104 protein-coding genes, 1 tRNA gene and 3 pseudogenes (2 of these 108 running past the window's edge) are annotated in these 114,579 nt (G+C 68.7%); 45 read left to right on the top strand and 63 right to left on the bottom strand.

From position 1 onward, the window contains the following. Both LY41_RS13690 and LY41_RS13685 read left to right on the top strand, forming a co-directional pair. Positions 1-799 carry the 3' portion of a LacI family DNA-binding transcriptional regulator gene (locus tag LY41_RS13690; protein WP_253864383.1) on the top strand. 236 nt of this gene lie to the left of the window's left edge, so 799 of the gene's 1,035 nt are visible here — the last part of the coding sequence; the start codon falls outside the window, past its left edge; it ends in the stop codon at positions 797-799. A gap of 176 nt (positions 800-975) precedes the next feature. After that, positions 976-3,219, top strand: a complete 2,244-nt coding sequence (locus tag LY41_RS13685) for a molybdopterin-dependent oxidoreductase (protein WP_253864382.1) — start codon at positions 976-978, stop codon at positions 3,217-3,219. A gap of 485 nt (positions 3,220-3,704) precedes the next feature. Here LY41_RS13685 and LY41_RS13680 read toward each other — a convergent pair whose 3' ends face one another. From LY41_RS13680 to clpB, 6 genes are all read right to left on the bottom strand, one after another. Beyond that, positions 3,705-4,376 (bottom strand): TrmH family RNA methyltransferase, encoded by a 672-nt coding sequence (locus LY41_RS13680; protein WP_253864381.1) that lies wholly within the window; start codon positions 4,374-4,376, stop codon positions 3,705-3,707. A gap of 71 nt (positions 4,377-4,447) precedes the next feature. Next, positions 4,448-4,837, bottom strand: coding sequence for a DUF2784 domain-containing protein (locus LY41_RS13675; protein ID WP_253864380.1), 390 nt, complete (start codon positions 4,835-4,837; stop codon positions 4,448-4,450). A gap of 320 nt (positions 4,838-5,157) precedes the next feature. Beyond that, positions 5,158-5,748 (bottom strand): orotate phosphoribosyltransferase, encoded by a 591-nt coding sequence (gene pyrE, locus LY41_RS13670; protein WP_253864379.1) that lies wholly within the window; start codon positions 5,746-5,748, stop codon positions 5,158-5,160. Positions 5,749-5,827: 79 nt separating this feature from the next. Continuing rightward, the gene (locus tag LY41_RS13665; RefSeq protein WP_253864378.1) at positions 5,828-6,592 is read right to left on the bottom strand and encodes an SDR family NAD(P)-dependent oxidoreductase; all 765 of its coding nucleotides are present in this window, start codon (positions 6,590-6,592) and stop codon (positions 5,828-5,830) included. After that, positions 6,592-7,350, bottom strand: a complete 759-nt coding sequence (locus LY41_RS13660) for a TtfA family protein (protein ID WP_253864377.1) — start codon at positions 7,348-7,350, stop codon at positions 6,592-6,594. Before LY41_RS13660 ends, LY41_RS13665 begins: the two co-directional genes overlap by 1 nt. Before the next feature lie 73 nt (positions 7,351-7,423). Beyond that, on the bottom strand, positions 7,424-10,030 hold the full coding sequence (gene clpB / locus LY41_RS13655; protein WP_253864376.1) for an ATP-dependent chaperone ClpB: 2,607 nt from the start codon (positions 10,028-10,030) through the stop codon (positions 7,424-7,426). A gap of 482 nt (positions 10,031-10,512) precedes the next feature. Here clpB and LY41_RS13650 point away from each other — a divergent pair, with 482 nt between their 5' ends. From LY41_RS13650 to LY41_RS13640, 3 genes are all read left to right on the top strand, one after another. Beyond that, the gene (locus tag LY41_RS13650; RefSeq protein WP_253864375.1) at positions 10,513-12,114 is read left to right on the top strand and encodes an alanine/glycine:cation symporter family protein; all 1,602 of its coding nucleotides are present in this window, start codon (positions 10,513-10,515) and stop codon (positions 12,112-12,114) included. 389 nt (positions 12,115-12,503) lie between these two features. After that, positions 12,504-14,093, top strand: a complete 1,590-nt coding sequence (locus tag LY41_RS13645; RefSeq protein ID WP_253864374.1) for an alanine/glycine:cation symporter family protein — start codon at positions 12,504-12,506, stop codon at positions 14,091-14,093. A gap of 520 nt (positions 14,094-14,613) precedes the next feature. After that, entirely contained in the window at positions 14,614-15,789 is a 1,176-nt protein-coding gene (locus LY41_RS13640) for a globin domain-containing protein (RefSeq protein WP_253864373.1), read from the top strand. A gap of 93 nt (positions 15,790-15,882) precedes the next feature. On the opposite strand, the gene LY41_RS13635 is transcribed toward LY41_RS13640, so the two are convergent. Both LY41_RS13635 and LY41_RS13630 read right to left on the bottom strand, forming a co-directional pair. Beyond that, positions 15,883-16,551: a hypothetical protein gene (locus LY41_RS13635; protein WP_253864372.1), complete on the bottom strand. Its 669-nt coding sequence runs from the start codon at positions 16,549-16,551 to the stop codon at positions 15,883-15,885. Further along, positions 16,548-18,035 (bottom strand): alpha/beta hydrolase, encoded by a 1,488-nt coding sequence (locus LY41_RS13630; RefSeq protein ID WP_253864371.1) that lies wholly within the window; start codon positions 18,033-18,035, stop codon positions 16,548-16,550. The genes LY41_RS13635 and LY41_RS13630 overlap by 4 nt, the downstream gene beginning before the upstream one ends. Positions 18,036-18,218: 183 nt before the next feature. On the opposite strand from LY41_RS13630, the gene LY41_RS13625 reads away from it, so the two are divergent. Further along, entirely contained in the window at positions 18,219-19,403 is a 1,185-nt protein-coding gene (locus tag LY41_RS13625; protein WP_253864370.1) for a sensor histidine kinase, read from the top strand. Further along, entirely contained in the window at positions 19,404-20,081 is a 678-nt protein-coding gene (locus tag LY41_RS13620; RefSeq protein WP_253864369.1) for a response regulator transcription factor, read from the top strand. It begins immediately after the preceding gene. Here the strand turns inward: LY41_RS13620 and LY41_RS13615 are convergent, their stop codons facing one another. Together LY41_RS13615 and LY41_RS13610 are read right to left on the bottom strand one after the other, a co-directional pair. Next, on the bottom strand, positions 20,082-20,987 hold the full coding sequence (locus tag LY41_RS13615; protein ID WP_253864368.1) for a sensor histidine kinase: 906 nt from the start codon (positions 20,985-20,987) through the stop codon (positions 20,082-20,084). It lies immediately after the preceding gene. A gap of 394 nt (positions 20,988-21,381) precedes the next feature. After that, positions 21,382-22,053 carry a response regulator transcription factor gene (locus LY41_RS13610; RefSeq protein WP_253864367.1) on the bottom strand — a complete coding sequence of 224 codons (672 nt, stop codon included), beginning with the start codon at positions 22,051-22,053 and terminating at the stop codon, positions 21,382-21,384. A gap of 128 nt (positions 22,054-22,181) precedes the next feature. Between LY41_RS13610 and LY41_RS13605 the strand changes: the two genes are divergently transcribed. Then, entirely contained in the window at positions 22,182-22,529 is a 348-nt protein-coding gene (locus tag LY41_RS13605) for a hypothetical protein (protein WP_253864366.1), read from the top strand. A 286-nt stretch (positions 22,530-22,815) separates the two neighbouring features. On the opposite strand, the gene LY41_RS13600 is transcribed toward LY41_RS13605, so the two are convergent. The 5 genes from LY41_RS13600 to LY41_RS13580 all read right to left on the bottom strand — a co-directional run bounded on the left by LY41_RS13600 (position 22,816) and on the right by LY41_RS13580 (position 28,383). Next, positions 22,816-23,271: a heat shock protein transcriptional repressor HspR gene (locus LY41_RS13600; RefSeq protein ID WP_301297056.1), complete on the bottom strand. Its 456-nt coding sequence runs from the start codon at positions 23,269-23,271 to the stop codon at positions 22,816-22,818. Next, the gene (gene dnaJ / locus LY41_RS13595) at positions 23,271-24,509 is read right to left on the bottom strand and encodes a molecular chaperone DnaJ (protein ID WP_253864365.1); all 1,239 of its coding nucleotides are present in this window, start codon (positions 24,507-24,509) and stop codon (positions 23,271-23,273) included. The genes LY41_RS13600 and dnaJ overlap by 1 nt, the downstream gene beginning before the upstream one ends. A gap of 27 nt (positions 24,510-24,536) precedes the next feature. Next, on the bottom strand, positions 24,537-25,328 hold the full coding sequence (gene grpE, locus LY41_RS13590) for a nucleotide exchange factor GrpE (protein WP_253864364.1): 792 nt from the start codon (positions 25,326-25,328) through the stop codon (positions 24,537-24,539). Further along, positions 25,325-27,196, bottom strand: a complete 1,872-nt coding sequence (gene dnaK, locus LY41_RS13585; RefSeq protein ID WP_253864363.1) for a molecular chaperone DnaK — start codon at positions 27,194-27,196, stop codon at positions 25,325-25,327. Before dnaK ends, grpE begins: the two co-directional genes overlap by 4 nt. Positions 27,197-27,600: 404 nt before the next feature. Beyond that, the gene (locus tag LY41_RS13580; RefSeq protein ID WP_253864362.1) at positions 27,601-28,383 is read right to left on the bottom strand and encodes a DUF4097 family beta strand repeat-containing protein; all 783 of its coding nucleotides are present in this window, start codon (positions 28,381-28,383) and stop codon (positions 27,601-27,603) included. Between the two features lie 288 nt (positions 28,384-28,671). On the opposite strand from LY41_RS13580, the gene LY41_RS13575 reads away from it, so the two are divergent. After that, positions 28,672-29,220 (top strand): YbhB/YbcL family Raf kinase inhibitor-like protein, encoded by a 549-nt coding sequence (locus LY41_RS13575; protein WP_253864361.1) that lies wholly within the window; start codon positions 28,672-28,674, stop codon positions 29,218-29,220. A 78-nt stretch (positions 29,221-29,298) separates the two neighbouring features. Here the strand turns inward: LY41_RS13575 and LY41_RS13570 are convergent, their stop codons facing one another. After that, positions 29,299-29,862: a TetR/AcrR family transcriptional regulator gene (locus LY41_RS13570; RefSeq protein WP_253864360.1), complete on the bottom strand. Its 564-nt coding sequence runs from the start codon at positions 29,860-29,862 to the stop codon at positions 29,299-29,301. Beyond that, entirely contained in the window at positions 29,859-30,185 is a 327-nt protein-coding gene (locus LY41_RS13565) for a DMT family transporter (protein WP_253864359.1), read from the bottom strand. The genes LY41_RS13570 and LY41_RS13565 overlap by 4 nt, the downstream gene beginning before the upstream one ends. Positions 30,186-30,345: 160 nt before the next feature. On the opposite strand from LY41_RS13565, the gene LY41_RS13560 reads away from it, so the two are divergent. Then, positions 30,346-32,568 carry a (Fe-S)-binding protein gene (locus tag LY41_RS13560; RefSeq protein WP_253864358.1) on the top strand — a complete coding sequence of 741 codons (2,223 nt, stop codon included), beginning with the start codon at positions 30,346-30,348 and terminating at the stop codon, positions 32,566-32,568. A gap of 63 nt (positions 32,569-32,631) precedes the next feature. Here LY41_RS13560 and LY41_RS23885 read toward each other — a convergent pair whose 3' ends face one another. After that, positions 32,632-34,968, bottom strand: a complete 2,337-nt coding sequence (locus LY41_RS23885; protein ID WP_253864357.1) for an esterase-like activity of phytase family protein — start codon at positions 34,966-34,968, stop codon at positions 32,632-32,634. Positions 34,969-35,117: 149 nt separating this feature from the next. On the opposite strand from LY41_RS23885, the gene LY41_RS13550 reads away from it, so the two are divergent. After that, positions 35,118-35,723 carry a TetR/AcrR family transcriptional regulator gene (locus LY41_RS13550; RefSeq protein WP_253864356.1) on the top strand — a complete coding sequence of 202 codons (606 nt, stop codon included), beginning with the start codon at positions 35,118-35,120 and terminating at the stop codon, positions 35,721-35,723. Then, positions 35,707-37,335 (top strand): acyl-CoA dehydrogenase family protein, encoded by a 1,629-nt coding sequence (locus LY41_RS13545; RefSeq protein ID WP_253864355.1) that lies wholly within the window; start codon positions 35,707-35,709, stop codon positions 37,333-37,335. The genes LY41_RS13550 and LY41_RS13545 overlap by 17 nt, the downstream gene beginning before the upstream one ends. A 105-nt stretch (positions 37,336-37,440) precedes the next feature. Here the strand turns inward: LY41_RS13545 and LY41_RS13540 are convergent, their stop codons facing one another. The 3 genes from LY41_RS13540 to LY41_RS13530 form a co-directional block, all read right to left on the bottom strand. Beyond that, positions 37,441-38,253: a CAP domain-containing protein gene (locus tag LY41_RS13540; protein WP_253864354.1), complete on the bottom strand. Its 813-nt coding sequence runs from the start codon at positions 38,251-38,253 to the stop codon at positions 37,441-37,443. Between the two features lie 140 nt (positions 38,254-38,393). Next, positions 38,394-38,975 carry a dCTP deaminase gene (gene dcd / locus LY41_RS13535; protein ID WP_253864353.1) on the bottom strand — a complete coding sequence of 194 codons (582 nt, stop codon included), beginning with the start codon at positions 38,973-38,975 and terminating at the stop codon, positions 38,394-38,396. A gap of 24 nt (positions 38,976-38,999) precedes the next feature. After that, positions 39,000-40,229, bottom strand: a complete 1,230-nt coding sequence (locus tag LY41_RS13530; protein WP_253864352.1) for an oxygenase MpaB family protein — start codon at positions 40,227-40,229, stop codon at positions 39,000-39,002. Between the two features lie 146 nt (positions 40,230-40,375). On the opposite strand from LY41_RS13530, the gene LY41_RS13525 reads away from it, so the two are divergent. After that, positions 40,376-40,449: transfer RNA gene (locus LY41_RS13525), tRNA-Gly, on the top strand. Positions 40,450-41,735: 1,286 nt separating this feature from the next. On the opposite strand, the gene LY41_RS13520 is transcribed toward LY41_RS13525, so the two are convergent. The 8 genes from LY41_RS13520 to LY41_RS13485 form a co-directional block, all read right to left on the bottom strand. After that, positions 41,736-41,963, bottom strand: a complete 228-nt coding sequence (locus LY41_RS13520) for a DUF2283 domain-containing protein (protein ID WP_253864351.1) — start codon at positions 41,961-41,963, stop codon at positions 41,736-41,738. 113 nt (positions 41,964-42,076) lie between these two features. Next, positions 42,077-42,406, bottom strand: coding sequence for a VOC family protein (locus tag LY41_RS13515; RefSeq protein WP_253864350.1), 330 nt, complete (start codon positions 42,404-42,406; stop codon positions 42,077-42,079). Positions 42,407-42,621: 215 nt separating this feature from the next. Further along, positions 42,622-42,999: a VOC family protein gene (locus LY41_RS13510; protein WP_253864349.1), complete on the bottom strand. Its 378-nt coding sequence runs from the start codon at positions 42,997-42,999 to the stop codon at positions 42,622-42,624. Between the two features lie 98 nt (positions 43,000-43,097). Next, positions 43,098-43,586 carry a hypothetical protein gene (locus tag LY41_RS13505; protein WP_253864348.1) on the bottom strand — a complete coding sequence of 163 codons (489 nt, stop codon included), beginning with the start codon at positions 43,584-43,586 and terminating at the stop codon, positions 43,098-43,100. A gap of 146 nt (positions 43,587-43,732) precedes the next feature. Then, a complete protein-coding gene (locus LY41_RS13500; RefSeq protein ID WP_253864347.1) occupies positions 43,733-44,167 on the bottom strand; it encodes a hypothetical protein in 435 nt (144 codons plus the stop codon). A gap of 36 nt (positions 44,168-44,203) precedes the next feature. Continuing rightward, entirely contained in the window at positions 44,204-44,713 is a 510-nt protein-coding gene (locus tag LY41_RS13495; protein ID WP_253864346.1) for a hypothetical protein, read from the bottom strand. A gap of 124 nt (positions 44,714-44,837) precedes the next feature. Next, positions 44,838-46,082 (bottom strand): WXG100 family type VII secretion target, encoded by a 1,245-nt coding sequence (locus LY41_RS13490; RefSeq protein ID WP_253864345.1) that lies wholly within the window; start codon positions 46,080-46,082, stop codon positions 44,838-44,840. Positions 46,083-46,260: 178 nt separating this feature from the next. Next, on the bottom strand, positions 46,261-46,737 hold the full coding sequence (locus LY41_RS13485; protein WP_253864344.1) for an SAV_915 family protein: 477 nt from the start codon (positions 46,735-46,737) through the stop codon (positions 46,261-46,263). Between the two features lie 262 nt (positions 46,738-46,999). Between LY41_RS13485 and LY41_RS13480 the strand changes: the two genes are divergently transcribed. Then, positions 47,000-47,881 carry an LLM class F420-dependent oxidoreductase gene (locus LY41_RS13480; protein ID WP_253864343.1) on the top strand — a complete coding sequence of 294 codons (882 nt, stop codon included), beginning with the start codon at positions 47,000-47,002 and terminating at the stop codon, positions 47,879-47,881. A gap of 103 nt (positions 47,882-47,984) precedes the next feature. On the opposite strand, the gene LY41_RS13475 is transcribed toward LY41_RS13480, so the two are convergent. From LY41_RS13475 to LY41_RS13460, 4 genes and pseudogenes are all read right to left on the bottom strand, one after another. Continuing rightward, the gene (locus LY41_RS13475; RefSeq protein WP_372493267.1) at positions 47,985-48,635 is read right to left on the bottom strand and encodes a cation efflux transmembrane domain-containing protein; all 651 of its coding nucleotides are present in this window, start codon (positions 48,633-48,635) and stop codon (positions 47,985-47,987) included. Between the two features lie 289 nt (positions 48,636-48,924). After that, positions 48,925-49,248: pseudogene (gene cmtR / locus LY41_RS13470) on the bottom strand (Cd(II)/Pb(II)-sensing metalloregulatory transcriptional regulator CmtR); the annotation flags it as partial. Between the two features lie 82 nt (positions 49,249-49,330). Then, positions 49,331-50,374, bottom strand: coding sequence for a tryptophan--tRNA ligase (gene trpS, locus LY41_RS13465; protein ID WP_253864342.1), 1,044 nt, complete (start codon positions 50,372-50,374; stop codon positions 49,331-49,333). Between the two features lie 257 nt (positions 50,375-50,631). Next, positions 50,632-51,243 carry a hypothetical protein gene (locus tag LY41_RS13460; RefSeq protein WP_253864341.1) on the bottom strand — a complete coding sequence of 204 codons (612 nt, stop codon included), beginning with the start codon at positions 51,241-51,243 and terminating at the stop codon, positions 50,632-50,634. A 258-nt stretch (positions 51,244-51,501) separates the two neighbouring features. On the opposite strand from LY41_RS13460, the gene LY41_RS13455 reads away from it, so the two are divergent. The 3 genes from LY41_RS13455 (at position 51,502) to LY41_RS13445 (ending at position 53,362) form a co-directional block, all read left to right on the top strand. Beyond that, positions 51,502-52,152, top strand: a complete 651-nt coding sequence (locus LY41_RS13455; protein WP_253864340.1) for an MBL fold metallo-hydrolase — start codon at positions 51,502-51,504, stop codon at positions 52,150-52,152. A 175-nt stretch (positions 52,153-52,327) separates the two neighbouring features. Beyond that, on the top strand, positions 52,328-52,471 hold the full coding sequence (locus LY41_RS13450) for a hypothetical protein (protein WP_253864339.1): 144 nt from the start codon (positions 52,328-52,330) through the stop codon (positions 52,469-52,471). A gap of 330 nt (positions 52,472-52,801) precedes the next feature. After that, positions 52,802-53,362, top strand: coding sequence for a dihydrofolate reductase family protein (locus LY41_RS13445; RefSeq protein ID WP_253864338.1), 561 nt, complete (start codon positions 52,802-52,804; stop codon positions 53,360-53,362). A gap of 21 nt (positions 53,363-53,383) precedes the next feature. On the opposite strand, the gene LY41_RS13440 is transcribed toward LY41_RS13445, so the two are convergent. Together LY41_RS13440 and LY41_RS13435 are read right to left on the bottom strand one after the other, a co-directional pair. Then, entirely contained in the window at positions 53,384-53,716 is a 333-nt protein-coding gene (locus LY41_RS13440; RefSeq protein ID WP_253864337.1) for an MmcQ/YjbR family DNA-binding protein, read from the bottom strand. Positions 53,717-53,811: 95 nt separating this feature from the next. After that, a complete protein-coding gene (locus LY41_RS13435) occupies positions 53,812-54,003 on the bottom strand; it encodes a hypothetical protein (protein WP_253864336.1) in 192 nt (63 codons plus the stop codon). A gap of 340 nt (positions 54,004-54,343) precedes the next feature. Between LY41_RS13435 and LY41_RS13430 the strand changes: the two are divergent. Both LY41_RS13430 and LY41_RS13425 read left to right on the top strand, forming a co-directional pair. Beyond that, positions 54,344-55,108: pseudogene (locus LY41_RS13430) on the top strand (response regulator transcription factor); the annotation flags it as partial. A 461-nt stretch (positions 55,109-55,569) separates the two neighbouring features. After that, positions 55,570-57,405, top strand: coding sequence for an acyl-CoA dehydrogenase (locus tag LY41_RS13425; protein WP_253864334.1), 1,836 nt, complete (start codon positions 55,570-55,572; stop codon positions 57,403-57,405). Positions 57,406-57,537: 132 nt separating this feature from the next. Here the strand turns inward: LY41_RS13425 and LY41_RS13420 are convergent, their stop codons facing one another. Both LY41_RS13420 and LY41_RS13415 read right to left on the bottom strand, forming a co-directional pair. Further along, positions 57,538-58,116, bottom strand: coding sequence for a class IV adenylate cyclase (locus LY41_RS13420; protein WP_253864333.1), 579 nt, complete (start codon positions 58,114-58,116; stop codon positions 57,538-57,540). Positions 58,117-58,130: 14 nt separating this feature from the next. Continuing rightward, positions 58,131-58,547, bottom strand: coding sequence for a hypothetical protein (locus tag LY41_RS13415; RefSeq protein ID WP_253864332.1), 417 nt, complete (start codon positions 58,545-58,547; stop codon positions 58,131-58,133). A 113-nt stretch (positions 58,548-58,660) separates the two neighbouring features. Here LY41_RS13415 and LY41_RS13410 point away from each other — a divergent pair, with 113 nt between their 5' ends. From LY41_RS13410 to LY41_RS13400, 3 genes are all read left to right on the top strand, one after another. Further along, on the top strand, positions 58,661-58,963 hold the full coding sequence (locus LY41_RS13410) for a hypothetical protein (RefSeq protein WP_253864331.1): 303 nt from the start codon (positions 58,661-58,663) through the stop codon (positions 58,961-58,963). Between the two features lie 96 nt (positions 58,964-59,059). Beyond that, entirely contained in the window at positions 59,060-59,365 is a 306-nt protein-coding gene (locus tag LY41_RS13405; protein ID WP_253864330.1) for a helix-turn-helix domain-containing protein, read from the top strand. Positions 59,366-59,506: 141 nt separating this feature from the next. Then, positions 59,507-59,788, top strand: coding sequence for a GlsB/YeaQ/YmgE family stress response membrane protein (locus LY41_RS13400; RefSeq protein WP_253864329.1), 282 nt, complete (start codon positions 59,507-59,509; stop codon positions 59,786-59,788). 220 nt (positions 59,789-60,008) lie between these two features. Here the strand turns inward: LY41_RS13400 and LY41_RS13395 are convergent, their stop codons facing one another. Next, positions 60,009-60,470 (bottom strand): Lrp/AsnC family transcriptional regulator, encoded by a 462-nt coding sequence (locus tag LY41_RS13395; RefSeq protein ID WP_253864328.1) that lies wholly within the window; start codon positions 60,468-60,470, stop codon positions 60,009-60,011. A 95-nt stretch (positions 60,471-60,565) separates the two neighbouring features. On the opposite strand from LY41_RS13395, the gene LY41_RS13390 reads away from it, so the two are divergent. After that, positions 60,566-61,012, top strand: a complete 447-nt coding sequence (locus LY41_RS13390) for a rhodanese-like domain-containing protein (protein WP_253864327.1) — start codon at positions 60,566-60,568, stop codon at positions 61,010-61,012. A 121-nt stretch (positions 61,013-61,133) separates the two neighbouring features. Here the strand turns inward: LY41_RS13390 and LY41_RS23880 are convergent, their stop codons facing one another. From LY41_RS23880 to LY41_RS13375, 3 genes are read right to left on the bottom strand one after another with little or no spacing between them, the layout of a single operon-like run. Beyond that, a complete protein-coding gene (locus tag LY41_RS23880) occupies positions 61,134-63,314 on the bottom strand; it encodes a VanW family protein (protein WP_253864326.1) in 2,181 nt (726 codons plus the stop codon). Between the two features lie 23 nt (positions 63,315-63,337). Next, entirely contained in the window at positions 63,338-63,631 is a 294-nt protein-coding gene (locus LY41_RS13380; RefSeq protein ID WP_253864583.1) for a GroES family chaperonin, read from the bottom strand. A 60-nt stretch (positions 63,632-63,691) separates the two neighbouring features. After that, positions 63,692-65,527, bottom strand: a complete 1,836-nt coding sequence (locus tag LY41_RS13375) for an NHL domain-containing thioredoxin family protein (protein ID WP_253864582.1) — start codon at positions 65,525-65,527, stop codon at positions 63,692-63,694. Between the two features lie 353 nt (positions 65,528-65,880). Here LY41_RS13375 and LY41_RS13370 point away from each other — a divergent pair, with 353 nt between their 5' ends. The 5 genes from LY41_RS13370 (at position 65,881) to LY41_RS13350 (ending at position 72,727) form a co-directional block, all read left to right on the top strand. Continuing rightward, a complete protein-coding gene (locus LY41_RS13370; protein WP_253864325.1) occupies positions 65,881-66,303 on the top strand; it encodes an FAD synthase family protein in 423 nt (140 codons plus the stop codon). A 247-nt stretch (positions 66,304-66,550) separates the two neighbouring features. After that, a complete protein-coding gene (locus LY41_RS13365; RefSeq protein ID WP_253864324.1) occupies positions 66,551-68,875 on the top strand; it encodes a fibrinogen-like YCDxxxxGGGW domain-containing protein in 2,325 nt (774 codons plus the stop codon). Between the two features lie 26 nt (positions 68,876-68,901). After that, complete coding sequence (locus tag LY41_RS13360) at positions 68,902-69,876, top strand: glycosyltransferase family 2 protein (RefSeq protein WP_308292252.1); 975 nt, start codon at positions 68,902-68,904, stop codon at positions 69,874-69,876. Between the two features lie 74 nt (positions 69,877-69,950). Continuing rightward, a complete protein-coding gene (locus LY41_RS13355; RefSeq protein WP_253864322.1) occupies positions 69,951-71,204 on the top strand; it encodes an O-antigen ligase family protein in 1,254 nt (417 codons plus the stop codon). Further along, a complete protein-coding gene (locus tag LY41_RS13350; protein WP_253864321.1) occupies positions 71,201-72,727 on the top strand; it encodes a lipopolysaccharide biosynthesis protein in 1,527 nt (508 codons plus the stop codon). Before LY41_RS13355 ends, LY41_RS13350 begins: the two co-directional genes overlap by 4 nt. A gap of 6 nt (positions 72,728-72,733) precedes the next feature. Here LY41_RS13350 and LY41_RS13345 read toward each other — a convergent pair whose 3' ends face one another. Both LY41_RS13345 and LY41_RS13340 read right to left on the bottom strand, forming a co-directional pair. Beyond that, complete coding sequence (locus LY41_RS13345; protein ID WP_253864320.1) at positions 72,734-73,732, bottom strand: glycoside hydrolase family 16 protein; 999 nt, start codon at positions 73,730-73,732, stop codon at positions 72,734-72,736. Positions 73,733-73,838: 106 nt separating this feature from the next. After that, complete coding sequence (locus LY41_RS13340) at positions 73,839-74,585, bottom strand: CDP-alcohol phosphatidyltransferase family protein (protein WP_253864319.1); 747 nt, start codon at positions 74,583-74,585, stop codon at positions 73,839-73,841. Positions 74,586-74,798: 213 nt separating this feature from the next. On the opposite strand from LY41_RS13340, the gene LY41_RS13335 reads away from it, so the two are divergent. Beyond that, positions 74,799-76,253, top strand: a complete 1,455-nt coding sequence (locus tag LY41_RS13335; RefSeq protein ID WP_253864318.1) for a Wzz/FepE/Etk N-terminal domain-containing protein — start codon at positions 74,799-74,801, stop codon at positions 76,251-76,253. On the opposite strand, the gene LY41_RS13330 is transcribed toward LY41_RS13335, so the two are convergent. The 9 genes from LY41_RS13330 to LY41_RS13290 all read right to left on the bottom strand — a co-directional run bounded on the left by LY41_RS13330 (position 76,206) and on the right by LY41_RS13290 (position 86,514). Further along, positions 76,206-76,943, bottom strand: a complete 738-nt coding sequence (locus tag LY41_RS13330) for a hypothetical protein (RefSeq protein ID WP_253864317.1) — start codon at positions 76,941-76,943, stop codon at positions 76,206-76,208. The genes LY41_RS13335 and LY41_RS13330 overlap by 48 nt on opposite strands. Then, positions 76,940-77,548, bottom strand: a complete 609-nt coding sequence (locus tag LY41_RS13325) for a glycosyltransferase (RefSeq protein WP_253864316.1) — start codon at positions 77,546-77,548, stop codon at positions 76,940-76,942. The genes LY41_RS13330 and LY41_RS13325 overlap by 4 nt, the downstream gene beginning before the upstream one ends. Continuing rightward, positions 77,545-77,994 (bottom strand): PssD/Cps14F family polysaccharide biosynthesis glycosyltransferase, encoded by a 450-nt coding sequence (gene pssD, locus LY41_RS13320; protein ID WP_253864315.1) that lies wholly within the window; start codon positions 77,992-77,994, stop codon positions 77,545-77,547. Before pssD ends, LY41_RS13325 begins: the two co-directional genes overlap by 4 nt. Before the next feature lie 4 nt (positions 77,995-77,998). Further along, positions 77,999-79,546, bottom strand: coding sequence for a sugar transferase (locus LY41_RS13315; protein ID WP_372493246.1), 1,548 nt, complete (start codon positions 79,544-79,546; stop codon positions 77,999-78,001). Positions 79,547-80,402: 856 nt separating this feature from the next. Then, positions 80,403-80,885 carry an SRPBCC family protein gene (locus LY41_RS13310; protein ID WP_253864314.1) on the bottom strand — a complete coding sequence of 161 codons (483 nt, stop codon included), beginning with the start codon at positions 80,883-80,885 and terminating at the stop codon, positions 80,403-80,405. 90 nt (positions 80,886-80,975) lie between these two features. Then, positions 80,976-83,732, bottom strand: coding sequence for a collagen-like domain-containing protein (locus LY41_RS13305; protein ID WP_253864313.1), 2,757 nt, complete (start codon positions 83,730-83,732; stop codon positions 80,976-80,978). Between the two features lie 269 nt (positions 83,733-84,001). Further along, the gene (locus tag LY41_RS13300; RefSeq protein WP_301297052.1) at positions 84,002-84,796 is read right to left on the bottom strand and encodes an amino acid ABC transporter ATP-binding protein; all 795 of its coding nucleotides are present in this window, start codon (positions 84,794-84,796) and stop codon (positions 84,002-84,004) included. Continuing rightward, the gene (locus tag LY41_RS13295) at positions 84,793-85,602 is read right to left on the bottom strand and encodes an amino acid ABC transporter permease (RefSeq protein WP_253864312.1); all 810 of its coding nucleotides are present in this window, start codon (positions 85,600-85,602) and stop codon (positions 84,793-84,795) included. The genes LY41_RS13300 and LY41_RS13295 overlap by 4 nt, the downstream gene beginning before the upstream one ends. An 81-nt stretch (positions 85,603-85,683) precedes the next feature. Next, the gene (locus LY41_RS13290) at positions 85,684-86,514 is read right to left on the bottom strand and encodes an ABC transporter substrate-binding protein (RefSeq protein WP_253864580.1); all 831 of its coding nucleotides are present in this window, start codon (positions 86,512-86,514) and stop codon (positions 85,684-85,686) included. 396 nt (positions 86,515-86,910) lie between these two features. Between LY41_RS13290 and LY41_RS13285 the strand changes: the two genes are divergently transcribed. Genes LY41_RS13285 through LY41_RS13265 form a run of 5 tightly spaced genes read left to right on the top strand, consistent with a single transcriptional unit; the run spans position 86,911 to position 91,335 of the window. Next, a complete protein-coding gene (locus tag LY41_RS13285; RefSeq protein WP_253864311.1) occupies positions 86,911-87,483 on the top strand; it encodes a biotin transporter BioY in 573 nt (190 codons plus the stop codon). After that, positions 87,480-88,832: an AMP-binding protein gene (locus tag LY41_RS13280; protein ID WP_253864310.1), complete on the top strand. Its 1,353-nt coding sequence runs from the start codon at positions 87,480-87,482 to the stop codon at positions 88,830-88,832. Before LY41_RS13285 ends, LY41_RS13280 begins: the two co-directional genes overlap by 4 nt. Next, on the top strand, positions 88,829-89,944 hold the full coding sequence (locus LY41_RS13275) for a thiolase family protein (RefSeq protein WP_253864309.1): 1,116 nt from the start codon (positions 88,829-88,831) through the stop codon (positions 89,942-89,944). Before LY41_RS13280 ends, LY41_RS13275 begins: the two co-directional genes overlap by 4 nt. Before the next feature lie 58 nt (positions 89,945-90,002). Next, entirely contained in the window at positions 90,003-90,671 is a 669-nt protein-coding gene (locus tag LY41_RS13270; RefSeq protein ID WP_253864308.1) for an energy-coupling factor ABC transporter ATP-binding protein, read from the top strand. A gap of 58 nt (positions 90,672-90,729) precedes the next feature. Next, complete coding sequence (locus tag LY41_RS13265; protein WP_253864307.1) at positions 90,730-91,335, top strand: energy-coupling factor transporter transmembrane component T family protein; 606 nt, start codon at positions 90,730-90,732, stop codon at positions 91,333-91,335. Positions 91,336-91,565: 230 nt separating this feature from the next. Here the strand turns inward: LY41_RS13265 and LY41_RS13260 are convergent, their stop codons facing one another. The 3 genes from LY41_RS13260 to pdhA are packed head-to-tail and all read right to left on the bottom strand — an operon-like array spanning position 91,566 to position 95,401. Further along, positions 91,566-93,149 (bottom strand): dihydrolipoamide acetyltransferase family protein, encoded by a 1,584-nt coding sequence (locus LY41_RS13260; protein WP_253864306.1) that lies wholly within the window; start codon positions 93,147-93,149, stop codon positions 91,566-91,568. Positions 93,150-93,158: 9 nt separating this feature from the next. Next, on the bottom strand, positions 93,159-94,187 hold the full coding sequence (locus tag LY41_RS13255) for an alpha-ketoacid dehydrogenase subunit beta (protein ID WP_253864305.1): 1,029 nt from the start codon (positions 94,185-94,187) through the stop codon (positions 93,159-93,161). Continuing rightward, positions 94,187-95,401, bottom strand: a complete 1,215-nt coding sequence (gene pdhA / locus LY41_RS13250; protein ID WP_253864304.1) for a pyruvate dehydrogenase (acetyl-transferring) E1 component subunit alpha — start codon at positions 95,399-95,401, stop codon at positions 94,187-94,189. The genes LY41_RS13255 and pdhA overlap by 1 nt, the downstream gene beginning before the upstream one ends. A gap of 367 nt (positions 95,402-95,768) precedes the next feature. Here pdhA and LY41_RS13245 point away from each other — a divergent pair. Both LY41_RS13245 and LY41_RS13240 read left to right on the top strand, forming a co-directional pair. Next, positions 95,769-97,191, top strand: a pseudogene (locus tag LY41_RS13245) (M20/M25/M40 family metallo-hydrolase). 113 nt (positions 97,192-97,304) lie between these two features. Beyond that, positions 97,305-98,735 (top strand): M20/M25/M40 family metallo-hydrolase, encoded by a 1,431-nt coding sequence (locus tag LY41_RS13240; RefSeq protein ID WP_253864303.1) that lies wholly within the window; start codon positions 97,305-97,307, stop codon positions 98,733-98,735. An 87-nt stretch (positions 98,736-98,822) separates the two neighbouring features. Here LY41_RS13240 and LY41_RS13235 read toward each other — a convergent pair whose 3' ends face one another. Further along, positions 98,823-99,347 (bottom strand): FxsA family protein, encoded by a 525-nt coding sequence (locus tag LY41_RS13235; RefSeq protein WP_253864301.1) that lies wholly within the window; start codon positions 99,345-99,347, stop codon positions 98,823-98,825. A 139-nt stretch (positions 99,348-99,486) separates the two neighbouring features. On the opposite strand from LY41_RS13235, the gene LY41_RS13230 reads away from it, so the two are divergent. After that, entirely contained in the window at positions 99,487-99,927 is a 441-nt protein-coding gene (locus LY41_RS13230) for a VOC family protein (protein WP_253864299.1), read from the top strand. Between the two features lie 34 nt (positions 99,928-99,961). Here LY41_RS13230 and LY41_RS13225 read toward each other — a convergent pair whose 3' ends face one another. After that, positions 99,962-100,516, bottom strand: coding sequence for an SCP2 sterol-binding domain-containing protein (locus tag LY41_RS13225; protein WP_253864298.1), 555 nt, complete (start codon positions 100,514-100,516; stop codon positions 99,962-99,964). A gap of 223 nt (positions 100,517-100,739) precedes the next feature. Here LY41_RS13225 and LY41_RS13220 point away from each other — a divergent pair, with 223 nt between their 5' ends. Beyond that, a complete protein-coding gene (locus tag LY41_RS13220; protein WP_253864297.1) occupies positions 100,740-101,390 on the top strand; it encodes a TetR/AcrR family transcriptional regulator in 651 nt (216 codons plus the stop codon). Positions 101,391-101,403: 13 nt separating this feature from the next. Here the strand turns inward: LY41_RS13220 and LY41_RS13215 are convergent, their stop codons facing one another. Next, the gene (locus LY41_RS13215) at positions 101,404-102,081 is read right to left on the bottom strand and encodes a TetR/AcrR family transcriptional regulator (RefSeq protein ID WP_253864296.1); all 678 of its coding nucleotides are present in this window, start codon (positions 102,079-102,081) and stop codon (positions 101,404-101,406) included. Positions 102,082-102,283: 202 nt separating this feature from the next. Between LY41_RS13215 and LY41_RS13210 the strand changes: the two genes are divergently transcribed. Further along, entirely contained in the window at positions 102,284-103,132 is an 849-nt protein-coding gene (locus LY41_RS13210) for an NmrA family NAD(P)-binding protein (RefSeq protein ID WP_253864295.1), read from the top strand. Positions 103,133-103,191: 59 nt separating this feature from the next. On the opposite strand, the gene LY41_RS13205 is transcribed toward LY41_RS13210, so the two are convergent. Next, positions 103,192-103,830, bottom strand: a complete 639-nt coding sequence (locus LY41_RS13205) for an isochorismatase family protein (protein WP_253864294.1) — start codon at positions 103,828-103,830, stop codon at positions 103,192-103,194. Positions 103,831-103,994: 164 nt separating this feature from the next. On the opposite strand from LY41_RS13205, the gene LY41_RS13200 reads away from it, so the two are divergent. Further along, the gene (locus LY41_RS13200; RefSeq protein ID WP_253864293.1) at positions 103,995-104,996 is read left to right on the top strand and encodes a GlxA family transcriptional regulator; all 1,002 of its coding nucleotides are present in this window, start codon (positions 103,995-103,997) and stop codon (positions 104,994-104,996) included. Positions 104,997-105,093: 97 nt separating this feature from the next. Here LY41_RS13200 and LY41_RS13195 read toward each other — a convergent pair whose 3' ends face one another. Further along, positions 105,094-105,939: a MaoC family dehydratase gene (locus tag LY41_RS13195; protein ID WP_253864292.1), complete on the bottom strand. Its 846-nt coding sequence runs from the start codon at positions 105,937-105,939 to the stop codon at positions 105,094-105,096. Between the two features lies 1 nt (position 105,940). Beyond that, positions 105,941-107,287 carry a 3-oxoacyl-ACP reductase gene (locus LY41_RS13190; RefSeq protein WP_253864291.1) on the bottom strand — a complete coding sequence of 449 codons (1,347 nt, stop codon included), beginning with the start codon at positions 107,285-107,287 and terminating at the stop codon, positions 105,941-105,943. 172 nt (positions 107,288-107,459) lie between these two features. Between LY41_RS13190 and LY41_RS13185 the strand changes: the two genes are divergently transcribed. Beyond that, positions 107,460-108,788, top strand: coding sequence for an acetyl-CoA C-acetyltransferase (locus LY41_RS13185; RefSeq protein WP_253864289.1), 1,329 nt, complete (start codon positions 107,460-107,462; stop codon positions 108,786-108,788). 147 nt (positions 108,789-108,935) lie between these two features. Here LY41_RS13185 and LY41_RS13180 read toward each other — a convergent pair whose 3' ends face one another. After that, a complete protein-coding gene (locus LY41_RS13180) occupies positions 108,936-109,448 on the bottom strand; it encodes a DoxX family protein (protein WP_253864288.1) in 513 nt (170 codons plus the stop codon). A 200-nt stretch (positions 109,449-109,648) separates the two neighbouring features. Continuing rightward, positions 109,649-110,710 (bottom strand): glycerophosphodiester phosphodiesterase family protein, encoded by a 1,062-nt coding sequence (locus LY41_RS13175; RefSeq protein WP_301297099.1) that lies wholly within the window; start codon positions 110,708-110,710, stop codon positions 109,649-109,651. A 205-nt stretch (positions 110,711-110,915) separates the two neighbouring features. Between LY41_RS13175 and LY41_RS13170 the strand changes: the two genes are divergently transcribed. The 4 genes from LY41_RS13170 to LY41_RS13155 form a co-directional block, all read left to right on the top strand. Then, the gene (locus LY41_RS13170; protein ID WP_253864285.1) at positions 110,916-112,109 is read left to right on the top strand and encodes an ATP-binding protein; all 1,194 of its coding nucleotides are present in this window, start codon (positions 110,916-110,918) and stop codon (positions 112,107-112,109) included. A 422-nt stretch (positions 112,110-112,531) separates the two neighbouring features. Then, entirely contained in the window at positions 112,532-112,693 is a 162-nt protein-coding gene (locus tag LY41_RS13165) for a hypothetical protein (protein ID WP_253864284.1), read from the top strand. Positions 112,694-113,045: 352 nt separating this feature from the next. Beyond that, a complete protein-coding gene (locus LY41_RS13160) occupies positions 113,046-113,918 on the top strand; it encodes a septum formation family protein (protein WP_253864283.1) in 873 nt (290 codons plus the stop codon). A gap of 111 nt (positions 113,919-114,029) precedes the next feature. Further along, on the top strand, positions 114,030-114,579 hold the 5' end (the start) of the coding sequence (locus LY41_RS13155; RefSeq protein WP_253864579.1) for an alpha/beta hydrolase. Its footprint extends 1,112 nt past the window's final position; 550 of the gene's 1,662 nt are visible here — the first part of the coding sequence; the start codon lies at positions 114,030-114,032; its stop codon lies beyond the right edge, outside the window.

Below are 114,579 nucleotides of genomic sequence, written 5' to 3'. Positions count from 1 at the left end.
CATCGGCACGCTCGTGCAGGCCGTCGAGCGCGAAGCCGCGGCCGCCGGCTACACCGTGCTGCTCTCGGACACGCACGACTGCGCCGACACCGAACGCGCCGTCGTCCGCGCACTGCGGGCCCATCGCATCGAGGGCGTGGTGCTCGTGTCCGCACCCGACGACCGCGACGTCGTCGACGAACTGCTGACCGCAGGGGTGCCGACCGTGCTGCTCGACCGGCTGACCACACGCAGCGACATCGACCAGGTCGGTCCGGAGAACATCCAGACCATGTCGGCGCTCACCGAGCACGTCGCCGCGCGGGCGCACCGGCGGATCGGACTCGTCAGCGGGCCGGAGGGCCAGGTCACGAGCGACGAGCGCGTGCTGGGCTACCGGCTCGGGCTCGGCCGCGCCCGCGTGCCGTGGAGCCCGGAACTGGTCGTGACCGGCGAACCCAGCCGTGACGGCGGCGCCGCGGCGCTGGCGACGTTGCTGGAGCTGCCGGAGCCGCCGACCGCGGTGCTGGCGGCCGACGACGCCATGGCCGCGGGCGTGGTCGTCGAGGCGCGGCGACGCGGGCTGCGGATCGGCACCGACCTGGCGCTCGCGTGCTTCGACGAACCCGAGTGGTCCGACCTCGTCGACCCGCCACTGACGACGGTCGCCCAGGCGGTGGCCGACATGGGCGGCGAGGCGATGCGCCTGCTGCTCGCTCGACTGAAGGACCCGGAGCGCGAACCGGAGACGGTGCGGCTGCCGCCTGCGTGGCGCCACCGGACGTCGTGCGGCTGTCCACCGGAGAACCCGACCCCCTGACCCTCGCGCGTGTCCTGCGCCCTCCCGTCGCCCGACCTCCACCCCCCACCGACGCGCTGACGCGCGACTGCGTCCTCGCGGGTGTTCTGCACTCAGGCCCGTGTGCCAGCCGCACATCGCTGCCGCTGCACTCGTGAGCATCGACAACCGACTGCGCCCGGTGCCACCATCGAGCGATGACAACGGCGTATGTCACGTGTCCGCTGTGCGAGGCGACCTGCGGACTCGAGGTGACACTGGACGGCACGGCCGTCACCGGTGTCCGCGGTGACCGCGACGACGTGTTCTCCCGGGGCTACGTCTGCCCGAAGGGCGCCTCCCTCGGCGCGCTGCACCACGACCCGGACCGGCTGCACACACCGTTGATCCGCCGTGACGGCGAGCTCGTCGAGGCGTCGTGGGACGAGGCGTTCGCCGAGATCGACGCCCGGCTGCCCGGGCTCATCGACGCCCACGGCCGGGACGCGGTGGCCGTCTACGTCGGCAACCCCGTTTCGCACAACGTGTCCGCCTCGGTGTACCTACGCGCGCTCGTCAAGGCGCTGCGCACGACGAACGTCTACACCGCGGGCAGCGTCGACCAGATCCCGAAGCACTACTCGTCCGGATACCTGTTCGGCGGCGCGATGACGATCCCCGTACCGGACCTGGACCGCACCGAACACCTCCTCGTACTCGGCGCCAACCCGCTCGTGTCCAACGGGAGCCTGATGACGGCCGGTGACGTGCGGTCACGGCTGCGCGGGATCCGCGAACGCGGCGGCCGGATCGTGGTCGTCGACCCGCGGCGCACGCGGACCGCCGAATTCGCCGACGAGCACCACCCGATCCGCCCCGGCACCGACGCGCTGCTGTTGCTGGCGATGGTGCACACGCTCTTCGCCGAGGACCTCGTGCGGCTGGGCACGCTTGCCAGGCACGTCACCGGCGTGGACGAGATACGCGAGCTCGCGACGGACTACTCGCCGGAAGCGGTCACCGGGGCGACGGGGCTCCCGGCCGCCGACATCCGCCGGCTGGCCCGCGAGCTGGCAGCCGCCGACCGGGCCGCGGTCTACGGCCGGATCGGCACCACGACACAGGAGTTCGGCACGCTGACGAGCTGGCTCGTGGACGTGCTGAACGTGCTCACCGGGCACCTCGACCGCGAGGGCTGCGCGATGTTCCCGCTCGCCGCCGCGGGGCAGGCGAACACGGCGCCGGGCAAGCCGTTCCGCGCCGGACGCCGCCACACCCGCGTGCGCGGCCTGCCCGAGGTCATCGGCGAGGTGCCCGTGGCGACGCTGGCCGACGAGATCGAAACCCCCGGTGACGGGCAGGTGCGTGCGCTCATCACAATCGCGGGGAACCCGTGCCTGAGCGCGCCCAACGCGGCCCGCCTCGACGCCGCGCTGGCCGACCTCGACTTCATGGTGTCGATCGACATCTACCGCAACGAGACCACCAGCCGGGCCGACGTCGTCCTGCCCGCGCCGAGCCCGCTCGAACGGCCGCACTACGACGTGACGCTGTACCAGCTCGCGGTGCGCAGCGTCGCGAACTGGACCCCGGCCACGCTCGACACCGGCATCCCGCAGGAATGGCGGACGCTGCTGCGGCTCAGTGGCGTCATCGCCGGTCAGGGGCCGGACGCCGACGTCGACGCGCTCGACGACCTGCTCGCCGCCGACCTGGCGGACCGCTACGGCGTCGCCGCGGACGAGTCCCGGCGCGGACCGGAGCGGATCGTCGACCTGATGCTGCGCGCCGGGCCGTTCGATCTGACGCTCGCCGACCTCGAAGCCGCCCCGCACGGCGTCGACCTGGGCCCGATGCAGCCGCGTGTCCCCGACGTGCTGGCCACCGAGAGCGGCAAGGTCGAACTCGCGCCGGAAGCGATCGTGTCGGACATGCCGCGCCTGGCGGATTCGCTGGCGCGGTGGTCGTCGTCGCGGTCGAACAGTGCGGCGTCGAACGGTGCGGTGTCGAACAGTGCGGCGTCGAACGGTGCGGCGTCGAACGGCGCCGGTGGGCGGGCTTCCGGCCGGACGACGGATCTGATCCTGATCGGCAGGCGGCAGCTGAGCTCGAACAACTCGTGGATGCACAACCTCGAACCGCTCGTACGCGGCAGCAACCGGTGCACGGCGCAACTGCACCCCGACGATGCGAACGGACTGGACCTGGCCGACGGCGACCCGGTGACGGTCACCGCCCGCACGGGGTCGATCGACGTCCCCGTGGAGATCACCGACGCGGTGCGGCCCGGTGTCGTCAGCATTCCGCACGGCTGGGGACACGACGTGGCGGGCGTGCGGACCACCGTCGCGACGCAGCACAGCGGCGCCAACGCCAACGTGCTCACCGACGACCTCGCCCTCGACGTGCCCACGGGAACCGCCGCACTGGGCGGAATCCCGGTCACCCTGACGAAACCCTGACGCGCATGTCCTGCACTCGGCACGCCGTGTTCTGCACTCAAACCCGCGTGTTCTGCACCGGAAACAGTCCTCATCGGACATCGTGACGGTCCTGATTCCTGCCGGAGTCCGCGGTGCTCGACTCGAGATCGACCGCAGGAGCGGGTTTTCCCGGTGCGTTCCGCCGGATCCGGCCACGGCGGCTCAGGCGGTGACTCCCCACTCCCGGCGAAGCAGGTCTCGACCACGTCGCCACATTTCGGCATGCGCCGAAACGTCGCGCCCCTACGGTCTCGCCCACGACCGAATACGCAACACACCTGCGCTGGTCGGGTTCGACAGCCGAGGGCATCCGCTCCCACTCGCGCAACCACGCCGCCCGCCGCAGCTCCCGCGAGCCTGAGCGCCGACCCGGCGTTACTGGGCGACCACATCGCGAGTGTTTTGTCGCCAACAGCCTGTCCACCCCGGTCCGGGTGCGAACGACCGTAGTGACCGAGTAGCCGTCAGCCCCACGCGTCGGCGACGTCGGCGTGCTGCCGCACCCACGTGTGCATGACGACACCGGCGGCGACACCCGCATTGATCGACCGCGTCGTACCGAACTGCGCGATCGACACGACCAGGGCCGCCGCGTCCTTCGCCTCCTTCGACAACCCGGGCCCCTCCTGGCCGAACAGCAGCACGCACTCGCGCGGCATGTCGGCAGTCTCGAGCGGCTCGGCACCCGGCGTGTTGTCGACCGCGACGATCGGCAGCGCCCGCGCGGCTGCGAAGTCGACCAGCCCGTCGACCGTGGGGTGATGGTGGAGGTGCTGGTACCGGTCGGTCACCATCGCGCCGCGGCGGTTCCAGCGGCGCTTGCCGACGATGTGCACGGCAGCGGCGGCGAACGCGTTGGCCGTCCGCACCACCGTGCCGATGTTGTGGTCGTGCTGCCAGTTCTCGATCGCGACGTGGAACGGGTGCCGCCGCAGGTCCATGTCGGCGACGATCGCCTCGCGCCGCCAGTACCGATAGGCGTCGACGACGTTGCGCCGGTCGCCCTCGGCGAGCAGTTCCGGGTCGTAGCGCTCGTCATTGGGCCACGGCCCCTCCCACGGGCCCACTCCCACCTCGGGATTCGCACCCCACTCGGTCGGACCGGCCTCATCGGCACCTGGCTCGTCAGACGTCACGCGGCCATTCTCCCGGTTCGGCGCACCGGCGAGGCACCCGCACCGCTACGCGGGCAGGCCGGCCGCTCTCCTCACCCCAGCCGGATCGAGTGGCCGGTGCCGGGCTGATGCCACCGGTTCCGCCACAGCACATACACGCCCACATACGACCCTATGACCAGCAGCAACGCCGCGACTGCCACGAACGACAACATCGAATGCGGAATCAGCGTGCCGTAGATGTAGTACTCGTTGAATCCGCCGGGCAGTGAGCCGAGCCCGCGCTGCTCACGCAGGAAGTCCTCGACAACGGTCAACGGACAGGGGAGCGGGAACACGTTCACCGCGACACCCCACGCCGCGAACAGCACGTGCACGAAAACCGACTTCGGCCAGATCCACGCCAGAAAACCGCCGAGGCCGATATAGGCGAGCGCGAGGAAATGCACGACGGTGACCACAACGGTCAACAGCCATAGCATCGAACCCCACCTGCCCCGGCGACCGGCGACAACCCCCTACTACTCCGGCCAACATAGCGTGCCGGGGAGGCATTCCGCGTCCGGGAAAACCCTGGAGGGGCGCGTTTCGCCTCCGCCGTTATGGTTCCGATACCCGATTCGCTTCCCGGGAAGCCGCCGCAGCACTCGCCTGATAGGCGGAACCGGGCGCATCCGTTGCGTGAGGAACCCGTTCGGGTCGGATGTGCCCCGAAGGGCACCTTCGGGGCACTCAACGCCCCCAAGGTGCCCTTCGGGGCACTCGCGCGCTGAGCTGTTCGGGGGTCGCTCGGTCGTGGGGGTCAGGTGCGGGACAGGCCGAGGTCGTCGAGGTCGAGGAGGTAGCGGTACGCGAGGCCCGCCTCCTCGATGGCCTCACGGGCGCCGGTGCCACGGTCGACGACGGTTGCCACGCCGACGACGGTCGCGCCCGCCTCGTTCAGCGCTTCGACGGCCGTCAGGACGCTGCCGCCGGTCGTCGACGTGTCCTCGACGGCCAGCACTCGCTGCCCCGCGACTTCGAGACCCTCGATCCGGCGCTGCATCCCGTGTTCCTTGAGGTTCTTGCGCACGACGAACGCGTCGAGGACCATGCCGTCGGCCGCGGCCGAGTGCAGCATCGACGTCGCCACGGGGTCCGCGCCCAGCGTCAGCCCGCCCACCGCGACGTAGTTCCAGTCCGCCGTGACCTGCCGCAGCAACGTGCCCATGAGCGGTGCCGCCGCATGGTGGAGAGTGGCTCTGCGCAGGTCGACGTAGTAGTCGGCCTCCTTGCCCGAGGACAGGGTCACCTTGCCGTGCACCACGCACAGCTCGGTGACGAGCCTGGCCAGTTCGCTCTTCGCCGCTTGGTCCAACGAGGGTATCGCCACGGCTCGCAGTCTGGCATGCATGCGTTGCGGAACCGGCCGCGGCCCGCGCCGGACGTGACACCCGCCGCCTGCCGGGAATCCGCAGTGCGGCGGCCGCGGTTCAGGTGCGGCCGCGGCCCGCGAACCGCCCGCCGATGCGCCGGATCAGCCCGCGCGGCAACAGCTTCCCGACCGCCACCGCGAACTTGTACTGCCCACCCGGAATCGACACGGCCTTGCCTCGTCGCAGATCCGAGAGCGCCTCGCGCACGACGACGTCGGCCTCCAGCCAGATCCGCTTCGGACCGGACTTCTCCAGCCTCGCGCGGTCGTGGAACTCGGTGCGGGTGAACCCGGGGCACAGCGCCATCACGCGCACACCCGACCCCTGCAACGCCGCCGCGAGTCCGTCCGAGAACGACGTCACCCACGCCTTGCTGGCCGTGTACGTCGAACCGCGACCGGAGAAGAAACCCGCCACGCTGGATACGTTGACGATGTCGCCGCCGCCCGCTTCGCGCATCGCCGGGACGGCTGCGCGCGTCAGGTGCAGCACCGCCGTGACGTTGACGTCCAGCTGGTGCTGCAGTTCCTCGGGCGAGGCTGTCCAGAACTCGCCGGCCAGACCGAGCCCCGCGTTGTTGACGAGCAGGTCGACCCCGCCTGCCAGTCGCTGTTCGACGGCCTCGCGTCCCTCGGCGGTGGCCAGGTCGGCCGGCAGGACGTCGACGGACACGCCGTAGCTTTCCACGAGCGCGTCCGCGCGGGTGCGCAGCCGCGTCTCGTCCCGTGCAACGAGCACGAGGTCGTAACGCTCACCGGCGAGTTCCCGCGCGAATGCGGCACCGATGCCGGACGTGGCACCGGTGATGACGGCGGTCGGCATCAGCGGTTGACACCCTCTCCCGGAGCGTTCACGCCGGGCTCGTCGACCTCGGGGTCGGACGGATCCGGGGCGGGCGGTTCGGCGACGGGTGCCTGCGCAGGCACGTATCGCTCCTCCATCGCCTCCTCGGACGGGTCGATGATGTCGGCGATCTCGCCGAGGTCGCGCAGCAGCCGCTCGAGCCGCGACGGGCCGACATTGGGCGCGAGACTCGCCAGCACCCATTCGCGCTCGAACCACGCCACACCGACGTCCCCGCCGAGCGCATCGGCCGCCTCGACGAGCTCCTGCGTGACGAGTGCCCGACCCGCGGCCACCTCGTCGGCGAACGCGTACCGCTGGCCGACCGGGCCGAGCAGCTCCGGCATCTCCGTGCGCTGGAACGGCACGCTCGCCAGCCACAGTTCGAGCAGCACCGGCTGCACGCGGTTGCAGCGCACGGCCACGATCACCGACGGGATGACGCCGTCGGCGACGACGTCGAACACGAACACCGGACGCCTGCCGTCGGAAGTGAAGGTCGAGCCCGCGACCACGTTCACCGCGGATTCGGCACCGAAGTAGCCGATCGCGCCGCCCGACCACTCGCGCGGCAGCTCCTCGTCCTCGTCGACGTACTGCCAGCCGCGCAGCTCGGCCCAGCGCGCGCGTTCCCGGTTGCGGGAGCTTTCGCGCGCGCGATCGGTCATCAGCAGAGCGAGACCCGCCACGGCGGCGATGGCCGCGACGACGAACCAGATCCACGCCGGAATACCCACGCGAGCAGCGTATCCCGCCCGGCCCGCCACACCGAAGAGGCAGGCCGGACGGAACGCAAACGGATCCGGCCGGTTACGACCCCCGGGTGACGACGAGCGACTCGGACGCCTCGAGCTCGGGTGCCTCGACCCGGACCGTGTCGCCGTCCCGGATCTCACCACCCAGCAGTTGCTTGGCCAGCTGGTCGCCGATCGCCGACTGCACGAGCCGCCGCAGCGGACGCGCACCGTACACCGGGTCGTAGCCGTTCAGTGCCAGCCACTCGCGCGCAGCGGAGGACACGTCGAGCGTCAGCCTGCGCTGGGCGAGTCGCTGCCCGAGCCGGGCGACCTGGATGTCGACGATCTCGCCCAGCTGCTCGGTGCCCAGCGCATGGAACACGACGATGTCGTCGAGCCGGTTGAGGAACTCCGGCTTGAAGTGCGCCTGCACGACCGACATGACCGCGTCCCGCCGTTGCTGCTCGTCGAGCGCGGCGTCGGCCAGCGCCTGCGAACCGAGGTTCGACGTCAGGACGAGGATCGTGTTGCGGAAGTCCACCGTGCGGCCCTGACCGTCGGTGAGCCTGCCGTCGTCGAGCACCTGCAACAGCACGTCGAACACGTCGGGGTGGGCCTTCTCCACCTCGTCGAGCAGCACCACCGAGTACGGCCGCCTGCGCACGGTCTCGGTCAGCTGCCCGCCCTGGTCGTAGCCGACGTACCCCGGGGGAGCGCCGACCAGCCGCGCGACGCTGTGCTTCTCCGAGTACTCGCTCATGTCGATGCGCAGCATGGCGCGCTCGTCGTCGAAGAGGAACTCGGCGAGCCCCTTGGCCAGCTCCGTCTTGCCGACACCGGTGGGCCCGAGAAACAGGAACGAACCCGTCGGCCGGTCCGGATCGGCCACGCCCGCGCGCGCCCTGCGCACCGCGTCGGAGACGACCTTCACGGCATCGGCCTGCCCGACGACCCGGCCGGTCAGCTCCTCCTCCATGCGCAGCAGCTTGCCGGTCTCGCCCTCGAGCAGCCTGCCTGCGGGAATCCCGGTCCAGGCGCTGACGACGTCGGCCACGTCGTCACCGCCGACCTCTTCCTTGAGCATCACGTCGGGCCGGGACTCCGCCACCTCGGACGCCTCCGTGGCCTGCTCGAGCTCCTTCTCCAGCTGCGGGATGCGGCCGTAACGCAGCTCGGCGGCACGGCCGAGATCGGAATCACGTTCGGCACGGTCCGCCTCGCCGCGCAGCTGCTCCAGCTGTTCCTTCAGCTCCCGGACCCGTTCGATCGAGCCCTTCTCGTTCTGCCACCGCGCGGTGAGCGCGTTGAGCTGTTCGCGCCGCTCGGCGAGTTCCGCCCGCAGCGCCCCGAGCCGGTCCTTCGAGGCGGCGTCGCTCTCCTTCGACAACGCCATCTCCTCGATCTCGAGCCTGCGCACGGCACGTTCGACCTCGTCGATCTCCACGGGGCGCGAGTCGATCTCCATGCGCAGCCGCGACGCCGCCTCGTCGACCAGGTCGATCGCCTTGTCCGGCAGGAAGCGCGCGGTGATGTAGCGGTCCGACAGCGTGGCCGCCGCGACCAGAGCACTGTCGGTGATGCGCACACCGTGGTGCACCTCGTAGCGCTCCTTGAGGCCGCGCAGGATGCCGACTGCGTCCTCGACCGACGGCTCACCGACCATGACCTGCTGGAACCGGCGCTCCAGCGCGGCGTCGGTCTCGATGTGCTTGCGGTACTCCTCGAGCGTCGTGGCGCCGACCATGCGCAGTTCGCCGCGCGCGAGCATCGGCTTGATCATGTTGCCCGCGTCCATGCTGCCGCCTTCGCCGGACGCGCCCGCGCCGACGATCGTGTGCAGCTCGTCGATGAACGTGACGACCTGGCCCTCGGAGTCCTTGATCTCCTTGAGCACGGCCTTCAGCCGCTCCTCGAACTCGCCGCGGTACTTCGATCCCGCGACCATCGAGCCGAGGTCGAGCGACACGACACGCTTGCCACGCAGCGACTCCGGCACGTCGCCGGCCACGATCCGCTGCGCAAGACCCTCGACGATCGCCGTCTTGCCGACACCCGGCTCACCGATCAGCACCGGGTTGTTCTTCGTGCGGCGCGAGAGCACCTGCACCACGCGGCGGATCTCCGGGTCACGGCCGATGACCGGGTCCAGTTCGCCCGCCTTGGCGCGTTCGGTCAGGTCGACGCCGTACTTCTCCAGCGCCTGATACGTGCCTTCCGGGTCCGGAGTCGTGACCCGGGCCGAACCACGGACCTGTGTGAAGGCGTCCCGCAAGGCCTCCGGCGTCGCACCGCTGCCGCTCAGCAACTGCGACACCGGACCACCGTCGGCCGCCAGCCCCACCAGGACGTGCTCGGTCGAGACGTACTCGTCACCGAGCTCGGTCGCCAGTTTCTGCGCATGCGTCAGCGACTTGACCGCGTGACCGTCGAAGTTGGGAGACGACACGGTGGAACCGGTTGCGGCGGGGAGCTTCGCGACGATCGGTTCGAGCTCGGCGTCGATCGCCTGCGGATCGGCTCCGACAGCCGTGAGCAACGGCCCCGCCAGCCCGTCCGACTGAGCCAGGAGCGCACCGAGCAGATGTGCCGGCGAGATCTCCGGATTGCCCGCCATCGTGGCGGCCTGCGCCGCCGACGAGATCGCCTGCTGGGTCTTCGTGGTCGGATTGAAAGCGTCCATCCCCTCACCTCTGGATCGTCGGTATCAGCCACAGCGCCGTCGGCCACAGCCTCGCAGCTCGAGCGCTCTCATACAGTCCAACGTCAGAAAACTTGAGTCTGTTCCGCTCAATTCTAGCGGGACGATCCGCGCAGGCCACGCGGTGCGTACTCCTCACCGTGGTGAGTACCGGACGCGTCGACTACGGGCCAGCCGACCTGTGACACGCCGGCAAGGCGAACGCGTCGGGCCAGCGGTGTTGCCCCGAAGGGCACCTTCGGGGCGTTGAGCGCCCCGAAGGTGCCCTTGGGGGCATGACTGCCCACCCCGACGCCGCCCACCGCGGAAAGATTGCCGTGAGTGGCAGGGCGTCGCAGGTCGTGTCCGGTTCAGCGGGTTTGCCCCATTAGCACACATCTACGCCGCGTGTCGTCACAACTCGGCGTAACAAAAGCAGTCGAAAGTCTTGTTTGACAGAGACCGTACGGGCCAACCTCTACGTCATGCCTGTACCGAGCGCAGTCTCCACAAACTCGCCGCCGACGTCGGGAGACACCCACATCCTGGCTGCCGAGGGCGAGCTCCTCTCCTCGATCGAGACCTGGATCAACGACATCTTCACGCCGATCTCGGACGGCTTCTCGGCCTTCGTGTTCGCCGAGATCAGCATGTTCGGGATCTCCTTCCCGTGGATCGTGGCGTGGCTGATCCTCGCGGCCACCGTCTTCACCGTCTACTTCGGCTTCATCCAGTTCCGTAAGTTCAAGCTCGCCACGCAGATCGTGCGCGGCAAGTTCACGGACAAGTCCGAACCGGGCGAGATCCACCACTTCCAAGCCCTGGCCTCGGCACTGTCCGGAACCGTCGGACTCGGCAACATCGCCGGTGTCGGTGTCGCCGTGACGATCGGCGGCGCCGGCGCCACCTTCTGGATGATCTTCGCCGGCCTGCTCGGCATGTGCACCAAGTTCGTCGAGTGCACCCTCGGGGTGAGGTACCGCGAGGAGCATGCGGACGGCACCGTCTCCGGCGGCCCGATGTACTACCTGCGCAAGGGCATCCCGGAGCGGTTCCCCAACGCATTCGGCGCCGGCCTCGGCAAGGTACTCGCGGTACTGACCGCCATCGGCATCCTGTTCTTCGGCATCGCCGGCGGCAGCATGTTCCAGGCCAACCAGACGTTCCAGCAGGTCCGCGACGTGACCGGTGGCGACGGCGGCCTGTTCGGCAGCGACGGCTCCGCCCTGATCTTCGGCATCGTCCTGGCGCTGATCATCGGCGCCGTGATCATCGGCGGCATCAAGTCCGTCGGCGCAGTCACCGGCAGGCTCGTGCCGGCCATGGCCCTCGTCTACATCGCGGCATGTCTGCTCGTGATCGTCATGAATCTCGGCCAGGTGCCGGGCGCGGTCGGTGAGATCGTCAGCGGTGCGTTCACCGGCGAAGGTGTCGCAGGCGGTGCCATCGGCGCCTTGATCGTCGGGTTCCAGCGTTCGGCGTTCTCCAACGAAGCGGGCCTCGGCTCCGCACCGATCGCCCACTCCGCGGTCAAGACGAAGAACCCCGCCACCGAAGGCTTCGTCGCCCTCCTCGAACCGTTCATCGACACGGTCGTCGTCTGCACCATGACCGCCCTGACCATCGTCATCGCCAGCCCGCAGATGTGGCTCGACACCAAGGCGACGGTGGCCGCAGGCGGCGATGCGCCGGACAACGAGCAGGGCGTGACGATCACGTCCGAGGCGTTCGGCACCGTGTTGCCCTGGTTCCCGTACGTGCTGACGGTCGCCGTCGTGCTGTTCGCGATCTCGACGATGATCACGTGGGGCTACTACGGCCAGAAGGCATGGACGTACCTGTTCGGCAAGTCGCGCATCGGTGAGCGCATCTACCAGGTGCTGTTCTGCCTGACCGGTGTCGCAGGCTGCGTGCTCACGCTCGGCAGTGTGCTGTCGTTCGCCGACGCGGTCGTGTTCTCGCTGGCACTGTTCAACATCATCGGCCTCTACCTGCTGATGCCGATCGTGAAGAAGGAAGTCCAGACCTTCCTCGGCAAGCTCAAGTCCGGCGAGGTTCAACGCACGGACAAGGAACCGCAGGGCTGAGCCGACCGGCCACAGCAGGATTCGAATCGAACGCCCCCGGGGCGCACTGATCGTCTTCAGTGCACCCGGGGGCTTCACTGTGTCCGGGCTGCGATCGAGCCGGCAGTGGCAGCGCCGACAGCAGTGGCGAGCGGGCAACGGCAGCGCCGACAGCCGGGCGAGCTCGTACTCACAGTGATCATCATCGGGCTACTTTCGACTGAAACAAGTGATATACACCACAGTCGAGCCGTCGAGAATGTGATCGCGGCAACTCGCCCGTTTGCCGCTCTCACCTGGTCCGAGTGACCCAGCGGAGCACCTCCGGCACGCCAGGTTGCAATAACCCGGTGTAACAAATCGTTTGATTTCCTTGCTCTAAACCATTCGTTCAGGTCAACTACCTGACCATGTATTTGCAGAGCACAGCCGGAGCGGCGAACCCGCCCGGCTCCGCCCACGTCCTCGCCGCGGACGGAGGGGGCATCTTCGCCGGCGTCGAGAACTGGATCGCCGACAACTTCACCCCGATCGCCGACGGCCTGGCGAGCTTCGTCTTCGCCGAGGTCACCGTCGCCGGCGTCACGTTCCCCTGGATCGTGTCCTGGCTGATCCTCGGCGCCATCGTCTTCACCGTCTACTTCGGGTTCATCCAGGTCCGTCGGTTCAAGCTCGCCACCGAGCTGGTGCGCGGCAAGTTCACGGACAAGTCCGACCCCGGCGAGATCAATCATTTCCAGGCTCTGGCCTCGGCGCTGTCCGGCACCGTCGGACTCGGCAACATCGCCGGTGTCGGTGCCGCTGTCACCATCGGTGGCGCCGGGGCGACGTTCTGGATGATCTGTGCCGGCCTGCTGGCCATGGCCAGCAAGTTCGTCGAGTGCACGCTCGGCGTGAAGTACCGCGAGGAGCATGCGGACGGCACCGTCTCCGGCGGCCCCATGTACTACCTGAGCAAGGGCATCGCCGACCGGTTCCAGAACGGCTTCGGCGTCGGCCTCGGCAAGGTGCTCGCCGCACTGACCGCCATCGGCATCCTGTTCTTCGGGATCATCGGCGGCAACATGTTCCAGTCGAACCAGGCGTTCGCGCAGATCAAGGACGTCACCGGTGGCGACGACGGCCTGTTCGGCAGCGACGGCTCCGCCCTGGTCTTCGGCATCATCCTGGCGATCGTCATCGGCATCGTGATCATCGGCGGCATCAAGTCGATCGCCAACGTCACGTCGCGCCTGGTGCCGACGATGGGCGTGCTCTACATCGTCGCCTGCCTCGTGGTCATCCTCGTCAACTTCACCGCAGTGCCCGCCGCGATCGGCGAGATCATCAGCGGTGCGTTCACCGGCGAAGGCGTCGCAGGCGGCATGATCGGTGCGCTGATCGTCGGTATCCAGCGTTCGGCGTTCTCCAACGAAGCGGGCCTCGGCTCCGCACCGATCGCCCACTCCGCAGTCAAGACGAAGAACCCCGCCACCGAAGGCTTCGTCGCCCTCCTCGAACCGTTCATCGACACGGTCGTCGTCTGCACCATGACCGCCCTGACCATCGTCATCGCCAAGCCTGCGATCTGGACCGAGGGCTTCGCCGACGTCAACCAGAACGGGGCCGACGCGCCCGACGGTGTGACGGTCACGTCGGACGCCTTCGCGACGGTCATGCCGTGGTTCCCCTACGTGCTGACGGTCGCCGTGGTGCTGTTCGCCATCTCGACGCTCATCACCTGGGGCTACTACGGCCAGAAGGCCTGGGGTTACCTGTTCGGCCGCAGGACGGTGTCGATCCGCATCTACCAGGTGCTGTTCTGCATGATGTCGGCTGCGGGCGCGGTGCTCACGCTCCAGTCGGTCATCGACTTCGCCGACGCGGTGCTGTTCCTGCTGGCCCTGTTCAACATCACCGGCCTGTACCTGCTGCTGCCGATCGTCAAGAAGGAGGTCAAGAGCTTCCTGGGCAAGATCGACAGCGGTGAGATCCAGAAGAAGGAGAAGACGGAGGTCTGACGCTCCCGTCGACCACTCCCACTACGAGCGGCCCGGCATCCAACTTTGGGTGCCGGGCCGCGTCGCTGCCACACCACGATTACCCGTCCGAGCGATGTAGTTGATCACGTGAAGTGACGATGGGTTCGTTATCCCAGGGTGACAATTCACGGCCACATAAGTGACATACACCCCAAAACGGTCGACTGAGCCACCCATCCGGAGCAACAACAGGACGAGCGGGTCTGTTCGCTCTACCGTGCAGCTGCACATGATTTTAGGGTGAGCCCGTGCGTACGCACCGAAAGGCGGATTGGACAGTGAACTCGACTGCGAACTCTTCACCACGGCCCCGCGCCGGAGCGAAGAGCGGTTCCACCACAACCGGCGTCGCCACGCCGGCCGCCGGGTCACCCGCGCGCGCCTAGCCCTGGAAGGCCCTGACGATCACAGTGCGTATCGACTGCAATCCCACCCGCCTCCGCACCGAGGGCCGCCGCGTCCTCGGACCCGGCGGCCTCGCCGAGCCCGGTTCCGCGATATGACAGCCGAGCCGCTCAACCCGATCCCGAAGGTCGCCGACCCCGGCGACACCCCGGCGGCCGTCACCACCATGGTTCGCCACATCCGCGACACGTGGCGCGAGATCGAACCCCACACCCCGGAAGTCGCCCAGTTCTTCTACGGGATGCTGTTCACCCTCGCCCCCGAGGCACGTGACTTCTTCCCGATCCACATGGACGTGCGCAGCGGCAAGCTCGTGCGCGCCATCGTGAACATCCTGCAATCGGTGGACCGGCCCGACGACGTGGCGCCGTACCTGGTGCAACTCGGCCGCGACCACCGCAAGTTCGGCGTGCAGGCGCACCATTACGAAGCCATCGGCACCGCGCTGCTCGCCGCCGTGAAACGGCAACTCGGACCCGCCTGGACCGACGAAGTCGAACGCGCGTGGGCGGAAGCCTTCACGATCGTCGCCCGCTCGATGCAGGACGCGGCCGAGGCCGACGAGTACCCGCCGTCGTGGACGGGCACCGTCGCCGAACACCGCAGGCTGAGCTGGGACCTGGCGCTCGTGCGGATCGAGCCGGACCGCCACATTCCGTACCGGCCCGGCCAGTACCTGAGCGTCGAGGTGCCGCAGCGGCCGCGACTGTGGCGCAACCTGTCACCGGCCAACGCGCCGCGCCCTGACGGTTCGATCGAGTTCCACGTGCGTGCCATCGAGGGCGGCTGGGTCTCTCGCGGCATCGTCAGCCACACCCAGCCGGGCGACGTGTGGCAGTTCGGCGCCCCGATGGGCCAGCTCCACGTCGACCGCGAATCCGGCCGTGACGTGCTCATGATCGCGGGCGGCACGGGCATCACGCCGCTGCAGTCGATCCTCGACGACCTCGGCCGCTTCGGGAAGAACCCCCACGTGACGATCTTCTACGGCGGCGGCGCGCGCGAGGACCTGTACGCACTCGAGGTGCTGCGCTCGCTCGCGTCGACGAACCCGTGGCTGACCGTGCACCCGGTCGTCGAGCAGGACGAAGGGCTTTCCGGATTCGAGGTCGGCACCCTCGCGGACGTCGTCTCCTCGTACGGCGCGTGGGCCGACCACGACGTGCTCGTCTCCGGCTCCCCGGCGATGATCCGCGCGACCGTCAGCCGCATGCTCGTCGCAGGCACCGCGCTGGACCAGATCCGCTACGACCCCTTCACGGAGGAATGACCCGCAACCCCGTGTTGCAGGGCTCCAGCACCGCGTGTTCTGCACTCGGCACCGCGTGTTCTGCACTCGTGCCGTCATGCGACGCCCGCACCGTCAGCCGGCGGCTCCGTCGAGCAGTCGGCTGTAGCGCAGCCGAAGAGCCCGCTCGGTACTGGCCAGCGCCGCCGCGGCGGTGACCGTGATGTTGGCCCAGACCGGCAGCTCCACGGGCGGGCTGAAAGTGCCGAGGTGCTCGGCGATCTCCGGCACCCGCGTGATCGATCCGACGATCTGTGTGAGCAGGACGAGCAGCGCTACCAACAGCACACTCACCGAGCCGGCGCCCATCCAGTGGCTCAGCGTCGGGTGTTCACGTTCGAAGCGCAGCCGCCGCCCTTCCGCGGAGGCCGGATCAGGAGCGAGCCGGCGCTCGGCGCCCTCGGCGGTGACGTAGTGACAGCGCTTGAGGCCGAAACCGCTCGCCGCCACCTCGATGGTGCCACCGGGTACGGGAAAGCGGGCCGGGATGGACGACACGGCGTGATGCCTGCCGTCGAGATACAGATCGGCGCTCCGGCGGCCGTTCGAGTCGTACTTCCCGTGCTTGACGTCGACGCTGTAGACCGGTTGCCTGCCGTCGTCGGACAACCGCACGTGAAACAGTGCGCGCCGCGTCCACTGCCACCATCGGAACCGCTTCAGCTCCCGCCCGTCACCGGGCTCGACCCGGCTCAGAGCCCGCTCCCGCCGCCACGCCCGGAATCTGCCGCCCACTCTGGTCACTCGCCCTTCTCGGCGGCGCAGGCCAGATCGTGCTCGGGACGATCACCGGTGGTCAGGTACGTCGTCACGGCGTCCTTCGCACAGGTGTTGGCGCCGAACGGGTAGATAACGTGCCCGCCCTGGTCGGCGGTCACCATCGTGGCGCGTTGCCCGAACGCGCGGCGCAGCTTCCGGGCGCCGACCAACGGTGTCCCCGGATCGCGCTCGTTCTGCACCATGAGCACGTTCGACGGACCGCGATCGCCGATGTGCACCGGCGGCTCCTGGCGTTCGTCCGGCCAGAACGCGCACGGTCCGATGTTGGCCGTCGAACCGCCGAGCATCGGGTACTTCGCCCGGTCCACTGCGACATTGCCCAGGTACTGCCACATCGAGTCCGGCCAGCGCGAGTCACCACAGGTGACCGCGAGCCGCGCCGACATCAGGTTCTCCATGTCGCCGGACGGAGGCGACGGTGCCGGCGGCAACGGCCGGTTCTCGTCGAGCGCCTGCCACATCTCTGCCAACAGGGGCATGAGCGCGTCGCTGTAGAGACGCTCCAGCGTGATGCCCCGCAGCAGCGTCCCGTCGATGCCGTGGACGGGCTTGTCGTCCAGCCGATCGACCAGCTCGAAGAACTTCGCCCTCACTTGCGCCGGCGTACTGCCGAGTCCGTACTCGGGACGGGCGGCAGCGAACGCCGCGAAGTCCGGGAACCGGTCCGCCATACCGCGGGCGAACAGGCGCATGGCCTCGTAGTCGTAGCCGTCGGGGCTCATGTTGCTGTCGAGCACGACGCGGTCGCTGCGCTGCGGGAACATCGTCGTGTACACCGCGCCGAGATAGCTGCCGTAGGACGCGCCGAGATAGGAGACCTTCGGTTCACCCAACGCCACGCGAAGCCGGTCCATGTCGCGAGCGGTGTTGGCGGTGGTGGTGTACGGCAGCATCCACGCCGTACGCGAGGTGGCGCACTGCTCGGCGATGGTCCGCGCGTACCGGGATTCGGTCACGACATCGACCGGAGTGTGCGCGTACTGCGCGAATGCACCGCGAGCCTGCTGCCGCTCGGTGAGGTCGCAGGTCACCGGCGCGCTGCGGCCGACACCACGCGGGTCCATGCCGACGATGTCGTAGGAGTCCAGCACCCGCTTCGGCAGCCCCGCCCCGGCCAACGTGGCCGGATAGTCGAGCCCCGGGCCGCCGGGTCCGCCCGGGTTGGTCAACAGCACGCCCCGGCGCCGTGACGGCTTCTCGCTCGGTAGCCGGGACACCGCGATCTCGATCTTCCTGCCGTCGGGTTTCCGGTAGTCCAGGGGTACGTCCAGCGTCGAACACTCCAGACGCGGCGAGGACGCCTCCTCGGGGCACGGCCCCCACCGAAGGGAATCCCAGGCCACAGATCCGTCCGGCGTCGACCGCGGTTCCCGCGCTGCCACCGACACTCCCGGGACCATGGACAGGACGAAGGCGGCGGCGAGGACGCCGGCCACGGTTTTGCGCATATGTTCCCCCACGTTCGGTGTCATCACGACAGCGATTCTTCGTGGAGTGAGGTCCCGGCCACATCGTCCCGGCGTCCAGAGCTTCCTCGACCGGCGTCGAAGGCGCAGGTTCGACCTACGTCTGGTCCGACGTCATCCTCGCGGTCGCTGCACCGAACGCCGGGCTCCGCGATACTGACCGGGATGATCACGGACGCCACGCCCCGGTTCAGCCCGCCGCACCACGTGTGGCGGATCCTCACCGGCGCCGTGATCGGTGCCCTGCTGTGGCTCGCGACCGGTGTTCAGCTCGCACAACAGCACTCGGCCGGAGCGGACATGTGGTTCTACACCGGCGATCCGCTCGTCGGACTCGCATGTCTGGCGGCGCTCGTATGGCGCAGGCGGTTCCCGCTCCCGGTGGCGCTGGCGACAGCGCTCGCGTCGGCGGTCTCGACCACCGCCTCGGCTGCCGCACTACTGGCGCTGTGCTCGCTCGCCACCCGTCGGCGTCCGATGGAGATCGCCGCGGTGCTGCTCGTCTCGGTCGCCGTATCGCAAACTTACGTCGAGTTCCGCATGGCGGGTGCACCGAGCGGTCCACTGTGGCTCCAGCTCGCAGTCGCGGTGCTGGTCACGGGGATCGCCGCCGCCGGCGGCGTGGCCGTCGGCGCCCGCCGTACCGAGGTACGCTCGCTGCAGCACCGGGCCGAGAGCGCCGAGCGGGAACAGCTCGCACGCGCGGCACAGGCACGCACCCAGGAACGGACACGCATCGCCCGCGAGATGCACGACGTGCTCGCGCATCGGATCTCCCTGGTCGCCATGCAGGCCGGGGTTCTGAACCATCGCGCCGATCTGTCGAACCACGATCGGCAGGTCATGATCCGCGGCATCGCCGACGGCGCGCACCAGGCGCTGGAAGAGCTGCGGGACGTGCTCGGGGTGCTCCGCACCGACCCGGACCGGCCGGAACAGCCGCAACCCACCGTCGAGAGCATCCCGGACCTGGTGACCGACGCCCGCACGTCGGGACTGGACGTCACGTGGACCACCACCGTGCGGGGCACACCGCCGGAGGCCATCGGGAGGGCCTGTTACCGGGTCGTCCAAGAAGGACTGACCAATGCCGCGAAACACGCACCCGGCACCGCCGTGCACGTCGGTGCCGGAGGAGCGGAAGGCCACGAACTGCGGATCAGCGTGGGCAACTCACCGGCCACCGGCGTCCCCGCGCGATGCCCCGAGTCGGGATTCGGCCTGCTCGGGCTGACCGAACGCATCACGCTGCTGGGAGGGGAACTCGACCACCACCGGAGCGCCGATGGTGGGTATCTTCTCGCCGCGCGCCTGCCCTGGCCGCGTCACGACGACGAAAAGAGAGCCTGAGTGAACAGCGAACACGATCCGGTGCGGATCGTCATCGTCGACGACGACCAGCTGGTGCGCATGGCTTTGCGTCTCATGGTCGACGGCGAGCCGGACCTCACGGTGACCGCCGAAGCGGCCGACGGCGACGACGCGCTCACCGCGGTGGAGCAGCACCGGCCCGACGTCGTGCTGATGGATGTCCGCATGCCCGGCCGCGACGGCATCACTGCCACCGGTGACATCCTCAGCCGCCCCACGCCGCCCCGGGTGCTCGTGCTGACCACGTTCGACTCGGACGAGTTCGTGCTCGGTGCACTGCGTGCAGGCGCGCTCGGATTCGTGCTCAAGGACACGCCGCCCGCGCAGATCGTCGACGCGATACGAACCGTCGCCCAAGGACACCCCGCGCTCTCGCCCGCAGCGACCGCGCGCCTGATCGCGGCGGCCACCGGACCCCGGTCCTCGGAGGCCAGGCGCTCCGCCAGTTCGGCCGCGGCCGCGAACCTCGCCACGCTGACCGAACGGGAGCTGGACACGGCCCGGGCCATCGCGGACGGGCTCGGCAACCCCGAGATCGCCGCGCGACTGCACGTCAGCGTCGCGACCGTCAAGGCGCACATCGGAAACGTGCTCGGCAAACTCGCGGTCGAGAACCGCGTGCAGATCGCCCTCGCCGTCCGTGACGCGGAGAATTGATCACTGATTCCGATCACCACAGTTGCCTTCGTCGGGGGGCGGTTCCAGCGGCAACGTGACGACGAAACGGGCCCCTCCGCTGAATTCGGCGAGCTCGAGCGTGCCGCCGTGCAGGGCCGCGATGTCCCGGGCCAACGCCAATCCGAGACCCGCACCGCCCTGCGAGCGCTGTCGGGACGTGTCGATGCGGGTGAACCGCTCGAAGATGCGTTCCCGGGACTCGTCGGGCACGCCCGGCCCATCGTCCGCGACCTCGACCTGCGCGCGGCCCCGCGTTACCGACAGCCGGACCTCGACCCTCTGGCGGGCGTAGCGTTCGGCGTTGTCGAACAGGTTCGTCAGCAATCGCGCCAAGTGCGTGCGGTGGCCGCGAACGACGACAGAATCGGCGAGGTGCAGGCTTCGCTCCACGTTCGCAGGTGTGCGCCGGTCGGCAACCTCGGTGATCAGCTCGGCCAGTTCGGTCGGCTCGCCTCCTTCCCGAGTTTCCGCGTCAATGCGCGCGAGAGTCAGCAGATCCGCCACGAGCCGGTCGAGGCGGTCCAGATCCTCCAGCGTGCCCGATACGATGCCGGGCCAATCGACCCGGTCGGGGTGTTCCTGCGCGACTTCGAGCGGCGTGCGCAGCGCGGCAAGCGGGCTGCGCAGCTCGTGCGAGGCGTCGGCAACGAACTGGCGCTGTTTGCGGACGGACTCGTCGAGCCGGTCAAGCGTGTCGTTGAGCGTCACGGCCAGACGTGCGGGCGCGTCGTCGCCGGCCGGCACCGGCATCCGTCCGCGCAGATCGCGTGCCGACAGCCGTGCGAACTCCCTGCGAATCGCGTCGACCGGGCCCAGCGCTCGTCCCGTGCTGAACCACGTCAGCCCGGCGACGACGGCGAGAAGCGCGGGCGCGCCGATGAGCATCGCCCGTGTGGCCGCCTCCGTCGCCCGGCGCACCGATTCGGTCGAGGCTCTGGCGACAAGCGTCCGGGTTCCTTCCGAAGTGGTCACAGTGGCCTCGGCGGTACGGAACGGACCCGCTCCGGAGGTGCGGCCACTTCTCGGAGCATCGGCCTGGACGCGCTGCTCGTTCGCTGTGACGTCGACGGTTACACCGTTCGGGACGGCCTTTCCGGCGCGCACCGCCTCGGTCGCCGCGCGCAGCCGATCGTCCAATGCGGTGTCGAGCTCCTGGGTGAGCTTCGTGTCGAGATAGGACACGAGCGCGAAGCCGATCGCCATGGTCGCCACCGCCACCACGACGGTCGCCGTGATCGTGGTCCGTGCACGTACCGAGAATCGGGCGAGCCCGGAGCGCTTACGCATCGGGCACCAGCCGGTAGCCGTGCCCCCGCACGGTTCTGATGCTGTTCCGGTCGTACGGCAGGTCGATCTTCTTGCGCAGCGCGCTGATGTGCACCTCGACCAGATTCGGCTCCGGTCGTTCGGCGAAGTCCCAGCCGCCTTCGAGTAGGCGGCGCTTCGACAGCACCTGGCCCGGATGCGTCGCCAACATCTCGAGCAGCGTGAACTCCTTGCCGGTCAACAGAATCTGATCGCCGCCGCGTGCACAGGCACGCGCCGACGGGTCGACCACGAGGTCACCGACGTGGATCACCGGAGCACGTGCGGGCGCGCGCCGTACGACGTTACGCAGCCGCGCCAGCAGCACGACGTACGAGAACGGCTTCGTGACGTAGTCGTCCGCACCTGCGTCGAGCGCCTCGGCCTCGTCGTACTCGCCGTCCTTGGCCGTGAGCATGACGATCGGCGTCGCATCGCCGCCCGCCCGTAGTCGTGCACACACCTTGTAGCCGTTCAGGCCCGGAAGCATGATGTCCAGCAGGATCGCTGCGTACTCGTGGTGCTCGGCGTACCAGAGCGCCTCGTTGCCGTCCCCGGTCACGTCCACCGACCAACCCTCAGCGTTCAGTCCCGTCCGCAGCGCGTCGGCCACGCGTGATTCGTCCTCGACGATCAACACCCGCATGGCCGACAGTCTCCCAGTCGAACCTGAAGAGAACTTCAGAATCGTTCAGCCTTCCTTCAGTGGGGACCGGGCACGGTCGTAGACATCGCGGAAACGCCGCGAGGAAACCCACAGGAGGAATGACAGTTATGCGTAAGCCGACCGGCAAGACGATGACAGTAACGCTCCTCGCCGCAGGTGCGGTCGCACTCGGCGGCGCGGGCAGCGCACTGGCGGCGGGTGGCGAGAGCCCTGCTGACACACAGGACAATAAGCAGAGCTCCCACGGCAGCTCAGCATCCGTACCGTCGGACGCGAAGCTGTCGGGTCCGGTTGCGATCAAGAAACTCCCGGGCGGCGGCATCGCCGTCAAGAAGGTCGACCGCGACGACGCCGAGGCGGGCACCGAAGGCAAGCCGGCCGAGCCGCAGAAGGGCACGCCGACCGAGCTCCCCGACCGCGGCGACACCAGTGTCACGACCGGGTCGGCCGAGTAGAGCGGGAAGTCGCAGTAGGACGAAGGCGGCGCGGGAGGGCATCCGGGGGTGCCCTCCCGCACGCCGGATTCCGCACGCCGGACGAGGCCGGCGAGGATTCGTGGCGCCGGGTGCTCACGTTCTTCGGCAAGCATCTGCGCTGAGACGGGGAACTCCGGCGGCGGAGTCGGTCACGCACTCGCACGGCCACACGTCGTCGGGGCGGCGGTCGGCGACCGGCGGGTGCGACACGGTGTCCCCGGAACGCGCAACACGGGCCCACGAAGGCAGGGCACGCGCGGAGGGGTCAGCGGGGGCGCTTCGGCTTGCCCGGCTTCCAGACGACCACGGCGTTCTGTTTCCGGAACGGCACCAGGTCCTTGCGGTACGACGCGTGCACGGCGGCCGCCGCCTGCTCGGCCGCCGCATACGCCGACGACAGTTCCTCAGCCAGCTCGGTCACGCGGAACTGCAACGCCTCGACCTGGTTCTCCAGCTCGATGATCCGCTTGATGCCCGCGAGGTTGACGCCCTCGTCCTGCGACAGCCGCTGCACCTCGCGCAGCTGGGCGATGTCCCGCATGGAGTAGCGCCTGCCGCCGCCGGTCGTACGGCCGGGCGAGACGAGGCCCATCCGGTCGTACGACCGCAGTGTCTGTGCATGCAGGCCCGACAGCTGCGCCGCCACGGAGATCACGAAGACCGGCGTGTCCTCGTCCGCACCGTGCGGCATCCCGAATCCCGGCGAACCTGGACCGAACATCACTCACCTCTGTCGCGCAACAGCGCAGTGATCTCGGGTCGCGGATCGTGCTTTGCGACCGCATCGGCGTACTTCTCGAGGGCTGCCTTCGCATCGTCGTCGATCTTGGACGGCACGACGACCTGCAGCGTAACGAGGAGATCGCCCTGCGAACCATCCCGTTTGGTGATTCCCTTGCCACGCACCCGCAGCACACGCCCGCTCGCCGTGCCCGCGGGCACGCGCACGGACACCTTCGCCTCGAGCGTCGGCACGGTCAGGGTCGTGCCGAGCGCCAGTTCGGTGAATTCGACGGGGAGCGTGATCGTCAGGTCGTTGCCGGACCGGCCGAACACGTCGTCGGCATTGACGTGCACCCGCACGAACAGATCGCCCGCGGACGCACCGCCCTTGCCGGGCTCGCCCTGACCCGCGAGGCGGATCTTCTGGCCGTCGTCGACACCCGGCGGAATCCGCACCGTGAGCGTGCGCGTCCGCGTGGACACGCCCTCACCGGCGCACTCCGGGCACGGGTCGTCGATCTTCTGACCGCTGCCACGGCAGTCCGGGCACGGCTCCGAGAACGCGAACGCCCCTTGGTTGCGGTTGACGAGCCCGGCGCCCGAACACGTCGGACAGGCCCGCGGCGACGTACCGGGCCGTGCACCGTTGCCGCCGCACGTACCGCACGTCGCGGGACTCGACAGCCGCAACGGCAGGGTCGCGCCCTTCACCGCCTCGGCGAAGTCGATCCGCACATCGGTTTCGACATCGCTGCCGCGCTGACCACGCTGACCGGCACCGCCGGCACCACCGGCACCGCCACGGCGTCCGAACAGGTTGCCGAGCATGTCGCCAAGCCCGCCGAACCCGCCGGCACCGGCACCGCCACCGGGACCGCCGCCGGCACCACCGCCCTGGCCGAAGATGTCACCGAGGTCGAACCCGCCGGCACCACCGGCACCGGGACCGCCGGCCCCGCCACCGGGGAAGCCGCCGAAACCGCCACCCGTACGGCCGGAGCCGAACAGCGTGCGAGCCTCGTCGTACTCCTTGCGCTTGTCCGGATCGGACAACACGCCGTAGGCCTCCGAGACGGCCTTGAACTTCTTCTCAGCCTCGGCGTTGCCGGGGTTGGCGTCGGGGTGGTTCTCCCGTGCCAGCTTCCGGTACGCCTTCTTGATCTCGTCCGTGGAAGCGTCGGAGGAGACGCCCAGCTCACGGTAGAAGTCCTTGTCGAGCCACTCCCGAGCGCTCATCGGGCGTCTCCTCCTTTCCGCTTGTTGTCAGTTCCGCTGCTCATCGCTGTCGACGGGCAGTTCGCCTTCGACCGGCGGGTCGATCGGCGCCTCCGCATTCAGCGCCTCCGCATTCGCGACCGGATCACCCGGGGCCGGAGCACCCGGGTCGGCGGGACCGGCGTCAACGGGTGCGTCGCCGGGCTCATGATCGGTCACGGCCACGAGTGCCGCCCGCAGCACGCGGTCGCCGAACCGGTATCCGCGCCGCAGCACGGTGGTCACGGTCGGACCGGACACCTCAGGGGACGTGTCGTGCTGCACCGCTTCGTGCACGCTCGGGTCGAACTCGTCACCCTCGGCGCCGAACGGCTCGAGACCGGACTTCTCCAGCGCCTCGACCAGCTTGTCGGCCACCGATTTGAACGCACCGGTCAGGTCGCCGTGCTGGGCGGCGCGCTCGACGTCGTCCAGCAGCGGCAGCAGGTCGCCAGCCAGCGAGGCCTTGCCGGAGGCCGCGAGCTGCTCACGTTCCTTGTCGGCACGCCTGCGGTAGTTGGCGTACTCGGCCTGGAGACGCTGCAGGTCCGCGGTGCGTTCCTCCAGCTGCTTGGCCAGGTCCGGCTGGGCGTCGGCCGCGGCCTCCCCGGCCTCCCCGGCCTCCCCGGCCTCGTCCGCCGACCCGCCGACCTCCGTGCCCGCGAGCTCACCCGCGGGCACCTCGACCGCTTCGCCGTCCTCGGGAGCGCGCAGGTCACCCGATTCCGGATCGACCTTGCGACGGTCCCGCACGACGACCGGTTCCTCTTCCTGGACTTCGGTCTCGTCCCGTTCGGTCACTTCTTGTCGTCCTCGTCGACGACCTCGGCGTCCATGACGTCGTCATCGGCCTTGGCGGACCCGGCGTCGGCACCGGCGCCCGCGGCGCCCGCGGCACCCGCATCGGCACCGGCCGCACCCTCGGCGTCCGCGTTGGCGTACAGCGCCTGGCCGAGCTCCTGCGACACCGTGTTCAGCGTCTCGACGGACTCCTTGACCTTGGCGATGTCGTCGCCCTTGAGCGCCTCGTTGGTGTCGTCGATCGCCGTCTTGACCTTGGTCTTGAGCTCGTCCGGCAACTTGTCCTCGTTGTCGGTCACGAACTTCTCGGTCTGGTAGGACAGCGTCTCCGCCTGGTTGCGGGTCTCGGCCTCCTCGCGCCGCCGCTGGTCCTCCTCGGCGTGCGCCTCGGCGTCCTTGACCATCTGGTCGATGTCCTCCTGCGGCAGCGCGGAGCCGCCCGTGATGGTCATCGACTGTTCCTTGTTGGTGCCCAGGTCCTTCGCCGTGACGTGCACGATGCCGTTGGCGTCGATGTCGAACGAGACCTCGATCTGCGGCACGCCGCGCGGCGCAGGGGGCAGGCCCGTCAGCTCGAACATGCCGAGCTTCTTGTTGTGCGCGGCGATCTCGCGCTCCCCCTGGAACACCTGGATCTGCACCGACGGCTGGTTGTCGTCCGCCGTCGAGAAGATCTCGCTGCGCTTGGTCGGGATCGTCGTGTTGCGCTCGATGAGCTTGGTGAACACGCCACCCTTGGTCTCGATGCCCAGCGACAGCGGCGTGACGTCCAGCAGCAGGACGTCCTTGACCTCACCCTTGAGCACACCGGCCTGCAGACCGGCGCCGACGGCGACGACCTCGTCCGGGTTGACGCCCTTGTTCGGCTCCTTGCCGCCGGTCAGCTCCGTGACCAGCTCGGTCACGGCCGGCATCCGGGTGGAACCGCCGACCAGCACCACGTGGTCGATCTCGCCGACCGAGATGCCCGCGTCGCGCACCACGTTGTTGAACGGCTTGCGCGCACGCTCGAGCAGGTCGGAGGTGATGCGCTGGAACTCGGCGCGCGAGAGCGTCTCGTCGAGGAACAGCGGGTTCTTGTCCGCGTCAACCGTGATGTACGGCAGGTTGATGCTGGCGGTCGACGAGCTGGAGAGCTCGATCTTCGCCTTCTCCGCGGCCTCCTTGATGCGCTGGAGCGCCATGCGGTCCTTGGTCAGGTCGATGCCGTTGGACGCCTTGAACTTGTCGACCAGCCAGTCGACGATGCGCTCGTCCCAGTCGTCACCACCGAGGTGGTTGTCACCACTGGTGGCACGGACCTCGACGACACCTTCGCCGATCTCGAGCAGCGAGACGTCGAACGTGCCGCCACCGAGGTCGAAGACCAGGATGGTCTGTTCCTTCTCGCCCTTGTCGAGGCCGTAGGCCAGCGCGGCCGCGGTCGGCTCGTTGACGATGCGCAGGACGTTCAGGCCTGCGATCTGGCCGGCCTCCTTCGTGGCCTGGCGCTGGGCGTCCTCGAAGTACGCCGGGACGGTGATGACCGCGTCGGTCACGTCGTCACCCAGGTAGGACTCGGCGTCGCGCTTGAGCTTCATCAGCACGCGCGCGCTGATCTCCTGGGCGGTGTAAGCCTTGTCGTCGACCTCGGTGCTCCAGTCCGAGCCCATGTGCCGCTTGACCGACCGGATCGTCCTGTCGACGTTGGTGACGGCCTGGTTCTTGGCGGGCTGACCCGTGAGCACTTCGCCGTTCTTGGCGAAGGCGACGGTGGACGGAGTGGTACGCGCCCCTTCCGAGTTGGCGATGACGTTCGGCTCACCGCCCTCGAGCACGGAAACGACCGAGTTCGTCGTACCAAGGTCGATGCCGACCGCTCGCGCCATGTGTCTTTCCCTCCTACTGATCCTGTGGACGCCCCGCCGACCCGGCTGACCGGGTGACACGGTGGATTACCGATACCTGAGCGGGGCTCACTCAAGTTATAACGCTACCGGTCGTGCTACGTCAAATCAGACTTGAGTTCTTCTTGCTCAACCTTTCTGCCAGCACAACGTCCGACCTGCGATGTTTGTTCCCGGAGTCGGCCACGACCACCGAGGACACCATCGATGACAGAGCCGTGGTCGCGTCCCCGGCGGTAGTACTCGACCGAGGCACGGACCGAGGCACGGACCGGTGCGGGTCGCGGTGCGAATCCGCCGGCGATCCCGGCGCAGGTACGGCGACCCCGGCGCAGGTGCAGCGATCCGGGCACAGGTGCAGCGATCCGAGCGAGCTGCGGCCCGGTCTAACGGCGACGGACGGTGACGTCCCCGCTGCCCGTATCCAGCGACAGCGTGTGCTGGGCGTCGGGGGACGTGTCGACACCGATCTCCCGGGACCCGCTGCCGCTGTCGCCTTCGAGCCGGTATCCGCCGCGCGGAACCATGACCGAGATGTCGCCACTGCCCGTCGACGCCGTGACGCTCGCGGGCCGCGCGAGGGCGAGATCGATCCCGCCCGACCCGGTCTCGGCCCGAACCGGCCCGTCCAGCCCGCGGCCGATGATCCCACCGGAACCCACATCGACGGTCACGGCGCCGCCGATGCTCGTGAGCTCGGACTCTCCCGAACCGGCGTCCAGCCGCGCATCGCCCTCGACGTCCGAAACGCGCGCGTCACCCGAGCCCACCTCGACGTCGAGCGACTCGGCGCCGCTGATCTCCAGGTCGCCGGAACCGATCTCGCCCGAGACCGCCACCCCGCGCGGCACGACGATCTCGTACGAGGTCGTGCACCACATGCCGCAGTCGGGCAACGTCAGCACGTCGTCACGGTGCTCGAACGCCGGATCGCCGCCGCCCCACCGGTAGGTCTTCGTCTCGGTCACGGTCGCGGCCTCGACGTCACCGGCACGGATGGTCACGTTGCCCGGCCCCTTGTCGAGCTCGATACGTCCCACGCCGGCCACCGACTCCCGGTGCGTCACGCTCGACTCGTCGAAGATCCCGAACGCGACCGCCGCCCCCGCACCGACGAACACCAGTCCGCCGATCGCCAGTACCGGACGCTGAACTCGCGGAGCTCGCATGGGCCGTCGCTTCCCCCTATGTCGTGGTTGTCGGAACAGTAGGCGGGCACGGACCATCAGCACTAGTGGGGCCTGCCCCCATATGACCCTGATTCCGGCAGCCGGGACCGCCCTGATGCCGGCCACCCGGCCCACCCGGCCGCCCGGCCGTCGAGTGCCACGCGGGCGCGGCGCCCATGCCGACGCGCCGCACACGGCTGCCTACGCTGGGGACGGGCCGCGGGACGCAGGGAGCGGAACGCGGCCGGCAGCCCCGCACAGTGCCGCCCGACCCACGAGGAGCGTGAGATGGCCGACGCGCCGTTCGACTTCAACCCCTACGATTTCCTGCCGCAAGTGCCGAGCTTCGACGTGCGCAGCGACGACGTGACCGACGGCGAGGCCCTGCCGACGCCGCAGCTGTCCGGCCTGTTCGGCGCGGGCGGTGAGGACACCTCGCCGCACCTGACGTGGTCCGGCTTCCCCGACGGCACCAAGAGCTTCGCCGTGACCTGCTACGACCCCGACGCACCCACGGTCAGCGGCTTCTGGCACTGGGCCGTGTTCGACATCCCGGCCTCGGTCACGGAGCTGCCCACCGGTGCGGGCGATCCGAACGGCGCGAACCTGCCCGCAGGCGTCAAGATGCTCACCACCGACGGCGGCGTCCGCCAGTACCTCGGCGCCGCGCCGCCGCCCGGGCACGGGCCGCACCGCTACATCTTCGTGGTGCACGCACTGGACGTCGAGCCGCTCAACATCCCCGACGAGGCCCGGCCCGCGTTCCTGTCGTTCAACATGTTCGGCCACACCCTGGGCCGCGCCACCCTGACCGCCGTTCACGAGAACAAGGGCTGACACCGCCGGCGCGGACGGTCGCCGTCGGCACCGGTGCCGACGGCGACCGTCCGCGGGCCCGAGTGCAGAACACGCGGGTCATCTCGGGTTGAGCAGGTAGTCGACCACGGGGCGGAGTTCCTCCTCGCCGGGCGGTTCGTCGTCGATGAGTCCCTGGATCAGGAGGCCGTCGATACCGGCCAGGAACACGCGGAAGGCGACCTCGTCGTCGTGCCGCACCATCGACGTCAGCACATCGAGCCACCGCCGCGCCGCAGGTCGCAGCTCGGGTTTGCGTGCGGCCAGCAGGTACAGCTCGTACTCGGCCATCGTTCGCCCGCGTTTCGGTCCGAGCGCCTCGGCCAGCAGTTTCGCGATCTCCTCGGCGCCGCGGCCGCGCCCGTGCGAACGCGCGCGATCGATCATCCAGTACACCTCGGTGGCCATGTCCCGCGCGCAGTCGATCAGCGTGGCGACGAGCAGGTCGTCGAGGGTGGCGAAGTGGTAGGTCGTCGACGTCGTCGGGATCCCCGCCTCCGTGGCCACCGTGCGGTGCGTGACCCCGGCGACGCCGTCGCGTTCGATCACGCGAAGAGTAGCCTCGATGATCTCGGTACGTCGCTTCTCGCCGCGCGCCTTGCGGCCGTCGGCCTGCCGCTTCACGATGCGCGGCCCGTTTCGAGCAGGGCGACGCCGCCCATGACCAGTACCAGCCCGGCGATCATGGTGAGATTCATCGGCTCATCGAGGAAGGCCGAGCCGATGAGCGCCACGAGCGCCACGCCCGCAGCCGCCCAGATCGCGTAAGCCACCCCGACCGGCATACCGTGTTTCAACGCCTGCCCCAACAGCACGAACGCCGTGCCGTACCCGACGACCACGACGATCGACGGCAGCAGCCTGGAGAAACCCTCCGACAACTTCAAGGACACGGTGCCGGCGACCTCGGCCACGATCGCTCCGGCTATCAACAGATATGCACCCACGGGCGTCAAGATACCTGAACATTCGTCCCACTATTGGCGAGGTTTCTGCCACATCAGTGGGACTTGGGCGTCTCTTATCCATTACTCCTCAGTAGGACGAGAACGAGGAAGAGATACCCTCCCGACACCCACCACGAAGACCGAACCGAAAGGCCCGATCATGGGTGCATTGCAGATCACGCTCGGCGTGATCGGCGTTGCCGTCAGCATTGCCGCTTGGGGTGTGTTCGTCGCCGCCGTCATCCGGCAGGTGCGCATCATCCGACTCGGGCAGCCGGACGGCACGCGCTACGGACCGTTCGTCCCGCGGATGAAGACGCTGATCAAGGAGTTCGCCGCCCACACGCGGATGAACAAGTTCCGGCGCGTCGGGCCATGGCACTGGCTCGTGATGTGGGGCTTCCTGCTGGGCTCGCTCGCACTGTTCGAGGCCTACGGCGAGATCTTCGACCCGCACTTCGCGTGGCCGATCATCGGCCACTGGGCGCCGTGGCAGCTGCTGCTCGAACTGCTCGGCATCGGCACCGTGGCCGGTGGTGTCGCGCTGGCGATCATCCGCCAGGCCAACCACCCGCGCCGCGCCGACCGGCAGTCCCGGTTCCAGGGTTCGAACTTCGCCGCCGCCTACTTCGTCGAGGCCGTGGTGATCATCGAGGGCATCGGCATCCTCGGTGTCAAGACGTTCAAGATCTCCAGTGGCATCGAGGACCCGGCCCTGTGGTCGAGCTTCCTCACGCAGCCGCTCGCGCAGATCCTGCCGGCCAGCACCGCAGCCGTGTCGATCATGGCGCTGGGCAAGCTGCTCTCCGGCATGCTCTGGCTGGCCGTCGTCAGCCGGTACCTGACGATGGGTGTCGCCTGGCACCGGTTCAGCGCCTTCTTCAACATCTACTTCAAGCGTGAGGACGACGGCGGCGTCGCACTCGGCGCGCTCAAGCCGATGATGAGCGGCGGCAAACCGCTCGACTTCGAAGAGGCCGACCCGGAGCAGGACGTCTTCGGTGCGGGCCAGGTCGAGGACTTCAGCTGGAAGGGCTGGCTCGACTTCTCGACCTGCACCGAGTGCGGTCGCTGCCAGTCGCAGTGCCCGGCCTGGAACACGGGCAAGCCGCTGTCGCCGAAGATGCTGATCACTCAGCTCCGCGACCACGCCTACGCCAAGGCGCCCTACCTGATGGAGGGCGGCAAGAAGGACATGGCGGGCGACGAGATCGGCCTGACCGGTGACGACCCGCACGCCGGCATCGACGTGCTGGCGCTGGCCGAGTCCGAGCGTGCGCTGATCGGCGACGCCGAGGCGAACGGCGTCATCGACCCGGACATGCTGTGGTCGTGCACCAACTGCGGCGCGTGCGTCGAGCAGTGCCCCGTCGACATCGAGCACGTCGACCACATCGTCGACATGCGCCGGTACCAGGTGATGATCGAGTCGGACTTCCCGACCGAGCTGAACTCGCTGTTCAAGAACCTGGAGAACAAGGGCAACCCGTGGGGTCAGAACGCCAAGGACCGTATGGCCTGGGCCGAGGACCTCGACTTCGAGGTGCCGGTGTTCGACGGTGAGTTCGGTGACGCCGAGTACCTGTTCTGGGTCGGCTGCGCCGGTGCGTTCGAGGACCGTGCGAAGAAGACCACGCGTGCGGTGGCCGAGCTGCTGCACCTGGCCGACGTCAAGTACACGGTGCTCGGGCCGGAGGAGACGTGCACCGGTGACCCGGCTCGCCGCGCGGGCAACGAGTTCGTGTTCCAGATGCTCGCGCAGCAGAACGTCGAGGTGCTGAACTCGGTGTTCGAGGATGTCGAACCCGCCAAGCGCAAGATCGTCGTCACGTGTGCGCACTGCTTCAACACGCTGGCCAACGAGTACCCGGACCTCGGCGGCAACTACGAGGTCGTGCACCACACGCAGCTGCTCAACCGGCTCGTGCGGGAGAAGCGGCTGACGCCGATGGCGCCGGTCGCGCAGGACATCACCTACCACGACCCGTGCTTCCTCGGCCGCCACAACCAGGTGTACGAGGCGCCGCGTGAGCTCGCCGACGCCGCGGGCGCGAATCTGCGCGAGATGCCGCGGCACGGTGACCGGTCCATGTGCTGCGGTGCCGGTGGTGCTCGCATGTGGATGGAGGAGCAGATCGGCAAGCGGATCAACGTCGAGCGTGTCGACGAAGCGCTCGGCACCGCTCCGTCGAAGATCGCGACGGGCTGCCCGTTCTGCCGCGTGATGCTCAACGACGGTGTCACCTCGCGCCAGAGCGACGGAACGGCGAGCGAGGACCTCGAGGTCCTCGACGTGTCGCAGCTGTTGCTGTCCGCGGTCAAACGGGACGGTGACAACGAACCGGCCGCCGCGGATTCGGAACCGGAACCCGCGGAGTCCTGACCGGAACGTGACAGAAGAGGGGCCGGCGGTTCGTCGAACCGCCGGCCCCTTTCGTGTCGGCTGTCAGGCGTGTCCGAGCCGCAGCAGGACGGACTCGCCGGGCGCGTCGTCGAGACCGTCGTTGTCGACGGCGCCCACGAGGCGGCCGTCTGCGGTCACCGCGAGGCCTTCCGGTTTGTCGGCCACGACGCCGCCACCCGCTTCGAGCGCGGGCAGCAGATCCTGCGAGAACCGCTTGTGCAGCACCGGTTTCGGCTCGCCCGCGGGCACGGGGGAGACGGTCGAGACGTCGACCTCGTAGAGCTTCTTGGTCCGTGCGTTCGCGCCCCGCTGGTTGTCCCGTTCGAGCACGAGCAGCCGCCCGTCGCCGAGCGGGGTCAGCTCGGACACACCGATCCAGCCGCTGGCCGGCGCAGCGTCGAGCGGGTAGGCCGCGAACGCCCACCTCCCGGTCGCGGGCGTGTAGCGGGCGAGCGTGGTCCGCCCCTGCTCGTTGTCGGCCCACTCGCGCTGCACGGCGACCCACACGTGCTCACCGGACACGGCCACGCCTTCGAAGCCGTGCTTCTCGGCTCCGTCGGCGATCTCGCCGGGAAGCGCGATCTCGCGGCGCACCTCACCGCCGGAATCGACGTCGACGAGCAGGTTTCGGATGCCCTCGGCCGGCTTGCCCTCGGTCGCGAGCCAGTAACCGCCGTCGGCGCGGGCGGCGATGCCCTCGGCGTCGTAGGTGGCAGGCTCGCCGTCGCGCGTGACGGGCAGCTCGCCCGTCACGCGGGCCGGGTGCGAGGCGGTGTCGACGGTGAGCACGCGGCTCGGCGTGTACGCGTCGTCGGTGACGGCCACGACCTCGCCCGGATCGCGGGGCGCTCCTGACTTGCCGGGCACTCCTGACTTGCCGGGCATTCCTGGCTTGCCGGGCATTCCTGGCTTGCCGGGCACTCCTGGCTTGCCGGGTACTCCTGGCTTGCCGGGTACTCCTGGCTTGCCGGGCACTCCTGGCTTGCGGGGAACTGCGGAAAGCCCGGACAGCGCACCGAATCCGATGCCGTCGGAGACGATCGACGGCGTGCCCTCGTTGTGCTTGAGCGACGCCGCAAGCGGCTTGCGCGTCAGCTGGTACCGGCTGAGCGAGGAACGCACGCCGTCCTCGGCGTCATCCTCCTCGGCGGAGACGACGAGCCCGCCGCGTTGCGGCACGGGCAGCACGCCCTCGGGTGCGACGCCGGTGGGCAGTCCCTGCACCAGCTGCGGCCGCCGCGGATCGTCCACGTTGTACACGGCGACGAGGTTGGCGCGTTCGAGCGCGACGAACGCGTAGCGGTGCTTGCCGTATGTGGCGACCGCCAGTCCCTCCGGTTCGACGCCCTTGTTCTCCGCGCGGTGCTCCGGGTACTGGCCGTACGAGATGGCGAGTTCCTCCAACTCGACGCCCGAGCTGTACACGACGTCACCGGTGCGGGCGTCGAACGCGGTCCACGTGCGGGTGCCGCCCTCGTAGTCGCCTTCGTCGGCGGTCGCGAGGGTGTCGTCGTCGAGCCAGCCGACCGAGTCGGGCTCGCGCGGCCCCTCGACCGTGCCGTCGCGCTCGATCGTGCCGTCCTCGGTGGTGTCGACGCCGCGGACCGTCGCCGTGCCGGCGCTGAAGTCGCTGCGCACGTCGCCGCTGACGAGGTCGACGACCGCGATGTGGTTGTTCTCCTGCAGCGTCACGGCGACCTCGCCGCGCGCGTTGATCGAGACGTACTCGGGTTCGGGGTCGCTCGGTGCCACGTCGGCGAGCCCGGTCAGGTCGGTCTTGCGCACTTGCCAGTCCGCGGGTGCACCGTCGAGGTCGACGATGTCGAGGAACCCGGCAGGCTGCTGCGGGATCGCACCGTCATCGAGGTCCTCGTCGCGCTCGTTCTCGATGGCCACGGCAGCGTGCCGGCCGTCGGAGGAGATGTCGATCGCGTCGGGCTGGCCGCCGAGGTCGTGGCTCGCGACGACGGACCGTGCGTCGATGTCGACGACCTCGAGCACACCCGACGGCTCGGTATAGCTCGCCGAGGTGTTCACGGCGACGAGCGCCAGCCCGCCGACGACGTCGACGGACGTGGGCTCGCCCGGTAGGTCGAGGGTTCCCGCGGGCTCGACGGAGCTGCGCCGCACGAGATTCGCGAAGCCGATGCGCTCGGCGGGTGAGTCGGTGTATACGACCGTGCGGCCGTCCGGGGTCACCGCCGAGATCTCGGCCGCGGTTTCCTGGTCGGGCGAGGAGTTCTCGTACACGGGCATCGTCGCCGTGCGCACGAAGTGTTCGCCGGGGTGGGAGGGCACGCTCGCCGTCGCTGTCGGCGCCAGGACGGCTGTCAGCGCGACGGTCGCCGCGCAGGCGAGGAATCGGTTTCTGTTTCGCACCCGAGTTTTGTAGCCCGTTCGGGTGTTATCGGACTGAACGCGACACGAACGCCGCATACCGATGCCTGTGACCGCGAGCCGGGCGCCCGGTGCGCCATCGGCCGGCGGAGCCCTTGCCTCAAGGTATGAATAGTGGTTCACTTCTTGGCATGGTGTACCGCCGCACCCCGAAGGTCCAGGCACGCATGGACTCCCAACGCGCCGCGATCCTCGATGCAGCCGTCGAACTGCTCGCCACCCGCGGCTATGCGGGCTGCTCCGTGGTCGCCGTCGCCCAGGACGCGGGCGTGGCCACCGGCAGCGTCTACCGGCATTTCCCCAGCAAGGCCGAGCTGGTCGCCGAACTGTTCCGCCAGCTCGTGACACGGGAGGTCGAGGCGGTCGAACGTGCGGCGCAGCAGCCGGGATCGGCAGGCGAACGCGTCGTCGCCGTCGTCGACACGTTCGCCGCGCGTGCACTCAAGGCCCCGACCCTCGCGTACGCGCTGCTCGCGGAACCGGTGGACACGCCCGTCGAGGCCGAACGCATCGTGTTCCGCCGCGCGTTCCGCGACGTCATCGCGGCCAGGATCACCGAGGGCGTGCGGGACGGCACCTTGCCGCCCCAGCAGGCCCCGCTCACCGCCGCCGCGATCGTCGGCGCCGTCGCCGAGGTCATGATCGGACCGCTGACCTCGGGCAGCGAGGGCGCCGTCGGCGAACTGCCCACCTTCACCCTGCGAGCCCTAGGAGCCCCCGATGCCGGCAACCCATGACGTGACGAACCAGGTACCGCAACTGACCGGCCACGACGTCGCCGACGACCCGACGCTGCTCGCCGCCCTGGAACACGAGGGAGCGAACTGGGCCGCCGACGAGGTGCACGAACTCAGCAGGCTCGCCGGCAGCGAGCGCGTGCAGGAGTGGGGCAGGCTGGCGAACGAGAACCCGCCCGTCCTGCGCACCCACGACCGAGTGGGTCATCGCATCGACGAGGTGGAGTTCCATCCGCACTGGCACGACCTGATGGACGTGGCCGTGTCGCACGGCCTGCACGCCACGCCGTGGCAGGACCCGCGACCGGGCGCGCACGTGGCCCGGGCGGCGAAGTTCTACGTGTGGAGCCAGAACGAGGCAGGCCACACGTGCCCGATCTCGATGACCTACTCGGCGGTGCCGACGCTGCGGCACAGCCCGGAGCTCGCCGCCGCGTACGAACCGCTGCTCGCCGCGCGCGAGTACGACTACGGCCTGCGCGTGCCGGCGAGCAAGCGCGGCCTCATCGCGGGCATGTCGATGACGGAGAAGCAGGGCGGCTCGGACGTGCGCGCCAACACGACGACCGCGGCTCCGGCCGGCGACGGCTCGTATGCGCTCACGGGCCACAAGTGGTTCACGTCGGCGCCGATGTCGGACGTGTTCCTCACGCTGGCGCAGGCACCGGGCGGGCTGTCGTGTTTCCTGCTGCCACGCGTGCTGCCGGACGGTTCGCGCAACACCATCCACCTGCAGCGGCTCAAGGACAAGCTGGGCAACAAGTCCAACGCGTCGGCCGAGATCGAGTACGACGGCGCAATCGGGTGGCTCGTCGGCGAGGAGGGCCGCGGGGTCCGCACGATCATCGAGATGGTGTCGAACACGCGCCTGGACTGCACCATCGGCGGTGCGGCGGGGATGCGCTACGGCACGGCGCGGGCGGCGCATCACGCGCGGCACCGGTCGACGTTCGGCACCCGGCTGGCCGACCAGCCTGCGATGGCGAACGTGCTGGCGGATCTGGCCGTCGAGTCGGAGGCGGCGACCCTGGTGGCGATGCGCCTGGCGGGGGCGAGCGATCGTGCGGCGACCGACGACGGCGAGGCGGCGTTCCGGCGGCTGGCCTTGGCGGTGACGAAGTACTGGGTGTGCAAGCGGGCGCCTGCGCATGCGGCCGAGGCGCTGGAATGCCTCGGTGGCAACGGTTATGTCGAGGAGTCGGGCATGCCGCGCCTGTTCCGCGAGTCGCCGTTGTCGTCGATCTGGGAGGGTTCGGGCAACGTCGCGGCGCTGGACACGTTGCGCGCCATGGCGAAGCAGCCGGATTCGGTGGAGGCGCTGGTCGCCGAGCTCGACGCGGCGTCCGGTGCGGACGGACGGCTGGACGAGGCGATCGCCGGCGTGCGCAAGGAACTCGCCGACCTGTCCGATGTGGAGTATCGCGCGCGCAGGCTGGTCGAACGGCTGGCGCTGGTGCTGCAGGGATCGCTGCTGGTGCGCCGCGGCGACGAGGCGGTGGCCGACGCGTTCTGCGCCTCCCGGCTGGCGGGCGACCGGGGCACGGCCTTCGGCACGCTGCCCACCGGTGTCGACACGAACCGCATCCTGAGCCGCGTCACCCCGAACGACTGACCGCCCACCCGAGTGAGGGTCTTGTGCCCCGAAGGGCACCTTGGGGGCGTTGGGCGCCCCGAAGGTGCCCTTGGGGGCGCCAACCCACCGGCCCGACCACCACGCTCAGTAGCCGAGGTCGAGGGTCCAGTACCAGCCGTCCTCGTTGAGACCGACGCCGAGAGCCGTGGCGTCACAGTCGGTGATGTTGGCCCGGTGGGCGTCCTGGGACATCCAGTTGTCGACGACGGCGCGCGCGGACGTGACGCCCATCGCGAGGTTCTCGGCCGCGGGGTCGTCGTAACCGTACGATTCGACGCGGTCCTCGAACGACGTGCCGTCCGACGATTCGTGCGACAACCGCCCGTGCTCGGACATGTCGTCGCTGTGCGCCTGCGCGGACTCGTCGAGTTCCGGGGCAACGCGGGCGGGGGAGCAACCCGCGACCTCGCGTTCCTCGTTGATGTACCGCGCGAGCTCGTGGGCAGGCAGTTCGCTCCGGCTCTCGGAGGTGGTCGCGGGGGAGGTCGTCGGCGACGTGGTGTCCGATGCCGACGTGGACGGGTTCGTCGTCGGCGTGGTCGAGACCTCGGAGGTTTCCGAGCTGTCCGGTGTCTCCGGCGGCGCGGACGTGGTGGCGGGCGGCGACGGCTCGACGGTGGTCGTGGTGGGTTCGTTGCCGGGCAGCGAGACGGACGACGTCGCGGGAGCGGGTCCCACGGATGCCTCGGCACCCGGTCCGCCCTGCTGGTCGGCCGGATCGGTGGGCGGATGTTCGGGTGACCGCCGTTCCAGACCATTGCTCGGCCCTGCGACCTGCGCCGTGTCGGACGCGTCGGTGCCCGGCCACAGCAGGTGACCGCCGACGGCGCCCGCGACACCGACGAGCACGCTGAGTGTCACCATCGCGGTGCGGGATCGGGGGGTCGGGGTAACCACGACCAGGCAAGCTACCACCAACGGGTGATTTAGCGAACCGATCTGTGAGAACGATCAGTCACACGTCTTCGACGCCGTCGCGCCCGGCCACAGGAACGGGGTCGAGCGTGGTCTCGACCCTCAGCGCGTGGTCTCGACCCTCAGCGCGCGGTGTCGATGCGGTCGAAGTTGCGGTACGCGCGGCTGGGCGTGGGGCCGCGCTGTCCCTGGTACTTGGAACCGGCCGCGCTGGAGCCGTACGGGTGTTCGGCCGAGCTGGTGAGCCGGAACAGGCACAGCTGGCCGATCTTCATACCGGGCCACAGCGTGATCGGCAGGTTCGCGACGTTCGACAGTTCGAGCGTGATGTGCCCGTCGAATCCGGGGTCGATGAATCCGGCGGTCGAGTGTGTCAGCAGGCCGAGTCTGCCGAGCGACGATTTGCCTTCGAGCCGGCCCGCGAGGTCGTCGGGCAGGCTGAACAGCTCGAACGTCGATCCGAGCACGAACTCGCCCGGATGCAGTACGAACGCTTCGCCCTCGGTCTTCTCGACGAGCGAGGTGAGCTCGTCCTGCTGCAACGACGGGTCGATGTGCGTGTACCTCGTGTTGTCGAAGACGCGGAAGAACCGGTCGAGGCGCACGTCGATACTCGACGGCTGAAGCATCTGCGGCCCGTACGGGTCGACGGCGAGCCGGCCTGCGTCGAGCTCCTTGCGGAGGTCGCGGTCACTGAGCAGCACGGACCCACCCTATCCCTGCGGTGCTCACGCCGCGGGACGCATATGCCGTGCGTACGTGCCGTCGATCCGGAACAGCGAGCCGAGCCTGCGCAGGTACTGCCTGCGCCCGAGCTCGCCGATGCGCTGCTGCACCGCCGTCGCGCCGGGCACGACGCGGCGCACACTCTCGGCGGCGAAGTTGGCGGCCGCACCCGCGACCACGGCTCCCTGCGCGATCGGATCGTTCGGCAGGCCGAGGAAGTCGGCGTTGTCCTTGCCGAGCACGAGCCTGCTGACCGAGGCGTGCACGCGGACGGACGCTTCGGCGAGCACCGTGCCCAGCGCGCCGCGGCCCTCACCGGCACCTTCGTGCGCGGCGAGCAGCGCGGCGGCGAGGCGTTTCGAGTCGTCGTCGGGGATGAACTCGCTGGTGGCGAGCAGCCAGAGCAGGCGCCAGGCGTCGTCCTCGGTGGCGGGCAGGAGTTCGTCGTCGATGCCCATGAGGTGGCCGACGTAGCGCCACAGGTGGTGGATGTCGGCGCGTTCGCCGTCGGTGTAGCGCACGCCGAGCAGCTGCATGCCCACGACGTAGACGAGTGAGAACAGCAGGAGCGTGCCGACGGTCTGGACCTGGTTGACGGGCCGGTCCCAGGCGTCGTGGTCCCAGTCGGGGCGGCGGTTCATGGCGGCGCGGACGTGGGCGTGGACGAGGCGGACGCGCAGCGCGGCGGCGTAGCCGTGCTCGTGGGTGCGCAGCGCACCGGGCGTGGTGACCTCGAGCCACCAGTGCGTGGTCTCGACGAGTCGTTTCGGTGCCATGTCTTCGACGAGAGCACCGGTGCCGACCAGCGGTTTCGTCGCTCTCGACGAGAGGTAGCCGCCCATGAGGGCCATGTCGCCGAGCGGGAAGAGGCCCAGCAGGCCGGTGCGGACGATGGCGCGGGCGCCCGCGTCGAGGCGGGTGTCGTCGACCCAGTAGGGCGTGGCTTCCGCGTGACGGAAGAACGCGAGCAGCTCGGCAGGCGGGTCCGGGACGGCATCGATGCCGTCGGTGAGCGCACGCTCGAACAGGGCGCGGCCCTCGCCTTCCGGCAGGCGTTCGATCAGGGCGACGACGTCGTCGGCGAGAGGGTCACCCAGCTGGGCGTACTCGCGGAAGGCGTTGAGCTGACGCCGGGTACCGCGCACGTCGCCGGGGGCGTACAGCCGTGTGGCCAGGCGAAATCCACCGGAGCGCAGGAAGTCCGGCTCGGGCAGCCGCTCGTCGACACTCATCGCATGCTCCTTTGCGCGACCCTTTCGGGCCATGACAACAAGTGTTGTCAATCAAGGCCATGAGCGTCAAGCGAGGGATCGGGCCGGATTCGACCGGGGGTGGGGGTGACGATCCGCGGCGACGTTGTAGGATCGGTCGACAGCAGGCGGATGTAGTTCAATGGTAGAACATCAGCTTCCCAAGCTGAGAACGCGGGTTCGATTCCCGTCATCCGCTCCAAGCACGAAGGCCCAGGTCAGAAGCCATCCACTTCGGACCTGGGCCTTCGTCATGCTGGGTGACGCGAGTAGCGTGTGACCACCAACCGAGGGCCGTTGAGTCGTCACCCTCCTCCGAATCGGTCTCCGAGCTGACACGACGCTCTACGAGCACCCCGACCCACGAACCGAGTAACTCGAAGCGTGGTCGATCTCGTGAATCCCGATGAACCTCACCGGTGCGCACCGACCTCGTGCTCGCCGCCGGCAGCTGGGCAACCTCGCCCATCGACGATGGACATCATCATATTCTCGTCACCGTCCGAACTCTCGGCCGGCTACAACGACGAGGCCGTCAAACCTAACCCCAGAGTACTATAATGTCTTGAACTAGTTGACCCCAGAACGCCTCGCCCTGATCCACGAGTTAATAACCGAAAAAATAACGACCAGACCTGCAGTGACATGAAGCAGCGACAACCAGATAGGATTATCACTACTGATTGTTAAATAAACCCCAGAAAAAAGTACAACCACACCCAAGAGAAGCCCCAGAAGGCGTGTCTGAGTGGACCTCCACGGACCCTCACGCACTACAGCTCACCCCAAAATTACCACGAAACCAAGTAAAGTCTACCCAAAAAATTAGCACGATTACGCATTCTACGCAAATTGGAGCCTCCCGGCGCCGGGGAACAGCAGTAGTCAAATATATTCCTTCCGCATGGCCCCGTAATATTTATACAGACATTTCTACCTTTATCCATTAACCTAATAATTGATCATTATGTGCGACCGAAGAAAACCTTCAAAAGGGTGACCTGCGGGTGTCATACACGCACTTCAAGAGACGTAGTTCGATCGGCGCAGCCAACGGGAACGTAAAGACTACGGAGCCTTCCACTCGGCTGGATCCCATCCAGTGCCGACCCACACGCCAAGCGCGTCGCGTTCGCCGTCATCGGTCGATTCGTAGCCTGTACGTTCCGGCCCAGCGCTCCCGCCGTGCCCCGCGGAGCGCTGGAAAGACTGCCGAATTGCCCTCTAGAGATCAAGGGCGGCGCGCTTCGCGCGCCGCCGCCGGGGCACGCCCACCAGGACTGAGAGCCGGTCAGCGATCATCCCATCGGCCTCGCTGATGACTCGCTGGTAGATCAGGACCTACGCATGGCGTCGTGGCCATCCGAGCCGTGACGTCCTTGTGCACTGGACAGGTTCCGACGAGGGGAACGGTGTCCACGGCCCGGGCCTTCGTCGTACACGCGCACACGACGGCGTGCAGCTTCTCGCGACGCCGTAAATGCGGCGCTAGCTTCCACCCGGGCGCGCGGCCTGAGCCAAGAGGTCGGCGTGCAAGAGATCGGACGCCCCGACTACCTCGACGCCGGTGATTTTGCCGTCTTTCCAGTCCATGATGACGGGGCCGGAGATTCCCGGCGGGGTCTCGAGTTCGACGATTCGACGGCCAGGAGCAAGTTCATTGTCCGTGAGGTACAGGTACGCGGCGTCGGCCTCGGGGTCATACTCGATATGCACCACTTCATGGTGGCGTACCTGTCCACACGCGGACAACCAGCAAAACCGACCATCGACAGTCCGCTATGGACCGGGGTCGCACATAGCCGTCCAGTCTCACTGCTGCCGCGCCGTCACCGTGGTTCGAGCAGGCAGAACTCGTTGCCCTCAGGATCCGCGAGAACAGTCCACTCCGCCTCATCGGGTTGTCCCGCCGAAACCCGAGACGCTCCCCGTGCAAGCAGATCGTCCAGCGTCGCCCCTTGGTCACCGGCGTACAGATCTAGATGCAGCCGATTCTTGGCCGACTTTCGGTCATCGACCGCGACGAAGAACAAGGAAGGCGCGCTTCCATCGGGTTCCTGCACCTCGACACCGCCGGGGACCGGATCCGTCACTCTCCAGCCGAGCGTCTCCGCCCACCACTGCGCGAGGGACAACGGATCGCGCGCATCGATGGTCAACGCCTCCCACCTGATCACCATGACCGCAGGATCCACCGACCCACACCGAACCGCAACAGTGGTCGCCGACAGACCACGCTCCACGCGTACCTGGCAGTGTCAATCGGTGGAAGCGCGTGACACCGCCCCGACCCGGCCACGCCACGCCACGCCGTCAGGCTCGACTCCCCGGCACCGGCCGCGGAACGAGACGCGGCCGTGTCCGGCCGCAGTCCTCACGCGGCGGTCCAGACGCCGAGTTCGTTGCCGGCCGGGTCGCGGAAGTGGAACCGCCGCCCACCGGGGAAGTCGAACGGCTCCTGGGTGATCTCACCACCCGCCTCGCGCACGGCGCGCAGGCTCGCCTCCAGGTCTGTCGAATACAGCAGCACCAGCGGTCCACCGGGGGTGACCTGGTCCTCCTTCCGGAAGCCGCCGACCTCGGCCGTGTCGCCGGATGCTCCGCGGATCCCGACGTACGCGGGCCCCGGACCGTAATCGGTGAACCGCCAGCCGAACGCGTCGCCGTAGAACGCCTTGACCGCGTCGAAGTCGGTGACGGGAAGCTCGACGTAGTCGAGCGCATGATGGGTGTTCCTCGCGATATCAGCCATGCACCGATCCTGCCCGCGACCCACGACAGTTTCAGCAGCCACCCGCAGCAGTGCCCGAGCCGCCGTGGGACGAGCGGCGGCACTGACCAGTGACGGCGCTACTGCGGCCGAAGAGTCGGCGGGTGGTCGAGCAGAAGGTAGTCCCGGGCCCGCTTGTTCGTCTCCGCACCACCCACGTGCACCGAATGCAGAATCCCGTTGTACACCAGATCCCAGAGCCGATGGTTTCGCTGGAGCCTGATTATTTTAGGGCGCAGGGAACGCCCTTCATTGTCAACCATTTCGATTGCGTGCGCAGCCCCATCAAGGTGTACTTTGACGGTGGCGAGGTCGTACGTTTTTACGTACGCGTCATCATCTAGCGCGAGCCAGTCAACACCCGCGTAGACCTTCTCAGACCCCGCCGATGCGAGGAAGATAAATGGCCATGGCAAAATTAGTATCCATAACCACCACACGCCCATCCAGGAGAATCCGCCGTCTAGAATTACGCCAAAGACGGCCAGTATCGCCGACATGGATGCGCCGGCCATCATTCGACCGGCGCGCGTGGGGTAGAACCACTCCAGCATCGGGCCTTCAGCCACAGGAGAACGAGGTACACGATCCGCGCTCAGTTCTCGCCGGTCGTCCGGTCGTTCTCCTTCAGATTCCAGCGGGGCCCCCGAGGGACGAGGTTCGCCCGTATACAAGTCAGGTTTGGGTGGAATCCTGGAAACATCCATGTAGCCGCCTAAAATAGGTCACCAAAGAAATCACCGGCCACCCGCCCTGCCTTGCCTATCGCATCCCCCGCGTCGGACAACCGGTCGCCGGTCCAATCCACCGCTTCGCCCGCCATGTCAGCGACGTCATCGCCCCATTCGTCAATGGCGAATCCGACTCCCGCAGACACGACCGCACTTCCAGCCACGGCCCATCCGACCGGCCCGCCCGCGCTCGCCACTGCCGCTGTTGCCAACGAGCCAGCGACAAAGCTGCCAGCACCCGATGCGATGGCCTTGCCCGGATCCTTACCACCGCGAATATCCATTCCAACGCCGACCGCGGTTAAACCGGCCCCGAAAACCGGGGTCTTGCTGGCAAGCTTCGTCGCACCACGGAGTGCCGGATTTGAGGCAGCCTTCGCGGATTCCACCTTCCCGAAGTCGAAGTTCGTCGTGAGCACAGTTTTCAAGTTCGGCGGCACTCACCAGTGACGGCGCTACTGCGGCCGAAGAGTCGGCGGGTGGTCGAGCAGAAGGTAGTCCCGGGCCCGCTTGTTCGTCTCCGCACCACCCACGTGCACCGAATGCAGAATCCCGTTGTACACCAGATCCCAGAGCCGATGGTTTGCCTGCAAGTCGTCGACCCGTGGCCGAGCACTTCGACCCGAACTGTCCACCATCTGAATCACGTGCGCCACGCCATCTACATGAACCGTGGCCTTGGTCAACTCGTAGGTCTTCACGTAGTCCTTGTCGGACACCGCCAGCCAGTCAGCACCGGCCGACTTTCCACCAGTCCGACTCGCCAAGAAGAGCACCGGGACAGGCAAAAGCACCAACCCCCAGAGCCACAAATTATCCACCCAAGTAAACCCTGAGCGAAATACATACATGGCAAAGATAAAAACACTAACAAGGGCGCCGGCTACTATACGGCTTGTCCTGTCCGGATAGAACCATTCTAGCATCACGCCTTTCTCGGATGGAGGCTTCGGCACTTTTTCCACCTTCACCTCGCTGCTCTCAGTACCACCCTTTCCTTCATCAGTACGAGGCGCACTCGGCGGACGCGGCTCTCCTGACATCGAGTCAGGCTTCGGTGGCAAGTCTCGAAGGTTCATTCTTCCCCCTCTAGAACAGACCACCGAAGAAATCACCAACAGCTTTGCCTGCGTCCGAAACGCGATCGCCGGCCCAGTCGGTCACCTCTCCGGCGGCCTCAGCGGCATCGTCTCCCCACTCATCAATCGCGAACCCGACCCCAGCTGATACAACGGCACCACCGGCCACCGCCCAGCCAACAGGGCCACCCGCACTCGCCACCGCAGCAGTTGCCAACGAACCCGCGACAAATCCACCCGAACCTGACGCTACAGCCTTTGTAGGATCCTTCCCGCTGGCGATATCCAAGCCCACTCCACCCGCCGTGATGAGTCCGCCGACCACGGGTAGTTTACTGCCGAATTTGGCCGCACCACGCAGTGCCACATTAGACGGCGGCCTCTCCGGGCTGTACTTCCCGAAATCGAAGTTCCTCGTGAGCACAGTTTTCAAGTTCTTCGGCAGCTTGTCCACCATGCGGGCGGTACGTGTGGCTGTCGCCCGGTTCAGCTCCGCCTGCTTGGCGAGCCTGCGTTCGACCTCCAAGGAGTCCGCGCGTGCCTGTGCGTACGGGTTCGTCCTGCCGCTCTTCGCGTACGCGGCCGCGCGTTCGATCGCCGGGTCCAGCGCCTTCGCCGCCGCCCGGTACTGACTCGTGCGTTGGGCGACCGCTCCCGCCAGGCCTGTGCTGATGTCGGCGATGTTGATCGGCGCCTTCTCCGCATAGCCCTTCGCAAACTTCACGAACGTCTGCTGCGACTTGATGAATGCCTCACGCGCCGGAGTCGCTGTCCGTTCCGCTTCCACGTAGGCCTTGACCTGCTTCTCGTGCGCCGCCTGCGCTTGGGTGGCCTGGTCGTGGATCTGCTGCTGGCGTGGACTCGGCTTCTTGTCGGTCGGCAACGACGCTGGATCTGCCGGCGCAGGACCCGGTTCCTGGATGATGTTTCCGCTGATCGTCAGGCCGCCGTTGCGCGCGATCTCCAGCGCCTGCAACATGCGTGACTTCGCCGTATGGATGTCATCGGCGTGCGAGTCGAGCCGGGACGACGTGCGGGACAGGTCCGTGCTGAGGCCGTCGATCTGCCCACCGAACTTCGTCATCGTGCTTCGGAACCCGTCCGAAGCCTCGCCCGTCCACGTGGCTTCGGAATCACCGCGCGCCCCGTACACCTGCGTCCCCGCCGTGTGCACGTTCTGGGACCTGCCCTGCAACCACTGCGCGACGCTCCTGATGCTCGCCGCATCCGCCTTGATCTCGGTGTCGATCGACATGGCTCCCCCTCACAGCCCACCGCTGGCGTTGGACACATCGACGCGACCGTCGTGCTCGGCCGTCTCATACGCATCGCGTCCGGATGCCACGGCATCACCGGCGGCTCCACAACCTTCGACAACGCCGGCGAGGGAGGTCGACAGCGCACCGACGATCCCCTGGACGACTTCACTGATCTCACCCGCGTTCGGCGCAGGCGGACGCTGCCCCGCGGCCTGTTCCAGCGAACTCGCGCCGTTGCGCAGTTTCGACGCGATCCCGTCCAGCGAACCGGTATCCGCGCCGTATCCACTCACGAACGCCTCCGGTGGGTACTGCCTCCTGACGCTGGTCGTCCGGAAGAACGGCGTTCCACAGAACCTCGGTGGCGCCACTGTCGGTCACGATGCGGTTCAGATAGTCACTTCGCACCGACAGCCACGGCTGCCCTTCGCCACACCCCTCGACGAGAGCCTCCAGTGAGGTGAAGGCGAGCAGGACGAGCCGCTCGTCCTCCAGTCGCCGCAACTCGACCGTCGCCTCCTCATCGCCGTAGTGAACGCGTTCGGACGGTAGGTAGACCTCGTCGGGCCGGTCGTCGGCCGCATCGGCGAACTCCGGTCCGATCACCGGAGGTGCAAGGGCGTCCTGAGCCCCGAATCGTTCTTCAGGCACGTCGTCCTCCCAACGTCGTGTCCGGTTCACACGAAACCACCAAAACGTCCTGAGCAGCAACTATGGCGGCGTGTCGCGAAAAGTAACACGGCGTGATACTCAAGGCCCGGAACCGAAACCAGCCGTGTGAAGCCACGTGCGCTCGCGTCGTCGTCGGGCTCCATACACATGTGCTCCCGCGGTACCGAAGACTCGCGGGAGCAGCTGCCGGGCCGGGGTTTCGACCGCGCGGCGATGACCACACGGACGTAGCCTCGGGCACATGGAGCTCGGACTGCACTATTACACGTTCACCCACCCCGATTGGGAAACGACGCTCGCCGACCGCCTGGCCGAGACCGCCCGCGTCGCCGACGACGGCGGCGTGAGCCTACTGACCCTGATGGACCACTGGTTCCAGATGGAGCAGGTGGGCGGTCCGTTCGAGCCGATGCTCGAGGGGTACACCACGCTCGGCTACCTCGCCGGCCTCACCCGCAACATCCAGCTCGGCCTGCTCGTCACCGGCGTGACATACCGGCACCCCGGTCTGCTGGCCAAAACCGTCACTACGCTCGACTCGCTGTCGGAAGGCCGCGCAGTACTGGGAGTCGGCGCCGCCTGGTACGACCGGGAACACGCGGGCCTCGGCGTGCCGTTCCCGTCGACCGCCGAACGATTCGAGCGCCTCGAGGAGACCCTGCAGATCTGCAGGCAGATGTGGTCCGACGACGACGGCGCCTACAACGGCAAGCACTACCGGCTCGCCGAGACGATCTGCCTGCCCAAACCCGCCGACGGCACGATTCCCGTCCTCATCGGCGGTGGCGGCGAACGCAAGACACTTCGGCTCGTCGCGCAGTACGGCCAGGCGTGCAACCTCTTCGGCGCACCCGGCGACGACGGTGTCGCGGCGGTGCGGCACAAGCTGGACGTGCTGCGCGGGCACTGCGACAGGCTCGGCACGGACTACGACGCCATCCGGAAGACGATCCTCTACCAGGGCGAGACGACCACCGACCCCGACGGATTCCTCCGGCAGATGGAGGCCTACCGCGAGCTCGGCGTCTCGCTCGTCAGCGTGATGCCGCCCGCGTATCAGGACCCGGTGCCGTGGGCGACGAGCCTCGTCGGCGACATCCGGCCGAGGCTCGCCGCCGTCTGACGTTCCCTGCCTGACAGTCACCGCCTGACGTTCGCTGCCTGACGGTCACTGTCCGAAGTTCACTGTCCGAAATCGACTGCCGGCGGCTGGCGCGGCAGGCCACTCAGCAGCAGTGGTCGCCGCGCCAGGCGTCGCGTCCCTCCTTGACCGCGAGCGCAGCGATCACCAGCGCGGCGGCGGGATCGGCCCACGCCCAGCCGAACACCGAATTCAGCAGCAGCCCCGCGAGCACGACACCCGACAGGTACGTGCACAGCAGCGTCTGCTTCGAATCGGCGACCGCGCTCGCCGAGCCCAGTTCACGGCCGGCACGGCGTTGCGCGTACGACAGCACCGGCATGATCACCAGCGACACCGCAGCCAGCGTGATGCCGACCGTCGAATGGTCCGCCTGCTCGCCGCCGGCCAACGCCGTGACGGACTCGAACGTCACATACGCAGCCAGCGCGAAGAACGACACCGCGATGACCTTCAGCGCGACACGTTCCCGCCGCTCCGGATCACGCCCCGCGAACTGCCACGCCACTGCCGCCGCCGAGGCGACCTCGACCGTCGAATCGAGCCCGAACCCGATCAGCGCCGCCGACGACGCGATGGCACCCGCCGTGATCGCGATGATCGCCTCGATGACGTTGTAGGTGATCGTCGCCGCCACGAACAGGCGCACCCGGCGAGACAGCACCGCACGTCGACGATCCGTCGGACCCGAGTTCGTAAGCCCCGCGGTCGCCGTCGCCGCGGCTGCCGTCGCCACAGGTGCCGGCGATGCGGTGTCGGCCGAGCAGCAGCCGTCGCTGCATGCCTCCGCGTCGGCGGCGACAGCGGTACCGGTGGCTGTTGTGGCTTCGATAGGTAGCGCGGCTTCGGCGGACGGCGCGGAGTTGGCCGCCGCCGGTGAACCGCTCGGGTCGCAGCAGTCGTCAGCCATCCGTGGCGACCTCCCCGTCCGCGGCGTGCGCTGTGGCCTGCGCAGCGTCCTGCTCGGCCGTGACCTCGTCGGGGCACGGCGGCGCAACGGCCGACTCCGGTGCCGTCTCCGCAGGCGCCTGCGATTCGTCGATGCACGCCTCGCCCGTATCGACGGCGAGCACCACCTGCACGAACTCGCCCAACGCGCGCGCCAGGTGCGGATCCGCCAGCTCGTACCGGACCTGCCTGCCCTCGTACGCCGCCACGACCAGTCCGCATCCCCGCAGACACGCCAGGTGGTTCGACACGTTCGAGCGCGTCAGGTCGAGCTTCGTCGCCAGCTGCCCCGGGTAGTTCACGCCGTCCAACAGGGCCACCAGGATGCGGCACCGGGTGGGGTCCGCCAGCGCCCGTCCCAGGCGCGACAACGCCGCCTCCCGCGTTTCACTCGTCAGCATGCATCGAACAGTACAGCCGCACCTGACCATTCAGCAAGGACTGAACCGTCGCGGTCGGGGCCGAGTCATGCCGGCATCCCGGTCAGCGCGTCGCCGAGCGGGCGGCCTTGCGGCGCAACCGGTTGTACGCGCCGGTCAGCCCCATTGCCCGGCGCGCCTCGAACACGACCTCACGGACCACGGCGCGCGTCCGTTCCGTGCCGGCGACGACGAGCTCGTCGACGTATCCGGACCGAGCGGCATACTGCGCGCGCCGCTCCCGCACCGGATCGAGGAACCGGTTGAGCGCCGTCGCCAGCGCCTGTTTGACCTCGCCGTCGCCGACGCGCCCCTCGCGATACCGCTGCTCGAGATCGGCCACCTGCCCGCGGTCGTCGTTGAACGCACGGTGGTACTCGAACACCGGGTTGCCCTCCACGGTGCCGGGCACGTCGGCCCGCACCCGCTGCGGATCGGTGTACATGCCGGCCACCTTGCGGCTGACCTCCTCGGACGGGTCGGAAAGGTAGATCGCGTTGCCGAGCGACTTGCTCATCTTCGCCCGCCCGTCGGTGCCGATGAGGCTGGGCACGTCGCTGGCGACGGCGGCGGGCACCGGGAAGACCTCGCCGTACAGGCCGTTGAACCGCCGTGCGATCTCGCGGGTCACCTCGACGTGGGCGTGATTGTCCTGTCCGACCGGGACGGCGCCCGCCTTGACGCACAGGATGTCCGCCGCTTGCAGCACCGGATAACCCAACAGCGCGTAGCCCATCTCGCCGCCGCGGCTCATGTCCTTCAGGCTCGGGACGCGCTGCAACCGCGGGACCGAGACGAGGCTCTGCAGCAACGTGTTCAGTTCCGCGACCTCGCCGATCGCGGACTGCAGGTAGAACGTCACGTGTTCCGGGTCGACACCCACGGCGAGCGCGTCGAGCACCTGGTCCCGGACGTGCTGCGGAATTTGCGCGATGGCCTCGGGGGAGTTCTCCGTCGTGAGCAGGTGCAGATCGGCCAGGATCAGGAACGTCTCGTATTCGCGGGCCAGCCGAACCCGGTTGGCGAGGCTGCCCACGTAGTGGCCGAGGTGGAGCCTGCCGGTCGGGCGATCACCGGTGAGCAGACGGGGGCGGGACGGGTGCGACATATCGGTGCCTCCAGGGTCGAGTCGGAGACCACCCGCGGACGCACCGTCACGAAAACGCGAAAACGGCCGCCCTCAGGGCGGCCGTGGTGAACATGCGCAAGGTCAGGGCCGCCGGTCGGCGGCCCACCACATGGCGATTCGAGTGCGCATACGTCGACGATACCCGACCCGTGCTGCCGATCCGGGCCCACGCCCCGGGCCCAACACCGCATCGGCGACCGGATCGGATGCGACACCCTCAGCCCGCTGCGACACCCTCAGCCCGCGATGCGTTCGTTGTACGTGAACTCGACACCACCCGCGGCGCACGCCTGCCGCAGGACCTCCCGCACCCGCTCGACCTCCGTCCTCTCGGGCGTACCCAGGTCGGCCTTGATCCGGTTCGCCCCGGCGAACACACTCCGCTGCGGGTCCGTGGTCGTGCGTGCCTTCACCGCGGTGCCGTCGACGAGGTCGAGGTAGGCGTGCATGCCGACCCTGTCCTGCCCGCCGAGGTTGGTCAGGACCTCCAGCCGGAACGCCGACAGGTCCCGCCACGACAGCTGAAACCCGCCGCGCGTGATCGGGCCCGACGGCACGACGATCAGATCGATCAGGTCGTCGCCCGCATATCCCGAAGCCTGCTTCGTCCTCGGGTACAGCAGCAGCATGAACGTGGCGCATCCGGCGACACCCAGCGCGAGCAGCAACCAGCGCGCGGGCGGCTCCAGGAACATCGAGACCACACCCGCCACCACCAGCTCGGAGATCCCCGCGTACAGGAAGATGTTCGCCCTGCGATTGTTGGCGACCGGGTCGGCGACGTGGCGGTAGATCTCACCGGTCCGCTGCGCGGGCGGCATGGCGGGAACACGGACGGATTCGGGCATCGGCACTCCTCGGGACGGACATTCCTCGGGACGGACTCTTCGGGGCGAGCCCTCGGGCAGCAGGCCGCGGGCCGCGGGCCGCGGGGCGAATGACACCGGGCGAATCCTACGACGGCCACCGGCCCGGCAGGGCCGTTTCGTGACTCCCCGACGGCGTGCGCACCGGCAGCCTGCCGCCGAGCAGCGTTGACCTCGAACGGCGTTGACCTGGAGTTAACTCGAAGTCATAGCGTTCTTCCCAGGAGAAAGGAGCCGACCATGAAGAAGATCAACGACGAGCTGTGGGAAACCGAACCCGAGTATCCGTTCCCCGGGCTGAGCACTCACGCCTACCTGTGGCTCGCGCCCGGCGGCAACATCCTGTTCTACAACACGACGCACGAGTCCGAGTTCGACCGCATGGCCGAGCTCGGCGGCGTCGCCCATCACTACCTGAGCCATCAGGACGAAATAGCGCCGTCCCTGCACACGATCAGGGAACGCTTCGGACCGGCGCTCCACGCCCACGCGACGGAAGCCCACCTCGTCGGCGAGGTGGCGCCCGTCGACGACGCCTTCGACGACCGGCACATCACCACCACCGGCATCGACGTGATCCCGACTCCGGGCCACACTCCCGGCAGCGCCTGCTACCTGGTGCCCCTGTCCGGCCGGAAATACCTGTTCACCGGCGACACGATCTACGCCGACCCCCACGGCCACTGGCGTGCCGGCTACATCCCCGGCATGAGCGACCACGCGCAGCTCACGGCGAGCCTCACCGGTCTCGCCACCCTGCAACCCGACGTCGTGGTCTCGAGCGCGTTCACCGGCGATTCGGGCGTCACCGAGCTCGGCGGGCGCACGTGGGCGGACTGCGTGCACGAGGCACTCCACGCACTCGAACCGGAGGCGGCAGGCAGCAACTGACGATCCGCGCGCGACGCCGGGGCAGACCAGGGGAAACACGCGGCAGTCATCGGCCATGACCTCCATTCGAGTGATGCACACCATTCAATGTCACGGCGTGATAACGGGCAGGGGAAGTGCGGCGATACCCCGGATGACCCCATACACATCCCCCGGCTCGAGATGGAGATCGTCCATGTGGACATCTGCCTCGGGCGCGCTCGGAATCGCAGGACTGGCCGCATGGTCGGTCACGGGCGTGCTCGCGTTCCTGGTGGCAGGGCTGACGTTCCTGCTGCTGCTTTCGCTCGTGGTGCTGTCACCGAGCCCCGCGCGGTAACACCGCGACCGGCACCACGTCGACGTCGGCCGAACACCGCCAACCCCGGGCGCGCACCGCGGACACCCCCGACCGCCACGAAGGAACCTCCCCGGTTTCATCCCGATTCGTGACGAGTCCGCGGCGTCGCAGGCGGTGCAGGCCGTCGGTGACCGGACACGGGCGGCGCCGGATCGGACTCCCCGAACCGGCCGGCGCTGCTCGTGTCCATCCCGACACCGAGCCCGCTACGTCGCAGCGTCGGCACGCGAGCTCGCCTGATCGTCGGACCCATCGGGCATCCTGGGCGAAGCACGCACCACAGCAGGCACCGACATCCCGGGGACCGCTATGCGCACACTCGCGATCACCCAGAACATCACGCTCGACGGCTGCGTCGAGATGCTCGACCCGTGGTCGGACCTGAAGACGCAGTTCGACCCGACGGTCGACAATCCCGAACTCGCCGCCGAGAACCGCCGCCACCAGCAGCGATGCGACGCGGTTGTGTTCGGCAGGCAGACCTTCGAGGACTTCCGCGGCTTCTGGCCGAACCAGACCGGTGACGTCGCCGACTTCCTCGACCGGGTCGACAAGTACGTCGTCACCGGCACGCTCACCGATCCCGGTTGGCAGAACACCCACGTCATCGACGCCGGCGAGCCGGTCGCGGCGATCCGCGAGCTCAAACGGAAACCGGGTGCCGACATCGTCGTCACGGGCAGCATCACGCTCTGCCATGCGCTCATCGAGGCAGGTCTCGTGGACGAGTACCGGTTGTTCGGCTATCCCGTGGTCCAGGGCCGCGGGCGCAGGCTGTTCCCGGACGGCATCGCGCTGCCGCACATGACGCTGCGCGACATGAAGTCGTTCCCCGGCGGCATCACCTACACCTGCCACACCCCGGTCTGAGCCACGGTCCGCACGGCACGTTCAGCGTCGGCGTTTCGCCCGCTCCGGCGCTTTCCGATTCCAGGACTCCTCGAGGAGCTCGTGCAGTTGCGCCTCGTCGACGGCGTCGAGGTCGACGAGGATCGCGCCGTAGCCGTCGTAGTGCGGCGTGGTGTAGAAGGCCTGCTCACCGGACGCCAGCAACGCTTCCTTCTCGTCCATACCGCACAGCAGCACCAGTCCACCCTCGGCCTCGGTGCGCAACCGCGCGAAACTCTTGCCGTTGACCTTCAGCGCAGGCGTGCCGTACGAGATGGCTTCCTCGACCTCCGGCAACCCGGTCCCGAACGACACGACGTCGGCCCACTTGCTCATCCCGACACACTCCTATTACCGGTTCGGCGGTTCTCACCGGCGCGGCGTCCCTACCGGCGCAGCGTCTCTACCCGCGCAGCGCCGCCGACGACCACCTACGACGAGCGTTCCCGCAGATCGGCCCGAAACCTCGCCGACGCGAGCGGGTCGACCTCGCCGAGTGCCGCGAGCTGCGCACTTCGGGTGCGGTCGCGGCGACGGTCCGCGCGGCGGTCTTCCCACGTCACGATGACCGCGGCGACAGTGAGCAGCAGGGCGAACAGCCCGATGGTCGACGCCAGGTACACGCCATCTCCTTTGATGCCGGTATGTGTGGCAGGTCACACAGCATAGACAATCCGTCACCACCGGCGCCACCCCACCTCCCGAATCGCCGCAAAAGACTGCGGAGCGTCACCGGATTCCGCCCTGACCAGGGGCATGTCAATCGTTTGCGAACAACAACCGGCGGGTAGGCAGCTGACCAGGCACACTCCGCCTAGGAACTGCATAAATCATCGGCTCATCGCGTCATGAGGTCGAAGCTCACCAGTCACAGCTGCGAACGACAGCGAGTAGATCTCGCCGGGGGACCGTGGCGACACGGCGGCGAACACGTCCACAAGGACGTGCGGAGACGGAGTGGTTATGGCGCAAAGCACCGAAAGAGGCCGCCCGACAGGGGGCCTCGGACCAGCAGGAACGCGGACTCTCACGGTCGCGGTCCTCGATCCGGTCCCGGTCTTCCGGGAAGGCCTGAACGTCCTGGTCGGCAAGACACCGGGACTGCAGTGGGTGGGCCACGCGGCCAACCACCACGCATCGCTGCAACTGTGTGAGCAGCTGCGGCCGAACATCGTGATCCTCGACTCCGGGTTCGATCCGCACTGCCACCTGGTCCGGCTGCTCCGGGACGGCGATCCGACGCTGGTCGTCGTGGTGCTGGTGCGCGATGCACACCGCACGCCGCAGTTCCTGTCGGCAGCCGCGGCCGCGGGCGCCCACGCGACCGTCCCGCGCACGGCCGATCCCCGCCGCCTGGCGGAGGCGATCCGGCGGGCGCACGTCGACCGCCGCTACACCGACCCGGCGCTCGCCGCGCTGACGGCGCGTCCGAAGCGGCAACCGTCGGCCGACGGAGCGAGCACGAGCGGCAAGCAGCAGATGCCGTTGTCACGGCGCGAGTACCAAGTGCTGCAGCTGGTGGCCGAAGGGCTGGAGAACTCGGCGATCGCCAAGACGCTGTTCCTGTCGGTGGAGACCGTGCGCACACACGTCAAGAGCATTCTGCGCAAGCTGTCGGCCCGCGACCGCACACACGCGGTGACGAAAGCGTTCCGTTCGGGGATCCTCATCCCGCGCCCCGAGGAGACCACGGCACCCGCCGACAGCACCCCCGGCCCGCCACCACAGCACACCCCGACACCGCACGCCCCGACACAGCACACGCCGACACCGCACGCCCCGACACCGCACACGCCGCCGCAACACACCCCTGCGGCCGGCTCTCCCGCAACCCCGCCCACGACTCCACCCATCGCACCGGCCTGACCGGAACGGCGGCCACGCGGCCGTCCAACCACAGAGACACTCGGCCCCGCGACCACCCGGCCGCGGGGCCAACAGGGATGTCCACGCGCAGGGTGTCCACGCGGTACGGATGCTCCGGGTCGGTCGGCGTCCCTGACGAAAGGACCGAAAACCGGAGACGAGACCCAGAAAACACCGCCACGACTTGCCGTCGATTACTTAGGGGTAATATCCTTAAGTTACCGGCGAGTAGGGCCGTGTTGTCCGGAGTGTCCACTTCACGGGGCGAAGTCCGAACAGTGCCCAGCCGCCACACCCGAACAACCTTCGTACGGAGCGACGACATGGGCCACTACAAGAGCAACGTCCGGGACCTGGAGTTCAACCTCTTCGAGGTCCTCGGCATCCAGAACCGACTCGGCAAGGGTGTCCTGGCCGAGTCCGACGAAGAGACCGCCCGCGGCGTACTGTCCGAGCTCAACAACCTCGCGACGGGCCCGCTGGCCGAGTCCTTCGAGGATGCCGACCGCAACCCGCCGGTGTACGACCCGAAGACCTTCTCCGCCACGCTGCCGGAGTCGTTCAAGAAGAGCTACCAGCAGCTGTGGGACGGCGAGTGGTGGCGCCTCGGCCTCACCAACAAGCTCGGCGGCTTCGGCCTGCCCCCGACCGTGCAGTGGGCGGCCTCCGAGCTGATCCTCGGTGCGAACCCGGCGCTGTACATGTACATGGCCGGCCCGAACTTCGCGATGGTCGTCGACCAGAACGGCACCGAAGAGCAGCAGCGCTGGGCGCAGCTCATGATCGACCGCGCCTGGGGCGCGACGATGGTGCTGACCGAGCCGGACGCCGGTTCCGACGTCGGCGCGGGCCGCGCCAAGGCCGTGCAGCAGGAGGACGGCTCCTGGAACATCGAAGGCGTCAAGCGCTTCATCACCTCGGCCGACCAGGACATGACCGAGAACATCATGCACCTGGTGCTGGCCCGCCCCGAGGGTCACGGCCCGGGCACCAAGGGCCTGTCGCTGTTCCTCGTGCCGAAGTACCACTTCGACACCAACACCGGTGAGCCCGGCGAGCGCAACGGCGCCTACGTCACCAACGTCGAGCACAAGATGGGCCTGAAGGTCTCCACCACGTGTGAGCTGACCTTCGGCCAGCACGGCACGCCCGCCAAGGGCTGGCTGCTCGGCGAGGTGCACAACGGCATCGCGCAGATGTTCCAGGTCATCGAGTACGCGCGCATGATGGTCGGCACGAAGGCCATCGCGACCCTGTCGACGGGCTACCTCAACGCGCTCGAGTACGCCAAGGAGCGCGTGCAGGGTCCGGATCTGACCAAGCAGACCGACAAGAACGCCCCGCGTGTCACGATCACGAACCACCCGGACGTGCGCCGCAGCCTCATGCTGCAGAAGGCCTACGCCGAGGGCATGCGCGCCGTGTACCTCTACACCGCGTCGTTCCAGGACCAGGTGTGGACGCAGGAAGGTGACGAGGACTCGATCAAGCTCGCCGAGCGGGTCAACGACCTACTGCTCCCGATCGTCAAGGGCGTCGGCTCCGAGCGCGCCACCGAGCAGCTGGTGCAGTCGCTGCAGACGTTCGGCGGGTCGGGCTTCCTGCAGGACTACCCGATCGAGCAGTACATCCGTGACGCGAAGATCGACTCGCTGTACGAGGGCACCACGGCCATCCAGTCGATGGACTTCTTCTTCCGGAAGGTCGTCCGCGACAAGGGCCAGGCCCTGACCCACATCGCGGGCGAGATCTCCTCGTTCGTGGAAGGCACGGGGTCCGAGCCCGACTCGCGCCTGAAGAAGGAGCGGGAGCTGCTCAAGCAGGCCCTCGACGACGTCCAGGGCATGATCGGCTCGCTGATCGGCAACCTGACCTCGGCGCAGGAGGACGTGAACAACGTCTACAAGGTCGGCCAGCACAGCGTGCGGCTGCTGCTGTCGGCAGGCGACCTGATCGTCGGCTGGAAGCTGCTGCAGCAGGCCGAGATCGCACTGGGCAAGCTCGACGAGGCCAGCGGCAAGGACAAGTCCTTCTACGAGGGCAAGGTCGCCGTGGCTTCGTTCTTCGCCAAGCAGGTGCTGCCGGAGCTCACGGCCCGCCGCGCCATCACCGAGGCCGCCGATAACGACCTGATGGAGGTCGACGAAGCGGCGTTCTGATCCCCGCGATCGAACACCACGACCGAAAGGGCACCCCGGCCGCAACGTCACCGACGCGGCCGGGGTGCCCTTTTCGTGTTCGCTCGGCGGTCCGCGAAAACGCCGACTGTTCGGCAGTCGCGTCCGCCGAGGTCACGGTTCCGATCGGGCTCGTTCGGCCCGTTGCGCCGCGACGCGGTCGGTGTAGGACTGCGTGCTGAGGTCGGCATCGGCCACTCCGAGATCGACGAGTACCGAACGGACGACGTCGAGTGCGGCGTCCACATCGTGAGGCTCGGCGGCAGTTTCGACTTCGAGGAAGGTCTGCCCCGGCAGTTCGGGGATCTCCACGACGGTGGCCAGCAGGTCCCGGCCCCCGCAGGTGAACCGGTAGTTGTCGCAGTGTTTGCTGAACTCGATCAGCACGGTCAGACCGAGGCCGAGGAAGGTTTCACGGAGCACGTCCGGGTCGTCGACGACGGTCTCGTGCTCGGGTTTCGACCCGGTGTCGTGCACGGGCGGCTGCTTGTAGGTGAGCACCGTGCGAGTCCGGTCCGCCGTCGTGACGGTGCGGACGCGAAGCTCGTATCCCCGGGCATCGAGCGAACGATCCGGATGGTCGTAGTAGGTGTCCGCGTAGGTGCTGCGTTCCACGGGGGCGAAGGTGCCGAGAGTGGCGCGGACGAGGTCGGAGTCACGGACGAGAGCGGTGAGTTCGGCCTCAACCGGCACAGGGGCACCTCCAGCTAGACAACGCGGCGTGCGGTGCGCCGCAATTCGTCGGTAAACCTACGGATTCCTCGCCAGAACGCGCCATAGGGCGACGGTCCGAGTTGATACATGGGGCTGGTGTGTCCTTCGTGGACTTCACCGAACGCGGACACGAACAGCGTGTCGTCGAGGCCGATGACACGCCAGGCGGGGAGCAGGTCGTAGAGGTAGGCTTCGACAGTGGCGCCGTCGTTGGCCAGGTCGGCGAGCAGTTCCAGCGACAGCCGCACGCCTGCGGTGAACGACTGGCAACTCTCGCCGATCTCAGTTGCGCGTCGCTGAGCGGCATCGCTGTCAGGGTCGAGAAGCAGCACCCTTACCGTGACCTCGCGGTTGCGAATGCGCGCGCGCAGCAAGGAGTCGTTCAAGCCAAGGATGCCGAGACCGCGCACAGCGAGAACCTCGACGACGTCAGCGTACGCAGCACGGCGCTCGATCTCCGGCCTTGCCGCGGCTATACATCTCACCGTGAGATACCCGCGATGATATGGGCTGACCACTGCCCGTGACCGATGCTGCAGACATGTGGCTCGTGCGACGCTCCGACAGTGCTGTTTTCGTGGTCAGCCACGACGGATGGCCGATCAAGACCGACCCGGATGAGCCTGATCTTGCGACGGTGCCCGGCTGGCGTCCGGTCGTCGCAGGCGTCCGCCACATCGGCGGCACAGTCAACGAGCCACCCACCGGCGTGACGGCCGAAATGCTGTGCGGTCGTGAAGTGACGGTACCTCGACGGCGGCACCGCGCAGGCCCGATGCTCTTCGACTGCTCCGCATGCTGGCATGTCTGGCTCGGCGTCGACTGAGGACGCGCTCACGGGCTCGCTCGCAGCGAACTTCAATGGCCCGGCCGGGGACGCACGATGAGCATCTCGAGATCCTGCAGAAGGAGGAGGAGCGCGATGGCTGAGAACCTGAACGATCTGGATCGTCTTCGGCCCGTTGACCCGACCGCCCTTGCCGAGGCAACCGAGGCCCTCCACCAGCGCGAACGATCCTGGCAGTTCCGCGAACTGCGCACTCGCACCCAACTGACACAGGCGGAAATCGCCGAGCGGATGCACGTCGGCCAGAACCGTGTCTTGCAGATCGAGCCAGGCGGGGTGGAACACGCCCGGTCGGAGACGCTCCGGACGTACGCCGAGGCGTTGGGCGGCGAGCTGAACGTGGAAATCAAAGCAGAGAACCACAGCTATCACGTCGCATGATGGTCACCGACGCGGCCGGGGTGCCCTTTTCGTGTTCGTTTCGCCCGAACAGCGGGTTGGCGATGCGATCATCGGGTATGCACGGAGTGTCGCCCGCCGACGGCGGGCCGGCGCAGGCATGTACACGCGCAGGAGGCTCGCATGGAGATTTCGGGCATCATCTCGGCGATCGTCGTCGGGCTCGTCATCGGCGTGCTCGGCAGGCTCGCCGCTCCCGGCAAGCAGAAGATCGCCATCTGGCTGACCCTGCTCGTCGGCATCGTCGCCGCGTTCGTCGGCACCGCCATCGCCCGCGGCCTCGGCTATGCCGACACCGACGGCTGGGACTGGCTCGAGCTCATCACCCAGGTGGTCGTCGCCGCTGTCGGCGTTTCCCTCGCCGCCGGGATCGCGGGCAAGAACCGCAAGAAGGTCGAACGCTGACGCGTCCTTGGACTCACTCCTGGTCACAGCGGCCGCTTTCCGCGAATCGCTGCTTCCCGACGGCGAACCGATCACGTTGACGCCGGCACGGGTCAGGCGACTGCCGCCGTGGTGTCACGAGTGAGCAATCGGCCCTCGTGATGGACATCGCAGCCGGCACGCTCACCGAGATCGCCGGCATCGCCGACCGGCTCCGCGACGGTACTGAGTCCCGCTGAACTCAGGTCGGCGGCAGCAGGGACCGCTGCGGCAGCGGCGACGAGTAGACCACGCTCGTCGTGACGCTGCCGAGACCGCCGACCCTGCCCGCAACCTGTTCCAGATGCTTCATGCCGGTCGCGACCACCTTCATGACGAAACAGTCGTCACCGGTCACGTGGTGGGCTTCGATCACCTCCGGCAGATCGGCCAGCAGCCGGTGGAGCGGCTCGTAGTTGCTGCTCGGATAGCGCAGGCGGAGAAACGCCATGATCGAGTAGCCGAGGCGTTCGGGGTCCACCCGGGCGGCATAGCCGTGGATGACACCGGCCTCCTCCAGTCTGCGCATCCGCTCGGCAGTGGCGCTGTGGCTCATGTTGATGGCCCGCGCCAGGTCGGCGATGCTCTGCCGGCCGTCGTCCTGGAGCGCACCCAGGATGGCCGTGTCGACCTTGTCGGGCTCGAAAGGGATTGTCACGGTCATGACCTGACAATGCCATGAATCCCCCGGCGATCGTCGCTATACCCCGGGAATCGAATCTTCAGATTCCCAGGTCGCCGACAGTATCGTCTTCGACCATGACGACTTCCGCGCAACCGAACGAACACCTCGTCAACCACTTCACGCGCAAGCTCGAGTGCGAGACCGACGCCTCGGACGTACACGCGGACCAGGAGGCAGGGCGGCGATTCCTACTGATCGACTCCCGCGGCGACGCCGCATGGAACCAGGCCCGCGTCGTCGGTGCGACGCACCTGCCCACCGCACAGATCGCCCAGCGAGCACCCGCGGAAATACCGGTGGACATGCCGGTGGTGACCTACTGCTGGGGCCCCGGCTGCAACGGCGCCACTCGCGCGGCCCTGGAGTTCGCGAAGCTCGGCTACCGGGTCAAGGAGATGATCGGCGGCTTCGAATACTGGGCCCGCGAAGGACTCCCCGTCGAGAACGACCACGGCAGGATTCCGCACGCCACGGATCCGCTGACGGCCCCGCTCGACGCCACCACGTGTGACTGCACGTGACGTTCACCCGGACCGCACGCTGAACCAGGACCGGCTCGATCACCGCCGTTCCCAGGCCGAACCGCGGTCTCAGCAGAAGTACGGTCTCAGCAGAAGTGCGGTCTCAGCCGCGGCTGCGGTGTCAGCCTCGGCCGCGGTCGACCTGCTGGGAACGGCCATCGCCGGGCAGGAACGGCCACTCCGGGCTCCGCGGGTCGCCGCCGCGCCCGTCATCGCCACCGTCGTCGCCATCACCGTCACCCGATTCGCAGACCACCCGCGGCACCGGCCGGTACGTCACGGTCGTCGACTGCCGGTCCACGACACGGTCGCCGTTCAGTGTCGTCACCACACGCGTGTCGGTGACGGTGAAGCCCTCCGCTCCCGACGTCTCCTCACAGTCCGGACCGCGTTGCCGCTGCACCGGCGGCGACTGCACATCCCTGCGGTCACTCGTCGAACCGCTGACGCGGTACTGCTTCGTGCTCCACAGCCGCACCGTCACGCTGTCGCCCGACGTCCACGCCTGCACCGCCACCCCGCTGTCGAGGTTGTTGGTCAGCGACAGGTCGACCGTCGACCCGTCGGGCAGCTGCGACACGGCGTCGCGGCCTGCGGGGTAGCGGTCGACGTACGTCGGGTGCGCCGTGTGACCCGCGTCCTTCAGCCCAGCTGCGTAGGCGGCGTTGTACAGCGTGCTCGTCAGCTGGGACACGCCGCCGCCGATCATCCGCGGGCCGGTGCCGCCGGAATACAACGGCGCCTCGACGTAACCCTTCGACGACGTGCGCGGACCGGTCGCCTCGTCGAGGCTGAACGTGTCGCCGGGACGCACCACCGTGCCGGTCACCGCGGCAGCCATCGTCGACACGTTCCGCGCGGCGGCGCCGCTCAGCCCACCGGTCGTGAACTCGCCGACGACCTCCTTCATGCCGAGTTTCCTCAGGTCCTTCGTACTCACGTCGGGCGCCTGCACCTGGTACACGACGTCGAGCGTGCGCCCCTCCTGCTTTGCCGCCATGGTGAAGAACGGCGCGAACGTCTCCTGCCAGTCGATCCGCCTGCCTTCCTTCGACGGTTCGACCGACGGTTCGGAGCCCGCGAACACCAGCTCGGCGTTCGACGCGCGCTGTTCGGTCTCGCGCAGCCGGGGCACCAGCACGTCCTGCAGCTCGGCCCTGTCGAGCGTCAGCTGCAGCGCCCCTTCGTCGGAGGGTTCGTGCTGCATCGCGGCGCTGATGTGCTTCGGCGTGAGCGTCGCCGTCGTCTCGTCGGCGCGCACCGCCACGGGTGCCGACACGAGCGGCTTCGTCTGTTCGAGGGCTCGCCGCACCGCCTCCTTCGTGGTCTTCGCGGGCGTGACGTCGACGTCGAGGGTCACGCCCTTGGCGGCCAGCCAGTCCGCCTTGATCTCCTTCATCGCACCGTCGACGTCGGTGAGGCGCTGACCCTGCCGAGGCATGATCGGGAACGGTTCGACCGCGCCGTCGTCACCGCCGGACACGGTGCGGAACCCGACGTCGCCCTCGCGCACACCGTGGTCGATCTCGCTGCCGGCCAGGCCGGTGATCGCCTCGCGCAGCACGTCGTCGTCGGCCGAGGACACGACGCCGATCTCCCGCGAGGAGAACAGCGACGTCAGCCGCGACACGGGGTCGATCGGCTGGTTGCCCGCACGTTCCACGGTGCCTGCCCAGTCGAGGCCGAGGCCCGCGTCGGCCGGGTCGAGCCGCGTCGTGACGTCCCCTGCCCGCACCGGCAGCGGGTCGGTCAGCTGCGGGCCGAGCTCGGTCCGCAGCTTCTGCTCGGCGTCCGCGGCGCTCAATCCGCCGACCTCGACACCGGCCACCGTCACCCCGCGCGGCACGTCACCGAGGCTGGTCAGCAGGTCCGCCAGGTACACGAGCAGCAGCGCGACGAGCGTGCCGCCGAACACCATGAACGCTTTGCCGATGCCGCGCCGGACCCTCGTACGCGCGGGACGGTTGCGGGGTTCGGCCGGGCCGAGCAGGTCGTCGGCGAGGCCGGTCTCACCGGCCGCAGCGGCCTCGTCGCGGTACCGCACGCTCGGGTACGCCGAGAACGCCGCGGCAGGCAGGTCCGTACCCGTGGACTCGGGATCGGTCTGGTCGGCAGGCCACGCCGGATCGTGCGAAAGCAGCCAGTTGTCCGGCAGGTTCAGCGACCCGTCATCCTCGTGAATCCGGTCCTGATGAACCTCGTACCCGCCGTCATCGGACTCCCCGCGCTCGCGCGGGGAGTGGTCAGGGACGTCCTCGGGGTGGGCCGGGTGTTCCCACGGCCGGTCGAACTCCTCGCGCACCAGCCCTCCCCGCGCGCTCGACGCTACAAGTACAAACCTGTTCCCTGTTCGGTCCGCTCACTGGCGATGGCGTGGATGTCACGCTCGCGCATCACCAGATAGGCATCGCCCTGGATCTCCACCTCGAGCGGATCCTCGGGGTTGAACAGGACGCGGTCGCCGACCTGGATGTTGCGCACGTTGTTGCCGACGCCGAGGACGTCGCCCCAGCACAGCCTGCTGGCGACCTGCGCGGTCGCCGGAATGACGATGCCGCTGCTGCTGCGGCGTTCGCCGTCGTCCGACGGCTGCCGGACGAGCAGCCGATCGTGCAACATCTGGATTTCGAGCTTCGCGTCCGAATCCGCGTTGTCCGGGGGTTCCACCACAGGTTCATGTTAAGCCCCCGCAGGACCCGGATTTCCGGACATCACCAGGCTCAGCTCGCCGTCTCCGTGGCGTTCGACCCGGACCGGCACGCCCCAGTCCTGCCGCGTGACCCGGCAGACGGGATGTTCGGCGTCGATGTCGCAGCTGGCCGCCTGGGCGACGACCTGCAGTACACCCTCGGTCACGTCGCCGGAGAGGCGGATCAGACGTGACAGGTCACTGTCGGCCCCGTCGCCCTCGAGGAGCAGTTCCGGCGGGGAGGCGCTCACCTCGAGCCGCGTCGACGGGCCGTAGCGGTCGTCGAGCTTCTGCCCCGGCGGCGGCGTGAACACCACGTTCAGCTGCACCGCGCCCGAGCCCAGTACCGTCGCGGGCCTGCGCACCTCGAGCGCATCACCCTCGACCCGGTCGGCGTCCGACAGGTCCAGCGGCGTCAGGCGGTGCGCACCCGTTTCCACGGCGAACACGCCGTCGCCCGCCACGACGAGGCCCGCCGGTTCGGCCAGCCCCGAGGCAACCGTGCCGACCTCGCCCGTCGCGGGGTCGTAGCGGCGGATCGCCCCGTTGTAGGTGTCGGCGACGCCCACGGTGCCGTCGGGCAGCACCGCCACGCCCTGCGGATGCTGCAGCAGCGCGTGGGCGGCCTTGCCGTCGCGGTGGCCGAAGTGGAACAGGTCCGTGCCGACGGCGGTGTACACGTCGTGGCCGCCGTCGCCGTCACCCTCGATCCACCGCAGCGCCGACGTCTCGGCGTCGACGAACCACATGCGGTTGCGGCCCACGGCCAGTCCGGACGGCTGCGCGAGGAACGCCTCGTCGGCGCGGCCGTCGCGCAGCCCCTCGGTGGTGGTGCCCGCCAACCGGCGCACCGTGGCCTCGACCGGGTCGAACAGGCCGAGCGTGTGGTTGCCCGCCATCGCGACGACGACGCCGCCGGGGCCGCCGTCGGCCTCGTCCCACCAGCACACGTCCCACGGACTGGTCAGGGCGACGTCGAGCGCCTTGCCCGTGTCGTCGCCGTCCCGCCATTGCTCGCCGGTACCCGCCACGGTCGTCACGGCACCGTTCGACAGGTCGACCCCGCGCAGCGTGTGACCCGCCGTGTCGGCGACGACCAGGTGGTAGCCGACCCGCTGGGCGACCGCCTCCGGCAGCAGTGTCAGGCCCGACGGCTCGGCCAGCGAGGCCACGTCGAACGCCCCGTCCCGGGCCCCGCGCTCACCGCTGCCGAACCTGCGGACGACCGTCTCGGCGTCGGAGGCGAACTCGGCGACGCCGTGCCCCGCGGTGTCGGCCACGAGCAGGCGCCCGCCGGCGGTCGCGACGGCCTTCGCGGGGAAGCGCAGTTCGGTGTCGGCCGCCTCACCCGCCACGTACGGGCTGTCGCCGCGACGCAGCGTGCCCTTCGCCTCGTGCGCCTCGGCCAGCTCGGCGACGACGCGGCTCAGCGCCTCACCGTGCCCCTCACCTGCGGCGACGTGCACGATGTAGCCCTCGGGGTCGACGACGACGAGCGTCGGCCACGCCTTGATCGCGTACTGCCGCCACGTCGTCATGTCCGGATCGTTCAGCACCGGGTGGGCCACGCCGTACCGCTCGACGGCCGCCGCGATCGCCTCGCGCTCGCCCTCGTGCGTGAACTTCGGCGAATGCACCCCGATGGTCACGAGCACGTCGGCGAACTCCTCCTCGATGGGACGGAGTTCGCCGATCACGTGCTGACAGTTGATGCAGCCCGACGTCCAGAAGTCGAGCAGAACGATCTTGCCCCGCAGCTCGGCGAGGCGGAGCTGCTCGTCACCCGTGTTCAGCCAGTCGGTGCCGGCGAGTTCGGGCGCGCGGATGTGCTGCCGCGCGGCACTCGTCGCGGGCACCGGATCGGTAATGCTCACGACTCCAGTCAACGTCATCCGAGCCGAAAGGTGAGCCCCCGCGTGCGGCATTACACCCGCGAGAGCGATCACCCTCGGGTGAGAGAATGCGCAGGGTATTTTCGCACGTCGTCGTTCGTCGCCGTACTGGTCCGATCGGGTCCGTAGGCAGCGACACTCGAATCGGACGAGTGTTGCTGACGACACCACACGTAACGCAGGACGGGCGTTTCACGACGAGGTGGTCAAATCGGGCACAACAACCCCAAGAGCGCAAGAACAGGTTGGCTTCGGGTGGTTCTTCTTGTGCACACACTGCGGAGGACATGCACGTGACAGTGACCGGATACGCCCCGGGCGCGTACGACCTGTTCCACGTCGGGCATCTGAACATCCTGCGACGCGCGAGCGCTCGGTGCGACCGGCTGGTCGTCGGTGTCGTCACCGATGAGGTGGTGCATCGCGTGAAGGGAAGACTCCCGATCGTTCCCTTCGACGAGCGCCTCGAGATCGTACGGAGCATTCGCTACGTCGACGAGGCGGTAGCCGATCCGTACACCGACAAGTTCGAAGCATGGGAGGACCTGCGCTACGACATCCTGTTCAAGGGCGATGACTGGCGCGGCACCGCGAAGGGCAAACGTCTCGAAGAGCGGCTCGGCGCCGTGGGGGCGCGGGTCGTCTACTTCCCCTACACCATGCACACCTCGAGCACGGTCTTACGGAAGGTGATTTCCGAGACCGCATGATCGACACTTTAGTGTGATCAAACTGTGTCCGATCAGTGCGCTGGGACCGTAACGTGGCACTTCTCGAATTCGACTACCCTCACACGAGTGATTTGATCATCACTCGTGTGAGGGTAGGCCTCTAGCTGGTGTGCGCCTGCGGTGCGCTTGGTGTGCGCCTGCGGCGTGCTCGGTGTGACGGCTCGGCAGCGTAGCGATTCGAGGAGCATGGATGCGGCGTCGGCGTACGCGAGACCACATTCGTTCGGTGGCGGCAGCAGCCATCGCCGTAGTACTCGCGGCAGGCTCGACGGTTTTCGTCGACACGACCGCCAACGCGCAGGGCTCGGGCCCCACCGGCAGTGCATCCCACGATGCCGCCGCCTCGTGCTGGGAGATCAAGCAGAACGACCCGGACGCCCCGGATGGCTCCTACTGGTTGCAGACCCCGTCGCTGGTCGCGCCGGAACGGTTCTACTGCGACATGACCACCGACGGCGGTGGCTGGGTATTGATCGGCAGGGGACGCCAGGACTGGCGGCAGGAGTATCAGGGTCAGGGCACTCCAGCGCAGGTTCGTGACGCGGTGACGGGGCAGGACGCGTTCACCGTCCGAAGCCTGCCTTCGCGCACCGTTGACGGGCTGCTCAACGACGGCAGGGTGGATGCGCTCGACGACGGGATCCGGGTCAGGCGGGCCAAGAACACCAGCGGCACCAGCTGGCAGGATGCCCGGTTCGAGTTCGAGAACCGCGATCGCTGGGTGTGGAGTTTCGGTGCTGAACACCGGGTCGGTTCCTACGATTTCGGTGGGTTCTTCGGCAGCGGCTCCGGTGGGCAGACGAACGACTTCGGCAAGGACGACTCGTACCGCCGGATCGACACCCGGAACGACCACAGCGGACAGGGCTGGTTGCGTGGCTGGTCCTACGGATCCCGGGTGAGCGGGTCGAACAGCGCGGACTCGTACCTGTGGTCCGAGACGGACGGTGCCGGGCATGCCCGACCCTTCACCCAGATCTATCTCCGGCCGAAACTCACCCAGGACGACCTCGACTACACGGAGATCGCCGAGCAGGGGACCGCACCGTCCGAACGGCGGCCGCTGCTCCAGAGCGGGGCCGAACCGCAGGAATGGGGTGTGACCGGGCGGGCCACGTCCAACACGAACGAGCACTACACCGAGGCGCGAACATTCGGCCAGTCCGGCGACACCGTCTTCGTCGGCGGCAACTTCCGTAACGTTCAGAAGGGCCCTGACCCAGGGCCCGGGGAGCGGATCGAACAAAGCTACCTGGCGGGCTTCGATGTGGACACCGGAGACTGGGTCTCCTCGTTCCGTCCGGACTTCAACGGACCGGTCAGGGCGCTGTCCGTACTGCCGAGCGGACTGGTCGTCGCAGGCGGCGAGTTCACCGAGGTCAACGGGGAGTCCAACGCGGGGCTCGTCGCGCTCGACCCGGCGACCGGTGACATCGCAGACGAATGGCACGTGGCCATGGAGAACCGGCTGACGTGCTGTTCCACGAAGGTCTGGACGCTCGAACAGCAAGGCGACTGGCTCTACGTGGGCGGATCCTTCACCCACATGCGCGGAATGGGACAGAGCCGGACTGCCTACAGCCGCAATACCGGGCGGATCGACGTGAGCACCGCAAGCCCGGACCAGGACTGGAACCCCGAGTTCAACGGGACCGTGTTCGACCTCGATACCGGCGCCGACGGCGACCGGATCTATGCGGCGGGGCATTTCACCTGGTCGCAGCACGAGCCAGCCGAGAAGGTGGCCGTCGTCAGCACCGAGCAGGGCGCCCCTCTCGTGCCGGGAATGGCGGACCCGTCCTTCAGTAATTCGACGAACTATCAGCAGACGATCCTGGAAGCGGGCGACCGGGTGTGGGTCGGCGGGTCCGAGCACAGCCTGTTCAGCTACGCCCGGTCGGACTTCGAGTTGCTGTCGGGCAACATCACCAAGAATGGCGGGGACTTCCAGGCGACCGAACTGATCGACGGCGTCGTGTACGGAACCTGCCATTGCAGACACTGGAACTACTCGGATGCCTACACCTGGCAGGATGTCGGCACCGACTGGACGCAGGCCGACAAGCTGGGCTTCATCGGTGCCTGGGATGCCGAAACGGGTGAGTATCTTCCCGAGTTCAACGCAAGACTGAACGGGCACAGGGACCAGGGGCCGTGGGACGTGTTCCAGGACAGCACCGGCACGGTGTGGTTCTCCGGAGACTTCCGGCAGGGGCTGCGCCAGAACGGATGGTCGTGGACCTGGCTCGGTGGTTTCGCACGGTTCGAACCGCGCGACACCACCGCTCCGACGGTCCCGGGCTCACTGTCGAGCACGGACAACGGGGACGACACGGTCCGGCTGTCGTGGAAGGGTTCGACCGACGACCGCGGTTCCGTGAGTTACGAGGTCCTGAAGGACGACCGCGTCGTCGCGGTCAGGCCATGGCAGACCGAGGTCGAGGTTCCCGACGAGCCAGGGCGTTACTTCGTCCGGGCCGTCGACGACACCGGTAACCGCTCGGCCAGCACGTCGGCACACGACATCGGCGGCTCGAGTGGTGGTGCGTGACGAATTGGCGAACGAAGCGCCGTAATATGCCGACCATGCCCGGATCGTCGTGGTCGAACCCCGCTGTGAGCGAGGGACCCGATGACACCTGCCCGTCAGTGAGCGTCGTGATCCCCACTCGGGACCGACCCGAACTCGTGACCAGGGCGGCCCGCGCGGTCCTTGCGCAGGAGTATGCGGGTGATATCGAGTGCATCGTGGTGTTCGACCAAACCGAGCCGCATCCCCTGCCACTGGACAACGGATCGCATCCCGGTCGGCGGATCGTGCTACGGCGCAACGAGCGGACGTCCGGCCTCGCGGGTGCACGCAACACCGGGATCCTCACGGCGACCGGCGAGATCGTCGGGCACTGCGACGACGACGACGAGTGGCTGCCCGGCAAGCTGGCTCGCCAACTCGAGCGGTGGCACGCCGAACCGGCTGCTCCCGCTGTGGCCACCGGCTTGGTGATCCGCAACGACACCGGTGAGCATCGCCGTCTCGCGCCGGAGCGGGCTACGTTCGCCGACTTCCTCGCGTCTCGGATCATGGAGATCCACTCCTCGAGCCTGCTGGTGCACCGGGCGGATCTGCTCGGCCGAATCGGGCTCGTCGACGAAGGACTGCCGGCCTCCTACGGTGAGGACCACGAGTGGCTGCTGCGAGCCACCCGGCACGGCGACGTGGTGAGCGTGCCGGAGCCGTGCGTCCGCATCAACTGGAATCGGCCGTCGTTCTACATGGGCAAGTGGCAGGCGATGGTCGATGGTCTGACCTACATGCTGGACAGGGTGCCCGAGTTCGCCGACAACCCGCGGGGACTGGCCAGGATGGAAGGCCAGATCGCCTTCGCCTGTGCCGCGATGGGTCGGCGTCGTGCCGCGGTGCGGTGGGCGTTGCGCACGCTGCGTCATGACCCTCGGCAGGTGCGCGGCCTCGGAGCGCTCGCGGTGGCGGCACGGGTGGTCAAAGCGGACCGTCTCGTGCGGCTCGTCCAGTCACGAGGCCGGGGCCTTTAGCGGCCATGGCCCTGCAAGCTCCACAACGGTCGCAGGCACCACCCACAGCAAGGCGTCCCCTGCCCTCGTGGCCGGTGGACGCCCTACTGTGGGGGTTTCCGGTCTGGTGGCTGCTGGGCATGACGCCCTTCATCGTGGTGATCATGGCTATCGTGATGGCCGCCATCCTGCTGGTCCGACGAGATCTGTACGTCGTCGCAGGAATTTCACCGTGGTTCGGCTTCATCGCGTGGACGATCCCGTGCGCGTTGATGCTCGATTCCCCGCTCCGGCTCGTCGGCTACGGTCAACGTGCGGCGAATTACGTCGCGATCGCGATCGTGCTGCTGTACGTCGTCAACGCCAGGCAGCGCCTCTCGATGACGCGCGTCGTCGGCGGCCTCACCGCGGTCTGGGTCACGGTCGTGGCAGGCGGTTACCTCGGAACGTTCTTCCCCGAAGGACGCCTGACGACCCCCGTCGGCCTACTACTGCCGGACGCTCTCACCGGCAACGAGTACGTCTTCGATCTGGTCTTCCCCCCGTTCGCCGAGATCCAGCACCCGTGGGGTGCGCCGGAACCGTACATCCGGCCGTCGGCTCCTTTCCCGTACGCCAACGGCTGGGGCAGTGCGATGGCCCTGCTCACGCCGGTGGCGCTGGCTCAGATGGCCATGACGCGATCGACGCGAGTCAAGGTGCTGCTCGTCGGCTGCCTGGCCGCAGCCATCGTGCCGACGCTGGCGGGACTCAACCGAGGTATGTTGCTCGGCCTCGGGGTCGCGCTCGCGTACGTCGCGGTCCGGTTGATGTTCCGTGGCACGATGCTGCCGTTTCTCGGACTCGCCACCTGCGGCCTCGTCGCTGCTTCCGCTGCCGTTTCACTCGGGTTGATCGACGCGTTGCGGGAACGGGCACAGCTCGGGAGCAATGAGACCAGGATGCTGATCTATCGCGAGACGTTCGAGCGGACCCTGGAATCCCCGTTACTCGGTTTCGGCGCGCCGAGGCCGTCCGAGGTCGTCGATCTCTCCGTCGGCACGCAGGGTCACCTGTGGATGATGATGTTCTCCTTCGGCTTCGTCGGCCTCGGGCTGTTCCTGTGGTTCCTCTTCGGCTCCGTGCTTCGTACTTGGCGAGCGCCCGGCTTCTCGCGCCTGTGGCTGCACAGCTCGCTCGTCGCGGCCAGCACATTGATCATCTTCTACGGAATCGACACCATGCAGTTGCTGACCATCGCGCTGGTAGCGGCGATCCTGCTGCGCGACCCGGTAGTTCGCGCCCACCGCACCCCGCCGGTCACCGAACCGGTCACGTTCGAGCCGCACTCTCGGGTGGCCGGGGTATGAACCGTGAGCGCGTTGCCCGATCGGGCTTGATCAGCCTCGCGGGCGGTGGAACGGGTGCGGTGTTCGGCCTGCTCCTCGCTGTCGTCGTCGGCCGCGGCCTCGGCCCGGAGGACACCGGGTTCTTCTTCCAGATGATCGCACTGTTCATGATCATCGCGAACGTCGGCGAGCTCGGTGCCGACACCGGACTGGTCCGCGAACTGGCCCGGCAGGTCTCGCTGGGCCGCTACGCCGACCTCGTCCGAACGATCGCGATAGCCGCGATCCCGGTCGCCGCCATCGGGATCGTCGTGCTCACCGCCATCTGGCTGTTCGCACCCGAAGTGGCCCAGGTGATCTCTTCACCGGCCGCGCATCCGACAACAACGACCTTGATCGTCAACACGATCCCGTTCGCGCTGCTGGCCTCGCTACTGACCGTCCTGCTCGGCGCGACTCGCGGCCTCGGGGGAGTGCTGCCCTTCGTCGGGATCATCAATATCGGGCTGCCGGTAGCGCGCGTCGTCGTCGTGCTGATCGTGTTGAGCACCGGGTTCGGCCTGATCGCGGCGGCGCGGGCATGGACGTGGCCGCTCGTGGTGGCCTGCGCCGGCGCCGCTGTGATCCTGGCCGGCCAGTTGTCGCGAATGGTGCCCCGCACCGATGCGGCTGTACAGCCGCGTACCCCCACCCGAGCACTCGTTCGCGAGTTCTGGTCGTTCAGCGCGGCGAGGGGTGTGGCGGCCGCGCTCGAGATCGGGCTGGCGTGGGCCGATGTGCTGCTGGTCGCCGCGCTCCTGGGGCCGACCGAGGCAGGCGTGTACGCAATAGTCTCGCGGGCCGCACGTGCCGGGCTCCTGGTGGACACGGCAATGCGGATGGCTTTGTCTCCCCGGGTCAGTGCGACCTTGGCGGTCGGCGACCTCGCCGGTGCACGCGCTCTCCACCTGAGCACGACCAGGTCGTTGATCCTGCTGTCCTGGCCGTGCTACCTCACACTGGCTCTGTTCGCACCCGCCGTACTCTCCGCCTTCGGCCAGGGATTCGACGCAGGCGAGAATGCCATGATCGCGCTCTGCGCGGCGATGATGCTGTTGTCGGCAACCGGGATGCTGCAGACCGTTCTTCTCATGGGTGGCCACAGCCAGTGGCAGATGGGCAACAAGGCCGCCGCTCTCGTGGTCAACATCGTCGGGATACTGCTGCTGGTACCGCTGTGGGGCATCGTCGGAGCCGCCATGGCGTGGGTCATCACCGTTGCGGTCGACGCGGCTCTGGCCTGCTGGCAGGTGCACCGTCTGATGGCCGTCGACATCGCGCTGCGCAGCCTGGCCCCCGCGGTCGCGGTTGTCGTGGGCGCTGTCGTGCTGCCGGGGCTGCTCGTCCGCGGTGTCTTCGGCGCGACGATACCGGCGCTGGCGGTCCACGTCGTGATCGCGACCGCGGTGTTCGTCCTGCTGTGCCGGCGCTTCCGTGAGCAGTTCGAACTCGATGCGCTGAGCGGGATGCTGCGCTCGCCCATGTCGAAAGGCTCCCGTCGGTGAGCACGCCTACCCGGACGCCAGGCTCCACACCCGCACGTAGTCGACCTCGTAGATCACCGGGAACGTGGGCGAGCGCAGACCGGTGCTGTCGCAGTTCGGGGGTTCTCCTCCCGACAGGCAGAACCCACCGTCGTATCGGGAGTAGCCCGGGGGATCGTCGGGATGGCCCACCCATGGCCCGCCGGTGTGCGTGTTGATCGACAGGTCCCACAGGTCGGGCTGCGCGAAATCGTGCCAGAACTTCGGTTCGGTGGCCAGATGTTCGCCGACCAGCACGCCGTCGGTGTAGAAGCGGAACCGGACGTCGTCCGACTCGGGAATGATTCCGACACCCCAGGTATGCCAGTCCGGTTCCGCGTCCGGCTCCTCGATGTGGGTGCTGACGTCGAAGGTGTTCTTGCTGCCGTCGAGGTGCAGTGTCTGCCGTGTGTTCCCCGGTTCGGCGCAGTGGAAGACCTCCATGAGGTCGACCTCGGCGATACTGGCTCCGGCGCGATGCCGTAGCCAGCATGCGTGCAGCATGCCCTGTGCATGCTGGACCTTGCCGCGCATCTCGAAGAATCCCGCTCTGGGGAAGAACGTGTCCCTGGCCGGCTCCGGACTGCCTTGCGGACCACGGCGCGCGGTCGACAGGAACCCCGAGGTGAAATCCTTGTCGCGGTAGTGCTCGCGTTCGGTGAACACCCGCAGCGTCCCGTCGGCACGCAGGTTCTCCGGACGAAGATAGTCCTCGGTCTGGTTGGCCCAGCCGTACGTATTGTGGTAGCGGTACCACAGGGAGCGGTCGATGGTGCCGAACTGATCCTCGAAGTGGGGCGCCCATCGATGGCCGGGTGGTGGATCGGCGCCGTCCGGCGACGCCGAGGGTCGTGAATACCCGAAGGTGGCTCTCGAGTACCCGAAGGCGGAGCCAGGCACGACCGGCGTCAGACCGGCCGCGGTCCCCGCCGCGGCGAGCACAGCGCCACGAAGAACATTCCGTCGCCCGTACGCGCGCTCGGTCATCGGCAGTCAGGGGCGCAGCACCCGGTGGGCCTGTTTCCCCTTCCCCCTTTCAGCCCGTACGCGCGGCCTTCCCGCACGGGGTCGACCGACGACCTTCTCGACATGGCTACACCGCCTTGACATCGAGTTCTCGATACCGCCTGACCAGGCTCAACACCAGCAACAGAGTGTTGAGGACGAACAGGATGCCGTAACAGACAAGGAAAAGCGAGCTCGAACCCCACCCGATGAAGATCAGGCAGAGCACGCCGAAATCCCCCGGAAGTGCGAGGAGCGACCGGGCGGCCGAATCGCTCGTCGATGAGTGAACACCTTCGGGAGGACCGGACTGCCGGCGCATCTGCTCGGCAAGGATCAGCGCGAAGAACCGGACAACCGTGACCAGCAGAAAGCCGATCGGGAGGAGAAGCAGCGCGGACGGGAGCTCACCGTGGAAGCGGTACAGAGCGATCAGGACGCCGAGATGGAGCGCGGGCATGCGTGCGGCGTCGACGACGTGGTCGAGCCATTCCCCGGCCGGGCTTCCACCACCCCGCAACCGGGCGAGCTGCCCGTCGGCCGAGTCGAGAACATACCCGGCGGCAAGACCCACGGCGACCGCGATCCCCAGGACCAACGACGGCTGCATCGTCACCAGCACCGTGATCGACAGGAACGAGAGGACACCACTGATGACGGTGACCTGGTTCGGGGTCAAACCGACGACGTGGGCCAGCGCAGCAGCGAGCCTGCCGAGAGGCCGGTTCACATAGCGGGTGTAAGCCGGGACGCCCGCGCCCGCCTTCTGGGCAGCACTCAGATCGCGGACCGCCTGACCGATCTGCCGCGGCGTCGCCGCCCGAGAGCTCGTCATTACCCATCCCACCGTGCGGCGAACACCGCAGTGTCGTGATCTGTGCCCTGTCGCACCGCAGCACCACCTGTGCCAGGCATTACGTACACTAACCGGGGTGCTCGAACTGGACGAAATGCGCCTCTCCATCTCGACCGTGGCGACCGTGGCGACCACGGTCCGCGACGACAGGAGCGCGGGTCGGGCACCGGTACGCCGTGAGAGGTAACGCCGATGACTGAGGACAGTCCTGCGATCCGCCTCACCGACATCGTTACGCGGCTCCGCCGGAGATGGCGTGTCATCGCGCTGACCGTCGGTGTCTGCGTGGCGCTCGCCATGGTGTTCGCATTCCTGCAACCGCGGACCTACACCGCAGTCTCGGTACTGACGGTCAATCCCATCGCGGCAAATCCGTTCGGGGGAGCATCGGGCACTCAAGAGGTGAACATCACGACTGAGCGCGCCGTCGTGCAGTCCACCGAGGTCGCGGAGGCCGCACGCGAGATCATCGGGTCGACGGCCGACCCGCGTGACCTCGTCGAGCGCATCGACGTGACATCACCGACGGACGCGCTCATCCTCGAGATCGAGGCGCAAGCAGGCCGGGCCGAGGAGGCGGCCGCCACTGCGAACGCGTTCGCCGAGGCCTATCTCGCCACGCGCACGGCAGCGGCGACCGATGTCGACGACCGCACCGAGAAGATCGACGAGCGCATCGCCGAGTTGACTGCTCAGCTCTCGCAATCCGTTGACGATCCGGAGCTGCCGGTCCCGGAGTCGATCCAACGCGAGATCGATGGCCTGCGCGACATGCGCAGCGAGCTGACCGCCACCGTGATCGACCCTGGCCGCGTCATCACCAGCGCCGCGCCTCCCCGCAACGAATCCTCGTTGGGACTGCCGATCTTCGCAGCGGGCGGGCTGGCCGTCGGCCTGCTCGCAGGGGTCGGTGTCGCGCTCGCCCGCGAACGCTTCGACAGCCGAGTCGGCAACGGCACGCGCCTGTCCGGCGTCATCGCTCTGCCCGTGTTGGAAGAACACGGGCAGAGCGGCTTCGACGACCTGTTGAATCGGCTCGTCATCCGCCTCGACCTCGATCCCGACCTCGAATTCCTCACCGTCGGTGTGGTCGGGGCGGATGGCCCCAGCAGCGATCGGGTCTCACGGCGACTCAGCAGTGACCTCACGGCGGCCGGATATCGAGCGCTGTTCGTGCCGTGGGGGGATCGCTCGCCGGCAGAACTCGAAGGCGGCCTCGTCAACTCCGTAAGAGGTGATCAACAGGGCGCGGACCCGGTCAGGGTCGTCGTCATCAGCGCCTCCGCCGAAGAGGGCATCGGCCGGACCGCGATGCTGGCCCAGCGACTGGACAAGGTGGTCGTCACGACGAGCAGCACAGCGAAGATGGAAGACGTGACAGAACTCGTCGAAGAGATCGGCGCCACGGGAGCGGGCATCGACGCCGTCGTCGCTGTTCGGACATCGGGGCGCGCTGTTCGGACATCGGGGCGCAGAGCCGATCGGCGCCCGCGGAACGACACCACCGAGAACACGGAGCCACCGGCGCACTCGGACACGGTCTTCGACTGGTCCGGGGACGGCCCCCCGGCCGATCCGACGATTCGCTTCCGTCCCGTCTCAGCACGAGGACGCGTCAGGAAAGGAGTGCACCGCGACTTTCCATGAGCTGTCCACGAACTCCATCGTGTAGAGATGCGGCGTTCTGACGCTCTCACCGGCAGGCCCGCCCGACAACGACTCACCGCGCTCGTCGACTACGCGAACGTCGGTGGAGTCGATGCAGGTCTGCACCGTCACGGCCGGTGGGGTCTGATCCAGCGCGACGGAGGTTACCCGGCGAGCGACGACGGCCACCGAACCTTCCTGGCGCCACTTGTTGTCGGCGAACTCGCCTGCGGTGTTCTCCAGCTCGCCCCGGGCGGGGCCGTGCGCGACCGCGTCCACGCCGTCCGGCATTTCGGCCGGGGCCTGCAGAGCGTCGTCACTGAGCTCGAGGAACGTCTCGAGCGTTCCCGTCGCGTCGCGTGCCGCTGATTCCGGGTCCAACGCTGCCGAGTCGCCCGCCGTGCCCGGAGGGGTCTCGCGTGATGTGGTGGCCGGTCTCGAAGTGGACGAGGTGCTCGGTCGCGAGGTGGACGAGGTGCTCGGTCGATCGGTACGCCCGTCATCGCGGGCAGCACCGGTAGCGACGGCCGCGTCGTCCGACGTGTTCCCGCCCGAGTGCAGCAAGCCGGCGGTCACGAGTACGCCCACCATCGCCAGCGCCGACAGCGAACCGATGACCACGGCCCGTCGCCGGGACCGCCCTGCGGCTGTGGTCGAGTCCACCGGCGCGCCGTCCTCGTTCCCGTTCACCCGTCCTCGCCTTCTGTGCCTACGTGTGCTGCTGTCGTCATCCGAGCGCGCCATGCGAACCGGATGAGCTGCGTGACCCGTCGGACGCGCACCCAGCCCGGTGCGCGTCCCAGTGCGTCGGACAGAACTGCGCCGACGTTCTCGGCCGCGCGGGAAGCAGGGCTTGCGTCACCGCAGATTCGGTAGGCCATCGGATCGGTGTACGCGCGGTCGAGCTGCGTCCGCAGTGCAGCCTCGGTCTCGGCGAGATGGATCCAGCCTGCTTCCGCCATCCTGCGGCTGAACGCGACCTGGTGATCGTCCACGTGCTCGCCGCGGGACGCCGTGCGCGGCACCACGATCGGCAACAACCCGGCCGACCGCGCGTCCATGATCGTGTTGGGGCCGCCGTGGGTGACAACGACCCGGGCACGGCCCAGGTGGTCGACCAGCTCGTCGCGCGGAATGATGTCGGCGCTGTCTGCGGACAGGAGGGGACGCGAGTAGCCGGTCTGCGCGAAGGCCTCGACGTCGCTGCGGTCGGCGATCCAGTCGTCCAGCCAGGACACGAGCCGATCGAAGGGATGGTGGTCGGTGCCGAGCACGGCGACCAGGAGTTCGCTCACAGGGCCGCTCCTACGTAAATGCCTTCCGGGTAGATGCGCCGCTGCTCTTCCCACTGCAGGCAGAAGTGGTCAGCGAGGGGATAACACAGCATCCCCGTGAGCGACGGCCGGTCTATTCGGTCGAACACCTCCAGATAGATCGTGCGGACACGCAACGCTCTCGCCACCACGAAGAACGGAAAGGCCACGCCGGCTCCGTTCGAGACGACCACGTCCGGCCGCTCACGGCGCAGCGTTCGCACCGCGAGCACCAGATTGCGGGCAGCGTTGCGGATGTTGCGGGTAACCGGGTGGTAGGCCCAGGTGACGGATTCGCCCTCCAGTGCCGACACTGCGTCGGGTTTGTCGAAACTCACCCAGTGCCTGTCATGTCCGGACCAGCACTCGGCCAGGTTGTCCAGTTGTGCCAGATGGCCGCCCGTCGACGCGACCAGCATGATCTTCATGAGTTCAGTAGGCTCCCTTGCCCTGAACGACCGCTCGCACGGTCTTCCACAAGATCGCCGCATCCAGGGCGAGCGACCAGTCCTCCACATAGCGCAGATCCAGCCGCACGCTGTCCTCCCATGACAGGTCACTGCGCCCGCTGACCTGCCACAGCCCGGTCATCCCCGGCTTGACCAACAGTCTTCTTCCGACATCGGGATCGTAGGTCCGGCTCTCCTCGGGAAGCGGCGGACGCGGCCCCACCAGCGACATGCTCCCGGCCAGCACGTTGAACAACTGCGGCAGTTCGTCGATCGAGAATCGCCGCAGTACCGACCCGACACGCGTCACCCGCGGATCCCCGCGCACCTTGAACAGCGGCCCTTGCGCCTCGTTCGCCGCGGCGAGGGATACGCGTTCCGCATCGGCACCGACCCGCATCGTGCGGAACTTCCACATCCAAAACGTCTCACCGTCTCGTTTGACACGTCGCTGGGAGTAGAAGACGTGGCCGCCGCCGTCCAGCTTGATCGCGGCCGCGATCAGCACGAGCAGCGGGGCGGTCAGCGCCAGCGCGACACCGGCGCCGAGGCGGTCGACGACCTCCTTGACGAACCGGCGACCACCGGTGAACGCAGGCGGGACGACGCGCAGCATAGGCATACCCAGCACGCCGGAGACGTTCAATCGCGGACCGCCTACCTCCATCAGTACCGGCGCCACAACGAGTTCGGCAGACGTTCCCTCCAGGTCCCACGCCAACCGCTGAAGCCTGCTCTGCGTCCAGTACGAATCCGGGGTCACCGCAACGATCCGATAGCCCGTCCGCCTCACCTGTTCGGCGAGGTCGTCGAGGCCGCCGACGATGGGCACACCACTGATTTCGCCGGCACGAGCATGGTCGGCACCCGGGTTCGCGATGCACGCCGCCTCGACCCGCCAGCCGACGTGCGGATTGGCGCGGACACGTTCGACCAGGTCCTGAATCGAACCGGCTCCGCCTGCGGCCACCACGGGCAGCGTGCACCGGCCCTTGGCACGGGCGCGATGCAATCGTTGCCGAAGGGCGTACCTGGCAACAACGACGACGACCGCGACGACCGGTACGACGACGAAGGCCCACGGGCGCAGATCGAGCAGGCCGAACAGCGCCGCAGCCAGCGCCAGCACCACCGCAGCCGTCAGCATCCCGAGACCGAGTCTGCGGAACTCCTCCGCACCTTCGCCGAGTACCCGCTGGGACCACGCGCGCCGTCCCATCAGTGAACCGAGCACTACCAGCGCGGTCGGCACCGGGTAGACGAAATCCAAGAGCTCTGTCCGGCCGACATCAGCCAGCAGCGCTGCGCCGATGATCACAATCAGTGTCGCTGCCACATCGCTCGCGATGACCGCTGATCGGTAGTCTCGTTCCCACTGCAGTCTCGGGCCGTTTCCACGGCGGCTGCCCCGTGGTGGGTGCGGAAGGACCGCGTAACGACCCCATGCCCCCGAGTCGGTGTGATCATCCTCAGCAGGCCCGTGCCGTAGTCCGTCATGAGACACCAGCGGCGCACGGGTCTGTTCCTGCATACACACTCCCCTTGGGTGGGCCCGCTCGAGCTACGCCCGAACACCGCACACTTTCGGTAGCTCAATGTTCATCCGCCAGGAGGATGAACGTTTCCTTTCGGGTTGTCTCCGTGTCGGTACTACGCGTTTCAGCATTCCGCGCATGGTGTCCAATTCGTTATGTTTAGCCGTTTCACACACGCGCGTGGCGGCACCCGACGCCTGGGTGCAGGGACCGCGCTGATGCGCTCGTGCGGGGCCGTTCGGCGCGCGGTGACACACCAGGGGTGATCGCGACGATCACGACCGTCACGACCGAGCAGCGGACCTTCACGGAGCGTGATCTATCCGATGTGGACCGTGTGGTCGTGGGCAGGCGACATCCACATCGACCTCCGCCGGGAGGAGCACGAGCTGTGCTTTCCGATGCCGATCGAGGTATGGACCGACGGACGCAAGCAGCTCGCCGCCCTGGCCGATGGTCACCACGGACCGGGAGAGTCGTGGGCCGACCTTGCTACGCGACTACGCTCGCCGCGATCCGGGCGATCGAGGCCGCCGACGCCGCGAGGTCTTGACAATTACCCCGACACCGTCGGTCTGTGCCACCTGCCCCGACACCTCGGGCTGTGCCATCTCCCCGACGCCGTCGGGCTGTGCCATCGTGACGGAACGATCGGTGTGCGACCGTGGGGCGGCATGGACGTTCCCCGATTGGAACGTGGTCCGACGGAATACGTGGTGCGACGGAATACGTGGTGCGACGGAATACGTGGGCCGACAGAGTGCATAGCCGATCGAGTTCGAGCCGAGCGGCGGTACGGCCGACCCGCCGGATACCGAACGTGCCGAGGGGGGGGCACGTCCGGAACCATGCTCAAGCGGTCGTCGCGGACTCCGCCCGCCGCTTCAGACCCGCGAGGGTCTTGTCGATGTTGCGCTTGTTGATCCCGGCACGGTCCATCGTGCCGAGCACCACGCCGGTGACCACCCGGGCCCAGCCGGGGCGGCGGTCCCACGTGCTCTCGACGACCCGGCAGCCGTCGCCGTCCGGTTCGAGGTCGTACTGCCACCGGGCCACCTTCAGCGGGCCGACACCCACGTCGAACGCGAACCGCTCGCCCTTCGCGACGTCGGTCACCGTCGCCGTCGTGCTCCACCTGCGGAAACCGTTGCGGTTGCGGCCACGGAACCTGACGCCGGGCGCCGCGGCACTCGCCCCGTCGAGCCAGCGGAACCCCTCGTACTCGTTCGCCAGCTCGGCCAGCACCCCGGGGTCGCTGACCAGGGCGTACACCTGTTCCGGCGAGGCGTCGACATGGATCGCACCGGACGCATCCGGCTCCTTCGTGCTCGGCAACGCAGGCTCCTCTCGTGTGACGACTGTGACCGCGTGTCTACCGGCCGAGAGGCATCCACCGCTATGCGAGGGATGCACTCGACACACGGATCAACTCGCGTTGTTGCGGCGGAGGGCACGGGTCATGCCGGCCGCTGCGGTGGTGGCGAGCACCCAGCCCATCGCCGTGAAACCCGTGGCGACCCACGAATCGGCCCCGTCGAGGTGCCATCTGCCCTTGTTGCCGAAATCGACGATCGGCACGAGCAGGTCGACGGTGAACAGCACCGGGTTCCAGTTCAGCCCCGTGTCGTCCGCGTTGACGGCACACCGCCTGCCCTCCACGGTCAGCAGGTTCCCGTCGTGGATGCAGTCGTCCACGCCCACGCCGAACCACACACTGCCCGCAGCCAAGAGCAACAGCAGCAGCACGATGGCACGCACCGGGCGGTAGCCGTAGCCGACCATCCACCGCTGCAACAGGCTCCACAACCGCACGCCCATGCCGACGAGCGGCCTGCTGTGCGCGAGCGACTCGTACCGGTACTGCTGCTTCTTCGCCAGCACCCAGTCGGCCTGCTCCTCGTTGCCGGAGGACCGCAGCATCGCGGCGAACTGGTCGTACGGGCCCGGCCGGTACCCGCCGATCGCGTCGTGCAGCAGGCGGAGCCTGCGCCGGACCTCCACGCTGTCGTTGATCGCGATGGGCGTGCCGAGGCTGTCGTAGCGGAAGTCCTCGAGGTCGAGTCCGCCGGTCGCCAGCCACACGTCCCCCTCGACGCCGGTGGCCCTCGTGTCGGTCGCGTCGGCGTCGTCGGTGAGCGTGGAGCAGTGCGCCCGGAGCAGCACCACCTTCCCGAGCGGCGGGCCGCCGGGCGCGAGAACGAACTCGTCGGCGTGCGTGTCGCCCACATCGAGGGCGACCGCGGCGGGGTCGTCGGTGCCGTCGGTGGCACCGCACAGCAGCGCGCCGGTGATGTCGAGCTGCCGCTGGATCTGCGCCCCGTCCATGGTCACACCGCCACGGGCCGTGAACGGGCGCTTCTCCTCGGCCGTGAGCAGCACGCTGCGGGCGACCCGCACCGACCGCAGGTCCACGGCCCAGTCGCAGCTGCCGTCGTCCTTGCGCTCCGGCTTACCGATCTCGGTCCCGTGCAGGTCGATGCTGCCGCCGACGGACATGCCCATCAGCCGCAGCGTGCCCTCGGCGCGGCAACGCCGGACCTTCAGATTGCCGGACACGGTGCTGCGGCGGAACGACAGTACGTCGCGGCCGGGATGGCCGAACGTGCCGTCGGTGAGGTGGACGTTGCCGCGGATCATCACGTCCGCGATACGCAGCTGGCCCTTGAGGCGGATGCCCTTGCTGTCGAGGTCGCCGCTGATCTCGCTGCCGTCGAGGTGCACGGCGCGGTCGCGGAACGGCGGTCTGCGACTCGGCAGCACGCGGATGTGGGCTTCCGCCAGCCGCAGCGAGCCGCCCAGCCGGGAATTGACCATGCGCAGCGTGCCGTCGACGTCCAGTCCGTCCGAGAGCTCGACATTGCCCTCGACCTGCAGCCGGTCGGCGATCAGAGCGGGATGCGGATCGACGTACCAGTCACCGGTCTTCCACGTGTCGACCTCGGTGCCGCTCTGCTTCACCTTCAGCTCGGCGCCGCGGAAGTTGAGATCGCCGGACACCCGCATGCTCGGCATATACAACAGCCCGCGGGTGCGGAACCGCTGTTCACCCGCGTCGCCGCCGGGCCGGTCGACCTCGCACAGCAGACTGCCGCCGACGGCGGCGCCGTTGGCGTTGAGCGCGAAACCGTCCGGATTGCGCAGCACCGCACCCGAGAAGTTGACGTTGCCGCCGGTGCGCAGGCCCGGGATGCGCACCTCACCCTCGGCATCCATCCGATACGCCAGCAGCGCACCCGTGATGAGGAGCCGGTCGGCGTGCAGCGCCTTGCCCTGCGGATGGACGATGCGCGTCGCCGTGAACACCGCCGAACCCTCGACGACGGCATCGGTCAGGTTGACGGCTGCATCGGGTGTCCCGCGGTCGATGTCGTCGGCGCGGCGCATCGTCGTCTCGCCGTCGGTGCCGCGTCCCGGCTCGGCCTCGATGTAGGACTTGATCACCCGCAGGTCGTTGCCCGTACGCAGGTTGCGCGCCAGCAGACCGGGCAGTCGGCAGCGCTGGAACACCAGGCCGAGGAGCTTGGCCTCGCGCACGTCGGGGGCATGTTCGAAGCGGCAGCGCTCGAAGCGGAACAGATACCGCAGGTCGGCACCGCGCAGATCGAGTCTGCCGGTGATGAACGCGTTCTCGACCTGCAGGATCGGCGCATTCGTCGACTGCTTGCGCCACCGCAGCAACCCGGCGAAGCCGCTGTCGCCGTCGAGAACCTGCCGGACCAGTTCGGAGGCGTCGACGACGTATGCGGGTTCGGAATCGGAGTCGAACGGGTCGTAGCGGTCGGCGTTGTCGGTCGTGGCCGTCTTGCCGGGTTTGCGGGCGCGGGGGACGCCGAACGCGGGCTTGCCGGGAATCGGGGAGCCTGCGGGATCAGGGGAGCCTGCGGGATCGGCGGAGCCTGCGGGATCGGCGGAGCCTGCGGGATCGGCGGAGCCTGCGAGACCAGGGGAGCCTGCGGGGGAGGGGACGTGTGTCGAGGTGTCGCCCGGAGCCGGAACCAGCCGGGTGGTCTCGATGTCGGTGGTCGCGGCGTAGCCGGCGAGGCTGTCTTCCGTGCGATCTCCGGCCGGGCCACCGTGGTGGCGATCGTCGGCAGGGTCGTCGTGGTGGCTCCGGCCGGAACCGTCGCCGGAATGGTCGTCGCCGTCGTCGTCGCGTCCACCTCGTCGGCAAATGCTCGGCATGACGCAACGCCCCTCCCTGGTCACCTGCCTACCGGAGCCGGCCCCCGATCACGGTGCAGCCGGCCGAGAGGTGGTGGCAACACCCGGTACCGACGTGACCGCGCAGAGCGACAAGATACCGCGCAAAACCCCGGAACATCACCTGTTCCAGCGATTCAGCAACTCCGCCCCGCAACAAGGGAGATGCCCCCAAGGGCACCTTCGGGGCGCTCAACGCCCCCAAGGTGCCCTTCGGGGCAAAAAGGGGTTCACCCGGTCAGGGGGAGGTGTCAGTCGGTCTCGGCGGCGTGAATCGGGTTGAGGACGCGGCTGAGGAACGTCTTGGTGCGGTCCTCGGCCGGGTCGCCGATGACCTTCGTGGGCGGGCCGGATTCGACGACGACACCGCCGTCCATGAACAGCACCTTGTCGGCGACCTCGCGCGCGAACTGCATCTCGTGGGTCACGACGAGCATCGTCATGCCCTCGTCGGCGAGCCTGCGCATCACGCCGAGCACGTCGCCGACCAGCTCCGGGTCCAGCGCCGACGTCGGTTCGTCGAACAGCATCACCGCGGGCTGCATCGACAGCGCCCGTGCGATCGCGACGCGCTGCTGCTGCCCGCCCGACAGCTGCTCCGGCATCGCACCGGCCTTCTCCGCCAGCCCCACCTTCTCGAGGTTCTCGCGCGCGAGCCGCTCGGCCTCGCCCGCATCACGTTTGAGCACCTTGCGCTGCGCGACCGTCAGGTTGTCCAGCACCGACAGGTGACCGAACAGGTTGAACCCCTGGAAGACCATGCCGATCGAACGCCGCGCCTTGTCGATCTCGACGTCCGGGTCCGTCAGCTCGTAGCCGTTGACGACGACCGTGCCGCTGTTCGGCTCCTCGAGCACGTTCACACAGCGCAGCAGCGTCGATTTGCCCGAGCCCGAAGGGCCGATGATGCAGACGACCTCGCCGCGCTCGACACTCACGTCGATGCCCTTGAGCACCTCGAGCATGCCGAACGCCTTGTGCAGGCCGGTGATCTCGACGATCGGCCCGCCACTCGCGGCGAGTGCCTCCCCCGTTCCGGCGCTCATGCCGTCACCTCCAGTCCTTCGTCGCGCTTGCGGCCGGCGCGGCGTTCGAGATGCCGCGACAGGTAGCCGAGCGGCACCGTGATGAGCAGGTAGCAGAGACCGGCCAGCAGGATCGGCGACATCGAGTTCGTCGCGTTCATGCCTTCCCGGCCGAACTTCGCCAGCTCGTACTGCGTGCCGAGCAGCCCGAGGATGTAGATCAGCGACGAGTCCTTCGTCAGCAGGATCAGCTCATTGGTCAGCGGCGGCAGGATGATGCGGAACGCCTGCGGGATGACGATCGTGACCATCGCGCGCGTCTGCGACATGCCGAGCGAACGAGCCGCCTCGACCTGCCCCTTCGGCACGGCCTGAATGCCGGCGCGCAGCGTCTCTGCGATGTAACCCGAGCCGACGAGGCCGAGCGCGATCGCCACCGTCGAGTAGGTGTCGAACTGGATTTGGAACGCCACCGGCACACCGAACCCGAGCGCGATGAACACCAGCAACGCGGGAACGCCGCGGAAGAACTCGATGTACACCGTGGCGATCCACCGGTACGGCGCGACCGACGACAGCTTCATCAGCGCCAACACGAGACCCAGGGCCAACCCGAGCGCGAACCCGAGGCCGGTGTAAATGATCGTGTTCACCAGCGCCGTGGTGATGATCCCCGGGAACTGGGTGCTCATCGCCTCCAGGTCGAAGAACGCGTTGCCGAGCTTCTCCCAGTTGGCGAAGAACACCATGGCCGCCACGACCAGTACGAGAATCCCGTACTGCACGCCACGGAAGGCCTGCGCGCGCTTGCGCGGCGACATCGGCATGGACCGACTCCTCACACGTTTCCCACCACAAGGAGCCGGCCTCACGACGGAGGCCGGCTCCCCGGGGAACGATAGTTGTGTCTACTTGCCGCTCTCGTCGGAGCCCTCACTGCCGTTGTCGCCGCTGCCGGAGGGCGGGGCCTCGCCGAACCACCTCTCGTAGATCTCGTCGTAGCGGCCGTCCTGCTTGGCGGCGTCGAACACCTCGTCGACCTTCGCCTGGAGCGCACCGTTGCCGTCGGCCACCGCGATGCCGTACTGCTCGCCCGTGTCGAACTCGGTGCTGACCTCGACGTCCTGCTTCTCCTTCGAGGCGTAAAGCAGCACGGAGTTGTCGTTGATGCCCGCCGCGACGGCGCCGTTCTGCACACCCTGCTGCAGCAGTGCGAGGTCCTCGTACTGGCGGGTCTGGTAGCCGTACTTGCCCTTGTTCTCGGTGGCGTACTGCTCACCCGTGGTGCCCTGCTGCACGCCGAGCACCTTGCCGTCGAGGTCGTCGAGACCGTCGACGTCGGAACCGGACTTCACGAGCAAGGCCTGGTCTGCATCGAAGTAGCCCTGGGAGAAGTCCATGACGCTGTCGCGACCCTCGTTGATCGTGATCGCCGCCGCGGCGAGGTCGCAGTCACCCGCCTCGAACACCTGGGCCGTCTCGATGCCTTCGAAGCTCGTGTCCACCAGCTTCTGTTCCACGCCGAGGTCCTCGGCGACCAGGTCGACGAGGTCGACGTCGAAGCCGACGGTCTCGCCGCCTTCGTGGAACTGGAACGGTTCGTAGGGCAGGTGGGTGCAGACGATCAGCTCGCCGTCGTTGAGCAGCTCCACCTTGTCGCCCGCCTGGGTATCGCCCGCGGTGTCAACCTCCTCAGCACAGCCGGCCGCGGTAGCGGCCAGCGCCAGCACGGGAAGCATGGCGAGCGAGCGGAGCTTACGCTGCGTGGGTTTACGCCGGGGGTTACGCACCACGATCTTGACTCCTAGTAATGAGCGCTGGTCGGTCAAGGCATAGTGCCACTCCATGTGGGTATTTGGCACCACCTGCGTCGTTACATAGCGGTTTCGATACCGATCACGTGCTCGTCGCGCGCCGGCCACCCGCCACCGGCTACCCCGCGTGTTCTGCACCCAGACCCGCGTGTCCTGCATCCACGCCCGCGTGTTCTGCACTCGCCGACGCCGCGCCGATACTGGGCCGATCCTTCGCCGGCCCCGCCCGGCCGTCCGGCGCCTACCCGAACCGCCTGTCCCGGATGCGGACGTGACCTACGTCTACCGCTTTCGTGGGCCGCCACGGGTTACCTTGCGAGCATGCCCGCACCACGCGTCTCCTTGCCTGCCGCCGACCTGGCACGCATCGTCGTTTTCGCCGCGTTCATCGCCGTGCTCGGGATCTTTCCCGGCATCTACTTCGGCGCGTCCGGCGTACCCGTGGTCATCCAGAACGCGGGCCCGTTGCTCGCAGGCGTACTGCTCGGCGCGCGGCGCGGCACCGCATCCGTCGTCCTGCTCCTCGCGCTGACCGCCATCGGCCTGCCGCTGCTGTCCGGCGGGCGCGGCGGGCTGGCGCCGTTCGTCGGCCCCAGCGGCGGGTTCCTGTTCGGCTGGATCCTCTCCGCGCTCGTCGCAGGCCTCATCGTGAGCCGTGCCGCCAAGCCGAACCTGCCGGTCATCGGGCTCGCCACGCTCGCGGGCCTGCTCAGCAGCTACCTCATCGGCATCCCGTTCCTCGGCGCCTACATCGGCGACCTCGGCGCAGCTGCCGTCCAGTCGCTCGTGTTCGTTCCCGGCGACCTCGCCAAGGTGGCGGCCACCGCCGCCATCGCCGCCGTCGTCCACCGGGCACTGCCCGGAACGCTGCCCCGGACGGCCCGCACCGAATGACGCTCACCGCTCACGTTCCCCCGACCGCGCACGGCGCAGCACGCACGCTCGCCGCGCGCGGTGTCGGCCGCGGGACGCGCATCGCCGTGGAGGGATCCGGCGACGTGATGTCGTGGCTGCTCGGGGCCGACATCCTGGGCGCGGCGGTGCTCGTCCTCGAACCGACGTGGCCCGCGGCCGACCGTGCCGCTGTACTCGCCGACGCCGACCCAGCACTGATCGTCGGCGGCAGTCCGGAACCCGCCGAGGCACGCCCTGCCGACAGGGACCCTGCCGACTGGGACACCGGCGAGGCGGGTGGGGACGAGACGTACTTCTACCTGCCGACCACCTCCGGCAGCACCGGCACACCCAAGGTCGGCCTGCGCACGCGTGCCTCCTGGCTGCGCAGTTTCGAGGTGCTCGGCCCCGTCGACGGGCCCGTACTCGTGGCGGGCCCGCTCAGCGCATCGCTGTTCCTGTTCGGCGCGCTGCACACCGCGTGGTGCGGCGCCGAGCTGCGACTCCGCGACCGCTGGCTCCCCGCCGAGGCTCGCGAGGCCGCCACCGTGCACGTCGTACCCGCGATGCTCGCCGAACTCGTCTCCGACGCCGAGCACCGGCCCGGGCCGTCGGCGCTTCGCACCGTCGTCTGCGGCGGCGCCCACCTCGGCGAGGACCTGCGCGAACGATTCGCCCGCGCCTTCCCGGACACCCGACTGGTCGAGTACTACGGCTCGGCGGAACTGTCCCTGATCGCGATCCGCCGTGACGGCGAGCTGCGCCCCGTCGACGGCGTCGAGATCGACGTCGACGGTGGCGCACTGTGGGTGCGATCGCCGCTGGCCTTCAGCGGCTACCTGCGTGGCGGCCACCTCGAACCCGCACCCGAATGGCTCACCAACGGCGACCACGGCCGGCTCACCGACACCGGCGGACTCGTCGTCACCGGACGCGGCTCGACGGTCGTCGCCAGCGGCGGGACGCAGGTGCCCGCCGAGCACGTCGAATCCGTGCTGCGTACCGTCACGGGTGTGGACGACGCGCTGGTCACGGGCACCCCGCACCCGCGGCTCGGCCTGCTCGTCACCGCGATCGTGCAGACCCCGCAGCCACCGGCGCTCGCCGACCTGCGTGCCGCGGTGCGATCGGCACTCCGCCCCGAGTTCCGGCCCCGGAGATGGCTGTGGACGACGTCGCTGCCGCGCACGCCGTCCGGCAAGCCCGCCCGGGCCGTCGCCGAGGAGCAGCTGCGCAACGGCACGTTCGAGGGCGTGGCACTGACCGCACCGACGGCTCCCGGAACAGCACTGCGGACCGCAGGGACACCGGCCACGGCACCGCCGGCCACCGGGACGGCGCCGTCGTGACCGAGCCGGTGGTGATCGCCGCACGGCGAACGCCGATCGGCCGCGACGGAGGCGGACTCCGCGACCACGACGTCGTCGCACTCGCCGCACCCGTACTGCGCGCCGTCGTCGACGACGCGGGCCTCGACCGGGTCGGCAGGATCGACGACGTCGTGCTCGGCAACGTCTTCGGTCCCGGTGGCAATCCGGCGCGCGTGGCGGCTCTGCGCGCCGGGCTGGGCGTCGATGTTCCCGGTGCGACCGTCGACCGGCAGTGCGCCAGCGGACTCGCCGCCGTCGCGCAGGCGGCCGCGTCCGTGCGTGCGGGCGAGGGCGAGGCCTACCTGGCAGGCGGTGTCGAAAGCACGTCGACCGCACCGCAGCGCGCCTGGCCGACCGACCCGCCCACGCCCTACACCCGCGCACCCTTCGCACCGCCGGAGTTCGGGGACCCCGACATGGGGCCCGCCGCCGACCTCGTCGCCGCCGAGGCGGGCGTCTCCCGGTCGCGACAGGACGCGTTCGCCGCGCGCAGCCACGCCCGTGCCGTCGCCGCCCGGAACGAGGGCAGGCTGGCCCGCGAACTCGTGCCCGTCGGGGACGTCACCGCCGACGAACGCCCCCGCACGGGATTCACCGTCGAACGCCTCGCCCGGTTCCGGCCCGCCTTCACCGCAACCGGCACCGCGACGGCCGCCAACTCGTGCGGGGTCAACGACGGCGCCGCGGCGGTACTCGTGGTGAGCGAACGCCTGCGCGCGCGACTGGGTGTGCCCGGCCTCCGGCTCACCGCGTCGGCCACGCGGGCGTGCGACCCGGCGCGACTCGGCCTCGGCGCCGTACCGGCGATGCGGGACGTGCTCCGCTCCGGTACGCCGGACGCCGTCGAGTTCAACGAGGCGTTCGCCGGGCAGGCGCTGGCCTGCCTCGACGCGGCCGGTATCGACGAGCACGCGGTCAGCCCGGACGGTGGAGCGATCGCGTTCGGTCACCCCTGGGGCGCGTCCGGCGCGATGCTCGTGGTGCGGTTGTTCTCACGGCTCGTGTGCCAGGGACTGGGCACGACCGGACTGGCTGCGTTGTCCGCGGGAGGCGGGGTCGGAGTGGCGACGATGTGGACGGTCGTGCCGTGATGTGGACGGATGCACTGGTGCATGTGGATGGTTGCGCGATGATGTGGATGGTTGCGCGGTGATCGAGTTCGACGGTGTGGGACACACCTACGACACGAAACCAGTCGTGTCCGATGTGGACATCAAGCTGGACGAACGACGAGTGGCCTTCGTGGGCGCCAACGGATCCGGTAAGTCGACGGTCGCACGGATGATCAACGGACTCGTCGTGCCGACCCGCGGTCACGTGCGCGTCAACGGCCTCGACACGGCCTCGGACGGAGGCAAGGTCCGCAAACACGTCGGGTTCGTGTTCACCAACCCGGATTCGCAGATCGTCATGCCGACCGCGGGCGAGGACGTCGCGTTCTCACTCCGCGGCAGCGGGTTGTCCAAAGCGGAACGAGCGGCCCGCGCGGCCGAGGTGCTCGGGGAGTACGGCCTCGATCCGGAGCATCCCGCGCAGCAGCTGTCGGGCGGGCAGAAACAGTTGCTGGCGCTGTGCTCGATGCTCGTACTCGATCCCGACGTGCTGGTGTGCGACGAGCCGACGACACTGCTCGACCTGCGTAACAAGCGCCGGTTCATCGAATTGCTGGGCCAGTTGCGCCAGCAGGTCGTGCTCGTGACGCACGACCTGGACCTGCTCGACGACTTCGACCGCGTACTCGTGTTCGACGACGGCTGCGTGGTCGCCGACGACGAACCCACGGCCGCGGTCCGCTACTACCGGCAGCTGGTGTCATGACGGTGCCGGTGCAGCGCTTGATCAAGGGAACATCCGGGGCGCCGGCGGGGTGGTCGGCGTGACACCGCTGGGCCTGTACGAACCGGGTGGGAGCGTGCTGCACCGCGCACCGGCCGGGCCGAAACTGCTCGCCGTGGTCGCACTCGCCGCTGCGGTGGTCGTCCTCGCATCACCGTGGTGGCTGGGCGGACTGCTGGCGGCGGTACTGACGGGCTACGGCGTCGCACGGGTGCCGCGGCGACGGTGGTGGCCGCTGGTGCGGACGCTGGTGGTCGTGTCCGTGGTGGTGTTCGCGGTGCAGTGGTGGCTGCTCGGCGCCATGACGGCGGCCACCGTCTGCCTGCGGCTCGTCACGGCGCTGGCCGCCGCGAGCCTGTTCACCCTGACGACCCGGGTCGACGACGTGGTGTCCACTGTGGAACGCGCGGTGCGGCCGCTGCAACGGTTCGGCGTGCGGCCGGAACTGGTCGGGCTGCTCGTCGGGCTGACGGTGCAGGCGATCGCGACGCTGTCCGGAATCGCGGGGGAGGTGCGCGCCGCCGCGAAGGCGCGAGGTGCGGACCGCAGCCCGACGGCGTTCGTGGTGCCGTTCCTCGTCCGCACCCTGCGCCACGCCGACCAGCTCGGCGAAGCCCTCGCCGCCCGCGGCGCCGGCGACCGCTGAGCACGGTGTCGGACTCGTTCGGCACCCGCGACGGGCGCCGATCCACGCGATGCGAACGCAGAACACGGGGTGCGAGTGCAGAACACGGAGTGCCGAATGCAGAACACGCGGCATTCCCCACGGCACCCCAAGGGCCTCGGTGACGTTGAACGCGAAGGGAAGATTCGGGGCGCTCAACGCCCCCAAGGTGCCCTTGGGGGCGCCTTGGGGGCGTCTTGGAGGGTTTGCCGCTAGAAGGTGATCGCCATGGCCGGGTCGGACATCAGGGCGCCGACATCGGCGAGGAACTGCGAACCCTGCTGGCCGTCGATGACGCGGTGGTCGAAGCTCAGCGACAACTGCATCACCTTGCGCACGGCCAGTTCACCGTCGACGACCCACGGCGTGTCGCGGATCGCCCCGACCGCCAGGATCGCCGACTCACCGGGGTTGATGATCGGCGTTCCCGTGTCGACGCCGAACACGCCGACGTTGGTGATCGTGAACGTCCCGTTCAACATGTCCGCGGGCTGCGTCTTGCCGTCCCGGGCCGTCGCCGTGAGCTCGTCGATCTCGCCCGCCAACTGCGGCAGGGACATCCCGTCGGCGTCGCGGATCTTCGGCACCACGAGCCCGCGCGGCGTCGCCGCAGCGATACCCAGGTGCACGTAGTCCTTGAAGACGATCTCGCCCGCGTCGCCGTCCCACAGCGAGTTGACCTCCGGCGTGCGCTTGGCAGCCAGGCACACGGCCTTCGCCGCGAACGCCAGCGGCGTCAGCTTCACTCCCGCGAACTCGGGGTTCGACTTGAGCTTCTGCCGCAGTTCCATCATCGGCGTCACGTCGACGGTGAGGAACTCCGTGACGTGCGGTGCGGTGAACGCGCTGTGCACCATCGCCTCGGCCGTCGCCTTGCGCACGCCCTTGATCGGCACCCGGTGTTCGCGCGCACCGGCCTCCGCCGGAGCCGCCGGCTGTACGGTCTGCTGCGCGGTGGCCTGCTGCGCCGGGGCTTCGACCGCCCGCTGCACGTCCTCGCGGGTGATCACCCCGCCGTCGCCGGAACCGGTCAACACGCGCAGATCCACGCCGAGGTCCTTGGCGAGCTTGCGCACCGGCGGCTTCGCCAACGGCACGTACCCGCCGTGCACCTCCGGCGCCCCCGCACCCGAGGCCGGCACCGGCTGTGCCGGCACAGCCGGTGCCGATGCAGGAGGTGCAGGCGCAGGCTGTGCCGCTGCCGGCACCGCAGCACCCGATACCCCAGCACCCGATACCCCAGCGCCCGATACCCCAGCGCCCGACACCGTTCCGGAACCGTTCGCCGCCGCACCGGCCGCAGCCGCCGCACCGGCACCGGCCGTGCCCGTGCCGTTCGAACCGGCACCACCGGAATCGGATCCGGCCACGGGCTTGCGCGGCCGCCGTTTCGTACTCGTCTCCTTCGAGCCGTAGCCGACGAGCGGTTTCATCTCGTCGGACTCGGCCGATCCGGCGGCCGACCCGGCGTCGGCGGCACCCGCGGCGTCCGCACCCACCCCGTTCGCTGGAGCCTGCGCGGCGGCGTCCGAGGCCGGAGCGGTGCCGTGCGGATCGACGTCGACGGTCAGGATCGGCGCGCCGACCTCCACCGTCTGCCCCGGCTCGACGAGCAGTTCGGTGACGACGCCCGCCCACGGGATGGGCAGCTCGACGGCCGCCTTCGCGGTCTCGACCTCCACGACGATCTGGTTGACCGTCACCTCGTCGCCCGGCTGCACCTTCCAGCCCAGGATCTCGGCCTCGGTCAGCCCCTCGGCAGTGTCGGCGAGGGGAAACTGCTTGTACTCAGGCATGAATCCTCCTCACCATTCCAGCGCGCGGTCGACGGCATACAGCACCCGATCCAGGTCGGGCAGGAAGTGCTCCTCGAGCTTGGCCGGTGGATACGGCGTGTCGAATCCGGTGGCCCGCTGCACCGGCGCCTCCAGCGAGTAGAAGCACTCCTGCTGCACACGCGCGGCCACCTCCGACGTCAGGGACACCTCGGACGAGGCCTCGCTGACCACGACGAGCCTGCCGGTGCGGCGCACCGACTCGAACACCGGGCCGAGGTCGAGCGGCGACAGCGTGCGCAGATCGATCACCTCGAGGCTGCGGCCCTCCTCCTGCGCGGCCGTGGCCGCGTCGAGCGCCACCGGCAGCGAGGGGCCGTACGCCGCGATCGTGGCCGTGTCCCCGTGGCGCACGACCCGCGAGCTGTGCAGCGCATCGGGCGTGGCCGACGTGTCGACCGGCGCCTTCAGCGCGCTCGAGTGGTACAGCTTCTTCGGCTCGAACAGCATCACGGGGTCGTCCGAACTGATCGCCTGCTGCATCATCCAGTAGGCGTCGACCGGGTTCGCACACGAGACGACCTTGAGCCCCGGGATGTGCGAGAACAGCGACTCGGGCGATTCCGAGTGGTGCTCGACCGCGCCGATCCCGCCGCCGAACGGCACGCGGATCACGACGGGTGCCTTGAGCTTGCCCTGGGTGCGGTAGTGCAGCTTCGCGAGCTGGCTGGAGATCTGGTCGAACGCCGGGAAGATGAACCCCTCGAACTGGATCTCGCACACCGGCCGGAACCCGCGCACGGCCAGTCCGATGGCCGTGCCGACGATGCCCGACTCGGCCAGCGGCGTGTCGAGCACGCGGTGTTCGCCGAAGTCCTTCTGCAGCCCGTCGGTGACGCGGAAGACGCCGCCGAGCTTGCCGACGTCCTCGCCCATCACGAGAACCTTCGGGTCGGCCTCCATCGACGCGCGCAGGCCGTTGTTCAGCGCCTTGCCGATGGTCATGGTCTGAGTGCTCGCCGACTGGGTGTCCACAGGGGATGCCGCGGGTGCCGCCATCAGTGCTCACCTCCCGCGAAACCGGCAAGGTAGCTCAGGTACTCCTCGCGCTGGGTGTCCAATGTGGCCGGAGTGTCGGCGTACACCTCACTGAAGATCCGTTCCGGTGGTGGATCGGGCATGTTGAAGCAGTGATCGCGCAACTGCGCCGCGAACTCGTCGGCCTCGGCGTCGACGCCGTCGAAGAAGTCCTGCTCGGCGCCGCCCGCACGCGCGAGGTGGGCGCGCACCCGCTCGACCGGGTCCTTCAGCTTCCACGCCTCGAGCTCGTCGGACAGCCGGTAGCGCGTCGGGTCGTCCGTCGTGGTGTGGGCGTCCATGCGGTAGGTGAACGCCTCGATGAGCACCGGTCCGTTGCCGTGGCGGCACTCGTCGAGCGCCCACCGTGTCACGGCCATGCAGGCCAGGACGTCGTTGCCGTCGACCCGGATACCGGGGAAACCGTAACCGCGGGCACGCTGATACAGCGGCAGCCGCGACTGGCGTTCGGTCGGCTCGGAGATCGCCCACTGGTTGTTCTGGCAGAAGAAGACGACCGGCGCGTCGTAGACCGCACCCCACACGAAGCCCTCGTGCACGTCGCCCTGGCTGGTGGCGCCGTCGCCGAAGTAGACGATCGTGGCCTCGTTGTCGGCGTCGTCGGCGTTGCCGACCTTGCCGTCGAACTTCTGGCCCATGGCATACCCGGCGGCGTTGATGACCTGGTTGCCGATGACGATCGTGTACGGGTGGAAGCCGTACTTCGCCGGGTCCCAGCCCGACTGGTCGGTGCAGCGGAAAATGCCCAGCAGCTCGCGGAAATCGATACCGCGGGTGTACGCGACGCCGTGTTCACGGTAGCTGGGGAACGCCATGTCCGACGGGCGCAGCGCACGGCCGGAACCGACCTGCGCGGCTTCCTGGCCGAGCAGCGGAACCCAGATGCCGAGCTGGCCCTGCCGCTGCATGGCGTTGGATTCCCGGTCGGCTCTGCGCACCAGCACCATGTCGCGGTACAGGTCGCGCAGTGCTTCGGTGTCGATATCGGCGATATAGGGATCGAACCGGCTGTCGGCCAGCCGCTCACCTTCCGGGGTCAGCAGCTGCGTCAGCTCGGCACCACCTTCGGTCGTCGCTCGCAAACCTGCGATCACCTGCTCCGGGGACGGCTGTGCCGCTGTCGCGGCGGGGCCGGCGCCGGGGTCCGGTCGCGTCCACTGTTCTGGGGACGGCATGGTTTCTCCTCCAGGTCGTGCCGCTCGGCCGCTTGTGGCGACCGTGACGGCGCGCCGCCGGCACCGCCGGCGCGCACCTGTGGTGTGGCCGCGCCGGTGTCCGTCGGCGGTGACGGTTCACGACGTCATCCTGGCACGAACGGGGGAGGTTTGCGGAGGGCCCGTGGCCGAATTTTTGCCTAGAACATGGCGTTGAGCTGGGAGAATACTCGGACTACCGACGGTGAGTCCGCCGAAAGTCTGGTGTCCATTCCACTCCTGTCCAGGGCTCACCGCTCGCGCAGCGACATCCTGTGAGCACGCGCTTGCGGGTCGTGTGACACGCGAGCGATCCCCGTCACACCTTCGTGCGTGTTTGGATGAGCGCATGGATACGACGGTGATTCGGGAAACGGTTCGCGTCCGATGGGCGGCGGACTCCGGTACGGCGACCGGCAGCCTGGCCGGTCTGGTCGAGATACCGGCCCTGTCCCCGGCGTTCGACGCCGAGTGGGCGACGACGCGGCAACTGCACGCGGCCGTGGACCACGTGCGCACCTACCTCGACGCCCGCGGCTTCCCCGGTGCGAGTACCGAGGTCGTCGAACTGCCCGGCCGCACCCCGGTGCTGCTGCTCGACGTCCCCGCCACGGACGGCGCCCGCGGCGACGAGACCGTCGTCGTCTACGGCCACCTGGACAAACAACCGGCGGCAGGCGAGTGGTCGCCGGGACTGGGGCCGTGGACGCCGTCGTCACCGGCGGCAGGCTGTACGGCCGCGGCGCGGGCGACGACGGGTACGCGGCCTACGCGGCGGCGACCGCCCTCGAAGCGCTGCACGCGGGCGGCGGCGCCCATGCGCGCACGGTCGTCCTGCTGGAGACGTGCGAGGAGTCCGGCAGCCCCGACCTCGGTGCATATCTGGAACACCTGCGGCCGCGGCTGGGCGAGGTCGGCCTCGTCGTCTGCCTCGACACTTCCGGCGCGGACCACGAACGGCTGTGGCTGGCGACGTCACTGCGCGGGATGGTCTCGTTCGATCTGACCGTCCGGGTGCTCACGTCGGGCGTCCACTCCGGCCACGCCAGCGGTCTCGTGCCCAGCAGTTTCCGTATCCTGCGGGAACTGCTCGACCGCATCGAGGACCCGCGCACCGGCCGGCTGCAGCTGCCCGAGCTCGTCACCGACGTGCCTGCCGACCGGCTCGCCGAGGTCCGCGCCGCGGGCGAGGCGCTGGCGCCGGCGTTGCCGCTGGTCGACGGCATGCGCTACGCGCGCAACGGCACCGCCGACGTCGCCGACCTGGTACTGGCGAACACGTGGTCCACGACGATGTCGGTCACGGGCGCCGACGGGCTGCCGCCGCTGCGGGAGGCCGGCAACGTGCTGCGGCCGCACACCGGCGTGAAGCTGAGTTTCCGCCTGCCGCCGACCGTCGACGGCGACACGGCACTGGCCGCGTTGACCCGGGTGCTCACCACCGACCCGCCGTTCGGCGCACAGGTCGAGATCACCCGCACCGATGCGGCGACCGGCTGGAACGCGGGCCCCGCGCGGCGTGGCTGGAATCGACCCTCGACGAGGTCGGCAGCGACGTGTTCGGCCTGCCGTGGCGTGCGCTCGGCCTCGGCGGCACGATCCCGTTCCTCGGCCTGTTCGGCCGCGCCTACCCCGAGGCGCAGTTCGTCGTCACCGGCCCGCGCGGCCCGGGAAACAACGCGCACGTGCCCGACGAATGGCTGCACCTGGAGCAGACCGAACGCGTCACCGAGGCCGTCGCGCGGATCATCGACGCGCACGCGAGGTCGTGACGCGCACGGGTGGAATCCGGGGAGCACGGGCAGAACTCGGGGAGCACGGGCAGAGTCCGGCGAGCGCTGCCACCTTCGACGAATCGACGTCGCCGCGGCCGACCAGTGGCAGGATGGGCGACGTGGAACAGCGAACCGTAGCCGACACCGTCCGGGAGACGTGGTCGGAAGAGATCCTGCCCAGCCTGTCCGGACTCATCGAGATCCCCGCATTGTCGCCGGGATTCGACTCCGAATGGGAAACCTCCGGCCACCTCGACGCCGCGATCGCGCACGTGCACGCATGGATGGAGTCCCGGCAGATCCCGGGAGCGACCATCGACGTCGTGCGACTGCCCGGCCGGAGCCCGGTGCTGCTACTCGACGTCCCCGCAACGCCGGGCGCCGAGGACGCGGGCACCGTGCTGCTCTACGGCCACCTCGACAAGCAGCCACCGGTCGGTGGCTGGTCCGAGGGACTCGGGCCGTGGACGCCGGTCGCCGACGGGCACAAGCTGTACGGACGCGGTTCGGCCGACGACGGATACGCGGGCTACGCCGCGACGGCCGCGCTCGAAGCCGTGCGCGCGGGCGGCGGCATGCACGCGCGCTCCGTCGTGCTGCTGGAGACGGGCGAGGAGTCCGGCAGTCCCGACCTGCCCGCCTACCTCGAGCACCTGTCCGATCGGCTCGGCCGCGTCACGTTCGTCGTGTGCCTCGACTCCGGCGGCAACGACTACGAACGGCTGTGGCTGACGACGTCGCTGCGCGGACTCGCCCAGGTCGACCTGACGGTGCGCGTGCTCGACTCCTCGCAGCACTCCGGCCTGGCCAGCGGCGTGGTGCCGGACTCGTTCCGCGTCCTGCGCACGCTGCTCGACCGCATCGAGGACTCGGCCACCGGCGAGGTGCTGCTGCCCGAGTGCACCGTCTCGATCCCGCAGAACCGGATCACCGAGGCGGGCGCGACGGCCGAGGTCACACCGCCCGGCTCCGCCGCGAGCGCGTTCCCGCTGCACGCCTCGACGCAGCCGATGGCGGGTGACGACGTCGAGCTGCTGCTGAACAACGCGTGGCGACCGACGCTGTCGATCATCGGCGCGTCCGGTTTCCCCGAACCCGACGACGCGGGCAACGTGCTGCGGTCGGCCTCGACGCTGGCGCTGAGCTTCCGGTTGCCGCCGACGGCCGATTCCACCGCCGCGATCGAAGCCATCAAGAAGGCGCTGACCACGGATGTGCCGTACGGCGCGACCGTCGAGCTCTCGGGAGTCGAGGCCGCCGACGGGTGGAACGCACCCGACGCGGCGCCGTGGCTGGCTTCGACGTTGGAGTCGGTGAGCACCACGGTGTTCGACGCACCGTGGCGCACCAGCGGGCTCGGCGGCTCGATCCCGTTCATGGGCCTGCTCGGGAAGAAGTACCCGGAGGCGCAGTTCCTGGTCACGGGCGCGCTCGGGCCGGACTCGAACGCCCACGTGCCCGACGAGTGGCTGCACGTCCCGCAGGCCACCCGCGTCACCGAGGCGGTCGCCCACTTCCTGGACGCCCACGCCCGCGGCTGACCCGCGTGTTCTGCGCGCGCGGTCTCCGGACCCGGATCCCTGGGTTCCGGGTCCGGAGGCCGCCGCGCTCGTCTACAGCCGGACCCGTCAGCCTTCGATGATGCGGGGTGGGCCGTCGTCACGGTCGTCGCCGGACCGGTCACGCTCGCGCGACGTGTCGGCCGCGTCCGGGCCGTCGGAGACGACCTCGCTGTCGACAACGATCACCTGGCTGCGCATGCCGGGGCCGAACGGGCCACCGCCGTACGCGGCTCCACCCACCGGTGCCCGCTTCTGCGCGCGCCGCAGCCAGGCCCGGCGCACCACCTTCCGGGTCGGCGGCACCAGGAACAGCAGGCCGATGACGTCACTGACGAACCCGGGCAACAGGATCAGCAGACCGCCGACACCGACGAGCATGCCGTCGGTGATCTCCTCGTGCGGCGACCTCCCTGAGCGGGCCGTCGCACTGAACGCCCGCATCGCCTTGCCACCTTCCCTGCGGGCCAGCCACGACCCGATGAAGGCGCCCGCGATCAGCAGTCCGATCGTCGGGAGGAAGCCGATGAACGACGCCACCGTCCACACGGCGGCCACCTCGGCGATCACGTACAGCAAGAGCAGAACGGCCATATCGGGTCAACGTACGGGACGTCCGTTTTGATCCTGCTCGTGATCACCGTGTGAAGCCGACGGGAGTATCAACCGCCCATTCCGGGCATCACCGCACGCCGTCGCAGTCCTACCGAGGGTGGAAGGCACAATCCGGGTCATGACCGAAGTACCAGCGCGGACCGTGCCGCAGCGAATGACCGTCGTGACGTTGGCCGCAGCGAACGTCGAGGAACTGCGCGATTTCTACAGGGCGCTCGGCTGGGAGGAACTGCCCGCCAGCCGTGACGACTGGGTGGGCTTCCTGGTCGGCGGCGTGGTGCTGGCGCTGCATCCGCGGACGGCACTGTCCGAGGAGACGGGCGCAGGCATGTACGGCGGTGGGTTCACGCTCGCCGTCAACGTCGACAGCCCGGAGGACGTCGACACGGCCTACGACGCTGCTCTCGCCATGGGCGCGGGCGACGTCGCCGAACCACAGGAGCGCGCCTGGGGCGGCAGGTCGGCCTACTTCGCCGACCCCGAGGGCAACCGCTGGGAAATCGCCTACAACGAGGCCGTTGTTTTCGGCGACCGCGGGGAGGTCGTCGCCTTCGGCTGAGCCGCCTCCGACCCGTGACGACACGCGCCCGCCGTCAGGCCGCCCCCGGGAGGTCGAAGAAGCTGAGCATACGGACGGCGGGCGCGTAGTCACCCTTGACCTTCAGCTTGCCCCTGACGAACTGCGACGCCGGACGGGCGTTGCCGGTGGCGACGCGGAGGAAGTCGTCGAACGGCGCGGTGATCGTCGTGTCCGGGGTGAGCACACAGTCGGCCGTCGACACGCAACGGCCGTCCTCGATGACCGTCTGGTAGCGGTCGTAATCGTCCCCGTTCGGGAAACGCCAGGTCACGACGATGTCCGCGTCCCCGGCACGCTCCGGACTGAAGTGGTCGGCCATGCGGCGGAACACCTCTTCGAGGAACAGCGCGCGCAGCTGCGGATGGCGGGCCACGCCCGCGAGCTGCTCCTTCGACGCCGCACGCACGATCGCGGCCAGCACGTCGGTGGATAGCGAATCGAGCTCGATGCCCGAGCCGGTCGAGTCCAGCATGTGGAGCGTCTCGAGCACACGGAGAAACTGTTCGGTGCTCAGCACTGCCACGTCGATGCTGCGCGCGAACTCGTCGAGCACACTTCCAGTCGGCACGGCGTCAGGTTACTCAGGGGTATATATACCGGCAAATGCACCTGTCGGGTTGACCGATCGCGGGTACCGGGTCGGGTGAGCCCTGCGGCCGCAGCCGTCCCGCTCGCCGGTGCCACTGCGAGCGGATCACGGGGACACGGTACCGCGGCGCGGCGTAGAGTCACCCAACGGTGTGCCGCCGCGGGGATCGGCGGCACCGACGAGTCGTCGACCGGGAGGAAGCGTGACGGAGAGCGAGCAGCAGGCGGAGAAATCGAAACGCCTGCCGAGGGCGGTGCGCGAGAAGCAGATTCTCGACGCCGCCGTCACGGTGTTCGCCCGCCACGGCTACCACCCCGCCTCGATGGACGAGGTGTCCGAGGTCGCGGGCGTGTCGAAGCCGATGATCTACAGCTACCTCGGCTCGAAGGAGGACCTGTTCCTCCAATGCATCCGCCGCGAGGCGAATCGGCTGATCGAGGCCGTGCGAACGGGTATCGACGTGGACGTCGCCGCCGACATGCAGCTGTGGACGGGGCTGCGCGCGTTCTACGGGTTCGTGGCCGAACACCGCGCGTCCTGGACGGTGCTGCACCAGCAGGCACTGGCCGTGGGCGAGAAGTTCGCCGCCGAGGTCACCGCGCTGCGCTCGCACGCGATCGAGATGGTGACGAAGCTGGTCGTGTCGGAGGGCTCACGCAAGGGCCTCGGAGAACAGGCCGAATTCTCCGGCGAGGGCCTGTCGGCCGCGCTGGTCGGCGCCGCGGAGGCACTCGCGGACTGGTGGCTGGACCACCCGGACCTGTCGCCGGGCGTGCTCGCGTCGTGGCTGATGAACCTGACGTGGCTGGGCTTCAACGACCTCGTCCAAGGGCAGGTGTGGCGGCCCAGCTGACGCCGGCCGCGGCTTACTCGCGTCGAGGCCGGCGGATTCCGTCGAGAAGGAACGTGGTGCGGCGGTCGTAATCGGCCGCGGAAGGCGGGGTTCCGTACTTGAGCGCGAGCGCGCCGTCGTGGATGAGTGCCTGCAGATCGCCGGTCCGGAACTCCGGCCGGAGCTCGCCCGACTCGTGTCCCGCGGCGATGAGCTCGGCGTTGAACTCGCCCGCCACGTGGCAGATCGCCATGAGCTGCTGCGATTCGGGATACATCTGCAGCAGTACGTCGTTGGCGGCGGGCTGGCGGTACTGGAGCTCGCGGACCGCGGCGATGTAGTACGCGACCCGTTCGCCGGCGTTCGCGATGGTCCGGGCGTGCTCGATGACGGCGTACAGCTCGCCTGCGACGAGTTGTTCGATGACGGCCTCGATGAGCCCGATCCGGCCGCCGAACCGGTTGAAGACCGTCGCCTTGCTCACGCCCGCCGCCTTGGCCACGTCTTCCAACGGCACGGCGAGCCCGCGGCCGCGGAACGCATCGATCGCGGCACGACGGATCTGCTCGGTGTTGCGCCTGGCATCGGCACGCAACCGCGGCTCCGCAGTCTTCGGCTCCGCAGTCTTCGAGTCCGCAGGCTCGCGCTCCGCAGGCTTTGACTCCGCAGGCTTTGGTTCCCCGGGAGCTGGCTGCGCAGGCTCGTCGGTCATGCCTCACCTTCCACTCGGTCGAACACCGCACCACGACACCGGACCACAGCACTGCACCACGACACCGGGCCACAGCACCGGACCACAACAACTTGACCCGGAAGGTCAGGTTATCTAGCCTCGGCCGAGGACACAAACTAACCAACCAGGTCAATTTATGTGCAGGCGTGCCGACACAGCTCGACACCCGATTGGAGTTCCGATGATCGTTGTCACGGGTGCCACCGGCTCTCTCAACGGGGCCACCGTCGAGCACCTCCTCGAACGCGTACCGGCCGGGCGCATCGGTGTCAGCGCGCGCGACGTCGGCAAGGCACAGCACCTCGCCGACCGCGGTGTACGCGTACGGCAGGGCTCCTACGACGACCCGGTGGCGCTACGCGATTCGTTCGAGGGCGCCGAGCAGGTACTGCTGGTGAGCTCCAACGACATGTCGGCCGACGTGCTCGGCCAGCACCGCACGGCGATCGATGCGGCCGTCGCGGCCGGTGCCACGAGGATCCTCTACACGAGTCAGCAGAACCCCGTGGGAAGCCCGTACCCTCCGGCGGCCGTACACGCCGCCACCGAAGCCGCCCTCGCCGACTCCGGAACAGCGTGGACTGCGCTGCGCAACGGCTTCTTCGGCGACCTCGGCCAGTTGCTGGGCCCCTGGCAGGAGACCGGTGTGATCGCGCAACCGGCCGACGGCCCCCTCCCGTGGACCGAGCGCGCCGACCTCGCCGAGGCCGCAGCGGTCGTCCTCGCCGGCGACCGTTCGTTCGACGGCCCCGTGACGCTCGCCGCGCCGCCCGTCACCCTCGACGACTTCGCCACGATCCTGACCGAGGCCGCCGGCCGCACGATCGAACGCACCGTCGTCGACGATGCGCAGTGGCGTGCCGACCGGATCGCGCAGGGCACGCCGGAGTTCCTGGCCGACATGGCGCTCGGCATGTTCCAGGCCGCCCGGAGCGGCCACTACGCGGAACCCGGACCGCTACTGGGCGAACTGCTCGGCCGCGAGCCCCGCAGCGCCGCCCGGCAGGCCCTCGACCAGATCGCGGCCTGACGCACTCGGCCCCTCGCCGGGTGTCCGCATCGAACGCGGCACCCGGCGAAGGAGAGCGGTCAGACCGTGGCGGCCTGCGCCGCGCCCTCAACGGCCGAGCTGCCCAGATCACCCTTCGGCAGGGGTTGCTGCGCCTCGAGGGCACGGGTCCAGTCCTCCGTCGAAGCGACGGCGGCCCAGTTGGAGTTGAGCAGCGTCATCAGGGTCGTGTGCACCGTCTCGGCGTCCACGGTGCCGGCGTCGTTGGCGAGGTTGACCGCACCGGTCGCGTCCGAGAGCACCTCGGTGGCAAATCCCAGGTACTCGGCCTCGACCGCGGCGGCCAGCACGCAGTTGTTCGTCATGTAGCCGACCAGGGTGACCGTGTCGACGCCCTGGCTACGAAGCCAGTCGCCGAGGTCCGTGCCTGCATAGATCGAACTGTTCTGCTTGACGAACTGCTTCCAGTCGCCGGTCCGGCGAGCGGCGACCTCCGGGTGCAGTTGGAAGTCGGCCTGGGTCGGATTGAACAGGGGCGCGTCCTCGCCCCTGGAGTGCTGCACCGCGACGATGGGGATCCCGCTGGCGTTGGCGGCGTCGATCGCGCGAGTGACGCGGGACAGGGACTCCGCGTGCGGCGGGTACTGGACCTCCAACGGGCCGTCGAAGTAGACCTGCTGGACGTCGATGACGACGAGCGCGCGTCGAGTAGTGGTCATGAAGTCCTCCTCGGACTGGCATGGGTCTCGGACTGGGTTCGCTGCGCCACTGGTGGCGCTTCGTGATCGATCCTGCCGAGGCTCTTACCTCCTGGCGAGTGGCGTGAATGCCGATATACAATGAATTCACGCCAAACGGAGGTGACGCCAAACGGAGGTGCGAGGTGCGAATCGGAATCCACGCGTTCGACGGCGTCACGATGTTCCACCTCTCGGTCCCGCAGATGGTCTTCGACGAGGTGACCCGGCAAGGCTTGGCGCACTGGGAGACGTTCCTGTTCAGTGACACGCCGGGCACGATCCGCACCGCTGAGGGTTACCGCATCGGAGACGTCACCGGGCTCGAAGAAGCCCGGGATGCCGACGTCGTCGTGATGCCGTCCTGGTTCTTCGACGGCCGCCCCATCACCGCCGCCGTACGCACGACGCTGACCGGCGCACACGAGTCGGGCGCGACGATCGTCGGGCTCTGCCTCGGCGCGATCCCCGTCGTCGATGCCGGCCTGCTCGGCGAACGTCCTGCCGTCACGCACTGGCAGGGCTTCGACCTGCTGACACAGCGCCATCCCGGCATCGATCTCGACGACTCCGTGCTGTACATCGACCACGGGGACGTCCTCACGTCGGCCGGAACCGCTTCCGGGCTGGACGCGTGCCTGCACCTGGTCCGGTCACGTCTCGGCGCGACCGCCGCCAACAAGGTCGCCCGCAGCCTGGTCATCGCACCGCATCGCGAGGGCGGACAGGCCCAGTACATCGAACGCCCCATGCCTCCGCGGTCGGAAGACGACGCGATCTCCCGCGCGATGGAGTGGGCCGAGCAGCGGCTGGCGGAACCGTTGCCGGTCGAACGGCTGGCCACCACCGCCCACATGAGCACGCGGACGTTCGTGCGGGAATTCCGCTCGGCGACGGGTACGACGCCGGCCGCCTGGGTTCGCGCACGCCGACTGGACGAAGCCCGCCGGCTGCTGGAGACGAGCGACCTGCCGATCGACCGGATCGCGGTGGACTGCGGCTTCGGCAGCGCCGTGACGATGCGTCAGAACTTCTCGACCCGGTTCAAGATCTCGCCCTCGCAATACCGCCGGCGCTTCCACGCCACTGCGGATCGAAACAGCCGCGGGGAATTGAAACAGCCGCTGGCTGAACCGGCTGCAGGCTGAACCGGCCACCGGGGCCGGCCTCCTCGCGACCGGTGCGGCTCGCTGTGAGCCGCACCGGCCCGGGAGTGCCGCACTTGTCCGGCCCCGGCGGTGCGGGCTACAGGTTCGTGATCGTGCCCGACAGGTGGGGCTTCGGCTTGCGCGCGTTCCACACCTCGAAGGCGTTCCCGTCGTCGGTGCGCCACGACGTGAACGCCACCTTCGCGGGCAGCAGCACCGGCAGCTTGAACTTGACGTCCACCGAGTAGGCGTCGGGCAGCCTGCCCTCGAACGCGGCGAGCGCGCGGGCCTTCGTCCACATGCCGTGGGCGATCGCCGAGGGGAAGCCGAACGCCTTCGCCGTCAGCGGGTGCAGGTGGATGGGGTTACGGTCGCCGGACACCTCGGCGTAGCGGCGTCCGATGTCGCCGGGCACCCGCCAGATCGCGCCGGGCGTCGGCGCCGCGAGCTGCTGACCGCCGCCGCCCGAGCCGGAACCGCCGCCTCGCCGCAGATACGTGCTCACGTCCGACCACACGAGTTCGTCGCCTGCCAGCGCCTCACTGATGACGTCGAACTGCCTGCCCTTCTCGTGCGGGCGCAGGTCGGCCACGCGCACGCGCAGCGTCACCGCCTCGTCGAGCCGGACCGGCCGGTACTGGGTGATGCGGTTGGCGACGTGCACCATCCCCAGCAGGGGGAACGGGAACGACGGCTCGGCCATGAGCGCCATCTGCATGCCGAACGCCTGGATGTGCGGATACGTGATCGGCAGCTCGTCGGACAGCCGGAAACCGCACACCTGGTTGTAGGCGGCGAGCTCGCCGGGGTCGGCGACGACGCCGGTACGCACGAACTCCAGGTCGGGCAACCGGTCGCCACCGCTCTTGCGCAGCCCGCCGAGCACGACCTTCGGGTACAGCGCCGCCACGTTCGGGGCGCTGTGAAGCTCCTTGACCGTCATGTCACGCCCCCAGGAACGCCTGGCCGCACACGCGCACGACGTTGCCGTTGACGGCGGCCGACGCCGGGTTGGCGTACCAGGCGATGGTCTCGGCGACGTCGACCGGCAGCCCGCCCTGCGCCAGGGCCGACAGCCTGCGGCCGAACTCGCGGATCATGACCGGCACCGCGGCCGTCATCTGGGTCTCGATGAAACCGGGTGCGACGGCGTTGATCGTGCCGCCGTAGGCGGCCAGCCGCGGCGCGGTGTCGTCGACCATGCCGATGACGCCCGCCTTGCTGGCGGCGTAGTTGGCCTGGCCGACGTTGCCCGCGATGCCTGCCATCGACGAGACACCGATGATGCGGCCACCGGTGTTCAGCACCTTGTCGGCGACGAGCTTGTCGTTGACGGCGAGCTGCGAGACGAGGTTGACGCTCAGCACCGAGTCCCACGCCTTGTCGGTCAGGTTGCCGAGCGTCTTGTCGCGCGTGATGCCCGCGTTGTGGACGACGATGTCGACGCCGCCGTGGCGCTCGGTGAGGTGATCGGCGAGCTTGGCGGGGGCGCCGTCGGCCGTGATGTCGAGCTGCAGTGCGGAGCCGCCGATCTTGTTGGCGACCTGCGAGAGGTCGGCGCCCTGCGCCGGAATGTCGAGCACGACGACGTGGGCGCCGTCGCGGGCCAGCGTCTCGGCGATCGCCGCGCCGATACCGCGGGAGGCGCCCGTGACCAGGGCCGTCTTGCCCGCGAGGGGCGTGTCCCAGTTCTCCGGTGCGGTCGCGGTCGTCACGCCGCCGGTGCCGACGCGGATGACCTGGCCCGCGACGAACGCCGACTTGGCCGACAGCAGGAACCGGATGGTCGACTCGGTGGCCTCCTCGGCACCTTCGGCCACATAGACGAGCTGGGCGGTCGCGCCGCGCTTGAGCTCCTTGCCCACGGAACGGGTGAAGCCTTCGAGCGCGCGCTGGGCGATGCGCTCCCTGCCGTCGGTCGACTCCGGCGGGGTGCCGAGCACGACGACGCGCGCCGACGGGGCGACCTTGCGGATCACCGGCTGGTAGAAGGCGTAGAGCTCCCGCAGCTGCTCCGGGTCCTTGATACCGGTGGCGTCGAAGACGAGCGCGCCGTAACGGGTGTCGTCGCCCGCCGCCTCGGTGAGCACGTCGATGCCCGCGGCGCCGATCTGCTTGGTGAGTGTCTTCTCGAGTCGTCCGCCCGTAGCGGCGCCGATCAGCGCCGGGCCCGCCAGCGGCGGCTCGCCGGGGCGGTGGCGCCGCAACTTCGGCGGATTGGGCAGGCCGAGCTTCGGAACCAGGAACTTGCCCACCGCGCTCGTGGTGAACTCTTGGTACTTGTCCGCCATCGCTGCGTCACCGCCTTCATCTGACTGCCTGTCGCCTCACACCCTAACCTACTCGCCAGTAAGTTACACTCGGACTCACACGCCGCGAGCGCGATCCGGCACTGAGCAGTGCGTAGGCAGCCGAGCGCCACGGCACCGGCCAAGCCCGAGTACCAGTCAGCAGGAGGAACCCATGACCTCAGCGGAGAAGCCGAGCGGCGGCAAGGCCCGGTCGAGCAAACCCAAGGCGCCGAGCGCGAGGAGGGTCGCGATCGTCGGTGCGAACCGCATCCCGTTCGCACGATCCAACGGCCCCTACGCGAACGCCTCCAACCAGGACATGCTCACCGCGGCCGTCGACGGTCTGGTGAGCCGCTACGCGCTGCAGAACGAGGAGCTGGGTGAGGTCGCCGCGGGCGCGGTGCTCAAGCACTCGCGCGACTTCAACCTGGCCCGCGAGGTCGTGCTCGGCAGCAGGCTCGCGCCGACCACACCCGCCGCCGACGTGCAGATGGCGTGCGGCACCGGCCTGCAGGCCATCGTGAACACGGCCAACAAGATCGCGCTCGGCCAGGTCGACTCGGCGATCGCGGGCGGCGTGGACACCACGAGCGACGCTCCGCTGGCCGTCAACGACGACCTGCGCCGCGTGCTGGTCAAGCTCAACTCCGCCAAGACGATGGCGCAGCGACTCAAGCTGCTCGGCAAGCTCCGGCCCGGTCACATCGTCCCGGAGATCCCGCAGAACTCCGAGCCGCGCACCGGCCTCTCGATGGGAGAGCACGCGTCGCTGACGGCGAACTCGTGGGACATCCAGCGCGCCGACCAGGACGAACTCGCGGCCACGAGCCACCAGCGCCTCGCCGCGGCCTACGACGCGGGCTTCTTCGACGACCTGCTCACGCCGTTCCTTGGCCAGACCCGCGACCAGAACCTGCGCGGCGATTCGACGGCGGAGAAGCTCGGCAAGCTGGGGCCCGCGTTCGGTGGCTCCGAGGGCACGATGACGGCGGGCAACTCGACGCCGCTGTCCGACGGTGCCTCCGCCGTGCTGCTGGCCACCGAGGAGTGGGCCAAGGAGCACAAACTGCCGGTGCTGGCGTACCTGACGTTCTCACAGACCGCGGCCGTCGACTACGTGCACGGCGAGGAAGGCCTGCTCATGGCGCCTGCCTACGCGGTGCCGAGGATGCTCGACCGCGCGGGCCTGGCGCTCGGCGACTTCGACTTCTACGAGATCCACGAGGCGTTCGCGTCGCAGGTGCTGGCCACGCTGAAGGCGTGGGAGGACCCGGCGTTCGCCAAGGAGAAGCTCGGCCGCGACGAGCCGGTCGGGGCGGTCGACCGCGAGAAGCTGAACGTCAACGGTTCGTCGCTCGCCGCGGGCCACCCGTTCGCCGCGACCGGTGGCCGCATCGTCGGCACGCTCGCCAAACTACTCGCGGAGAAGGGTTCGGGCCGCGGCCTGATCTCCATCTGCGCGGCAGGCGGCCAGGGCATCACGGCGATCCTGGAGAAGTAACCCCACCGCGTGGTGTGCCTCCCGAAGGGCGCCTTCGGGAGGCACACCCGCCAGCCCGGCCACCGTCCCTCGAGGGCACGCTGACGCGTGGCTGCGTTGAGCGCCCCCAAGGCGCCCTTGGGGGCGCTCAACGCCGAGCTCGGTGAGTCAGTTCGGCAGGACCGATTCGACGGCGCCGGTCGCCTTCGACGTCGTGTGCTCGACCTGCTTGCGCGCCTTGCGGGCAGCGCGCTTGGCGCGCCAGCCGACGGACGGCCTGCCCTCGGTGTCGGCCATCGACAGCATCAGGCCGCCCGCCAGGCCCGTGTTCTTGAGGAACTGGATCTGTTCCTGGGCACGCTCACCCTCGTCGGTCTTCTCCCAGAACGGGTGGCCCGCCACGGTCGTCGCCGTGATGCTGGTCAACAGTGCCAACGACGACAGGCGGCGGAATCGGCCGAGTGCGAGCAGCGTGCCGGCCGCGACCTTCACCGCACCGTCGAACTTCACCACCGCCACGGGATCGGCCTCGACCGGCAGTGTTTCGGCCACCGGCATGACGTTCTCGCTGAGGAACGGTTCAGCAGCCTGCGCATGACCCTCCGCCTGCCGGATGGCGTTCACGCCACCCCAGATGAAAGTGGCGGCAAGCAGGGGGCGGGCCACGCGGCGCAGGATCATCGGTTCTCCTCCGGTCAGGCTGAGAGTTGTGGTCGGACTGAAAGTCTCCGCCCCAAACCTACCCAGCCACAGCCGTCTCGCGCTCTCTACCACTCTCTAGACATATCGCTAGAAAGTGATAGAGAGCCCTACGAAGGAGGGCTGTGTTCGACGGCGCATGGCTGTGTTCGACGGCGTTCCTCGGCGTCCGACGGCGTTCCTCAGCGATAGCGCTTCGGGAGTGCGAAGCCGGACTCCGCGGCCACCTCCCGCAGGCGGTTCGGATAGTCGCTGATGATGCCGTCCACACCGTCGTCGACGAGCTTGCGCATGGTCGGCTTGTCGTTGATCGTCCACGGGATCACGTCGAGCCCCGCGGCGTGCGCCTCGTCGACCAGCTCGGCCGTCGTGAACGGGACGTAGTCCGGGTCGCCGACCGCACCGTCCTGCGGGTTGCCGTGCACCGGCGAGATCGCGCTCGCCCCGAACGACGCCGCCGCACGCACCGGGCTGCCTCCGAAGTCGTCGATGTCCAGCCCGCCCAGCCACGGCGACGCACCCGGCTCACCGACCTCGAGGAAACCCGGTTCGGTCAGCGCGACGAGCGGCAGCTTCGGCATCCGCTCCTTCATCGCCATCAGCGCACCCCAGTCGAAGCTCTGGATGCTGACGTTCCGCGCGAGCCCGCTGCGCTCGACCTCCGCGGCAACCCGCTCGACGAACTGCTCCCGCGGCGCCGTCTCGTGCGGGGCGGCAGCCTCGACCTTCGTCTCGATGTTGAACTCCACGCCGAACGCCCGGTGCTCACGGACCAGCGCGAACAGTTCCGCGAGCGTGGGCATCGGTTCGCCGGGGGAGAGCTCCTGGTCGGGGTGGCTCGGGTCCTGCTGCGATCCGCAGTCGAGCGTGCGCACCTGCGCGAAGGTCAGATCCTTGACGTACTTTCCCGCGTAGGGGAACTGCGGATCTCCCGGCGTGACGGGCGCGGTGTCGAGGCACTTGTCCGGGTCGATCCGCCGGTCGTGGGTGATCACCTCACGGCCGTCGCGCGTGATCTGGACATCGAGTTCGAGGGTCGTGACGCCGAGTTCGAGCGCGCGGTCGAACGCCTTGAGCGTGCCTTCGACCGTAAGACCGATACCGCCGCGGTGGGCCTGGATGTCGAAGTGGGGATCGCCGTGGGGCGGCGTGCCGTGGACGCGGTCCGTGCCGCCGTCCGCCCGGGCGCCGTGCTGAGTCGAGGCGGCACCCGCACCCGGCAACGCTGTCATGAGTGCTGTCATGAGTATCGCCGCGCCGAGCGCGAGCGCTGTCTTCACTGCCTTGGTCACGGACACCGACGGTGACACGGCAGGGTGAAGGGCGGGTGTCCCGAACGTGTAGCCCGCGGATCGTGGTGCCCGCCGGGAGGCGACCCCGGCAACACGCGGGCAGGGATTTCTCGCGGACTATCGGACTGGAGCTAGACGACCCAATAATGTCGTAGCGATGGACCCTGTGCGGAATCCGTTCGCCCCCGGAGCAGGTCAGCGCCCGCCCGAACTGGCCGGGCGCGAACGCGAGCTGGACGCGTTCGACGTGGTGCTGGAGCGCGTCGCGCGCGGCAGGCCCGAGCGCAGCCTGATGCTGACCGGACTGCGCGGCGTGGGTAAGACGGTGCTGCTCGGCGAACTGCGGTCCATGGCGATCCGCCGCCACTGGGGTGCGGGCAAGGTCGAAGCACGCCCCGACGCCGAACTCCGCAGGCCGCTGTCGGCCGCGCTGCACCGTGCCGTCCGCGATCTGGCGGTCCGTCACCGCGCGCCCGACCGGGTCGACGAGGTACTCGCCGTCCTCAAGGCGTTCGCCCTCAAGTCGAACAAGCCCGACGCGAAGCTGCGCGACCGTTGGCAGCCCGGCATCGACGTCCCTCCCGCTCAGGGCAGGGCCGACTCGGGCGACATCGAGATCGACCTCGTGGAGCTGCTGTCCGAGGTCGCCGAGCTGGCCACGGACGTCGGCTCCGGGGTCGCCCTGCTGATCGACGAGATCCAGGACCTGAGCCCCGCGGACGTCTCCGCACTGTGCGCGGCGTGCCACGAGCTCTCGCAGTCCGGCGCGCCGCTCGTCGTCGTCGGCGCGGGACTGCCACATGTGCCTGCGGTGCTGTCGGCATCGAAGTCGTATTCCGAACGACTCTTCCGTTACACCCGGATCGATCGTCTGAGCAGGGAAGATGCCGACCGTGCCGTGCTCGCGCCCATCGAACGCGAGGACGCGCACATCGCACCCGGTGCGCTCGACGCCCTGCACACGGCCTCCGGCGGCTATCCCTACTTCATCCAGGCCTACGGCAAGGCGGCCTGGGACGCCGCGCCCACGAACCCGATCGACGAGGAGGACGTGCGCGTCGCCGCACCCGAGGCCGAGGCCGAGCTGGCGGTCGGCTTCTTCGGCTCCCGTTACGAACGCGCCACCCCCGCCGAACGCGAGTACCTGCGCGCCATGGCCGAGCTCACGCAGGGCAAGGACGAAAGCGCCGTCACCTCCGACATCGCCGTCTACCTGGGCCGCAAACCGTCGTCGCTGTCACCGGCGCGGGACAGTCTGATGAAGAAGGGCCTCGTCTACTCCGCGGAACGCGGTCAGATCGCCTTCACCGTCCCCCACTTCGGCAACTACCTCCTCACCCGCGCCGACTGACCCACTCGCCCCGACGCACGGGCGACAGCCGCCGATACCCGTATCTAGCCCCGTATTAGCTCATTTCTAGACACCCGAAGACGTACCTAGCTTTCGGCATCACCCGGATGGACCACACCGAATGCGTAACGCTGCCGACGATCGTTCGGGAAGTAAGCCAACTCACCGGATGATCAGTAGCGATCACGGTGAAGATTGCGGATAATAAGACATGTAGGGATCGAAGTCGAGAGGTGACCGGCCATCCGTTCACACTCCGCCGGTGCGCAGTCGCAGCCGACCCGCCGATCAACCACCGCAGGCAGGCGCCATTGGGGGCGCGGCCGCCGCGGACGAACAGCGGGCGCTGGCAGATCCGATCCCGACGCGTAAGTAGTACAACCACACAACGAGCAGCTCTCGAAGGAGATGCCACACCACAGATGTCGAACCTCGCCGCACGCCTCCGCGCCCGTCGAGCCCACACCCGCACCCGCCGCGCCGTCAGCAAGGCGATCGACACCGCCACCACGACGACGATGCGCGACGAGCTCATCACCCTCGCGCAGTCTCAGGGCTACCAGCGACCCAAGCCCCGAATGTGACGTGAATTACAATAGGGTTCAGGTGTAACGCTGCCGGTATCGGCGGCGATATGCCCCATGACCCCGCGGTGCTGGCGGACCCCCGACCTGGCAGCACCGCGGGGTTTCCATATGTCCGGACCTGTCACCGCGCCGCCTCCGACCTGGGGTTTCTCCGCGTCCGTCCGAAAAATCGGGACCGGACACGTCGCGAATGGACGAATCGGACACGGCGGCGGCGATCAGCCCGCGATCTTCTCCGTCCACGATGGACGAAGCACCGCGCTCCCCGCGAGCACGCGGACGACCTCGCCGACGGGCGGCCGCACCCACGCCTACGGTCCGCCTGACCTCACTCGATAGAGTGAGATCGATGTCGAGATCTGGGCGAATCGCGCTGGCCACCTCGGCGATGGTCGCCGCCCTCGTAATGACCGGATGCGCCCACGCAACCATCGGCCTGGCCGAACTCGACCACATGCGCTCCACCGACGGCACGCGCGCCGGCAACGACACCGCCCAGCGCACGATCGTCGCGGAGGTCGGCGAATGCCTCGACGGTGACAATCCCGGCCCGGTCGAATGCTCCGACGAGCACACCGTGGAAGTCACGAAGAAGGGAACGTTAGGCAGCGACCTGGGCTCCACCGAGGCCGGCGTACCGCCCGGAGAATCGACCGTGTTCCGCGCCGTCTTCCCCCGGTGCCGCAGCGCCGCCGCCGAGTACCTGGGCAGCGCGTCCTACGACGCCTCGACACTCGGCGCCTGGCTGGTGTGGGCCGACGTCAAGGACTGGAAGGCGGGCCACCGCTGGTACCGGTGCGGAGTGGCCCAGCTCGACGGCACCGGCAGGCCCGTCGCCCGCACCGGCTCGATCCGCGATGCGCTGGCCGAGAGCTTCGACCGCTACCGCGTCTGCTCGGCGACCCGCCCGTCGGCCGAAGTGCCCGAGACCGTTCCCTGCAGCGAGCCGCACATGGCCGAGGCCGTCGGTGTCGTCAACGCGGGCAAGGCGGACGGGCCCGTGCCGTCCGAACCGGAATTCGATGACAAAGCACGTACCGCCTGTGGCACGAAGGTGCACGAGTTCGTCGGCGCGGACCGTCGCGACGTGGCACCTTCGTGGCGCTGGCCGGACGAGACGACTTGGCGCATCGGCTTCACCAACATCATGTGCTATGCCGAAACGAACCAGGCCACCACGGGCTCGGTACGGGACATCGGCACGTCGCCGCTGCCCAATTAGGACGTACGGCCCTGTCAAGTCCTGATTTTCCCGACGATCGGCAGGTTGATACCACCGATTCGGCCCGCTTGAATGTCCCCGATCGAATCGAGATTGAGGGACGCCATGACCATGACGACATCGCGGCGCACCGTGGTCGCGGGAGCACTGGCGACCGCACTGGTTGCCACGATCGCCCCCGCCGCCGCGGCCGCCGACACCCCGGAAGGGGAACCACCGCGACAGCGGGCGACGCAGCAGGCGACGACCGCACAGCCGGAGATCTCCCACGAGGTCCCGGAGCGCTACGCCGGGCAGCGGCTCGACTGGCATCCGTGCTCCGAGGACGAACTCGGCTCCTCGCCGCCGGAGAAGTACGACCTGGAGTGCGCCACCTATCGGACTCCCCAGGACTGGAACGACGCCGACGCGGGCGAGGACATCACCATCGCCGTCAGCAGGCTGAAGGCCGAGGGCGAGGCAACCGCGAGCGTGCTCACCAACCCGGGCGGCCCCGGCGCTCCCGGGCGGAACTTCCCGCTGCGCATGGCCGAGCAGGAACGCCTGCGTGAGCACCAGGACGTCATCGGCTTCGATCCGCGCGGAACGGGCCACAGCACGAACATCACGTGCGGTGGTGCCGTCGGGACGGGTGACTCGCTCGATCCGCGCGACCGCAGCC

The sequence above is a fragment of the Prauserella halophila genome (genome assembly GCF_024171895.1).
GTDB classification, from domain to species: domain Bacteria; phylum Actinomycetota; class Actinomycetes; order Mycobacteriales; family Pseudonocardiaceae; genus Prauserella; species Prauserella halophila.
This window is presented reverse-complemented; position numbering and strand designations above follow the sequence as displayed.

What these genes read in the sequence shown, in the direction of transcription:
- LY41_RS13235 (WP_253864301.1), bottom strand. Translation starts at nt 99,347, where the DNA reads ATGGCCGTTCTGCTCTTGCTGTACGTGATCGCCGAGGTGGCCGCCGTG.
- LY41_RS13210 (WP_253864295.1), top strand. Translation starts at nt 102,284, where the DNA reads ATGATCGTTGTCACGGGTGCCACCGGCTCTCTCAACGGGGCCACCGTC.
- LY41_RS13295 (WP_253864312.1), bottom strand. Translation starts at nt 85,602, where the DNA reads ATGCCGATGTCGCCGCGCAAGCGCGCGCAGGCCTTCCGTGGCGTGCAG.
- LY41_RS13490 (WP_253864345.1), bottom strand. Translation starts at nt 46,082, where the DNA reads ATGTCGATCGACACCGAGATCAAGGCGGATGCGGCGAGCATCAGGAGC.
- LY41_RS13665 (WP_253864378.1), bottom strand. Translation starts at nt 6,592, where the DNA reads ATGCCGACCGCCGTCATCACCGGTGCCACGTCCGGCATCGGTGCCGCA.
- LY41_RS13550 (WP_253864356.1), top strand. Translation starts at nt 35,118, where the DNA reads ATGGTGTACCGCCGCACCCCGAAGGTCCAGGCACGCATGGACTCCCAA.
- LY41_RS13305 (WP_253864313.1), bottom strand. Translation starts at nt 83,732, where the DNA reads ATGCCGAGCATTTGCCGACGAGGTGGACGCGACGACGACGGCGACGAC.
- LY41_RS13530 (WP_253864352.1), bottom strand. Translation starts at nt 40,229, where the DNA reads ATGAGTGTCGACGAGCGGCTGCCCGAGCCGGACTTCCTGCGCTCCGGT.
- LY41_RS13545 (WP_253864355.1), top strand. Translation starts at nt 35,707, where the DNA reads ATGCCGGCAACCCATGACGTGACGAACCAGGTACCGCAACTGACCGGC.
- LY41_RS13650 (WP_253864375.1), top strand. Translation starts at nt 10,513, where the DNA reads ATGCCTGTACCGAGCGCAGTCTCCACAAACTCGCCGCCGACGTCGGGA.
- pdhA (WP_253864304.1), bottom strand. Translation starts at nt 95,401, where the DNA reads ATGCCGTCCCCAGAACAGTGGACGCGACCGGACCCCGGCGCCGGCCCC.
- LY41_RS13195 (WP_253864292.1), bottom strand. Translation starts at nt 105,939, where the DNA reads ATGACGGTCAAGGAGCTTCACAGCGCCCCGAACGTGGCGGCGCTGTAC.
- dnaK (WP_253864363.1), bottom strand. Translation starts at nt 27,196, where the DNA reads ATGGCGCGAGCGGTCGGCATCGACCTTGGTACGACGAACTCGGTCGTT.
- LY41_RS13455 (WP_253864340.1), top strand. Translation starts at nt 51,502, where the DNA reads ATGAAGAAGATCAACGACGAGCTGTGGGAAACCGAACCCGAGTATCCG.
- LY41_RS13230 (WP_253864299.1), top strand. Translation starts at nt 99,487, where the DNA reads ATGACCGAAGTACCAGCGCGGACCGTGCCGCAGCGAATGACCGTCGTG.
- LY41_RS13175 (WP_301297099.1), bottom strand. Translation starts at nt 110,710, where the DNA reads ATGACAGCACTCATGACAGCGTTGCCGGGTGCGGGTGCCGCCTCGACT.
- dnaJ (WP_253864365.1), bottom strand. Translation starts at nt 24,509, where the DNA reads ATGAGCGCTCGGGAGTGGCTCGACAAGGACTTCTACCGTGAGCTGGGC.
- LY41_RS13675 (WP_253864380.1), bottom strand. Translation starts at nt 4,837, where the DNA reads ATGCTATGGCTGTTGACCGTTGTGGTCACCGTCGTGCATTTCCTCGCG.
- LY41_RS13605 (WP_253864366.1), top strand. Translation starts at nt 22,182, where the DNA reads ATGCGTAAGCCGACCGGCAAGACGATGACAGTAACGCTCCTCGCCGCA.
- LY41_RS13685 (WP_253864382.1), top strand. Translation starts at nt 976, where the DNA reads ATGACAACGGCGTATGTCACGTGTCCGCTGTGCGAGGCGACCTGCGGA.
- LY41_RS13390 (WP_253864327.1), top strand. Translation starts at nt 60,566, where the DNA reads ATGACGACTTCCGCGCAACCGAACGAACACCTCGTCAACCACTTCACG.
- LY41_RS13165 (WP_253864284.1), top strand. Translation starts at nt 112,532, where the DNA reads ATGTCGAACCTCGCCGCACGCCTCCGCGCCCGTCGAGCCCACACCCGC.
- pssD (WP_253864315.1), bottom strand. Translation starts at nt 77,994, where the DNA reads ATGAAGATCATGCTGGTCGCGTCGACGGGCGGCCATCTGGCACAACTG.
- LY41_RS13350 (WP_253864321.1), top strand. Translation starts at nt 71,201, where the DNA reads ATGAACCGTGAGCGCGTTGCCCGATCGGGCTTGATCAGCCTCGCGGGC.
- LY41_RS13205 (WP_253864294.1), bottom strand. Translation starts at nt 103,830, where the DNA reads ATGACCACTACTCGACGCGCGCTCGTCGTCATCGACGTCCAGCAGGTC.
- LY41_RS13170 (WP_253864285.1), top strand. Translation starts at nt 110,916, where the DNA reads ATGGACCCTGTGCGGAATCCGTTCGCCCCCGGAGCAGGTCAGCGCCCG.
- LY41_RS13600 (WP_301297056.1), bottom strand. Translation starts at nt 23,271, where the DNA reads ATGTTCGGTCCAGGTTCGCCGGGATTCGGGATGCCGCACGGTGCGGAC.
- LY41_RS13280 (WP_253864310.1), top strand. Translation starts at nt 87,480, where the DNA reads ATGACGCTCACCGCTCACGTTCCCCCGACCGCGCACGGCGCAGCACGC.
- LY41_RS13510 (WP_253864349.1), bottom strand. Translation starts at nt 42,999, where the DNA reads ATGGCTGATATCGCGAGGAACACCCATCATGCGCTCGACTACGTCGAG.
- LY41_RS13180 (WP_253864288.1), bottom strand. Translation starts at nt 109,448, where the DNA reads ATGATCCTGCGCCGCGTGGCCCGCCCCCTGCTTGCCGCCACTTTCATC.
- LY41_RS13615 (WP_253864368.1), bottom strand. Translation starts at nt 20,987, where the DNA reads ATGCTCATCGGCGCGCCCGCGCTTCTCGCCGTCGTCGCCGGGCTGACG.
- LY41_RS13315 (WP_372493246.1), bottom strand. Translation starts at nt 79,546, where the DNA reads ATGCAGGAACAGACCCGTGCGCCGCTGGTGTCTCATGACGGACTACGG.
- LY41_RS13425 (WP_253864334.1), top strand. Translation starts at nt 55,570, where the DNA reads ATGGGCCACTACAAGAGCAACGTCCGGGACCTGGAGTTCAACCTCTTC.
- LY41_RS13160 (WP_253864283.1), top strand. Translation starts at nt 113,046, where the DNA reads ATGTCGAGATCTGGGCGAATCGCGCTGGCCACCTCGGCGATGGTCGCC.
- LY41_RS13290 (WP_253864580.1), bottom strand. Translation starts at nt 86,514, where the DNA reads ATGCTTCCCGTGCTGGCGCTGGCCGCTACCGCGGCCGGCTGTGCTGAG.
- LY41_RS13400 (WP_253864329.1), top strand. Translation starts at nt 59,507, where the DNA reads ATGGAGATTTCGGGCATCATCTCGGCGATCGTCGTCGGGCTCGTCATC.
- LY41_RS13360 (WP_308292252.1), top strand. Translation starts at nt 68,902, where the DNA reads ATGCCGACCATGCCCGGATCGTCGTGGTCGAACCCCGCTGTGAGCGAG.
- LY41_RS13630 (WP_253864371.1), bottom strand. Translation starts at nt 18,035, where the DNA reads ATGCGCAAAACCGTGGCCGGCGTCCTCGCCGCCGCCTTCGTCCTGTCC.
- LY41_RS13285 (WP_253864311.1), top strand. Translation starts at nt 86,911, where the DNA reads ATGCCCGCACCACGCGTCTCCTTGCCTGCCGCCGACCTGGCACGCATC.
- LY41_RS13240 (WP_253864303.1), top strand. Translation starts at nt 97,305, where the DNA reads ATGGGCGACGTGGAACAGCGAACCGTAGCCGACACCGTCCGGGAGACG.
- LY41_RS13645 (WP_253864374.1), top strand. Translation starts at nt 12,504, where the DNA reads ATGTATTTGCAGAGCACAGCCGGAGCGGCGAACCCGCCCGGCTCCGCC.
- LY41_RS13625 (WP_253864370.1), top strand. Translation starts at nt 18,219, where the DNA reads ATGATCACGGACGCCACGCCCCGGTTCAGCCCGCCGCACCACGTGTGG.
- LY41_RS13405 (WP_253864330.1), top strand. Translation starts at nt 59,060, where the DNA reads ATGGCTGAGAACCTGAACGATCTGGATCGTCTTCGGCCCGTTGACCCG.
- LY41_RS13610 (WP_253864367.1), bottom strand. Translation starts at nt 22,053, where the DNA reads ATGCGGGTGTTGATCGTCGAGGACGAATCACGCGTGGCCGACGCGCTG.
- LY41_RS13480 (WP_253864343.1), top strand. Translation starts at nt 47,000, where the DNA reads ATGGAGCTCGGACTGCACTATTACACGTTCACCCACCCCGATTGGGAA.
- LY41_RS13450 (WP_253864339.1), top strand. Translation starts at nt 52,328, where the DNA reads ATGTGGACATCTGCCTCGGGCGCGCTCGGAATCGCAGGACTGGCCGCA.
- trpS (WP_253864342.1), bottom strand. Translation starts at nt 50,374, where the DNA reads ATGTCGCACCCGTCCCGCCCCCGTCTGCTCACCGGTGATCGCCCGACC.
- LY41_RS13185 (WP_253864289.1), top strand. Translation starts at nt 107,460, where the DNA reads ATGACCTCAGCGGAGAAGCCGAGCGGCGGCAAGGCCCGGTCGAGCAAA.
- LY41_RS13640 (WP_253864373.1), top strand. Translation starts at nt 14,614, where the DNA reads ATGACAGCCGAGCCGCTCAACCCGATCCCGAAGGTCGCCGACCCCGGC.
- LY41_RS13560 (WP_253864358.1), top strand. Translation starts at nt 30,346, where the DNA reads ATGGGTGCATTGCAGATCACGCTCGGCGTGATCGGCGTTGCCGTCAGC.
- LY41_RS13345 (WP_253864320.1), bottom strand. Translation starts at nt 73,732, where the DNA reads ATGACCGAGCGCGCGTACGGGCGACGGAATGTTCTTCGTGGCGCTGTG.
- pyrE (WP_253864379.1), bottom strand. Translation starts at nt 5,748, where the DNA reads ATGCATGCCAGACTGCGAGCCGTGGCGATACCCTCGTTGGACCAAGCG.
- LY41_RS13445 (WP_253864338.1), top strand. Translation starts at nt 52,802, where the DNA reads ATGCGCACACTCGCGATCACCCAGAACATCACGCTCGACGGCTGCGTC.
- LY41_RS13215 (WP_253864296.1), bottom strand. Translation starts at nt 102,081, where the DNA reads ATGACCGACGAGCCTGCGCAGCCAGCTCCCGGGGAACCAAAGCCTGCG.
- clpB (WP_253864376.1), bottom strand. Translation starts at nt 10,030, where the DNA reads ATGGACGCTTTCAATCCGACCACGAAGACCCAGCAGGCGATCTCGTCG.
- LY41_RS13335 (WP_253864318.1), top strand. Translation starts at nt 74,799, where the DNA reads ATGACTGAGGACAGTCCTGCGATCCGCCTCACCGACATCGTTACGCGG.
- LY41_RS13190 (WP_253864291.1), bottom strand. Translation starts at nt 107,287, where the DNA reads ATGGCGGACAAGTACCAAGAGTTCACCACGAGCGCGGTGGGCAAGTTC.
- LY41_RS13580 (WP_253864362.1), bottom strand. Translation starts at nt 28,383, where the DNA reads ATGCGAGCTCCGCGAGTTCAGCGTCCGGTACTGGCGATCGGCGGACTG.
- LY41_RS13300 (WP_301297052.1), bottom strand. Translation starts at nt 84,796, where the DNA reads ATGAGCGCCGGAACGGGGGAGGCACTCGCCGCGAGTGGCGGGCCGATC.
- LY41_RS13340 (WP_253864319.1), bottom strand. Translation starts at nt 74,585, where the DNA reads ATGACGAGCTCTCGGGCGGCGACGCCGCGGCAGATCGGTCAGGCGGTC.
- LY41_RS13575 (WP_253864361.1), top strand. Translation starts at nt 28,672, where the DNA reads ATGGCCGACGCGCCGTTCGACTTCAACCCCTACGATTTCCTGCCGCAA.
- LY41_RS13395 (WP_253864328.1), bottom strand. Translation starts at nt 60,470, where the DNA reads ATGACCGTGACAATCCCTTTCGAGCCCGACAAGGTCGACACGGCCATC.
- LY41_RS13380 (WP_253864583.1), bottom strand. Translation starts at nt 63,631, where the DNA reads ATGTTGCACGATCGGCTGCTCGTCCGGCAGCCGTCGGACGACGGCGAA.
- LY41_RS13255 (WP_253864305.1), bottom strand. Translation starts at nt 94,187, where the DNA reads ATGGCGGCACCCGCGGCATCCCCTGTGGACACCCAGTCGGCGAGCACT.
- LY41_RS13460 (WP_253864341.1), bottom strand. Translation starts at nt 51,243, where the DNA reads ATGCCCGAATCCGTCCGTGTTCCCGCCATGCCGCCCGCGCAGCGGACC.
- LY41_RS13260 (WP_253864306.1), bottom strand. Translation starts at nt 93,149, where the DNA reads ATGCCTGAGTACAAGCAGTTTCCCCTCGCCGACACTGCCGAGGGGCTG.
- LY41_RS13440 (WP_253864337.1), bottom strand. Translation starts at nt 53,716, where the DNA reads ATGAGCAAGTGGGCCGACGTCGTGTCGTTCGGGACCGGGTTGCCGGAG.
- LY41_RS13370 (WP_253864325.1), top strand. Translation starts at nt 65,881, where the DNA reads ATGCACGTGACAGTGACCGGATACGCCCCGGGCGCGTACGACCTGTTC.